The following is a 115343-nucleotide window of genomic DNA, read 5'->3' on the forward strand; positions in this document are numbered from 1 at the left end:
ACGCTTCACCCCAGCCGAATGCGCCAACTACTTCAAGGCAGCTGGATACGACCCAGATTAAACAGGACGCGCTCTAGCTGCCGCTGCACGCCATCCAAATCGACCCGACGTCGCCAGCGTCAAGTCGGTCCGCAAGATGGTAGTCACTGGAGTTCAAGCGCCGGTTCCGCATTCCGGCTTCGACAATAGGGGTTGGAAACAGGGCCGGCGGACGCCGGACTTTGCGGCAGCTGGTTACCGTGGTCGAGCGGGAGCCGAGAGCTGTCGAGTGCGCCCGCCATCAGGCATCGCCCCTCGCACATCCGACGCCGCTTCCGGAACGCTCCCACCTTAGCTCATGCGAATTCCAGTTGGTGCATATCGCCCGCAGGGCAGCATGGCGTAGCGCATCTGTCGCGCGTCAGCCATTGTGGAAGGCGTAACCATACCCGTTGATCGCAGGCGCGCCGCCGAGATGCGCGTAGAGGATCTTAGACCCGTCTGGAAAGAAGCCTCTCTTCACGAGGTCGATCATTCCATGCATTGATTTGCCCTCATAGACGGGATCGGTAATCATGCCCTCGAGCCGCGCGCACAGCCGGATTGCCTCCTTCGTTTCCTCGGATGGTATGCCATAGCGCGGGTACGCGTAGTCCTCGATAAACATCACGTCAGCCTCGATGAGTTCCGTTCCGAGCTCGACGAGCAGCGCTGTACGTTGGGCTATGCCAAGCACCTGTGCCTTTGTCTTGGCGGGAGTCGCAGAGGCATCGATACCGATCACCTTGCGCTGTCGACCGTCCTTGGCGAACCCGACGATCATGCCAGCATGCGTTGAACCGGTGACCGTGCAAACGACAATGTAGTCGAAGGCAAACCCAAGCTGTTTCTCTTGCGCACGCACCTCCTCGGCGAACCCCACATAACCAAGGCCGCCGTATTTGTGGACAGAGGCACCGGCAGGTATCCCATAGGGCCTGCCGCCCCTTGCCTTGACCTCATTAAGGGCTTTTTCCCAACTTTGGCGGATGCCGATGTCAAAGCCCTCGTCGACCAGGTGCACCTCTGCGCCCAAGATGCGGCTCAAGAGAATATTGCCGACCCGGTCGTAGACGGCATCGTCATGTGGAACCCAGCTCCCCTGAACCAGGAGGCATTTCATGCCGACCTTGGCGGCGACCGCTGCCACCATCCGGGTGTGGTTGGACTGCACGCCGCCGACGGTGACGAGCGTGTCGGCATCTGACGCGATCGCATCTGGGATGATGTATTCAAGCTTGCGCAGCTTGTTTCCGCCAAATGCGAGACCAGAGTTGCAGTCCTCGCGCTTGGCGTAAATTTCCACCTTGCCGCCCAGATACTTGCCGAGCCGGTCGAGCTTCTCGACGGGGGTGGGTCCGAAGGTGAGCGGGTAGCGTACGAACCGTTTCAGCATATTTTCCCCAGTGGTACGTGATTGCCCGGAAACTAGCGGTGCACGAGCGCTTCTAAGAGATGCGTTTGACTGTGAGCCGGCCCGTTCGGATGTTTCCAAAAGAGGCTGCTGTTGATATTATTCGGCGCCTCGTTCGCGGTCGAGGCGAAGCACCCGGGCGCTGTTGTGCTCCGAACGATAGCTATGAAGCGAAACCTGCTTCGATGCTGGTCACCACCAGAACGCGGTCTCATCCGATTGTCGCACGCGATGATCACCTCGATAATGGTTGCCCCGAAGTTATAGGGACCTGTGCTTTATCTTGTCACGGCGCCTCAAGGGAGGAGCATTGCCATGCCGAGCATTTGATTGCGCTGGCGTACATCTGAAGATTCATTCCTCACCTCATCACTGTCTGATGACTGGAATTGAACTTTCTGGAAGCTAACGAAAAGCTCAGCCCTTTGCTCGCCGCGAACGCCGCTGGATCGCCAGATTAGAAATAGAAGGTCTGCAAAATAGGCCACCTGGAGAACCAGCCAAAAGGCCAGCGTCGTGAAGACGGCCAGACGGATGGAATCCGACGCGAAGTAAACCGTCACAGCGTTGCCGCACAGGACCATCCCCAGGAGCCGACAAAAGATGATTAAGCGCAATGCCGTTCTCCTGATTTTCTCTCGTAAAATCATGCAGCTCAGGCTGAGACCTGGTCGGCCGCGACATGAGTCTGGCAGTTCTTTGGGCAGACACGGCCGCAGGCTCCACAGCCAATGCATCGGCCAGCATGGTCCACCACCATGATCATGCGATTGAGCTCACCATCGAAGTCGTCGTCACTGCCGTCGCAGGCGCCGAGGATTTCACCCGCGTCATCTACGCCATAAAGGTGCATGACCTCCCGCGAGCAGACCTTGAAACAGCGCCCGCAGCCGATGCAGATCTTGCCATCTATAATCGTCAGATATTCCGGCACCCATATGGAGCCGTCGCGGGTGATGAATTCGCCCTTCATCGTGAAGTCTTCATTTTCGCGAGCTCTCTCCTGGCACCATGTAACTCCGCATAAGCGGCGTGCGCTTTCTCGGCCACTTCCTCTATCTCAGTCCATTTCACCGGAAGACCCTCGGCAAGGCCGCGCAAGTTCGTCTTAGCAATTGCTGCGCGCAGTTGAAGCTTTCGGACTTTTTTTACCATCTCATCCAAGTTTGACATGATCCTTCCTTGAAAATCGGTCTTTCTGCAGTCGCATGATCGACCAGTTTGGTTCCGGAATCCGCGACTTTCCGGAAAGTCTCGAAGCCCAACCGGCGGACGCCTCGACAGAACGAGCAACTGCCCACCCGCGAAAAGCACGCGCCCGAAGCCCAGAAACTTTCACCTTGTGGGCACTTCATCACGCCTGAGCAATCCCCGCTGCGGGGAAAACGTAGAGCCTCCATCACGTCCGGATCCGGATCGCACATGATTGGATCTTCCGGCGCAGTTCCTTGGTGACGGTAAAGCCGCCAGCAGCTCGGTCCCCGATTTAGCATCGGATAAGCCTCAGGATGCATTGGTCGAATAGGGGCAAGACGCTCGCCGTCCTCGTTGACGGCAGGCCAGGCGCTGCGTGAGAGATTTCGTTTCCTCAATTCCAGTCCTCGTCCGCAACCGAGGACTTCTGCTTTCGGGTACGCCGGGTTCGGGCACACCTGCGCAACCGGCGGCTGGCGTGGGAGGCCCCATTCCACGCAATTGACGTCTTCGTGGCCGATCTCGAACACATCCTGGACTCTGATGCCTTCCAAGAAATGCCAAATTCGGCTCGAACTTCTCTTCCGCGCCTATCCGCTTGTTGGTCACTAATGTCTGAGCCTTTCCTTGCAGCAAACGATCCCCCGTCTGCTGCCTGCCTGGGCATACTTCCTGCGGGCGCGCCGCCGCAGAAAACTGGGGATTGAGGGTTCAAATCCAGGTGTTGTTCCTTTGTGATCTTTGCTCATCAGGCGGCTTGACTTTCCGGAGCCTTATTTTGCGGAACCACGCAAAGATCCGCGGAACAGGCGTTCTCACCCGTGTAGTTGGCCAAGGCTTGGAGCAAGGGGGTAAGGTAGGACTGTTTGATGTGGTCCGGCATTGGCTCCGGAAAACCGAGCGATTTGCGGCCGTCGCGATCCACCAGGAACGAGGCAGGAATCCCGAGAGAAGAACTCGCCTTCATCCAAAGCCTGTTCATTTCGCCTGTGTAATCGAACGCGATCCGATAATTTAGATTGGGGAATCTCTGAATCAGCCAAGCATCCAAGCTCGTCCGCGTCTCCTCCGCGGTCGGGCCCTCTTCGCTAGCTGCGACTCCGACGACCTCAAATCCGCTGGTTTGATATTTTTCCTGTAGCTGCATCAGATGGGGCATCGCCGCCACTCCGCATCCAGTCGCCCAAAACTCAACAAGGTACGCCTTGCCCGGTTGAAAGTTCGTGAGGGGCTTGCCACGCAGCCAGCCGTTGACTTTGATCGGAGGAGCGGGGGATTCAATCCGCAACAGCATGTTATTCTCCAAAGCTTTTCCCACACCTTGTGGCGTCTATGAGCAATCTGGCTCTACCCTCAGGAACGGAACACACCTGAGCCCATTACTCGTGTTGCTTGTTCTCATGCGGGTCAGCTCACCCACCATCGCCGCACCTCAACTAGCAAAGGCCGTGCCAGCACGCCTGGCGCGCAGCAAATGCTTTATTGGCTTCAAAAGTCCAACAGGCCCAACACGGCGGTTGTTTCGAACCCGACATGTTTTCAGCCGGCTGTAAGCTTTTGGACACGCATCACTCATGCGTCAGTCGCTTTAGGACAGCGAAGACTTCGCTGTATTGCCGACGGTAAGATTGGCCTCGCCTAGTGGAGCAGCAGCACTTCGGCACCCGGCTCGAAGAGCTGGTAACCCCACGACTGGCTCGCGCGTGCAACTGCGGCCGGCTCATGGCTGACCTCTTCTTCTAGCGCCGGGTCATGAGGGGCCAGGCCATCGAGTTCGAGCTGCCGCGGGTGCTGCGTAAGTGTTTGCCTAGACGTCGGACACCGCATGCACGTCCCATATTTTTCGTGAGCGAGCTTGGAAGGTCTCTGGTAGGTGGTACGCAGTTCAGGCATTCGCCTCTGCTCCCGCAGGGACGGTAAGCGCCCCGAGCCGGGTTCCGGGTTTCCTTGAAGTAGCCCCAATCACTTGCCTCACCCCACGCAGTCACGACACGCATCGCAACGGGCGGGAGCCCTTCACTCCACCGACCCATCCATGGGCGTCAAGGCCACTGCGCAATTCGGAGTGAGCGACGTAACACGATCTTTACGGCCGTAGGGCAAATGCAGCCTCGCAGAATTTATGCAGTGCGCCGGTTCAGTCACGATGACTTGGGAGAAGGCTTCGGCTTGCGCAGCGAAGGCCAGATCATTCCTTAAATGCCGCCGCCGATGATGAGGAGTCTGCGGGTCATATCCCGCTGCCCATTTCTTCTGCGACGGCGTTGGAACAGCTCTCGACGAAGGTAGGGCAGATGTCAGGAGCCTCGGGATTGACGCGCGGCGCACTTTCCAGAAGGCTATCAAGGATGCGACGCGCTCGCCAGGCCAGCAGAGTTAGATTCGGATCAGCCAGCCCGCCCTGCCCGACGCTCGCGTTGTGTACGAAGATGCGGCAGTCACGCGGTCCGTCCCAGAACACCGAAAAATCTTCGCGAATTGCCAAATCATTGTCAATCTTTTCCAGCCGGCCCGCCATCGGTTCCAAGAAGCGTGGCACCGCGTTCTCGTAACCGGTGGCCAGGATGACAATGTCGGCCGTGACTTCTTCGACCTCCTCCATGCCATGCCGCAGGGTGAGTCTGTGGCCCGCGCCGGCGTTGATGCAGTGCGAGACAGTGCAGCCCGGCCGCAGTGTGATTTCGCAATGGTTTGGCTCTAGAAATGCGTGACGGTATAGCGCCTGATAGATCGCGCGCAACGTGCTTTCCGAAATGCCATCCGAAGCAAGCGCGAAGCGCCGCAGGAACAGCTTGCGCTGCGACTCGCTCATTGCCGCGAAACGATCCGAAAAGCAGGGCATGAACAACTCGTTTGTGAACGGGCTGTTGTCGATGGGCAGGTAGTTTTCGCGCTGCGAAACCCAAGTGATCGATCGAGGCCGCCGTTCTCTCGGCAGACCGACAAGGTGCAACAGCACCTCGGCTCCGGACTGTCCCCCGCCGACCACGCAGACATGCTTTTTGTGCACATCAGGATTAATGTGCAGTAATTCAGATGAGTGGAACAGGTTGCGTCCAGTCCAGCCCTGAAACTGAGGCGGAGTATGCGCCTGCTTGCCAATGCCGACCACGACGTTTCTGGCGCCGAGAACCGCGTTATCGGTGCGAACCCGAAACTCGCCGTCAAAGCGGATTTCGCGCACCGTCTCGCCGCCGCGGACAAGCGGGTTCCTGTAGAAGGCCCAGTTCAGGTATTGCTCGAACTCAGCTCTGAGCATGGTTTCGAACTGTGCATTCAGGAAGTGGTAGAGACGCCCGTTCTCATGCAGGTAGTTCACGAAAGTGTAGGCTGATCGCGGGTTCACCAGCGTGACCAGATCCTTGAAGTGGCTGACCTGGAGCTCCGAGGAATCGAATGCGCTGCCTGGGTGCCAGCGGAAGCCGACTTGCCGATCCAAGAACAGTGCCCCTTGCCCAATTTGCTCGTGCATCTGGCACGCAAGGCTCAAATTAGACGGCCCAACTCCCACTCCAATGCAAGAGAGCTCCACTTGTCTTGCTCCTCTAGGTGCTTCCCAATTGGGCGATGTTAGAGGAATATCGGCTCTGGCCATCGGCTTCAGTCTCCACGCGGGCATTCTCGACTTCGGTGTCACTGGATTTGCTAGATTTTGTCCCCGCTTTCATATGGTCGGGCATGAAGCCACATGGATCCCGGCCAAGTGATGAGATCGACACTCATGTCCACGACTTGGTGGGGCGTGCGGCGACATATGCCCGCCGCTTCGATGATTGCGTCTCGGTCGGCGAGCTGCTTTCCAACGTTATTCCATGTTTTAATCGGGCGAAGTCGCCCGCCTCCATCATGATTCGCCGACCTTTGACCGACTTGGCTGTCAGCGAGGGCGCGATCTCGAATGCGGCGACAGCATTTTTCCCTGAGCCTGCTCATAGGAGGACATCCGCTGATGTGTTCGGAAGATCCTCTGCATCAAACGTGCCAGAAGGAAACTTTCATGAAACAACGGGTAGCGGGTTTGTGGTCCTTTCGAGTATCCAACAATGAGGGGGAAACCTTGCGCCGGTGGCCGATTTGCCGCGTCGCCGTCCTCTTGCCAGGAGCCGGTAGCTAAGAGGGCAGCTCCGCATCGGAATTTTCTCTTAGGACGGCCAGCAACCCAGGTTCATGGACTGTGGCGCGGAAGAAGGCTCTTGCCACTTCTCGCGGCGGGAATCTGAAAAGGCGCCTTCGGAAGCCGGGGGTCCCAGGAGGTCTCTCCCTCTTGCGGAAGATGGAGGCGAGATCCGGATTTTGAGACGCAGAATCCAGCTAAAGACGGTCACACAGCTATGTCGAGGCCGTGTGCCCCATCCTGCAGCACCACGAGCCTGACGGTGCTCGCGACCAGTGAGACGCATTCGTCCGCAGCTTTATCGAGGCTGCCTCCAGGCGGGTCGGGAAGGAGATATTCTGGGAAGGCGAAGGTGTTGACGAGTTGGGCCGCGAACGCAGGAATAACCAGGCGCTGATCCAAATAGACAAACGTTCTTTCGGGCCAATCGAGGTTGACCTGCTGATCGGTGATGCCTCCAAGGCGGCCATCAAGCTCGATTGGAAGCCGACGACTACTTTCGATGAGCTCGCCTCGTAAATGATCGAGGCCGACTCCCGCGCGTACGGGATCACGCTCGCGTGACGCGAAAAACGCAATGATTTCGCCGGGCATTTGCAGTCCAAAGCAGCATTCGCCGGCCCGCCTCTCTCAGGCGGTCGGCCGGCACCAGTCAGCACCCGGTCGTTTGGATCGGCAAATTCACACATCCTACAGAGCAGAAAACCATCCGCTCCGTTCATGCGATCGACGACTTCGCAAAAAACTGGGCTTTTAAAGAGATCGCCGTATTCGTCGCATAGAAGGTTGCCCAGTACGTGACGCCGCTCAAAGTCCATGGAGCAGAGAGTAACCTCGCCGTTTGGAAGGAGAACATTCCGATACTGTCGTTCATCCACGCATATCAGCGCTCCGACGACTGGCTGCCGTGGTTCTACAATCTTAGGGATCTACGCTTCCACCCCTGCTGCTCACCGGTCGCGCGCGAACTAGGGCTTCGGCAGGGATAATGTCGGCGATATCGGGATGGGCCTCGCCCAAAACCACGAATCGAATTGATGGGATGTCGGCGTCGACGAGTTGACCAACCAAATCGCGATACTTGTCTCCAACAATGCGGCATTCATGGGGGCGCCATCAAAAACATGAACCACGAATACCCCCAACCGCAGCGCCTGCAAGCGTTGTAGATCCCGCCCCTTCATTCCCACAAGCGTCGTGAAAATCCTGATGCCATGGCCGTTGGCGGACGCGTGCTCGACCATTTCGGTGCAATCCGGATTGAGCCATGGCTCAGAATACCCGGCAAAACTAATGTCGACGGAGGTTGGTACGCGCGCCAGACAGCGCTTGAAATCTCCAAGACTAAGATGCTTCGTATCAGATACTTTTCTTTGCCGGTCAGCGAACTTGTCCTGCGGACAATATGAACATCCCACGATGCATCCTGTGGTCGTCGTTATCTCCAAAACTCTGCCGGCTGGGATAGCGGAGCGCAGTTCCGGTAAAATCATTCGTTATGACTCCCACTCGTCTGGTTATGCATAACGTCCAGCATGGTGTCTTTGGCTTCATGACATCGACGGTCAATGCGATAGCCCTGCCCCCGTGTGGGGGGAGATTGGCCGTCATCGCTGCTTTCGCCAATCTCCAAGGCTGAAGTTTGGAGCCGCCAGTGAAGCTGCCGATCTCCCCCCTTGCGGCCCCTTGCGGGGAGATGGCCGGTAGGCCAGAGGGGGGCGCTGTCCCGCCAGCGTTAGATCACGTTCAATTCCCTGAATGCCCGCCCTTCAGCGACACGGCTGTACCCAAACGCCGAGCAGTCCACCGTGCGGTAGCCGCCATGCACGATCAGCTCGGTCAGCGCCTTGCCGACCGCCGGCGCCTGCTGCAGGCCGTGGCCGGAAAAGCCATTGGCGAAGAGAAAATTTTCCACTTGCGGATGCGGGCCGATCACCGCGTTCTGATCGAGCGTGTTGTAGTCGTAATGACCGGCCCAGGCGCGCGTCGGCTTGATGGCTTCGAAGGCGGGAATGCGGGTCGCCAGCACCGGCCAGATCACCTCTTCGAACAGCGGCCAGTCGGGCTCGAAATCGTTGGGGTCGGCGGGGCCGTCGCCCTCTTCGGGTTCGGCCCCGCCGGTGATGTAGACCGAGCCTTCGGGTCGGACATAGATGCCTGAGGGATCGACCAGCATCGGCATGTCGTCATATTTCTCGCGTGCCTCGAAGATGAAGACATTGCGCTTGCGCGGTTCCACCGGCAGCACCAGTCCGGCCATTGCCGAAACATTGCCGGCATTCGGCCCGGCGGCGTTGATGACGATGCCGGCGTCGAGCCTTTCGCCATTGTCAAGGCTGACGCTGGTGACACGCTCGCCCTGCCGTTCGATGCCGGTCACATCGGCGGTGATGAAATCGATGTTTTTGTCGCGCAGCGCCTTGCGGAACAGCATCAGCATGGCATGCGCGTCGAACCAGCCCTCGCCCGTGCGGCCATAGGCGCCGGCGGTGATGCCCTCGGCCGACAGCCATGCAAACCGGCGGACGAGCGCCTCCGCATCCTCAAGCACGATGTCGGCGCCCTCGGCCAACTGCGTCTGGTGGTTGGCCTCAAGGATCGGCAACCCGTTCTCGCCGGCAAGGATGAGGTAGCCGCCTTCGCGAAAGCCGATATCGGCGTCGGCTCCAAACTCTTCCGTCAGCCGCCGGAACAGTTTCAGCGTGAACTGCGACAGCCGGATGTTTTCCGGAATCGAAAACTGCTGGCGGATCGAAGCGCAGGACAGCGTCGTCGCCGCATGGGCGAACTGCGGGTCGCGCTCGACCAGCGCGATCGAGCCCGAAAACCCTTCCTCGCGCAGATAATAGGCGATCGAGGAGCCGACGATGGCTCCGCCGATGATGACGACGTCGTAGCGCACTTTTCGCTTCTCCAGTTCCAGAGCATGATCCCGAAAGACGGTTTCGGAAAAGATCGTGCTCCAATCTATACAGCCAGTAGGATGATCCCGAAGCGCGTGCCGCGCTCGGAGTCAATCAGGCGGATCGTGCCATCCTGCGCTTTCAGGAGGGCCAGTACGATGCCGAGGCCCATGCCGGATTTGGCCTTTTCAAACGGGCGCGGCTCGTTCTTCGAGGGGCTACCATGGGATGATGTCTCACAAATGCGTTCGAAAACTCCCATGCATGAAGCGTGCCGGAAAAGCAGTCTGCCCAACCAATGAGTTCTCGAATTCCAGCTCGTCCGGAACCCGACATTGTCGGATAACCGACGATGCGGGCAGATGGATGCTCGCGGCAGTGCCCCTTCCACACCGCAGGCCGGGCAGCATCAGGTCAGGCATCCACGGCTGGCCCTTCGCGGCAGCATGGTAGGCCAGATATTTTCACTGCTCGAAATACGGTCGGCCACGTTTTTGGCATCATGCCAGGCGCCCCAGAAGAAGCTGGACCCTCTTTGCGACTGCCAAGGTAAACCAAGGCATAGAGCCGGGCTGGCTCGAGACGCCACGGTGGTGCCTTGGCCGGCCCTTCTCGTCGAAGGCGTCGACCTTCAGCCAGCTGTAGTCGACAGCAAAGCCTGTCGCCCAGACGAGCGCCGCTATCCCGGCCTCGACCAGGTCGAGCTCGCGGACCGGATTGGTCACGCATTCCGGATCCTGGTCGACCCGATGGGCCGCGGGCTCTTCCGAGAGGTCGAGACGGTTGCGAGCGACATAGGCGTCGGCGTCATCCAGCAGCGACATCAAGCCTGCGTCGCCGCGGGCAATGTTTTTCGCCAGATCGGGCGCGAAGCTCATCACGCCGTCCTGGTACTTGCTTGTCATACCGAGGAGCGTAAGCCCCTGCGCGGCCAGACGACCGAAGTCGATCGTCTCGCCGCCGCGCGCGCCGCTCACCGCGACCGTGACGTGTTCGGTGCCGGGTCCGGGGTCTCGGCGTCCCACTTGCCGAGGACGCCCAGCCATCATTAGAAGTCGCGCCCGCGATAGGCCCGCGGCGGGCGATCGTGATGGGGATCTGGAAAGGTCCGGTATCCCGATGCCGCCTCTGTCACCCCCGCCTCCTCGTCGGGCTAAGGCTTGAGTTTGATGACCGGCTCCATCACTGCGAAGACCGCGTCGTCCGGTAGGTGGCACTTGATATTATGGCTACCGGGCAGCTTTCGGATGGGCGGAACCTCGCGCTTACAAATTTCTCTGGGAACCAGATGCTTGCGCGGACAGCGCATCTGGAAGGGACAGCCGCTCGGCGGATCCATCGCCGAGGAAATGTCGCTTTCGAGCACAATGTGTTTCTTGACGACATAGATGTCGGCAATCGGGATCGCCGACAAAAGTGCATCGTATAGGGGTGGTAGGGCGGCGACAATATCTGCTCGACGATGTGGCGGAGATACGTGACCACCACACGGTCGGCGGTTTGGCATCTCGAATGTTCAGATGATTGGCCACCCAGTGGGGCCGCCAGCAGTGCCATGCGTACTGCTCGGCGGAAAGGCGAATGCAGGCGGGAATATTCATCGTGCAAATGAGAGCATAATCGCAATCGATTAGAGCGATGACTCGACGAGCGATATATGGAGGCGGTTCGTCGCGTCGTGGCTGCATTTGGGAGAATTGAGATCAAAAAACTCATCCTACAGCTGAAGCGGTTTCTTAGCGGTCAACCAGCTTCCGAAACCTTCGGCAACGAGCGTCACGATGTTAGCTTGGGTTCTAGTGGCATCGACCGGACCGCCGATTGCGACGACCCATCTTTGACACGGGAAAGCGATCACGAATCCTGCGGCGAGAAGGCATGGGACGAACTCTCCGGTGACAATGGCCGCGAACCGCGCATTTTCAGGAGGGACAATGAGAAGCTCTGCGACTCCGGCGCAGATGTTCTCTACGCTGGAAGCAGCAAAGATTATCTGACCGCGGGCGTTGACTCACGGCTCCAGGATCGGATGAGCGGCTTCGACCCGAGGTTCGGGTGGAAGCCGCACATCATCGTTCTCGTCGATATCGAACGAGATACCTTCATCTTTCATACGGTGGGGTTCTACAGAGACGGTTATGGCCCGAACTCTGTCGATAACGCCAGCGTAGTGTCCGGCTATCCGGCGAGTTGGTTTTATAACGGCAAGTCACGTAGGGCCTTTGCCTCGGGCGCGCCGGATAGCGGCGCACCACTGCGCACCCCAACCATGCCGGCCGTGGCCAGAGACCAGACGCGTTTGCCCTCCAGCGAGATCATTATCTTTCCCTTTAAACGAGCGTGATTCCGAAGCGTGACAGTCGGTCTCGACCATTAGACGAGCTCATCAAAGTCGTCTTTGGCTTCCAACCGTGCTTGGTGGCCGCCTTAGCAGCCCTCGCCAATCGGCAGGTCCACCCTCGGCCTGGACCGAAATAGCCGCTTCTATCCGGATCAGCGCCTGTTTACTACTGCGTTCGCGGCCTACCTCGTCAACGCCTTCCCCTTCCAGACGATCTCCCTCCCAACACGGGCAGCCTCGACAAAGCTGCGGCCGAATGCGTCCCGCGGTCGCGAGCACAATCGTCAGCTCGTGGTGCTGCAGGATGCGCCAGGAAAGCGAGCGGTTAAATTGAGTGGTGTACCCTGGGCATCAGAACTGGGAGGACTCCGTTCCTTTCCGCCTTGCGCATGACTGGAGAGATTTCAGATGGGCGTCGCCTCCTGAGCAAAGCTTTTTCATGTTCGTTACTCTCCGTAAACTCGATTGTTACGATGGAGCGCATCTACGGTATGAATCCACGCATCACCGTAGAGCTTCGAACAGCATCGGTGCGGCTCCGCAACCAGTCAGCGAGCCAAAAACAGCGGCAATGTCGGCTTCTCAAAGATCCATCTCGTCACGCCGCCAAAGAGCCGCTCACGCAGCCGACGGCTGCCATAAGCGCCCATGACTATCATGTCGGCAGACGTCTCGATTGCGTGCTGCGCGAGCACCGTGGCCGCCGATTTGCCGGCACTTGGCAGTAGGTCAACCGACACCCGAGCACCGTGCCGAGTGAGATAGGCGGCGATGTCGGCTCCAGGCTCCGCGCCGTTCCCGCTATAGTTCGGCTTCGGATCGACCAGGGCGACACGAACTTGCTCAGCAGCGCATAAGACACCCAGCGCTTCCCGAACCGCACGGGACGCCTCGACTCGCGAATCCCAACCGACCAGGACGCGCCGTGGCCACAGGGTCGCCTCAGCGCCCTTCGGCACAACGAGCACCGGCCTTCCCGTATCGAACAAGCAGCCGTTGACAACGGGAGGTCCGAGATTCTCGTCATTGAGGAGACACGGTCCGATGATCGTGAGGTCGGCGCAGAGCGCCCGCTGTCGTGCCACTTCGCCGAGGCTTGCCGGACCGCAATAGTTAGTGTCAACGTCATAGGCGAGCGACATAGCTCTCAGCAGTTTCTGGATATCTTTGGAGCGTTTTTCCATTCTGGCCACGTCCTGTGTAAATCGGTCGATTTGTCGAAACCGGTCATTCAATCTGGCAATTGCCTGTCCACGTCCTCCAGGCCACTCGGGGACACCATCTCCGATCGACGGATACGACATAAGGAGCATCGGAGGCGGTATAACCAGTACGGAAAGGTGCGCGCCGACTTCGGCACATAAGCCGGCGGCAGTTCTGACGTCCTGATCGGAATTGTCAGCGCCGGTCGCACAGAGTACGCTTTTAAAAGCCATCTGCCTGCTTCTCCTGAGTATTCGTTTAGGGCGTTTCAGGCCGCAGGACCGGCTCACCGCGCGCGGGAGGGGCACCACACCCAGCACTTGATTCAGTCGTCCGGCTTCTCGAGCGAATAGCCAGCCGACCTGACGGTGCGAATGACGCTGCCGGGCGAAGCCGTTTTCAGGGCTTTTCTGATGCGACTGATATGCACATCGACGGTGCGTGCACCGACATGGATGTTGGGCGGCCAGGCCGCGCCGATAAGTTCGTCCCGGCTGAAGACCTTCCCGGGAGCTTCAATCATAAGCCGCAGCACGTTGAACTCGATGGGTCCGAGGTGGATGTCGTGGCCGTTACCGCGAACCCGGTGGGCGTCGAGCTTTATCTCGAGGCCGCCACAGGAGAGCCAACCGCCATTTTCAAGACCATTTGCACCCCGCTTGGTCAGCGCCAGCCTCGCGCGTAGACAGTCGAGCAGCTTGGCCGGGGCGATCGGCCGCACAAAGCTCTCGTCAATGCCGGCCTTCAGGAGATCGAGGTGCTGGTTCGCCGCGCCCGGCGCGATCAGGGCAATGATGGGCAGGTCGGCGGTCCGCGGCTCCCCCTTGAGCCGTGCGCAGATTGCAGACCCGGTTATGCTCGCTGGCCCGCAATCCAGCACCACAGCCTTGAAGTCCCGCTGGTCGGCCAATGCAAATGCATCCTTCACGCAGCCTGCCGGCTCACTGGCGAAGCCGTCCGCCTCCAGAACGTGGCTATACATCAGATAGAACTCCGCATCGTCCGAACAGATCAGCACCAGCGGCTTCATCGGCACTATCCCAAGAGCCCCATCGGCCCGGACCGGGTCGGCGGCGTAAGGTGGCCATCGACGCCTGCTTCCATCACGCGCGTGCTACCTCGGGATAGGTTTCAATGGCTGCGATTGCGTCGCCGACCAGTTTCGTGCCGGCCTCGGCGAGCTTGCGGAGGGTCTCGAAGCCGAACCGATGCACGTCGCGCAGGGTCTTGGACAGAACGACCAGACGCCCGGCGGTGAAAAGCACGCGCCCGAAGCCCTCATGGCTCATTTCGATCATCGGTGATGCCATCAGGCCGGAGCGCTCTTCGATCGCAAGGGCGACGGCAGTGTAAAACTTGTCGAGCCTCCACAGCACGTCCGGATCGGGATCGCCGATTATTGGAATCGTACGGCGCTGTTCCTTGCTGACGATGAAGTCGGCCAGCAACTCGGCTTCCGCTTTGCCGTCCCATGACCCGTGGGAATCTTGAGCACGGATCAACCGCACGAGGCATTTGACGAACGGGCTGGCAAGGGCCGCCTCGTCCTCGTTGACAGCAGGGCTAACCGCGACTTCAAACATTTCGCTCTTCCTCGTTTCAGTCCTCGTCCTCGAAGGACGGTTTCTCTCCGGCGACACCAGCTTCGGCCAGCACCTTGCGCAGCCAGGGCGGAGGACATGTCCTCAGCATCGTCTGCGTGCGCAACAGCACCTCTTGGATGGGTTGTGGCTGCGGCACCTTGATTGGATGGATTTTTGCCGAGACAAGCTTGGCTGCCGAAGGTCCGCCGATCGCCAGACAAAACAAGAGGTGGCAGCCCTTCAGCGCTTCCACCTTCGGTGCGATGCGGTCATCCCCCTCGGTCCGATGTTTCCCCCTTTCGTCGGAGACGTCATCGAAGGCAAGGGCTTCCAGGAGGTTCCATTCCTCGCGCGTCACATCGTAGATGACAAAGCGCTTGGCGGACCCGAAATGTGCATTGAGCTCCTTCATGTCCTGGGTTGCGATTGCCACGCGCAAAGCGCCTGCTTGTCGTTCACGCATCGGACCTTGAACCTCGTCAGTGACGAGTGAGAGGCGACGAACGGGGCCCACCTGGCGTTTCCCGCTTGCGGAATGGATCAAGTTCCTCAGGCGTCGGCGCATGCCGGTCGGCTTGGAACATGTTGGCAACCTCGAAAACCAGATCACGGGTCCCTTGATAGAGGATTGAGAGCTTGTGCTGGCTGCCGAGCCGGTCGAAGACGGGGAAGCCGACGCGCATGAGCGGAATGCCAAGGCGCTGCGACGCCTGGCGTCCATGTGAATGGGTGACCAGAAGATCAGCGCCGCCGGCAAGCGTTTCCAAATCGCCGAGATCGCCGATCTGAATCGACTCCGCCGGTACCTTTTCCAGAATTTCCGACATATCGGTCGTCGTGACCGCCGCCGCGATTTCGGAGCCCATGTCCACGAAGAAGGTTGCGTATTGGTAGAGTTGGTCTGGTTCAGCAGCGATCGCAATTTTCTTGCCTCCGAAATGGAAATGTCCGTCGAGCAACGCATCCTGCAATTGCGCCCGCCGACGGCACACGCCTGCCGGCACAGGCTCGCCAGAAATCGTGGACAGCAGGGAAACGAACTGATCGGCGCGCTTCAATCCGGTCAGCGACTCGAACAGCACGTAAGGGACGCCGCTCACCTTGTGCAGCACCTCGGCCGGCCGGCGCATATGCTCGCCGATGGCGATGCAGTGCTCGGCCGCGCCGAACTCACGGATGTCCTCGACGCTCGTACCGCCATAGGTGGTCGGAACCCAGTGGTCTGGTACAGTACCGTCAAGCGAGCCTGAGAGGTCCGGCAAAATCACCGGCTGCAGCCCAAAGCTATCAACCATCTCGCGCAAATGCTCGATGTCAGCCACAGTGAGGTTCCAGCCGGGCAGGATTGCGATCTTCTTTGACTGGCGCGCCCGCTCGCCAGGCCGCGTAATGCCTTCAATCATCGCGGTGACAGCCTTGGCCCAGCCCTCTTCGAGGGCGCCGCTGAAATCCGGCGTGTTGGCCAGCACGATCTCCGTACCCGCGAGTTCTGCCGCCCGTTTCAGCCTGATGTCGGCGATGTCGCCTGCCGAATCCTCGCCACGGGTTTCCACCAGGGCCGTCGTGCAGACGCCGATCAGCTTTGGCTTCGTGCGAGTCTTGAGATTGAGGATCGCCTCTTCCAGATTGTCCGCCCCACCGAGTATGGTCGCCACTTCATCCATCGCGGTGGTCTGTAGGGAGATCGTTTCCTTGAAATGCCGCACTAAGAGCACGAGCGCGAAGCTGGTGCAGCCCTGGCTGCCGTGGAGCAGCGGCATTGCGCCTTCGACCCCGAGGAAGGCCAGGGCGGCACCCAGCGGCTGTGACGATTTCAGTGGGTTGACCGAAGCTGATTTGGTCTGGGAAAGGATGCGGGTCACCGGATTTCCTCAACACCAGCCGAAATCGATCGCGTCGTGCCGGCAAATTCCTGGACAGCGCGCATGGTCGCCGTGTCATTCTTGGTGCTCGGCAATTCGTCCTTCACATGGGGCGGGCAATCCCACGGGGCCCGCTCCCGCACCTGGCACCAGATCGGATTGTGAATGGCGAGGTCGATCTGGCGTACGAGTTCCACCATGCCGTCATAACCGGCGTATGGGTGTTGGCGCTCCTGGTTGATGTCGAGCCAGGGCGTCTTGGCCTTGAGCGCGACGAATTGCGTGCGCCCGCCCGACAGCATGATATCGGCCTTACCTCCAGAGAGCATGGCGTAAAGGTCGCGCGCTGACATCTGCTCGAACATGTGGTTGTCGTCCTTGAGGACCTGCTTGATGCGCTCCTTGTCTTCGACCGTGGATTTCTTGACCGAGGTGCCGACGATCTCCATGCCGATCTCCATTAGCGCATGGACGACCGACCAGGACTTCACACCACCCGTGTTGAGCAGCACGCTCTTGCCTTGCAGCCCCCGCCGGTAGGTCTCGAGCTTCTCCCATGCAATTGCTTCCTGCTCGGCGATCAGCGTCTCTGTGCGGTCCTGGATCTCCGGATCGGCTCCCTTCCTCACCAGCAACTCAGCGATATTGCGGAGTGCTTCCGACGTGTCGGAGATGCCGTAGAAGGAGCCCTCGAAGAAAGGGATGTCCCAGCGCTCGTCCATCTTGCGGGCTAGATTGATGAGGGCCGTCGAGCACACCACCATAGCCGCCCGGGCGCGGTGCGCGGAAGCAACGTCGAGATAGCGCGCGTCGCCCGGAATGCAGGCGCGCACCCGGATCCCGAGCCGATCAAGGAGCGGCTTTATCAGCCAGAATTCGCCGGAAAGGTTGAATTCACCAAGGATGTTGATGTCGTACGGCCCGGCGTCGTCGGGTTCCACCGTGCCGATGACATGATCGAGCAGCGCCTCGGCGGCGAGCTTGTTGCCGAGGTTCTTGGAGCCGGCCAAGCCCGGCGCATTGATCGGAACCACGGCCAAGCCGAATTTTTCGGCGGCGCGTTGGCAGACGGCCTCGATGTCGTCGCCGATGAGTGCCGTCACGCAGGTCGAATAGACAAAGACTGCGGGCGGCGCATACGCTTCCTTGATTTCGCGGATCGCCTTGAAGAGCTTCCGCTCGCCCTGCCCCATCACCACCTCGAGTTCGGTAAGGTCGGTGGTGAAGCTTGTGCGCCATAAGCTGGGCCCAGACGAAGCTGCACCGCGGTTGTCCCAGGAATTGCCCTCGCAGGCGAGCGGCGCATGGACCAGGTGCGCAACGTCAGTGATCGGCTGCAGGACGATCTTGGCCCCGTCAAACGCGCAACCGCCCGCTGCCGCTCCCGGCGTCAGCGGCCTTGCGCAGCCCTCCTTGCGCGCCTTGGCATCCTTTCCACGGTTCTTGTCGCACGCGGGCTCGTCGAAAACGTCCTGGATCTTGGCACTGAGCGAGGTCATCGCGTCAGTCCCCAAAGCCAATTCTGCAACGAACCGCCTGTGCGAAAAGCCGGCCGTGTGTTCTAGCGGGTGAGGTCATAGGAATAGTCCGTCACGCCCGTCTGGCTAGTCTCGCGATCGAGCTTGTCGAAGATCTTATCGAGGATCGTCGTCAGCACGCGTAACCCGCCCTGGTAGCCCATGAGCGCAAAGCGATGGTGGTGGTGCCGGTCGAAGATCGGAAACGTCAGCCTGATCAGCGGCGTGCCGGTGTCGCGCTCCAGATACTTGCCATAGGAATTGCCGATCAGCAGGTCCACTGGCTCGGTGAAGAGCAGCGACCGCATAGCCCAAAGGTCTTTGCCCGCCCAGACCTGAGCGTCCTTGCCGAAGGGCGAGGATGCAAGCAGTTCCTTCAACTCGGCTTCCCACGCCGAGGTGCCGTTGGTGGCGAGGCAATGTGTCGGCTCGCCGCCCGTTTCCATGACGAAGCGGGCCATGGCGTACACGAAGTCCGGGTCGCCGTAGATCGCGTATTTCTTGCCGTGCAGCCAGGACTGGCTGTCCGCCATGGCATCAATCAGTCGGCCGCGCTCCAGCCGGATTGCCTCGGGGATTTCCTTCCCGGAAAGCGCCGAGATCCTCATCAGGAATTCGTCAGTCGCCTGGACGCCGAGCGGATAATGGAATGAAGCCGTGGCCTGCCCGACTTGCCCGCAGTAGTCGAGGGTTTTTCGGGTGTTGTAGTACTGCAGTGAAACCGTCGCCTCGGCGTCGAGTGCCCCCTTCACCTCTTCGATCTTCGTGCCGCCGTCATACATGCGGTATTCCCCGTCCGATGGCGTGTCGAACTGGTCAGACGCGTCCTGGATGAAGGTGTAGGACACACCCATCACATTGAGCAGGCGTTTGAGTTCCCGGTTGTTGCCAACGCAGAAGCCGTCGAAGCCCGGAATGACGTTGATGGTTCCCTTGGCTTCCGTGCGCTCCTGGCCTTTCCAGAAGTGCTCCAGAATACCCTTGAGCATGCCGTCATAGCCGTCGACATGGCTACCGACGAAGGCGGGCGTGTGGGCAAATGGCACGTCAAAGTCGCGCGGGACCGAATTTTCGTCTTTGGCGTTCTCGATGAAGCTGTGCAGGTCGTCCCCTATGACCTCCGCCATACAAGTCGTCGACACTGCGATCATCTTCGGATCGTAGAGTTGGTAGGTGTTGGCAAGCCCGTCCACCAGGTTCTTCAGGCCTCCGAACACTGCCGCGTCCTCGGTCATCGAGGAGGAAACCGCCGAAGCAGGTTCCTTGAAATGGCGCGACAGGTGCGAGCGGTAATAGGCTACGCAGCCCTGGCTGCCATGGACGAAGGACATGGTCCGCTCGAAGCCCGCAGCCGCGAATACCGCGCCGAGGGGCTGACAGGCCTTGGCGGGATTTATCACAAGCGCTTCTCGGGCGAGGTTCTTCTCGCGGTATTCCCAGGTTTTGGTGAATTCGCCTTGATCGGTAACGATCTGATCCGGGTGCGGACATTCGAAATTCAGCTTCTTCTCGGCCAGCATTTGCCTGTATTCCGGCTCGCGGAACAGGGGAGCGTGGTCGAGAATCTTTTCGGCCGATTGCGGCATTGATATTACCTCTTTTTGATCTGGCCGCGCCATTCGGCAGCTCAGTACGTCGAGACGTTGCGGTAATCCCGGGGCTCACAAGCCCGCGGGGTTCGTGGTCTCTCTGGGAGACCAGGCCAGGACAGGGCGTCTATTCGGCAGCCATCGCCCGCCCACTGCGCGGGCTTTCTTTCCAAGGGGCCTGGTAGAGATCCCAGACCGGATTGTTGATAGCAAGATCCACGTCACGCGCGAAAATGGCAAAGCCGTCATAGCCGTGATAGGGGCCCGAATAGTCCCAGGAGTGCATCTGACGGAACGGGATGCCCATCTTCTGCACCGGGTATTTTTCCTTGATGCCAGAGCCGACGAGGTTGGGGCGAACTCCCTCGATGAACTTCTCCAACTCGTAACCGGTAACGTCGTCATAGATCAGCGTGCCGTTCTTTACGTAATGGCCCGTGCGCTGATAGTCATCGTTGTGGGCGAACTCGTAGCCGGTGCCGACGATGACCATGCCGAGGTCCTCGTAAGCTGTGATGACGTGGCGGGGGCGCAGGCCACCGACGTAGAGCATGACGGTATTGCCTTCGAGACGCGGCCGGTACTTGGAGATGACGGCGTCGACAAGCGGTCTGTACTTGGCGATCACCCTCTCGGTTTTCTCCTCGATCTCCGGCCCGAAATGCTTGGCTATGTTGCGCAGAGAGGTCTCGATCTGGGACGGTCCGAAGAAATTGTACTCCATCCAGGCGACGCCATACTTTTCCTCCATATGCCGGCAGATGTAGTTCATCGAGCGGTAGCAGTGGATGAGATTGAGCTTGGCCTTTGGCGCGCGTTCGATCTCGGCGAGTGTTGCGTCGCCCGACCAGTTGCCCACCACGCGCAATCCTATCTCCTCAAGCAAGATGCGCGAGGCCCAGGCGTCGCCGCCAATATTGTAGTCGCCGATCACGTTGACGTCGTAAGCACCGACCTCGAACTCGACGTCCTTCTTGTCGAAGACCCAGTCGCGGATCGCGTCATTGGCGATGTGGTGGCCGAGTGATTGCGAGACGCCGCGGAAGCCCTCGCAGCGCACCGGCACGATGGTCTTTTCGTACTCCTTGGCCTTCTTGCGAGAAACTGCCTCGGTGTCATCACCAATGAGACCGATCGGACATTCGGATTGCACGGTGATGCCGTTGTTCAGCGGAAACAGCACCTCGATCTCGTCGATGATCTGTTCCAGTTTCTTGTCACCGCCGAAGACAATGTCTTTCTCCTGGAAATCGGAGGTGAACTGCATTGTCCCGAACGTGTCGATGCCCGTTGTGCCCACATAGTAATTGCGTCGCTGAGACCAGGAATATTGGCCGCAACCGACGGGGCCGTGCGAGATATGGACCATATCCTTGACTGGGCCCCAGACCACGCCCTTTGAGCCGGCATAGGCGCAGCCGCGTATTGTCATCACCCCGGGGATGGACTTGATGTTCGATTTGACGTCGCATTCGGAAAGGATCTCACTTTCCCCGCCAGCCTCATCCCCGCTCTTTGCGACGCTGAGGTGTTTTTTGCGGCGCTTCGCCGCTTTGTCGGGATATTGCGATAGCACCTCCTCGATAAGCTTCGCATGGAGAGCACCATCATTCTCGTATTCCAGGCTCATGGGACCCCTTTCAAGGTGTCTGATGACGCCTCACCGATGAAGCGCCGTTCTTTGCAAGGCGCCCCAACTCGAGAGGCGACCAATATCGGTCGTTACTGGGCGGCCGCCTTGGCCGCTTCCTTGGCCTGAAGCTCGGCAAGCATCTGCTCGTCGGTCTTCATGATGCCGAAGTCGAGCAGCATGTCCTCGAGCTCCTCCATGGTGATCGGCGTCGGGATGGTGCCCTGGCCAGAATTGGCATGGATCTTCTCGGCCAGCGCGCGATACTCTCCGGCCTGCTTGGAATCCGGCGCATACTGGATAACTGACATCTTCCTGAGCTCGGCGTGCTGGACAATGTTGTCGCGCGGCACGAAATGGATGAGTTTGGAGTTGAGCCTGGAAGCCAGAGCTTCAGCGAGGTCGAGCTCACGGTCGGTTTGACGTTCGTTGCAGATCAGCCCTCCGAGCCGCACGCCCCCCGAATGGGCATATTTCAGGATGCCCTTGGCGATGTTGTTGGCAGCATAGAGCGCCATCATCTCCCCGGACATAACGATGTAGATTTCCTGCGCCTTCCCCTCGCGAATTGGCATCGCGAAGCCGCCGCAAACCACGTCGCCGAGCACGTCGTAGGAGACATAGTCGACATCGTCGTAGGCGCCGTTCTCTTCGAGGAAGTTGATCGATGTGATGACGCCTCGGCCGGCGCAGCCAACACCCGGCTCCGGGCCGCCGGATTCCACGCATTTGATGCCTCTGTAGCCAATCTTGAGCACGTCCTGCAGCTCGAGATCTTCCACCGAACCTTCCTGTGCCGCCAGATGCAGGACAGTATCCTGCGCCTTCGAGTTCAGGATCAGGCGGGTGGAGTCGGCTTTGGGATCGCAGCCGACGATGAGGATTCTCTGCCCGAGGTCGACCAGGGCGGCGAGCGTGTTTTGGGAGGTGGTGGACTTGCCGATGCCGCCCTTTCCGTAAAAGGCGATCTGACGCAGACCTGACATTATAGATTTCCTTCCTTCGTTCCATCCGTCGCGGCTGGCCGCAATATGAATGCCGATGGGCAGCTTTTGCCGCCTCACACCGAAAGGGTCTCAAGACTCGTGCCAAGTAGACTGGCTTATAACCAACAGGGATTTTTTCGTTTATGTCCCGCGAGTTAGTCTGAGCTCCCACAAGTGTTTTCTGCCAAACAAGTGATTGTCGGGACAAGCCCTGTAGCGGACCCGACAAAGCCCGACAAAAGGCGTCAGCTTCGAGACCGCTAGGGAGGAAGCTGGGCCTTCGAGCTAGAGCCGCCTTTTGGCTGCATACAGGCGCGGCAAAGCGACCGGCTGCGTGCCCCGCTGCGGGACATCAGACGTGCGTGCTCGGTAGCTGGTTGCGTGGCTGGTTCGAGACTGGCCCGCGAAGTCGGCATGGAACATGACTGATGCGACGCCTGCCGACGATCACATCCTCGTCCGGCTGGGACAAACCGGCACTGATATTGCACGCGGCGCTGTCAAAACATGTCGGGCAGCGATGAACATTCCCTTCGTGCGACGCGGCCGGCAATGGCGTCCTGGCATGAATGCGGGTCAATGCAGCCAACCGATGTTGCAGTTGCACCCAAGGGGGCGAGCTTATTCATGACCGAATCCGCGACAGGCTTCCTGGAGACTTTTCTGCACGGCCCAGAAAAGCCGGGTCAACGGTCTCGTCCCGCATGGGGCGCAGTCATATCGCTTGCCCTGGGCACCTTCGGGCTGGTGGCGGCAGAGCTTTTGCCTGCCAGCGTGCTGACGCCGCTCGCGCATGATCTGCATGTCACAGAGGGTGCGGCTGGACAGACGATGACAGCGACGGCGATTGCCGCGGCGATCTCTGCGCCGACGGTCGCCTTCATAACAAAGCGCCTGGACCGCAGGATCGTCCTGTGGGCGATGATGCTGCTTCAGATCCTGTCCAACCTTCTGGCTGAGCTCGCGTGGTCGCTACCGGTTTTCCTGGCGGCACGCGTCGTGCTCGGCATTGCGCTTGGAGGCTTCTGGTCGATTTCGGCATCGCTGGCGATGCGGCTCGTTCCAAATCACCTCCTGCCGCGCGCCATGTCAATAATCTTCACCGGCGTTTCGGTCGCCATCGTTTGCACGCCTCCGATCGGCGCCTATGTCGGCGACATCTGGGGATGGCGAGCCACCTTCGCGATCGCCGCAGCCGTCAATGTCGTTACACTGCTGGTGCAACTCGTAACCATTCCGACGTTGCCGCCGGTTGAAATGGCTGGATTCCGCGGTCTGCTGAATGTAATCAAGAAGCCAACCATCAAGGTCGCGTTTTTGGTCGTATTGCTGGTCGCTTCTGGGCACTTCGCCAGCTTCACCTATGTCCGGGCTTACCTCGAGAAGATTCCCGCGCTCCATATCGAGACGATCTCGCTGCTGTTGCTCGTTTCTGGCGTATGCGGCTTCTTCGGCAATTTAGCCGGCGCATTCCTGGCGAAACACAGCCTCAAGGCAGTCGCGGCGCTGCCGCCCCTGCTCATGGCGATAGCCGCTGTCTCGTTGCTGATGCCTGGAGCATCGGCGTCCGCCTCGGCAATTGCGGTTGCTGTATGGAGCTTTGGCTTCGGTGCGGTGCCGGTGGGGGTACAGACTTGGATGGTGCTGCGCGCCGTTCCCGAGCAAGCTGAAAGCGCCGGTGTGCTGATGACGTCAACCTTCCAAATTGCCATCGCAGCCGGTGCGATTTTCGGCGGATTGCTAGTGAACAATGCCGGCGTCGCCAGTGTGTTTGCCTACAGCGCAGTAGCCACGTTCCTCGCCGCTCTCACAGCGTTCCTATTCGGCCCGAAAGGCGCAACCTACACCTCCTGACGGGAGAGACCTTCAGCTCAGCCCTCGATGCAATCGCACCAGCCGTGCGGCGCGATCCTGCCCACGACTATCTTGTCGGTTCAGGGCTTCGTCTCGCCTATCGGATAGGCCGCGTGGAGTTCGCTGCTACTGCCTCCGCTTGGGGCCCGACCAGTGCCGGGCGCCTCGCCTCGCCGGCTTCACCGTTCGCGGCTACAGGAAGTGCATCAGCGTTCGCCCGGGCGGAGTTGGTTACGCAACCGGGGCGAGCGCGGGTCGCGCTTGGATGGCTGAGCAGGTGCCGTTCTTGAGGCGTCGCCTCGCTCTGGTCTCGATGCAAAACCCCGCCATGAAAAACGCCGGGCCGGCCCGTAGTTCGACCGTTGCGCCCGCCACCTTTATCGCGCGCAACAGTCGCTGAGAGGCGGTTCCCGACAGCACGCCTGCACGATCCGAAACTCAAGTCGAACCCGCGATGAGCTGCGCGAGTGCCGAAGGTCCAGAAATTCGAGCAGGCTGTGACAGAAAAGCGCGCGCAGAATGCGCGTTGCCCCGCCGGATCCAACTTGCGGAGCGTCAATTCGCTCTCAGCTCGCGCGACTATCTCTCTTCGAGAGCGACTAACCAGTTTCATATCGAAAGACTTCCGCGAAAAGAAGGCAAGCGAATGCCATACGGCACATCGGTGGCCCATCCGCAGGCTCTACCAAGCCAACGACACGGCACGGTCAACCGACAGCGACGGCTTTGGCAAGCACTTGCGCGCATGGCGCCGCCTGATCTCAATGCGAGTTCGTCTTCAGCGGCGGAACGGGCGTATTCGCTAGGTTGACAGCCTCCCATCGTGGAGATCGACAGGGCATCGCTCAATCCGAAAGTAAGGACTTTCGCGATGCATCAAACACACCGCGCACAATGCGCCAGGATACTCGGACTTCGTATCCTCAAAGCGGCGCGCGGGCCAATGGTTCCAAGGCGGCGGTAGCCACCACCATGGTACCGAGCGGGTGCGATATTTTTGTTGTCAGCTATGTCGGCCCATCGGTCAGTCGCCTTCTTTGGCGAGCGTCACTGTCGATCCGAAAGTCGGGTCGACGTGATGCTCAGCGGACGTCGCGTCGCTCGATCTGCGATCCAACCCATCAGCGCTTCCATCGGTCCTCGCTGGAAGAAGCGCAGCCAAAGCACCGCGAAAGCGCTTACAACCACGATCAAGCCAAAGAGCGCGGACAGCGAGTGAGGTTCTCCAAGAATATATATTCCCTGAATATGCAGAAGATAGGCCGTCAAAGGCATCGAGCCGACCGCGATTATTGGCGAGACCAGCTTTCGAACGAACGGGAGCGCATCCATGGCAAGCGAGCAAGCCGCCACGATGATCATTGCGCAACCGGCGCTGCCAAAAATCCAGAACGTCGTCTCGCTATGAGGCGAGGCAAGCCATAGCCAACTCGCTGTGAGATCGTCCAAGTCCAGCCGCCACCAGAAGTGGGGAGTGAGGTCAAGTCCCCGCAAATCGGCCAACTCGGCGCTTACACCAGGCATTAAATGCAGCGCGAGCGACGATCCCCCAAAGCCCAACACGGCCAGCGCGACGCCGGCTACACCAAGGCGCAAATGCATTGCGCGCGTGCGAAGGTCAAAGCGCGCAATGGCCATGCCTGCGATCAGCAAAGGAACCCAGGTCAAGGCGGGATAGCTGCCGCTGACCAGGAGGGTGAACAGCTCGGGGTCCGAGCTCCCGGAGCCAAACGTTTTGAGAAGGAGGAAACGCACCTGCGGGAGAACCAATGCTGCCACCGCCGCGATCAACCCGAGCCGCTGTGCGCTTAGCCGATATAGCGGCAGGACCAACAGGAAGCAGACTCCGTAGTATGCCAGAATGACGGAGACCGGCGCCTTGACATAGGTCAGGATCTCGCCAAGCGCGAGCAGAATAAGGGCGCGAATTGCAACCTTGGCGATGGCATGTCTACCGGCTAGCGCCGATTTCGGCGGGTTGCGGCCGGTAATCAGGATGAGCGAAAAACCCGTTAATACGGCAAACAGGACGGACGAGCGCCCAAAGGGGAAGGCCATCATATGACCGACCAGTCCTTCGCCCCTGCCGGGACCAACATGGACGGCATACATGCCGAAGACAGCCAAGCCGCGAGCAAGGTCGATGCCGACCAACCGAGCTGCAGCCCACCCATCTCGTGACCCGCTCTCGAAGATGCGGTGCGGCAGTGCCATGGTGGATTCCTTCGTTGGTTGTATTCATCGCGGGACCCGCGATAGGAGGCCCGTTGGCTGCTGCCGTGGTCTCGCCCCGAGGGAGCAAAGCTCGTGCCAATCTGGCGGATCGAGCTACAGCCTGCGGCAAACACAGACTTGGGTCGCCGAGCCTGTTGGCGCGGACCTGACAAATCCGACACACAAGGTGTCGCGCAGCCGACGTTTTCACGGATGGGCGGCGGCGCGAGAGACCACAGAAGACAGTGGATTATCCGACCAGCACGCCGCGCGGGCCTCAGTAATCGCGGCCAGCTTCAGCCCTCTGGCGAAACCTGTATGCCTAGCCACCGTGACAGATCACCTTCAAGATTCGCCGGAACAGAAAAGAGTCCAAACGATCGAGGTCCAGCGCTTCCTGGACCTGCAGTGCCGGCGGCGGAAGCCGCTTGCCTCGGTGCCACCGGTGGCAAGCACACCCGGCCGGAATTGAGGCCATCGGCTCACCGGGGCGGTCCACCTGAGTCGGAATGGGCTAGCCGAGATGGAAGCGCGTCGTGCTCGACAAGAGGGGAATCGCTAATGATCTGACGGGAGGACGCAGGAAAGGGGTCGCACGTTGTCCTGATGTTGCAAGGTGTCAGGGCAACGGCTTCACCGTCGCGATTAGCATGTCCGCCAGCTTCATGGGATCGAACTCACTGGCGGAGCCGGCGAGCTTGGGAGATAGGGCGCAATCTGCTCTTTATGGCCGTTTGAAGGTCAGGCAGCGTATGTTCAGCAAACTTCGGCGCGAGTTGGCGAGATCCGTCAAATCATCGTCTTGAAATGCCCACGTTACGGCGCAGCCGAGGTTCTCGCTCGAATTGCGGACGTGCCACCGACAAGATGATCGACCGCAATTTGCGTGCCCGGTTGGCGCTCCGTTGGCGTTGCGCCCCTTCCCGCTAACCAGTGGCGGCTCGGCGACCTTTCGGTCGGCCTTGCGACAATTCTCGTTTCGTTTCCGACACAAAGGTTTCGATCGAGGCGCACGGCGAAGCCAGTTGGAAGGCCAAGCATGTCCTGATCGTGGCCGAGCCAAATTCGATCGTCATCGACGCGGGATCATGGCGATCGCCGAAGAGCGGCCGCCATGAATTGCTGCCACAGGGGCGTGCGTTCGCGTCAGTCATGCCTCTGCGAACATAGCTAAGCGCACACTGTGTCCCCGCTGCGGTGGTGCCCGCGGCTGCGCCGGGGCATGGGCTTGCGCTGTGTGGTGCATCGTTTGCCAGCCGGCGGAAGCGCAAACATCCGCGCTACACACCTGACGGCTATGGCGCGCATCGGGCTTGGCGAAAGACGTCGTCCGAACGGGAAACTTTGGTGCAGAAGCAGCTTCATTGCAAATGGCACGCCTCTTGCTGCTCGTGCGCAGAGCCCATTGAACACGATGAAAGCCGATACCGAACCATGGCTGGCACACGAAGCTCTAAACGATCGACAAAGGCGGCGGTGGTTATTCTCGCTGAGCACTGGGCATCGCCCGGTTTGGAGATCCGAACATCTGGAGCCGGGCCGTTTCCCATACACCGGAACGGGGAAAGGATCGGGAGCCGCGTAGGCATTGTCTCGCGAAGGGCAGCACCACAGCGCGGTATGCGCCAGCCCTCAGTAAGATTTCAGTGTGCCAGTTTCTTCAAAGGAGCAAGTTGATGACCGGTCAAAAGAAGGTCCCATTCGTCACATTTCTCACGCGTGTTCACGATGATTCAGTCCAGGGGCCAAATCCATACCGTTGGGAACAAAAAACATCCGACGACTACTTTGCCGACAAACGCGTCATCCTGTTCTCCCTGCCTGGCGCTTTCACCCCGACCTGCTCGACCTACCAACTGCCCAATTTCGAAAATCTCTACGAGGATTTCAAGAAAGAAGGAGTTGACGCGATCTACTGCCTCTCGGTCAACGATGCCTTTGTCATGAACGCATGGGGAAAGTCCTTGGGGCTGCAGAAGGTCGAGCTGATCCCGGACGGGTCTGGCGAGTTCACGCGCAAAATGGGCATGCTGGTTGCCAAGGACAATCTGGGCTTCGGTATGCGCTCCTGGCGCTACGCGGCTCTGCTTAATAATGGCGTGGTGGAGCAGTGGTTTGAGGAGGAAGGCTTCTCCGACAACTGCGAGACTGACCCCTATGGCGTCTCATCCCCGCAGAACGTCCTTCAATCATTGAAGGACGCTGCGTGACCTGGTGCACATCGACCATGCGCACGCGTTTTGAACGACACTGTGTGCGCAAAGCGCAAAGCTCTGGAGCGCGCGGTCCCGTGAGGTCGTTCAAACGTGACGCGGCTTAGAAGCGTCGACCTGTGAGAGATCTAATTAGCCACGGCCAAGAGCTTCTTTGACAGGAATACCGAACTGACCATGAAATCGTCCTTCAGCCTACTTCAGAAACAGTCTCTTGCGGCATCGCCTCAACTCATCGAGTCGATTCGCCTGTTGCAGCTGACGCATGCCGAACTGCATCAGTTCGTGGACCAGGAGCTCGAGAAAAATCCGCTTCTGGAGCACGCGCCAAACGAAGAAGGGCTGTCTGGCGAGGTTGAAGGACCGACCTGGGCAGGGTCCCCGGACCTGCCCAGACAAGGGAAATCCCAGCCCAACACGACGAACACCACGCCGGGCGAGCGTCCTGCCTATGAGGAGTTTGTCGCCTTAGCCGAAACGTTGCACGACCATGTCGCTCGTCAGATCTCCCTCACCGCCTTCACACCGCACGAGCGGCTAATTGCTCATCAGCTTGCCGGGCATCTGGATGACACTGGCTATCTTCGGGTAAGTCCTTCGGACTTGGCTGACACCCTAAACGTCGGGCTGGCCCATGTGGAACGGGTGCTGGGCGTCTTGCAGCACCTCGATCCACCGGGAATTTTCGCACGATCGCTCAGCGAATGTCTCGAGATACAGTTGCGCGAGCGAAACCGGTTCGACCCGGCGATGGCGGTTTTGGTTGCCAACCTTGAGATGCTTGCGCGACGCGATTTTCAGACATTGAAGCAGCGTTGCGGCGTCGATGAAGAAGATCTTCTCGACATGCTGCAGGAAATCCGAGCGCTTGACCCCAAGCCTGGAAACACTTTCCAGTCGGGAACGCCGGAATGCGTTATACCGGACGTATGGGTCCTGCGCTCGCCAGGAGGTGGATGGCAGATCGAACTTGATCCGAACACGCTGCCCAAGGTGCTGATCAACCAAAGCTATGTCACGGAGGTTTCCTGCCGAGCCGCCAAAAAATCGAAAGACATGACATTTCTCAATGAATGCTTGCAAAACGCGAACTGGTTGATCCGCAGCCTCGATCAGCGCGCCAAGACGATCCTTAAGGTTGCCACCGAAATCGTGCGCCAGCAGGATGCCTTTCTGGAATATGGCGTCGCCCACCTACGGCCCCTCAATCTCAGGACGGTCGCTGACGCGATCAACATGCATGAGTCGACTGTAAGCCGGGTGACCTCGAACAAGTACATGGTTACCCCACGCGGGGTGTTCGAACTCAAGTATTTCTTCACTGTCGCGATCGCCTCCTGTGAAGGCGGGGATGCGCACTCCGCTGAGGCTGTCCGCCATCGGATCAAAGCGATGGTCGCCGAAGAATCGCTTGATAACATGCTTTCTGACGATGACATCGCCGACCGGCTCAAGGAATGCGGCATAGATCTCGCTCGCCGCACGGTCACCAAATATCGCGAGGCGATGAACATCCCCTCCTCCATACAGCGGCGCCGGGAAAAGCGCTTGTGGCGGGACGGCGATCAAGGCCTCAAGGCCTCGTGACCAAAAGCGGCCCCTAAATCAAATGTGACGCGTTCTTCACATTCGCCCTCCTCTGGGCCGAAGCAACCGTCGAAATCGCTACATTCCCGGCAATTGGGCGCAGTGCATAGCGAAAACCCTTCGGCATCACAGCGTTTGCGGTAAAAGTACTTCTTCCATTTCATGTTTTGGGTATTGCCGGCTGCAAGCATCGGAAAATGGGTGGCAAGCAGGCGGTTGAGCTCGGCCCGATTGAGAAGACCAAGATCCTGCCACAGATGGTCATCGCGCATGGCGCGCCGGGCGACGATCTTAGCGAAGCGCCCGCTCACCGGGTCGCTCGGCCGGGCATGCGCCAGCAGAAGGCCGCGCAGAAGTTCTTCCTCCATGCTCGGCTCAGGATCGCTGACGTCTTCCAAGGCTAAGGCCGCCATAGTGGTTGCGGACAAACCCCGGGGCAGGACCTCGCGCAGCTCGGCCAGGGAAAGGCCCGTTGACTCCGTCGCTGTCGCTTCGCCAGCCTCAACCTCCTTGAGCGCACACGAGAGAACGCAGGCAAGGACATGCTCGTCGAACCCCCTCTCCGGCTCGACGGTGGGGCATTGGCCGGCGCCGACACATGCGTCTTTATGGGCGGACATGGTCCCGTTCTCCTGGTTTGTTCTCGTCATGCAGCGGCCCTGCCGCGAGCACATGTGTCTGACTAGGGGACGCGCCGGCGCAGGCTCGACCCCATACAGCCCAATACAGCGGGCCGCGGGTCGACCGCCATGACCACGCCTTGAGCTCGCCTTCGAAGTCACCGCGCTACCGTCGCAAGCGCGAGGACTTCACCCTGGGTTAGACTCGGTGAAGGGACCGCGCTCGAGCAGACCCCTTCAGCAGCGGCATTACCCCGTGCAAGCAAAGCCTCGGCAGGTGAGATATTCGGGCAGCCCGTCAGGAGCCGTCCAGGGTGCCGAAAGCGCTAGTCAGAGGCATCTATAGCGTCCGGTCATGAGCGGCCGATGGACGTTCGTTTATGCCATCTGAACGGCCAAGAAGCCGCAAGAAGTACAACCCGTTGTGAACTCAACCCGCGCATGACCCAGCGCGTTGTTGATGGCGGGAATGGTCTGATCGAACCACAATTCGGTCTGGCAGCATTGTCCCTGGTCGAATTCTTCCAACTGGCTCTGTAACACGATCTGACCCGGTTCAGGATCGATGAGCGGCTCTGCCAAGCTTCAGCAAATCGATGCACACCGGCGTCCCTGGTGCGCTCGTGGTGGCAGAGCAGAGCGCTGTCACAGTCACGCCGTCGCGGGTCCCTGCCGGCCGCACCTTTACTTTGCAGGGTGTCGCTGTGGCGTTGCAAAGTATTCATAGTCCGTCGTCCCACTGATGCGGTTCTGAAGCTGTGAAGGCATTGTCGTGAGAAGCAGTGCGAGGCTTCCCGAGCGCATAGACCGGATCGTCCGGATACGGTGTTCCGATCGGCTGTCGCGGGCCGAAGCGTTCTGCCTCCAGCACCGACGATGGGATCTGCTCCTCGAGCCAGTCATAGACAACGGTCCGTTCGGCAATCCGCCACTCCCCTGCCCTCTTTTGAAACAGATCGCAGTAGCGCCCGCTTAGCAGCATCTGGCGTATTTCTCCGTCTTTGTCGGGTCCGCGTTGCAGCGCGGTGAAATAGCTCTCGACCGTGGCCTCTGCCGGGTTGATGAATTCGACAAGGATGTTCGTGATCTGATGGATGTTGCGCGGTCCGGTTTTGAAGACGCCGAGAGCAAACCGGATGAAGCCCTCTGCCGAGCCGCGATAGGGCCCGTGATTGTCATGTGCATCTGGCCAGTAGGCGCTGCGCAGTGCCGCTTCATCGGCACGGTCTATCCCGCGGCAGTACCGATAGAGGCAGTCACGGATCGCCTCACGGTCGAGTAGTTCGGTAATTTTTGTTTGCTCCACAGGGTCTGTCGCAAATTCCGTGGTTCTGAGGTGTTCCGGGAGCGCAGTCTTCCGTTTGCGCGTGGCCTCGGCTACTATGCGCGCAGCAGGCGGATCGTTGATTTCCAGCGCTAGTTCGGGGCAGGATCGCACCCCATCTGCCGCAAGCAGTTGCTCCCCATCCGCAAGCTCAATGTCACCAGGTAGGATGTAGCCCGCCTCATCCAGCTTGAAGACTGCCGGCGCTCGCGCCGAGCATCGCGCATGCCCCTGACATCTGGCTTTGTGAACGATGATGCGCAAGGCGACCTCCCAACGTCTGTGCCCGGCTCAGGCCGGGCTAGGTTTAGGCCCAGTCCAGGATCAGATTTTCGATCCCGAACACATGGCCGCCATGGGTGATGGGTGCTGTTCCCTCCTTGATCCGAAAGGGCGGCAGGCGCGCCAGCCATTCCTCCAGGCCAATGACAATTTCCCGCCGGGCGAGATGTGAGCCAAGGCAACGGTGGGGACCATAGCCAAAGGCGGCGTGGCGGTTGCCCTCTCGCGTCAGATCGACCGTGTTGGGGGCCTCGAATTCCGCCGGGTCACGATTTGCAATCATCGTGGCGCAGGAAACAAAGTCTCCCTTGCGGATCGGCGCGCCTTCGAAGTCGATATCTTTCCGTGCCACGCGGATCATATGGACACTCGGAAAGGCGCGCAGCAGTTCTTCGGCTGCGCGCACGATCCGGTCCGGTTCTTTTCGGAGCAATTCCTGATCTTCCAGGTTTCGCGCGAGGTAGGCCAAGTCAAAGCCTATGGCTGTAGCGACCGTGTCGAGCCCGGCCACCAAAACGAGCACGCCAATGCCACGGACCTCCTGGTCTGTCAGCCCGCGGCCCTCGACCTGCGCCTGCACAATGAAGCTCATGAAATCGTCGACGGGCTTTTTGCGGCGCATCGCCGCCAGCTCGTCTATGAACGCTACAATCGTCCGAGCCGCCGCCGGCCGTCTCACATCATCGCCGTGGAGCAGATCTCTCGCCCAGGCAACAAACGTCTCAAGGCGGTGCTCCGGCAGTCCGATGAAGCGAAGGAAGATGCTGACTCCGAAAGGGTAGGCGAAATCTTTCATCGCGTCGCAGCTTGTGCCCGAAGAGGCGATCCTCGTGATAAGCGTTATCGCTCGCTCGCGGATGGCGGGCTCCAGTTCCGTTACACGCTTCGGCGAAAAGAGCGGATTGAGCAATGAGCGAAAGACTGCATGGGAAGGTGGATCGAGTTCGAGCGGGATCGTCGGCCAGTCTTCGCCCAGCGCGGATGCGAAGACGTTGCGATGACTGGAAAAGTTTTCGGTCTCCTGCAGCACCCGGCGCTGATCTGCGGCGCGAGTGATGACCCAAGCACCCTGCCCCGTACGTGTGTTCCAGGGCGAATAAAAGATTCGCGGTCCGGCATGCACGCAAGCGACTGCTGCGTGCGGGTCGCCGTTGGGCGCCGGAGCCATGCCTGGCGACGAAAAGAGGCTGAAGTCGCCCACCATTTCCGGCGGGACATGATCTGGAACCGGGTTGGTCGCCATTTGGTTCTCCTGCGTTCAGGCGTTTACGCGCTCGGCTGAGATCGCAAGGCTGTTCGTCACCGCTGGGCTCCGCGACGCACCGCCGACACGCCTCCGATCACAAAATCGAGCAAGTTGCGTGCCGAGTAAGCGCACCATTGGCGCTGATCATATCTGTGTTGTAGCGGCCCTTCTGAGGCTAACCTTGGTACGAATTTCGACATTCATGACTGTTCCAGACACGACAAGGTTTGTAGAAAAGAATGCTAACGAGGAGCCGAGTGAAGAGGCTAAGTATCGAACGAGGTCACCTGCGAGAGAGGGTGTAGCTCGGCGGTAGCGAAGCCGCTCGCGAGCGCGCCCTCCACAAGCGCTGTAGATGCTATGGGCGGCGGCGAGCGTGTGGCACCCTCGACGCTGTTGAGCAGCTACCTAAGGAGCGCCCCATGTCACCATCCTTTGATGCAAGCAAATCCCTTACCGCCCTTGATCAGGACAGCACGTTGGTCGCAGTGATTGAGATGAGCCAGACAAAGTGGCTCATAGCTGCGACGGTCCCTGGCTTTGAACGTAACCCTCTCAAGAAGCTCGATGCTGACCCGGATTCGGTGTTCAGGCTGTTGCGCCGCTGGCGCAGCGAAGCCATCCAAGCCGGGCGTGAAGTCCGGCGCATCGTTGTCGCCTATGAGGCTGGACGCGACGGCTTTTGGTTGGCGCGCTGGCTCCAGGCGCGCGCTGTCGAAGCTTATGTCATACATCCATCGAGCGTCGCGGTTTCCCGTGAACATCGGCGTGCCAAGACCGATCGCCTCGATACCGAACTGCTGATGCGCGCCTTTCTTGGCTGGCTGCGGGGCGAGAAGCGCCACTGCAGCATGGCAGCCATCCCAACCATCAATGAGGAGGAGGCCCGCCGTCCGAACCGTGAACGAGACAATCTCGTCCGCGAACGTACACGGATCGTCAACCGCATCAAGGCAATCCTCGCTCGCTTCGGCATTCGCGCCTTCAAACCCAATCTGCGCAAAGCTGCCGAGAAACTGGAGGCTCTGCATACGGCGGAAGGTATGCCCCTACCGGAACGAAGCCGAGCCGAGTTGCGCCGTAATCTCGGACGGCTTCACCTGTTGCGTGAACAAATCCACGAGATCGAACAGGAGCGGTTGCGGCAGCTCTCGGTGGTTCCGGACACGGAGAAGGGTCCGCTCGCGATGGTTCGCCTTCTTGCGCGGATCATCGGTGTCGGTATCGAGACTGCGGACATGCTGGTGAATGAGATTCTCTCACGCGGCCTGCGTGATCGGAGAGCCGTCGCCCGCTATGCCGGACTTACCGGGGCGCCGGATGAGAGCGGCCAACGCAGGCGCGAGAAAGGTCTTGCGCGGGCCGGCAACGCTCGCGTCCGCTACGGCATGATCCTACTGGCTTGGCGGTTCCTCCAATTCCAAAAGGACAGCGCGCTGGCGCACTGGTTTTGCGCGAGAACGGCCGATGGCCGTGGCGGTACGCGCAAGACAATGATCGTGGCTTTGGCGCGCAAGCTACTGATTGCCTTCTGGCGACTTGTCACGACCGGCGAGATCCCGACGGGAGTAGCCCTGCGTCCGGTATAAAGCATGGAGGAGGGTTCGACAGGACGAGCATTGAAGTTTGGCAGCTGCAATAGCGTCTGCCGATAACGATCCGAGGTGGTGGTGATCCCGGCCGCTCACATGGCTTACGACGCCGCGCTGTAGAATGGGCCCACCGCCCGGAGCTTCGCCGCCGATGCGTATGGCTGCATCATGGTTTTTGATCCGCGAGGATAACCGCATACAAGCTTGCGGCGCGTTTACGGCGCCGGATGGCGAGCTCCCCTCGGTTTGCAAGTTATAGACCTCTACGAACAGGCACCTGCCGGCTCAATGTAACGCTGCCGCCGTGCTCGTGACCATCAAGGGCAAGTCGCTTCGCGATGGCCAAAGGCCCACCCTTGACCGTCACTGCGCGCGGCGCCCCCAATGAACCCCGGAGCCAAAGCAGGAACAAATGGGGCGCCACAGCTGAACAAGGAGACGGAACGACTGAAAGATCACCTTGACAAAGATTAGCCCATACAAGCGAGCGAGCGGCTTTGCGGTCGTCATCGATACTTCGTCGGTAAGGTCGGGTTGCTGACCCAACTAATTCGAAGGACGATCGATGACCGACGACATGGTGAACCTGCGCGCTCGTGGAGAAGGCTCCGGATCCCGATCTCTTGCGCGAGATGATTTGTATGCGGTCGAGCGCCTGAGCGAGCCGGAGATCGGGGCCGCGATCAGCCGCGCCTGTGGCAAGAAGAAGGCCCACGTCCGCCGGCGCCGAGCCCATCAGGGCGCCCGCAAATAGCTCACTGCCGAGATCGGCAGCCCCACATCCTTTTTCGTCAGGATCACATCGGCCTGACGATGGCGATCGCCTCGTCGGTGTATCTGCTGGTAGCCAGAGAAATCCTCGACAGCACTGGTCGCATCGGCAACCTGGCCGTTGACTGCTGTGTTGCTGCTCTTGGCAAGAATCTAGCCGCGCTGAGCCGATAGCGCGAACAGGATGCGCTAAGCGTTCTTTGATAATGCGGGCTGCTTTGGGGCGTGTTCAGCTTTGCATCCGTCTCGGACGTTACCTTTCGAGCTTGGCATGAGACGCCGAGGGCTCTTGCCGGCGAAGGATCATTCGAGATGCCTTTGTGGAGGCCGTCTTCTGGAATCTTGACGGAGGGACCAATCGACTTCACTTCGAGCAATTCCTCCCGCCCGCTGCCGTACATCTGGGATGTTGGACAATTGACCGACAACACACCCGTCCGGGCAGCTGACGCATTTGCCTGCATTGAGTAGCTTTACCGCGGAGTTCAGGTTGTGGCTCATCGCAACGGGAGCAATGATGGCGATCCTCGCCAAGCGCGGTGGCCCTCGGGAATGGCGCCTCCGATCGAGGTGATCCTCGGCGGGCCGCAAAAGGCAGCTGTGCCCTCGTTGGCCTCGGCAGGCAAAGCGGTGGTCAGAAGATCCAGAGTAGCGGCGCATGCCGAGCGAAACGGGAATCGATATGCATCGGCCTCACCTCAAGCGGCGGTTGAACGGGGAATGCGCGGCAGGTTCTCGGCCAGTAGCCGCCAGTCGTGGCGCTCGGGTTCGCCTTCCTTGCGCGTCCCGAAGAACTGGACGATCACCTTGCCATTGGCGCCATAGGCTTCGAGTGACGTGACGTGACCGTCCCTGGTCGGCTTGCGCACGGCCCAAACCTCACGGATGTGGTGGGCCCTGAGATGCAGGTGGAAAGTCTCGTCGAGCACATTGATGCAAGGCCCGATCTGCTTGATCGACTTGATAGGGCCGGAATGAATCTGGATGCAGCCACGATTGCCGACGAAGCACATGATCGGCATCTCGTCCTCGGCCGCACGATGGAACATGGCGCCAACGGCAGCATTGTCGAGCAGCCAGGCGTAATCCTGGCCGACCATGCGCACCGCCTGGCGGCGGCTGAGGTTCAGGGACTTCAGCATGCCGAAGAACTGGTGCACGTCGGTCAGCCGGCTCCAGTGCTCCCGCAGGTCATCGACTGTAGCGGCTTGGCCCGCAATCTTTGCGACGTTTTCGGCTGACCTCCCCTTAACCCACACGATCGGCTCCTGGTTCGAGGATTGGAGCTCGTCTGTCAGTTTTTGATAGGCATAGAGGTTGGAGGACGACCTCAGATGCACCTTGTGCACTGCCTCGCCTGCGGCGTCGAAGAATTGCAGGCTGCGGTGGATCTCCCCGCCATCGCGAGTCTCGACGGCAAAGCCATGCGCCCACACGTTCGGGAAGATGCGCAAATCAATGTCATTGCCGAGCACCATGGCGTGATGCTTGCCGGTGAACACCTTATCGTAGATGCCTATCTTCTCATGCACGGCACTGGCATTGCTGGTCAGCGCCATCACCTCGCCGACCGCCTCGAGACCGGTTAGCATATCATTAACGCGGGGCTCGATGCGCACCGTGCCAAAACCGCAATGTGCCGCGAAAAGCTCCGCTTCCGAAATGCCCAATTGGGCGGCGAGATCGCGGTCGCGGATTTTGGGGCTGTCTTCGCGTGCCCGTCGAATTCTCTCCGGCGACGGTTTCTCGTGCTGGTGCATGTCTTCACCCCTGCTTGCGCATACTGTCGGTAGGGCGTCTTCGCCCTCGCCAAAAAAGAGCTCAAAAGTCGTGCCAATTTCTCGAAGCGTCTCGGAAGCCCGGCTTACGAGCCAGTTCAGAGGGAACTCGAGCCCACCCCCCTGTGGCGGTCTCGACAAAATCCGACAATATCTGTCGGTTGCCCAACGCCTTCGCGGCAACAGCCGAACCAGAATCGTGGCCGCGTTGGCGATGTCGCACTGTCCGGAAACGGTTTCTTCCCATTGGCACGGTCCATGCACGGTGATCCGCGAAGTGTCACGCACCGAGGAGAAAACGAGCGATGATTACGCTCACCGACAAGGCCGTTGCCGCCGTTAAAACCGCTCTTTCCACGGCTAGTGAGCCGGCAGAAGGCTTCCGCATCATGGTCGAGGCCGGCGGTTGCTCCGGCTTCAAATACTCGATGGGCCTGGAGAGCGTCCCGCGCGAGGGCGACGCGATCATCGAGACAGATGGGATCAAGGTGTTCGTAGACGCCGGCACCCAGCCGCATGTAGCCGGCATGGCCGTCGACTTCGTCACGGGTCTCGAAACCTCCGGCTTTGTCTTCGACAATCCGAATGCGAGCGGGAAGTGCTCCTGCGGCAAGTCCTGTAGTTGATTGCCGAAGAAGGAGAGAGGGCGCCTGAGGTGAGCTTGTTGGTGCGATGGCGGCCCAATCTGCGCCAATCTGGGGGGCCCCTGCACCGCTTCTGGATCGTCTCCGCCAGCAACGGCATGCGCAAGGCTCGATGCGACCGGGTTGCGCCTTCATGTCATTCGATCCATTGAGGACCATAGCCCATGAAAGTTGTCTATCTCGACAACAACGCAACGACACGGGTCGATCCCGCGGTCGTTGAAGCGATGTTGCCGTTGCTTACGGATCAATTCGGCAACCCTTCGTCGGCGCACGGTTTTGGCGCCCTTGCTGGCGCCGCGTTGAGCAACGCGCGGCGTCAGTTGCAGGCGCTGATTGGCGCGGAGTTCGACGATGAGATCACCTTCACCTCGGGTGGAACGGAAAGCGACAATGCGGCCATTCTTTCGGCGCTCGAGGTGATGCCTGACCGAACAGAGATCGTGACTTCCGCTGTCGAACATCCGGCTGTGCTGACCCTCTGCGCTCATCTTGAGGAGACGCGCCGCGCTAAGGTGCACAGGATCCCGGTGGACCGCCATGGCCGGCTGAACGTCGACGCTTACCGGGCCGTCCTCAACCCGAACGTGGCAATCGTCTCGATCATGTGGGCCAATAACGAGACTGGTACGATCTTCCCCGTCGCCAAGCTCGCCGAATTGGCCAAGGAAGTCGGCGCCCTTTTCCACACTGATGCCGTGCAGGCAGTCGGCAAGCTCCCGATGGACCTGAAATCAACCGCCATCGACATGCTGTCGCTCTCCAGTCATAAATTTCATGGACCAAAAGGGGTAGGCGCACTTTTCGTCAAGCGCGGCGTGCCGTTCCAGTCCCTGATCAAGGGGGGTCACCAAGAGAGCGACCGGCGCGCGGGCACCGAAAACACGCCCGGCATAGTCGGGCTCGGCATGGCCGCCGAACTCGCCTTGAAATTCATGGATGCCGAGACCACGCGGATAAAGTGGCTCCGCGACCGGCTGGAGAACGGGCTTGTCCAGCGTGTCCCAAACAGCTTCGTCAACGGCGATCCCCTGGAGCGCTTGCCGAACACCGCAAACATTGCCTTCGAAGCTATTGAAGGCCATGGAATCCTGCATCTCCTTGACCGCGAGGGTATCGTCTGTTCCTCCGGGTCCGCCTGCACATCGGGCTGTGCGGAGCCAAGTCACGTCCTGAGGGCGATGAAAATGCCACATCGGGCGGTCCGCTTCTCTTTCGCGCGTGACAACGGACAAGAAGAGGTGGACCGGGTGCTAGAGGTCTTGCCTTCAATTGTGGAGAAGCTGCGCGACGCCCACAGTTCCGGGTCGAATATACGGAGCGCCGAAGGCCTTCAATGCGGACCAGGTCTCAGCGGCAGATGAACCGGCGTCCATTCATGAGCGGTCGGGTCTTTCTCAAGGATACTACCCTGCGCGAGGGCGAGCAGGCACCCGGCGTTGCCTTGACGGTGGCGGAAAGCTTGCGATCGAGATCGACGCAATTTGCGCCGTGGTCGCATGGAGTGTTCCGGTGCGGTTCACGGCAGGGCGCCGGATGACCTCACGGGATTTCCATGCATCAGTCGAGGTCGACGAGGCGATTGCCGCGCTGGCTCAGCGCATTCGTTCATCAGCCCGCGGCTTTCGGGGCTGCATGTCGAATGTGCGACCAACGCACCAGAAACCACCGTTTCCGACAAAGGGAGAACGCAAATGAGTTGTTCCGCTGACAGCAGTTCCATCGACGTCACCAACATCCTCACGCGACTGAAAGGCCTATCGTCCGCGGAGGAGTTCTTCGCTGTCCTTGGCGTCTCGTATGATCCGAAGGTGCTCAATGTCTCACGGCTCCACATCCTCAAGCGTGTGGGCCAATACCTTGCCGAGGAAGATTTCTCCGGTCTGCCCGACCAGGTGATCGCCGCGCGCATGCGCGCCATGCTGGAACGCGCCTACGAGGAGTTCGCGCTTTCCTCGCCGCTCACGCACCGGGTTTTCAAGGTGCTCAAAGATCACAATCCGAACAAACCTTACACGCCAGACCGCACATTCGTTCCGTTCGACTCCGTCCTGAAGCGGTTCGGCCAATAAGCGCTGCATAGTTGCGACGCGACAATGTCGACAAGCCGACAATTCGGGCACCGAAACCGGGGGGCCTCTGAAATGATCAATGGAATTTAAAAGGAAAGACGCTCGCAAAACACTTGGCACGAACAATGCAAACAAGAACTCGCACCGCCAGCTCGCATCGGGATAACAGCGTAGAGAACGCCAATGCACATTGTCGTCAGCATTAAGCAGGTGCCGGACTCGGCACAGATACGGGTCCATCCGGTGACGAACACCATCATGCGTCAGGGCGTGCCGACCATCATCAACCCTTACGACCTATTTGCCCTGGAAGAAGCACTCAGGCTACGCGACGCTTATGGCGGGGAGGTCACAGCGCTCACTATGGGTCCTCCCATGGCAGAGGACTCCCTGCGCAAGGCGCTCGGCTACGGCGCCGATCGCGCAGTGCTTTTGACCGACCGCTATTTTGCCGGTTCCGACACACTGGCGACCTCCTTTGCTCTTTCCCAGGCAATCGCGAAGATCGGCGAGACGTTCGGCACGCCGGACGTGGTCTTCACGGGCAAACAGACGATCGACGGCGACACCGCCCAAGTCGGGCCCGGCATCGCCAAGCGTCTCGATCTCCTTCAACTCACCTATGTCGCGAAAATCGCCTCCATTGATCTTGCTGCAGGCGAGATCACGGTCGAGCGCCGTTGCGAGGGCGGCACCCAGAAGCTGAAGAGCAGGCTGCCTTGCCTCATCACCATGCTGGAAGGCACAAACGAGATGCGCCGGGGCTCGATCGAAGACGCGCTTTGCGCCGCGCGCAGCCAGATTGTGAAATGGAGTGCGGCCGAGGCCGGCATTGAAGATCTCACCAAATGCGGCTTGCGTGGCTCGCCGACGGTCGTCAAACGCGTTTTCGCCCCTAGCGCCCGTTCGGAAAAGGCGGAGCAAATTGAGACCGCCGAAAAGACGCTGCGCGATACCGCAGACGAACTGATTGGTGCAATCTTCACCCGCCAGCCGGCGCTGGAACCGGAACTCGCCTTCGAGGGCGCGTGACGGCAAGGAGCAGACCATATGTCGAGCACGAACTCAGACACCCCTCGCCAGCCCCCCGGCCGCGCCGGGATGAAGAAGGAGCTTCCTGAGCGTTTCAGGGACTATCGGCACGTCTGGGTTTTCATCGAGCTCGAACGCGGCCAGGTCCACCCCGTATCCTTCGAGCTGCTTGGCGAGGGCCGCAAGCTGGCGGACAAACTTGGCGTCCAGCTCGCGGGCGCTGTGCTCGGGCCCCCTGGAGAAGCCACCCAGAACGCAGTCGCCGAGGCCTTCGCCTATGGCGCCGACCTTGTCTACTTCGTTGAGGCGCCGCTGCTCGCCGACTATCGCAATGAGCCTTTCACCAAGGCAATGACGGATCTGGTTGATACTTACAAACCCGAGATCCTGCTTCTCGGTGCGACCACGCTCGGCAGGGATCTCGCCGGTTCCGTCGCGACGTCCTTGCTGACAGGGCTAACGGCCGACTGCACCGAACTCGACGTGGATGCCGACGGTTCACTCGCCGCGACCCGTCCGACTTTTGGGGGCTCCTTGCTATGCACGATCTACACGCTCAATTACAGGCCGCAGATGGCGACGGTGCGACCGAGGGTCATGCCCATGCCGCAGCGGGCAGACAGAGCGATGGGGCGTGTCATCGCGCACAAGCTGTCGCTCGCCGAGGATGAAATCGTCACCAAGGTGCTAGGATTCCTTCCGGACAGCCAGTCGGGCAACGCCAATCTCGCCTATGCGGATGTGGTGGTTGCGGGAGGGCTCGGTCTCGGCGGAGCGGAGAACCTGCAGCTTGTGAAGAGTCTCGCGCGAGTGATAGGCGCCGAATTCGGCTGTTCGCGGCCGCTGGTCCAAAAGGGCTGGATGTCGGCCGATCGGCAGATCGGCCAAACAGGCAAGACAATCCGGCCGAAGCTTTACATAGCGGCCGGTATTTCCGGCGCCATCCAGCACCGCGTTGGAGTTGAGGGAGCCGATCTCATCGTGGCCATCAACACCGACCCGAACGCGCCGATTTTCGATTTCGCTCACCTCGGGATCGTCACCGATGCGGTCCGTTTCCTGCCCGCGCTGACCGAGGCCTTCACCCGGCGGCTGTCACCGCACAGTCGCGACAAGCTTGCGAGCTAAGGGAGATGGAAATGATCAACGAAGAGTTCGACGCCATTGTCATCGGGGCCGGCATGTCCGGGAACGCAGCTGCTCACACGATGGCAAGCGACGGCTTGAAGGTACTCCAGTTGGAGCGAGGTGAATACCCGGGCTCCAAGAACGTCCAGGGCGCCATCATGTACGCGAACATGCTGGAGAAGGTCGTCCCGGATTTCCGGGATGATGCACCGCTCGAGCGGCATCTGGTTGAACAGCGGCTCTGGGTGATGGACGACACCTCCCACACCGGGATTCACTATCGGTCGGACGACTTCAACGAGGTGAAGCCCAACCGCTATACGATCATTCGTGCCCAGTTCGATAAATGGTTTTCGCGCAGGGTGCGCGAGGCCGGCGCGACGGTTCTGTGCGAGACGACGGTGACGGAACTCGTCCGTGATGCCCAGGGCAAGGTGATCGGCGTCCGCACGGATCGGGCCGGCGGAGCGATCTACGCGGACGTAGTTGTTCTTGCAGAAGGTGTCTGCGGGCTGCTTGGCACGCGGGGCGGTCTTCGCAAGATGCTGAAACCGGAAACGGTGGCGCTCGCAGTAAAGGAGATGCATTTCCTGCCCGAAGAGGTCATTGAGCAGCGGTTCGGGGTCAAAGGGAGTGAAGGCTGCGTGATCGAGGCAGTCGGCACGATATCCCACGGAATGGCCGGGCTCGGGTTCCTCTACACCAACAAGGAATCGATCTCACTGGGCATCGGCTGCCTCGTCTCGGATTTCGCCGCGAAGATGGAGAGCCCTTACGCCCTTCTCGATGCGCTGAAAAACCATCCTTCGATCCGGCCGCTGATCGCCGGTTCGGAGGTGAAAGAATACGCGGCGCATCTCATTCCCGAAGGTGGCTACAAGGCTATTCCGCAGCTCTTTGGCGACGGTTGGGTCGTTGTCGGCGATGCCGCGCAATTGAACAACGCTGTTCACCGCGAGGGTTCGAACCTCGCCATGACCTCCGGTCGCATTGCGGCTGAGGCTATCATACAGGTGAAGAGACGCAACGATCCAATGACCAAACGGAACCTCGCCCTTTACCAGACGATGCTGGATAAATCCTTCGTAGTCAAAGACCTGCGGAAATACAAAGACATGCCAGCTTTACTCCACACTAACGCCTGCAATTTCTTCACGACCTACCCGCGGTTGATGTCGCAAGCCGCGCAAAACTTCATGCGTGTCGACGGCACGCCAAAGATCGAAAAGGAAAAGGCGACCACGGCAGCCTTCATCAAGGCGCGCTCGCGGTTGGGGCTGGTCAGCGACGCGATCCGCCTGGCGTTGGCGTGGCGGTGAGGCACTGATGACATGACGAACCCAGGGACAGAATCACGTGTCGAAGACAAGCTTTACCAGAACCGCTATCTGGTGGACTCCGGCCGTCCGCATATAAAGGTGCGACCGCACAAGCAACCAAGCGCGAATCTGCTCGCGCTGACCCGCGTCTGTCCAGCGAAATGCTATGAGTTGAACGACAAAGGTCAAGTTGAAATCACCGCCGATGGCTGCATGGAGTGCGGCACCTGCCGCGTTTTGTGCGAGGCCAGCGGCGAGATCGAATGGAATTATCCGCGTGGTGGCTTCGGCGTCCTCTTCAAGTTCGGATGATCGGCTTTGGCACCGTTTCGGCGGGTGTGCACCTGTGTACTCCCGAACTCGCGACAAAGCGCAATCTTGCCGGCACCATCTCGCCAAATTGCGGAGCGAGTGAACTTCCTGAACTGATGAAAAGGCGCTTGGGAGGAGCACCCTGACCACAACCGCTGAGGTCTTTCCATGGCTCACATATCCTCGGATCGGGTCAACGAAGCAGGACGTCGAGACACCTTCCGCAAACCCGCCAGTGATGGGATGTTCGAAGCAGATGACTGGCTCAGGGGAATCTACGAGGTGTCGAAGGCGCTGACGGCTCACTCCCGGCTAGAGGTTACGCTGGCCAATGTCGCGAACACTCTCCCGTCGTTTGTGCAAATGCGTCATGGAGCAATCTTTGTCCTGGACTCTGAAGGTGAGCCGGAGATCGCCGCGAGTGCCGGCAGCGGCCCATCAGGCACTCACCCCATCATACCAAAGGCCGCAATAAATCAAATCGTCGCTACGGGCACGCGGCTCGTCATCGCCGACCTCAGCACGTCCGAGTTGTTTCAGGCCGAGCTTCAAACACGTCCTGGTGTTAATTCCCTCCCAATGGCCTTTATCGGCCTCCCGGTTAAGGCTGAGGACAGGATCCTCGGGACGTTGTCGATCGTAAGAGACAGCGCAAACGGGTCCCGCTACGATGAGGACATCTGCTTCCTGACGATGGTGGCCAACCTCGTCGGCCGCACTATTCGCCTCCATCGCGGCTTGACTAGGGATCGTGAGCGGCGCGTCGGTGAGAGCTGGACAGCGGAGAATTCGTCCGATGAGGACCGGACCGACCCCGTCCCGCATGCGTCCGTCAAGATGGATGGGATCATCGGGGAGAGCCCCGCACTCAAGCAGGTGCTCGAAACCGTCTCCATTGTAGCAAGGACGAATTCCACCGTGCTCCTGAGGGGCGAGAGCGGCACCGGCAAGGAGTTTTTCGCGCAAGCCATACATAGGCTCTCGCGCCGGCGGAGGAAGTCTTTCGTCAAGTTGAACTGCGCCGCACTGTCGGAAAGCGTTCTTGAGTCGGAGCTGTTCGGACATGAAAAAGGCGCCTTCACAGGGGCAATTTCCCAGCGCGCCGGCCGTTTTGAATTGGCAAATGGGGGAACGCTGCTACTCGATGAAATCGGCGAGATTTCACCTGCCTTCCAAGCCAAGCTGTTACGTGTCTTGCAGGAAGGCGAACTGGAGCGTGTTGGCGGTACCAAGACGCTGCAGGTCGACGTGCGACTTATATGCGCTACCAACAGGGATCTCGAGTCGGCTGTCGTAAACGGGGAGTTCAGGGCCGACCTTTATTATCGCATCAATGTGGTGCCAATCATCCTGCCTCCGCTCCGAGAGCGACCGGGGGATATCCCTCGCCTTGCGAACGCCTTCCTCGAACGATTCAACAAGGAGAACCATCTCGAACTCGCCTTCGCGCCGTCGGCGCTCGAGTTTATCTCGCAATGCTACTTCCCCGGTAACGTGCGAGAATTGGAGAACTGCGTGCAAAGGACGGCCACGCTAGCGCGCTCAAGGACAATCGCTCCATCGGATTTTGCCTGCAACAATAACCAATGCCTATCTTGGCTCCTCTGGAAAAAAGCTGATTCGCTCAGCGGCAATACCGGCAACCAGCGATTTCGAAGCAATATAATGCCCGCCGGATTGCCGATGCCGGCCGGGCGCTTCGGCGCCCCGCAGGATAACGTGCGACCCCATACTGCCGACCCTACAAACGATCCCGCTCTCCCTGCAATAGGCCCGCGCCTGACGGAACGCGATCGGCTGATCGGCGCGATGGAGAAGGTCGGCTGGGTTCAGGCCAAGGCCGCCCGTGTCCTCGGCGTCACGCCACGACAGGTCGGATACGCTTTGCGCCGACACGGGATCGAGGTGAAGAAATTCTAGCGTTCTCATGAGGTGGAGAACGAGAACACTGCGCCAGCTACGCGAAATGTGTCGGAGCCCGGGCCAAAGCTGCGCGAGTGACCCTTCATCACCCGCCCTTGCCGACGTCTTGCCGATGGTAGAAAGGAGTCACCCCACTCTCCTGAATCGGAACTATGCAGACCCAAGTGAGCAGTGGCAACTTCACCGCGGACGAGCTCGCCGTCGCCGAGACCGACATCCTCGTCGGAAGACCGGTCGGGAGTTGTGCCGAGGGCGTTCACGGCCGAGCGGTCGACGCGGGATTTCCATCTTGAACTGATGTCCGGCCGGGTCGTCTTCCTCACCTTCTAACATAGTCCTGTTAGAAGTCCGACAAAGCTATGTCGGAGCAACTCCATGCTATCCGACGCGCAAAGCCAATTCGTGAACTAGCGCCACCTTTTCAGTTGGCATTGCTCTTGCGCTTCGGACCGCGACGTTAACCCGCAACGGAGCCGTTCAATGGCCGCACCGGCGATTTCAGTTGAGAGCCTGACCGGCGCGAGGGTCTCCGACCAGTTGCTGGTGAGCGCCAAGTCGGGTGGCTGTGCATCTTCCTCCTGCGGATCGTCGACAAGGCCGGACGATGTGGACCCGGCCATCTGGGACAAGATCAAGGATCACCCGTGCTTTTCAGAAGAGGCGCACCACTATTTCGCGCGCATGCACGTCGCCGTCGCGCCGGCCTGCAATGTCCAGTGCAACTACTGCAATCGCAAATATGATTGCGCCAACGAAAGCCGGCCCGGGGTTGTCTCGGAAAAGCTGACGCCCGATCAGGCGGTACGCAAGGTTATCGCGGTCGCCAACGAAGTGCCGCAGCTTTCCGTGCTTGGCATCGCCGGACCGGGCGACGCCTGCTACGACTGGGAGAAGACGAAGGCAACGTTCGAACGCGTCGTCAGGGAAATCCCCGACGTCAAGCTCTGCGTCTCTACGAACGGGCTCGCGCTGCCGGACCACGTCGACGAGCTTGCCGACATGAATGTCGATCACGTGACGATCACGATCAACATGGTCGATCCGGAAGTCGGCGCAAAGATCTATCCCTGGATCTTTTACGACCATCGCCGCTACGTCGGCACCGAAGCCGCCAGGATTCTGCACGAGAGGCAAATGCTTGGCTTGGAGATGCTGAGCGCGCGCGGCATCCTCACTAAAATCAATTCGGTGATGATCCCTGGCGTGAACGATCAGCACCTGGTTGAGGTGAATGAGTGGGTCAAGCAGCGCGGCGCGTTCCTGCACAACGTCATGCCCCTGATTTCGGACCCCGCGCACGGAACGCACTACGGACTGACCGGGCAGCGCGGCCCAAATGCAATGGAGATGAAGGCTCTTCAGGATCGTCTTGAAGGCGGCGCCAAGTTGATGCGCCACTGCCGGCAGTGCCGCGCAGATGCCGTCGGCCTGCTGGGCGAGGATCGTGGCCAGGAATTCACACTCGACCAGATTCCCGGCGAGATCACCTACGATGCCGGCAAGCGCGAAGCCTATCGGGAGCTGGTCACGGACGAGCGCCGTGATCGCCTGGCAGCCAGGAGCGAAGCGATCGGAATGGTCAAGACAACGAGCTCCGGCAAGTCCCTCCTCGTTGCGGTGGCGACTAAGGGCGGCGGCCGCGTCAACGAACACTTCGGCCATGCCAAGGAATTCCAGGTGTATGAAGCCTCGCCGATGGGGATCAACTTTATCGGGCACCGCAAGGTTGAGCAGTATTGCCTCGGGGGTTGGGGCGAGAAGGCCACTCTCGACGGGGTCATCGCTGCGCTGGAAGGCGTAGACATAGTGCTTTGCGTCAAAATTGGAGATTGCCCCAAGGATCAGCTCGCGGCCGCCGGTATCCGAGCAACCGACGCTTACGGCCATGACTACATCGAAACGGCAATCAGCTCGATTTACGCCGCCGAGTCCGGCGTCCAGGCACTCGCCGCGACGGCCTGAACCTATCTCATTTACTCGAATCAGGAATCAAAATGGCTTTCAAGATCATCGCATCCCAATGCACACAATGCGGCGCCTGCGAATTCGAATGCCCGTCGGGTGCGATCAAGTTCAAAGGCGAGAGCTACGTGGTCGAGCTGCAGAAGTGCACCGAATGCGAGGGAGCTTTCGACACGCAGCAATGTGCTTCGGTGTGCCCTGTGCCGAAGACCTGCGTTCCTGCCTGAGTCCACTGGGTACCCACACAACTGGCTGCCCCGGGGAATGCCTGCGCGCCTCATCAATGACACTAGCCTCAGAGAACCAAGGAACCGCCATGCGGCTCGCACGCGAACAGGAGGTGGAAATCCGCAGACCTCCCCAATTTCAGCCGGGAGAGCGGGTCCGTGCCACTCGCCACATTAAGAATGACGGCACCTATCCTGGCAGGGAGATCGGCGAAAATCTCGTGCGCAAGGGCGAAGAGGGTTATGTGCGCGACATTGGCACGTTTCTACAGCAGTTCTTCATCTACGCGGTCGAATGGATCGACCGTGGGACGGTCGTCGGCATGCGAGCGCGTGAATTGACGAGCCTCGACAAAGCCGACGCTCCCTGCAGTGCCGAAGAAAACGCCAATAAAGGAACGGCCGCATGAAAGTAATGATCCGCAGGACCGAGGCCGGGTTGTCGGCGTATGTCCCGAAAAAGGATCTCGAGGAGCCGATTATCAAGTTCGAGAACCAGGACCTGTGGGGCGGGGTCGTAACGCTCAGGAATGGCTGGCGGCTCCTCCTTCCCGATCTTCCGCCGCATACGCGTCTGCCGATCACCGTCGAGGCAAGGAAGCTTTCCGACGGGGACTGATGCCGCCCGTCAATGAGAGGCATCAAGAGGAAACGAGCATGAACACGATCCCGACCTCGGGCCACCTAGTCGTCGTCAGGGACAGTTTTGCCCGAAAGCTGCTTGAGCTGGCCAGACGAGCGTTAGTCTCCGATCAGGTGATCCCGTATCTCGGTCCGGGTCTCCTCCGGCTCAGCTCTGCTGAGCCGCCTGTGCCGTGTACCCCCGAAGCCGTTGCCGAGGCACTCAACATGCGGGCGCCAGCCCCCTCGAAGATCCGCACCAATATGTGGTCGGTCGCGCAGTTCATTGAACAGCGCCGGCATCGCCGCACACTTCAAGCTTGGATGACTGATATATTTGCGGGGCCGGCGGCGCCGAGCATCCTCCACGCCTGGCTCGCAAAACTCCCGCTCTCCCTCATCATCGACAGCTGGTACGAAGGCGCCATGCGCGCGGCGCTGGCAGAGGCCGGCCGAACCGACGTCGTCGAGATACAAGGCGTTACGCGGGCGAACGAAGTTGGCGACATTTGGACCAGAACTTACGACTTGTCGGGAAGGGAACTCGAGGCTGGAGCAGCGACGAAGACGGTTCTCTATGCGCCACATGGCAGTATTAGGCCGGCCGCAAATTTCCTCATCGCCGATTCCGACTATGTCGAAGCCCTGACTGAAATCGATATACAGACGCCTATTCCTGACGTGGTCAAGGAACGTCGCGTCGACCGGGGTTTTTTCTTCGTCGGCTGCCGCTTCAATGATCAGATGCTGCGCACTTACGCCAGGCAGATCATGAAGCGCTCAGCAGGCCCCCGTTACGCGATAATGGACGGGCAAACGCTGACCAGAAACGAAGCCCGTTTCCTTGCGGCAAGCGGAATCACGGTGATCGACATGTCGGCGAGCGAAGCCGTGGCGCAACTCGCCGGATCAGCATCTTGAGCCGATGGTGGCCAGGATCAACTTGGAGGGACGTCTTTGATGTGAGTCGACCGGCTCGCTTCCGAAGGCGCAAAATTCAGTCGGGGGCACTCGGTGGGCAGTGATGCTGTTGGCACGACCTCTCTCAAATCGTCCGCGCATGTAAAAGCGGCCGGGTGGGGCCGGGGCTTGAGCACGCTACTGCGCATTACGCGCATGAATTTGAGGCACCCGTGGCAGGTCGCGTTAGCTATCGGTTCGACGATGGTAGCCGTAATCCTGCAGTTGCTCATTCCCCAGCTTCTCGGCCGGGCTGTCGACCAGACCCAACTAGCCATCGGGGGCGGTGTCACGGTGACGGCTGCAGAACAAGCCCTCTGGACTCCTGCTCTCCTGCTGCTCGGCGCGAGTACGCTACGCGGCCTCTTTACGATGGCGCAAAACTACTTTGCCGAAGCCGTCGGGCACCACGTCGCGTACGAACTGCGGCTTGCTTGTTACGACAAGGTCCAGCGCCTGAGCTTTTCCTTTCACGACCGGGTGCATTCAGGCGACCTGATCACCCTCGGCATCCTCGATCTCGACGGCGTGCGGATGTATTTTTCCACCGCCCTGGTTAGGTTCTTTCTGCTCACCATGCTAATCGGGATAGGCGCCTGCATGATGATCTCAACCGATCCGGTGCTCGGTTTGATCGCGCTGAGCTTCGTGCCTTTCGTAGCCTGGCGATCGTCGGTCACCCAGCTTAAGCTACGCGCCATCTGGCTCGACCTGCAGGAACGGCTTTCCGTCCTGGGCCGCGTGATGGAGGAAAATCTCGCGGGCATCCGAGTTGTCCGGGCGTTTTCGGCACAGGCTCATGAGATGGCGAAGTTCGACATCGCCTCGACAAACGCGCTCGAACTCGCGCACGAGCAGGTTGACGTGTACGTGCCCAATACGTCGGCAATGACCCTCGCCTTCTTTGTCGCCATGGGGTTGGTCCTCTGGGTCGGTTGCGACAAACTCATCGCCGGCGAGATCAGCGTTGGAACGCTCACGACGTTCCTGACGTTCATGACGATCCTGCAAATGCCCGTCCGCCAGATCGGACTGATGGTCAACGGCTTTGCCCGCGCTTACACTTGCGGTTCGCGCCTCTTCAGTCTGCTCGACCAGGACATCACGATCGGGGATGCTTCCGGTGCAAGACCGCTCGAGATCGGTGAAGGAACTCTGCGCTTCGACAATGTCTCGTTTGCATATCCCGGCACCGGAAACCGCGTCATTCTAAAGAATATTACCTTCTGCGCCCATATGGGCGAGACGATCGCGATCGTGGGTCCGCCGGGTTCTGGCAAGTCGACAATTGCTCACCTGATCCCCCGCTTTTACGACGTCACTGGTGGCACCATCATGCTTGACGGGCAGGACATCCGCGGGGTCACCCTCGCATCGCTTCGCAAGGCGGTCGCGGTCGTACAGCAGGATGCATTCCTGTTCACAACCACGATCGAGAACAACATCGCTTATGGCGACCCCTGGGCGAAGGAACAGCCGATCGAGCGCGCTAGCGAATCCGCCCAGTTGCACAATTACATTCTCGGCCTCCCTGCTGGCTACAAGACGGTCGTCGGCGAACGTGGCGCCTCTCTCTCGGGCGGCCAGCGTCAGCGTCTCACCATAGCTCGCACGATGATGTTGCGCCCATCAATCGTCGTTTTCGACGACTCAACGGCCGCGATCGACGCCGCCACAGAGCAGCGCATCCGCGCGGCGATACGGCGTTTCGCCAAGGATAGGGTGACGATCATCATCGCCCACCGGCTGAGTTCACTCAAGCACGCCGACCGGATTCTGTTTGTCGACAACGGCGAGATCGTGGAACGCGGCACCCATCAAGAGCTTTTGGCCAAGCGAGGACGCTATAAGGCCCTTTATGATCTTCAGTTGCGCCCGGGAGATGACATTGCGACCACGTTTGGAGGCGCGCCCTGATGGCCAAGCGGCACGCCAACGAACTCGAAATCGAACCGAATGATAGCGGTAGACGCCCTCCGCGCGCGGTCGTCGGGTCCCATCGCATCGAGGAGGAGATCTTTGGCCGGGCTTTCGACAAGAACATCATTCGCCGCATATGGGCCTTCGTTCGTCCCTACCGAGCCATGGCGGTCGTCTCGCTTGCCGCATTGCTGATTTTCACTGGCACGCAGCTTCTCATCCCGCTGATCATCCGCTACGCGATCGACCACGCCATAACTCCGGCAGGCGCTGATGCCTCCGCCCTGCTTGAGGCCGCCGTCGCGTTTGGGCTTGCCATTCTGGTTAATTTCGGCGCCGCCTACGCGCAAGAAACCGTGGTGGGGAAAATGGCCGAGAACGTCCTCTTCGACATCCGCCGCGCCATGTTTGCCCATCTGCAGAAGGTATCGCTCTCCTTCATGGACAAGACCGAGGTAGGACGCCTGATGTCTCGCCTTCAGGGCGACGTCAACTCTATCCACGAATTTCTCGAAAACTCGATCTACTCCGTAGGCGACATTGCGCTTCTCTTCGGCATCATCTTCGTAATGCTGTCGGTCAACTTCAACCTCGGCTTTCTGACGCTCTCGGTCTTGCCGGCCCTGTTGATTATCCGCATCGTGTGGCTGCCGCGTGCCCGCGAGGCCTTCATGGCTGCACAAGAGACCAATTCAGTCGTCAACGGCGCATTGGCCGAAGCGATTCAAGGCGTCCGAACCGTCCAGTCCATGGACCGCCAGTATGTCAACTTCGTATTGTATGACGACAAGGCACATGCCGACCTCACGACCCACCTGACCGCTGCCAAATATGCACAGGTCATGGTCCCGATCGTCGATGGCCTCACCGGCCTCGCCATGGCTGTCGTCATTGTGGTCGGCGGCTCCATGATCATGAATGGCCGCGTCGATGTGGGCGTATTGGTTGCCTACATGTTCTATATCCAACGCTTCTTTGACCCAATTCGCTCACTTACTCTGCAATATTCCGTCATGCAGCGCGCAATGGCCTCCGGCAAGCGCCTGACCGATGTGCTCGACGTCAGGATCGAGGTCCAGGACAAACCGGATGCCAGGATCCTTGCGCCCGAAATGGACGGCTCGGTCGAGTTCAGGAGCGTCACGTTCGGGTACGATCCCAAACAGCCGGTGCTGAAAAACGTCTCTTTCCGGGTCAATCCCGGCGAGACGGTCGCCTTGGTCGGGCCGACCGGCTCTGGTAAATCGAGCGCGATGGCCCTCGTCCACCGCTTCTATGATGTTCAGCAAGGCCAAGTGCTGGTTGGCGGACATGATGTGCGCGATCTCACCCAGGAATCGCTCGGCGCTCAGATCGCTATGGTGCTGCAGGAGCCGTTTCTGTTCACCGGGACGGTTTTTGAGAATATCCGCTACCACAAGACGGAAGCCACGCGGGAGAAGGTGATCGAGGCCGCCAAGGTGGTCGGCGCCCACGACTTCATCATGAGACTTTCCGACAGGTATGAAACCCAACTCGGCGAACGCGGCGGCAACCTTTCTCTCGGCCAGCGCCAGCTTGTCAGTTTCGCCCGCGCTCTCGTCGCCGACGCCAAGATCCTTGTTCTTGACGAGGCCACCGCCAACATCGACAGCCACACGGAAATGCTCATCCAGAAAGCTCTCAGAAAACTCCTGGAAGGCCGCACCGGGCTTGTCATCGCCCACCGTCTCGCCACAATCCGTGGTGCCGATCGCATCATCATGCTTCAGAACGGCCAGGTTATTGAGACCGGCAACCATGACAAACTGATGGCTATGGGCGGGCTCTATTCCAAACTCTACAATCTGAACTACTCGTCATTCGACGACATTCCCGAAGAGGAAGCCGATCGGACCGGACAAGCCGCCTCTCGTACCTGATGCTCCATGCGAGCAGTATCTGACCGTCCGGGGGCACCAGTTTCCACCCGACAATCCCCAGAAATCAACGAATTCAAGGGTTTCAACGTCCCCCGAGGTACACCAAAAGGTACACCGAGGGGTACACCGAGGGGTACACCGAGGATGAAAATGGCACTGGAGCACGTCCAGCCGCGCGGCAATCGTAAGGTCTATCGAAGGAAGGTTCCCAAGGCACTTCAAGGCATCCTAGCAAGACAGAAATGGTCTTTCGCCTAGGCAAGACCGATGCCGAGGTGCGCAAGCAGTACGACGCCACCCACGCCGAGGCAGAGCAAATCTTCGCCAAAGCATGGGACGAATTACATGGGGTGAAGGCGCCGGCAGCGAAGCTCACAGCGCGCGAACTGTTCGACCAAGCGACTAAGCGACTTCGGGACCTTGGCTTCAACCCGTATCGTGCGAACGGCAGCGGCGACCCCGATGACGCGGACGAACTAGACGAATGGATTGCCCGCGATGTCGTGGCCGAGGGTATCGTCAAAGGGTACCCGAGGGACGAACAGACCGACCACCCGTTGGCGTCTCCAGCGAGGACCGGGCACTACTGACGCTACTGACCTCGCCAAGCGCCCCTAAGGGTCCCTCGCCCACCCTAGAGGATGCCAAGCGGCTCTATCTGAAAGCCCGCTTCACCAAGACTAATCCTTCTGAGAAATCGAAGAAGCGGGACGAGCAACAAGCCGACCGCGTCGTAGGGCATGTTAAGTCCGCCCTCGGCTATGACCCGGTGCTGGCGGAAATGAAGCGCGCCGATGCCAGAGCCGTGGCTAACGCCATGTTGAAGGAAATCCCAACGGCGGCGACTGTGGATCGCTACCTCAACGTCGTGCGCGCCATCGTTGCCCATGGCATTCGCGAGTTCGACCTAACGGGCACCAAGAACCAATTTGAGAAGCTCGACGTTGCCGACAGCAGTCGGGAGCCGGACAAACGGAAGAGGCTCCCCTTCACCCCCGAGCAATTGGCCGCGACGCGGGAGCGGGTGCTTGACCGCGCCGCCGCTGATCTCCAACAGATTTGGCGACTCCTAGAGGACACCGGCTGCCGTCTATCCGAGATCACCGGACTTCGGGTCAGCGACGTTATGCTAGAGGTCCAGTACCCACACATCGACGTCGAGTGGCATGACGAGCGCCGGGTTAAGACCGAAGTCTCTCGCCGGAAGGTCCCGCTCGTGGGTGACGCCCTCCAGGCAGCGCGGGAGGCTGTGAAAGCGGCTGGTGACAGCAAGATGCTGTTCGCCCGTTACGGTCATGAAGGCGGTGGCGACAAAGCCTCGGCGGCGCTTGGCAAGCACGTTAGAGCCGCCGTGACGGACAAGAAGGTCACCACCCACTCGCTACGCCACCGAATGGAGGACTTGCTGGTCATCGCTTAGGTGCCCGAGAAGCTCAAACGGTTGATCATGGGCCACTCAGGGGGCGGCGCTGGCGACAAATACGGTGGCGAAGAGGCGCGGCTTAAGGCGGCAACTGAAGCGATGCTGAAGGCCCATGGCCTCCAGCTTAGCGACCAGTCAGCATAACCAAACTGACCTAGAAGACTGACTGCGGCAAGCGCCTCATCGCCTTCCACGACAATCTTAGCTGACATCCCTATGCGGAGCCTTGGGTAACCCAGGCTTCGCTTTGTCCAGACCCAGTTCTGACAAAAGGTGGCCTATCACCCACGAGAACATCCCCTTCGGACCGAGGCTGCGGAACTCATCATACGCGCCCTCAAAGCCTTCACACATATCGATGACTACCTTGTCGTCGAAATCCAGAACCGTACCGGAGTGGGCGAACATGTTCCGAAATTTGCGCAGCTTGTGAAGCTCCTTAGCGAGCTTGGGCTCAATCAGCCCCAGCGCCTTCGCAAGATCAATTCTCGCACTGAAGGTCGCAAGCCCCCCAGTCCCCGAGAAGAGGGCCTTCTTTGCATCTCTATCGAGGGCTGGCATATTGGCTTGAACAAGCTTCGTTAGCTCATTGTCGACGGATTGCGAGTACACGAGAACCACCCCATGGGGACCTTGACGCATGGTAGCTTCGATCAAAACTCCAAATTCTTCAACTTGACCTGCTAGTTCCTTATCAAGCTTGGCCTTATGGTCTTCTAGTTCTTTAAGTTTATGCAGATAATATTCTACTTCTTCTTCCTGCTCTTTAGTCAAATCCAAAAATCCGAGCATTTCTAAATCCGTTGGCATCATCCCACCCATAAAATTCTTTAGTCGCCTTGTACCAGTTTAACCACTCACCAGAAGACCACTTGGAGAGGTGTCCAAGATGCAGGCATCTTCAGACCACTAGCATCCGGTCCTTGGGTCATTTTATGTCTGGATTGCGATGCTTGGCCGGGGCATCCTACCCCTATGTGCAACCTCTACAATCTCACAACCTCACAAGAGGCCATCCGCCAATGGACCGGCACCTTGCGGGACATTTTGGGCAACCTTGAGCCATCCATTGACATCTACCCTAATCGCCCCGGACCCGTGGTCCGCAACGCTTTGGATGGGAGCCGAGAGGTAGCCAACCTCCTTTGGGGAATGCCAACCCCAGCCGAGCGAGTCAAAGGCAAAGCCGACTGTGGCACTACCAACATCCGCAAGCCCCAATACTCCCATTGGCAACAGTATCTCGGCGTAGAGCATCGCTGCGTGGTGCCCGTGACGAGCTTTGCAGAGCCCAGTCCCAAGGAGGACGATAAGGACCCCGAGACGGGCATTCAGCGGAATTATTGGTTCGCCTTGAACGAGGAACGTCCGCTGTTCTTTTTCGCCGGCCTTTGGACGCCTTGGCATGGGGTCCGGAGGGTCAAGGACGGCCCCGGCGATCACGAAGTTTACGGCTTCATGACCACCGAACCAAACACCCTCATCAAGCCGATCCACGAGAAGGCCATGCCGGTCATCTTGACGACGCAACAAGAGACCGAAACGTGGCTTGCCGCGCCTTGGTCGGAAGCGAAGGGCTTACAGCGCACAGCGCCTGACGACGCCCTTGTGATCGTCGACAAGCCCGCCACGCAAATCAAGTTTCCGCTGGGCTCAACTCCCGGCGACCAGTTACGCTTGCTCTAGGCTGGTTCAGATAAGTTACACTTCCTTAGACGGTTCAGCGACGCTTTGGCGCGGAAAAAAGCCGTAGCGCCCCTTTGAAGGCTGCTTGGAGAAGAAGTGCGTCGCTATGTTTGGCCGGATCGCCTCGTCTGGGTCCTCGTTCTCTAGAACGATTATTTGCAGATCACCCGCGCGCGCTGCGAGATCGCTGTAGAAAGCCTGTTTTATCGCGACTTTCTGATCAGAGGAAAGTTCTACATCTTCGTTGTCGGCCTCTCTGAACGTTACCAACGGCGAATCAAGCACAACAAAACCTATGGGAGACTTATCCAACGCTGCGATAGCTGTTTGCAGTCCAATAGTGAACGCAGCGTACGTTAGGGCTCGTAAGCCCTTTCCTTGCTCTCCCCTTCGGCGGTTGCCGAGCACCATGTCCTGATTTCGCTCATCGAAGTAGACAGGCTTCTCGTGTGGGAACTACACCCTCTCGCAACACACCCATGTGCTGACATTCTCTTTTTACCTGCTTGAGCCGAATGGGAGGGGTACGAGTATTATGAACGAAGTCGATCTGGGATACCTCACGATTTTCCTTGAGGTAGCAACCCAAATGTTGGCCCGCTGCACCGACCAAATGGTGGAAATGTTCCCGTACAAGGCTGAGGCACGCAAGGGACTAGATTCAAAGTTCTCACCAGGCCCGAGGCGCAACCTGCCGAAGCATGTGAAGCGTGCTGGTCGGTAACAAATATTTCATCTGCCGGCTGAGAAAGGCATCAACATGTCAGACAACATTCTTCCCCAGCAGAAGGCCCCCAAGCTGATAGTCGTCACCGCCTTCGATCGCGATGAGACCGGCGACCTTCAGCCCGTCTTTGGGCCTGCCGAGCAGCAGACGGAAGAGCGGGCGATAAGAACCGCGAAGGGTTTGGCGGGGAAACATGCTGGGGTCATTGCGTGGTCTCGCGATGCCAACCCTTCGCTTGGTGAATACGGCGAGCCCACGACGCTCTTTGTGGGCGGTGACGTGCCGGACATGCAGTGAACTCGCCCAAGCACTCTGCTGTTCGAGCCGCCGATTAACTCCCGCGTGACATCGTCATGGTCATCATGGGGAGTTTCTCATGATACTCGACGGCGGCAGCTCCCCTTTCAACAACGAATGGCAATACGAAGCCCTTGAAACGCATTGCAGCTTCGAAGATCGGATCAAAATTGAATGACCTATCCTCCGCCGTAAGGCAGACTTTGCTGACCCATGCATTGTTCCACGTGTCGTAGACACAGCCTGTAAAGGTGGTGTTGCCGATTACCGCGCCGAACATCACCAAGTGCGACATCTGGTCATCAAGGTTGTCCACCCAAGCAAGAGAGCCCCAGACAGGAAACGTATTCGGCGGGTCCTTCGAAAGCTCGCCGCTAAGATGCTGCATATAGTGGCGGAAGGTCTCTGAAAGCTGAGTGGCTGTGAGAAAGGCCCTCATTTCTGGGTGCTTCTGGTTAAGCGAGGGCACTGCTAGCGCGATCGATCTGATCCTGTGAAGGGTGTCCACAAAACCCCAGCAGTGAGCCAATGCCGGGACAACGTTCGAGCTTCCGCTCGGAATTTTCGAGCAGATCGAGTGTAGGTCTCGGTAATAGAAATCCAACAGTTCAAATGAGTAATGTAGGCCGTCAAGGCAACGAATGGTTCGTACCTGCAGCGGTGTCAGCTTTGGTGCCTCCGTCATACGGGCAAACCGAGCGTGTGATGCCAGCCGTTGATGACGTTCTGGCATACGACGGCAAGCGAGCGGTCGCCGCCTTCGGTCTCGACAACAACCATCATGTCTCCGCCTCGCGCTTCTTCGTTGTAGGTCATGACACGACCGGGCGAAATTAGCAGCACTCTGTTGTCTCCGGCCAAGAGCAGTTTGGTCTTGTTTAGAAAGCCATGTTTGACCGCATTCACCACGTCACCAAGCAGTTCGTGGTCTTCAACGCGACTGTCGTTGTGGTTCGTCCTTGCGGCCTTCTCGATATGCGCCCTTACTTGAGCGAGACTATCACCGCCAAATTGTTTCCGAGCCCAAGCGACCTCATGGAAATGGTAGATGAAGAACGCCGCAGTGATCCCGTTGCGCATAACATTGAATCCATCGGGCTCTTCGGTGAGACGCTCCTCAGCCTTAAGCAACTCACCGAATGGAACCAACACGAGTTGCTGCCAATGCATGCTAACATCGTAGCCAGCCACGTCCTGCCCTCCTTTCAATCATGCAGCACTATAAGGGAACTCTGGGGCCAAATGTTTAGTAGAAATTTCTGAGCGGGTGATTGGATAACTGGCTCGCGCGAAGACCCCCCGTGCCCCCTTTAGTTCCACCACACAGGCCCGAGCGGGACGACCGTCAGACGCGAGAGCCTGCCCGGTGGGAGATGTTTGGATGTCAGCCTGCCAGCGCCGGATAAGCAAGATGCACTTGCATAACAGTTGGCTGCCTCTAACACAGCGTCTCGCATGCCCTTCCGTCGCCATCGCGGTCCAGCCTGCCACCCCACGGACAATTGCTGAGATACCACTGCGCTTCATCGCATGAGCTGATTCGCGAGCAAGTCCGCCGCGGCTGGCACGAGTAACTTTGCACTACCTGTCGGCTGATGATGCCGAGAGGCTGGCTGACGGCCGGTCGGGCATGGTCCGCTTGCTCAGCGCGCCAATCCCATGGCGCCTCGAACTCGCCAGCCCAAAGACCGACCTTCGCCGCCTTGGCCTTCGCCTGCTGCCCTGCATAGCCGCCTTGGCTGTAACGGGGCCAGTCGAGCGCCTGGCCGTTCTCCACCAGCCACGAGGCAACGCTTTTCCCGTCGGCCCGCGAGCAGTCGGCAACAAAGCGGCCGTAGCTGTCCCAAGCGACAAAAGTGCACCGGACCGGCCTCGAGGCTGCCAGGAAGGTGTCAAGGGCGGCGGCGGACTTCGCACCGCACTGGTAGCGGAAGCCTTTGGCGTCATCGCACTGTTGCGCGGCCTCCGGGGCGTCGATTCCACTGAAACGAATACGCTGTCCGCGGAATTCGATCGTGTCGCCGTCGATTACTGAAGCAACACCCGCTATCGGAGCGGGAGCCGGACCGACCCATTTCGACACGGCTTCTTGAAAACTGTCGATGTGCTGCAGGAAGTACGATGTCGCCAATGCGGTCAATGCTGCGATGGTCACATACACCAGCCGCATCGGCACGCCCGAGAGCCGTCGCGCACCATACCGCCTTAAGCCAGCGCGCTTCCTCCACTGGCCAGACCGATTACTATATCGAGATTTGTCCAAGTCCCCGCTCCCTCGGGAACAATGCGTTCTTTGCTCCGGAGAGTCCAGTGGGCGGCCTTCACGGTCGCGCGAACAGGTCCGTGGCAAGAGCGTTCGGCTTCGTGGTCATGAAGCCATTGACCTCGTGGTCGCCGGGACCACCTTCCTGGGCCTTGCCTCAAAAAGGAACGCGACGGCCCACCCGATCGTTGACGTCTTTTGGTCGAGCCGCCGTCATGCCATCCACCCCGATACGCAAAACGGAATACGATCCGGACAGCAGAATCCTCTCGGTGTGGTTGGCCGCCAGCGGCAAACGGTAGGAGTTTGAGGACGTGCCGCCGGAGATCTTCGCCGCGTTCAAAGCCGCCTTTGCCAAGGGCCGCTTCTTCAACGAACACATCCGCAATCACTTCCGCTACCGTCTGGTTGGAGCCGCGGTCGACTGAGCAGCATCAGCGGACGATCTCTCTTTTGGCAGGGATGCGGCTCAGTCGTCGCGGCCGTCCGGCCAGCCTTTGCGAGGGCAAGGTCGGACATCGGAACGAAAGGCGGATTCGCGAATTCCTACTGCTAGACAATCGGAATCGTCGCCCATGAGGCTCGCGACCCTCCACCTTGAAACTGCGAGATACGGCGATGTATATCGCGCGGAAAGGCTCGCGCGGTTGAGGCAGGAAATGATCCGGCACATCAAGCGCACTGACGCCTCGGCTCAAAAAGTCGAGCAAGCGCTGGCTAGTCTGGCCGAAGCAAACGCGCCCATGCACCGGCTCGCGCGGCATCAGTAGGGCCGCGCATATGTGCGCTCACGCCCGACGACGTAAGGAACGAGGCTGCTGCCAAGGAGGAGGGGCTGCTACGCTCCTCTACCTAGCACTCGATACTTCCAACCGCCGGTTGGTAGACGCGTCCTGACGGCGTGCATAGGTTTTCGGTTCACCGGGCACACTACCCCCGCCCACACCCCTGTGCCTGGTGAACGACTGAGAAGTCTCGCCCGCGGTGCCGAAAGGTGCGGCGGGCTTTTTTGTTGTCCGAGATGTCCTGAATCGTATTATTTGCGCAGAATGTTTTAGCCGAAGGGGGTGGTATGCCGATTTATCGAAAAGCTAAGGAAGCTGGCGTCTTCAGTACATCCGAAGTAGCTACGCTGGGCCGCGTGTTCGACCGGCTCAAGAGGGAGGGCGACTCCGAACATCTCCGTGAGGCTCTCGCGTCTCGGATCCTGGCAAATTATACGGCCGGTATCACTAACGAGGACGAACTTGTCTCAGCGTCAAAGCTGCCGTTGGGTCGGTAGGCGCAACGCAAATAGGTCCTGCTTTCACCGCCTTTTTCGAGCGGAGGCCATCGATCCCGCGCGTAATGGGAACGCTGGCCGGCATGTTTCGTTTCCGCAGCCCTGCGGAATCACGTTCCGTTCACTCTGGCTAATATAAGTCTGGTGCCTAGAATCGAATAAGTGCGTAAAATTGTAAGTACCGGCGTCGGCCGGCTCGAGTTCATTCCGCCGATGATGCCTACCTTGGTAGCAAAGCCGCCCCAAGGCGATGACTGGATGCATGAAGCCAAATTCGACGGCTACCGCTCGCAGATCATCATCGACGCCGGCGGTGCGCGGATTTTCACCCGCCGCGGGCTCGACTGGACCTCCAAATACCGCGATCTGGTCGATGCAGCCAAAGGTCTCAACGTACAGAACGCCATCATCGACGGCGAAGTCATCGTCTTGAATGAGGCTGGCCTTTCGGATTTTGCCGCACTGCGCAAGGCCATCACCAGGCGCCAACATGAGCTCTATTTTGTCGCCTTCGATCTGCTGCATCTCAACGGCCATGACTTGCGCGACATGGCTCTTGAGGATCGGCGGGAAATCCTGGCCGGCCTTATAGGGTCTGACAGCCGCATCCAGTTCAGTGAGACGATGCCGGGCGAAGCCAACACGATCTATCATCTGATCGACGCGGCCGGCCTAGAGGGGATGGTATCAAAGCGTCGAGACAGCAAATATCGCAGCGGCCCAACTACCAATTGGTTGAAGACAAAATCCTTCACCGAAAGCGAGTTCGAATTGCTTGGCGTCGAACGTGAGCGGGGTAAGCCGGCATTCGCACTCATGGCAGAACCAGGCACCCGGAAATATGTTGGTAGCGCGTTTGTCAGCGTCAATCGCGAGATGCGGGAGCGGCTGTGGAAGCGCGTCCAGGAACATGCCGGGCCACCGCCCAAGGAAATGCCAAAGCGGCCGGCAACGCAATGGGTCAAGCCGGGCATCAAGGCCCGTGTGAAGCATTTAAGGGGCGAGGAAGACCTTCGGCACGCCACGCTGCAGGATTTTTGGGATGAAGGAATTTAATGCGCTCCGTCCGAGCGCCTAGCGTGAGGCAAGGGACGGGCGCTAGAATGGAGGCCCTATGAAACGCAAGCCCAGTAAATCCGGATTCAACAAACTTCTCGACGTCGACACCACACTCCTATCAGCCGAGCCTTTGATCGGACTCCTCGAACTGGAGACCGACACCGGCACGATCGAGTTGGCTATGAATAGGACCTTGGCCGAGCAACTTCTATTTGCCATCGTTGAATTTCTCCAGGCAGGCAAGGGAGATGATGCCCCAACATTTGCAGTCGAGCGTTCGCAATAGGGTCGCCTGCCTAGGCAGGGGGCAGCGCCGGCCCTGTCGAGTGCCACTGCACCCAGGGCGCGGGCCTCCCAGTCACTTCCTTCACTGTCTGGAGCAGCGTTTGGTTCAGCGCCACCAATGCCCTGTGATGATCGCAGCTAGGCGATATGAGTGGGCGGGTGATTGTTTTGTGAAGCTTTTCGGCATCCGCCAGAAAACGCTCGATGTCGGCTTCTGAAAGCTGCTTGAGGTGTTTGTGCCTGACCATGTTGGCTCTCCCTTTGAGTGGATCGCCGCAACCATTCTAGGGGAACATATTCCTACGCGCACAGCAAGGTGCGACGTGAGAATTTTCCCAAGGCTAGTTCTCTGCCTCAAGCGATTTTCGCGCCAACTGCCATTCATCCCACACGTTATCAGGATCAATGTCGTCGTAGCCCCGAGCTTCTATGACTGCCCGATAGCCATGCGCGGGCGTCGCGATGGACGGAGCCTGATCTCTGATTTGTAGGACTTCTCTTTCCGTTAGGGGCGCACCCTTTTCCCGTTCCGCAGATAGAAGAGTCGCTACCAATGCTGGGACCGGGACAATGAATAATTCTTCGGCCAAATCAGTCATCTGCTGTCGCTCCCGTCGCGCCACGGCCGGAGCTTCAAGTCTTCCCTGCGGCCGATCATCACGAACCTAGACGGGCCGGCCGCTTCTCATCATGGCACGGGCGTTCTTCCATGATTCCAGGCGTCATGACGACTAGCTCGCCGGTGATTGCCGACGGTGCTTCTATAAATCGTTGAACCGATGGCCGGCAACAACTGGCAAGAAGATATCGCGGCCCGCTGCGCCAGCGCAGTTGATGAGCGAGATCAGTCGTCTTCCATTTCAAGAGTCCGATACTCGCCGCTTTCGTTGTCGTAGACCTCGACTTCAACTGTCGATCCGTGTCGCCGGATACTTTCGACGGTTACGTCTCGATATTCGCCAGCACCACTATCAAATATTTCGATGTCCCTGCCCGTCCTGACAAGATTACCCTTGCCAATCTCAACAGACTCGCCAGTCGTCGTATCCGTCCCATCCCAAGCATATGCATCGGACGCGCCCAAAACGAGTCCGATTGCGAGCGCAAAACATTTGATCATAGTAAGCCGCCCTAATGGCAGTGATATTGGCCAGTTTTATGATTCGTATGGCAGCCGTTTGAGTCTGTTCCGCCGCCATGGCTGAACGCCGGGGCAACGCTATAGGCGCCAAAAAGAACACTAAGAAAAATCAGATATTTCATTCCGCCCTCCCAAGTAGATGGCTATTCGGCGCTCAATCATGGCGAGAGTCAAGAGATCACGGAAAGGCGGTCTGTGTGGCGGGCTCGTCGACGGTCATAGACGAGTTGCGCTCGATCGGTGCCGTAGGACTTCTGCGCTTGCTCGTGATCCATGCTTGCGACCTGGAGCGTTCATTCGATCAAATGGATTCAAGTTCCGCCAGGAATTCCGGCATGGCTTCGGATATTCGATTGTACGCAAGTTCGAACCAAGCCGAGCGAGCCAAGCAGCGCATTGGCGATCATGTCGACGGTGCTCTTTGTATCCCTCAATCCGCGTCCGAAATCTGTCAAATACCGTGGAGGGTCGGGCTTAGAATATAATCCGGCGACGCCGGACCAATTCGGATGTGCGATTTCACTCAGGCTCTCGTAGCTGGCACGCACCCCGGGTACGGCTTTGTCCATGCGGTCGATACAGCTCAGGATTTGCATGGCCTGTGGCCCATCCGGCCATTTACGTGAGCCCACGAGCAGCCGTATCAGCAGATCGTTCAGGTCTTGCGGTGAATGGGTATGCCGCGCATCGAGAATCTCCCAGAGTTTCCACACCAGGGCAGCATTCTCGGTGAGCGCTCGGGTCAAAAGGGCGGCAACGCTCAGGTCCTCGCGTCCAAGAGCATCGCATGCATTGCGCGCCAGCTCTTCGCTCCGCCAGATCAGCGCTTCGCGTGCGCACAGCAATTGGAATGGCGCTTTGGACCAAACCCCTAAAGCGGCAGCGTCGATACGAGCCGGCAGATTTTCGCGCAGCCTGTTGGCAAACTTGCGCGCTTCGACAAGCTCTGCAGAGACCATGTTTGGAGCGCCCTTCATTCTTCCTGCCCCATCTTATCTGAGTCCCGCCGATCGGCGAACTCCGGCCAAAGATCGGCCAAGTATCTCGCAATCTGAAAGCCAACTTCCTCGACTTAGAGAACGCCATCCGGCACTCGCTGAAGTCGTTCGGCACCCGCTTGGGCAAGGTCGGACGCGGGGCGTTCGAGCGGGCGGTGCGCCAAGCGGTGGCGGACGATCCGCTGCCGAGCGAACTGTTGGACGCGATGCTGGCGGTGCGCGACGCGGTAGAAACAGTATTGCCGGCTGCACGATCTCGTCGTGAAAATTGTCGGGCATAGTGAGCCGTGCCTGCGCTTCATGGCTATCACAGGTGTCGGTCCGGTGACGGCGCTTTCGCTCATGACTGCGATCGATGATCCGACGCGCTTCCGCCGCTCGCGTGACGTCGCGGCCTACTTCGCTGACGTCGCGGCGCTGGCAGTCGGGGATGGCCATGAAGCGCCGGCACGGCTCGCTGCGAGATGCAGCAAGAGACCTATCCCCATCAGCACGCCGGCAGCACCAGCCGGGCAGTCAGCGGCTCACCCAAAAGGGCAATCGCCAGAAATGCCCCGATAAACGGCGCGGGTGAATAATAAGCGCCGCTTCGATGCGAATGGTTGTTGCTCATCGAGCCGTCCCAAACGACATAGAAGGCGGCAATCTACACCCCACCTTTCCAGCGCAACAGCCGCATGGTGTTGGCTGTCACCAACACCGTCGCGCCTGTGTCGGCGAGAATGGCGGGCCACAGGCCGGTGATGCCGACTACGGTCGTCACCAGGGACACCGCCTTCAGCCCCAACGCCATGGTGATGTTCTGCTTGATGTTGGCCATGGTCGCCTGAGACAGTTTTATCATCGCCGCGACATCGCCGACGCGGCCATGCAGCACCGCCGCATCTGCCGTCTCCAGGGCGACATCGGTGCCGCCGCCCATGGCAATGCCGATGTCGGCCGCGGCGAGCGCCGGCGCATCATTGATGCCGTCGCCGACCTTAGCGACCGTCAGCCCCTGCCCTTTCAACTCGCCGACAATGCGCTGCTTGTCTTCGGGCAGCAGTTCCGAGCGCACCTCGATATCGAGGTGCTTGCCGATTGCTGCCGCCGTGCGCTGGTTGTCGCCAGTCAGCATGACAGTCCTGATGCCAACATCGGTCAGCGCCTTGAGGCCGGCCTGCGCGTCCGGCCGAGGCTCGTCGCGCATGGCGATGAAACCGGCCAGCACATCGTTGATCAGCAGCACCGACACCGACTTGCCCTGGTCGTTGAGTTCGGCGATGCGGGCCGCCTGCTCGGCTGGCAGCGCGACCTTCTCGCCTCCAGCGATCGGCGAGCCCAGGAAGACGCTCTTACCGCCAATGCGACCGACGACGCCCTTGCCGCCGAGCGCCTTGGCCTCCGCCGCCGGCGGCACCGGCACGCGATCGGCCTTGGCCTTTCGCAGGACAGCCAGGGCAAGCGGATGGCTCGATCCGGTTTCGAGTGCAGCGGCCAGCGACAGCACCTCTTTTTCGCTGATCCCGATGGCCACGACATCCGTCACCACGGGCTTGCCTTCAGTCAGCGTCCCGGTCTTGTCCAAAGCCACGGCGGTGATCTTGCCCAAGCCTTCCAGCACCGCGCCGCCTTTCATTAAAAGACCACGCCTGGCGCCGGCCGAGAGCGAGGCGGCGATTGCCGCCGGCACCGATATGACGAGCGCGCAGGGGCAGCCGATGAGCAGCAGCGCCAGGCCTTTGTAGATCCATTCGTTCCAGTCGGCGCCGAAGGCCAGCGGCGGGACGACGGCCACCAGAGCCCCCACGGCGACGACGGCGGGCGTATACCAGCGTGAGAAACGGTCGATGAAGCGTTCCGTCGGCGCCTTGCTTTCCTGGGCCTCCTCGACCAGCTTGACGATGCGGGCGATGGTGTTGTCGGACGCCGCAGCCGTGACGGTTATGCGCAACACGCCGTCGCCATTGATGGTGCCGGCGAATACGTCCGCGTCGACGCCCTTGCGCACCGGCACGCTTTCCCCCGACACCGGCGATTCATCGATGGCGCTTTCGCCCTCGATGATCTTGCCGTCGGCTGGAATGCGATCGCCCGGCCGCACCAGAATGACGGCGCCAACCCCAAGGGCTTCGGCCGGAACTTCGCGCGTGGCGCCATTCTCCTCCAGGAATGCCGTCTTGGGCACCAGCGTGGTCAGCGCCTGGATGCTGGAGCGCGCCTTGCCGGCGGCCACGCCTTCCAGCAACTCTCCGACGAGGAACAGGAAGACCACGGTGGCGGCTTCCTCGCCGGCACCGATGATGACGGCGCCGATCGCCGCGATGGTCATCAGCATTTCGATGGTGAAGGGAATGCCGGCGAGCGCGGCCATCACGGCTCGCCGTGCAATCGGCACCAGTCCGATCAGCATGGCGGCAATGAAAAGCCAGACGCCGGTGGCCGGCCAGACATAGTGAATCGCAAAAGCTGCGGCCAATGCGGCGCCGCTGGCGATGCTCAGCCGGCCTTTGGCGCTGTTCCACCACGGCCCCGTGGCCGGCGTGTGGTCGTGGCCATGCAAGCCCTCCACGTCGTCGTGGTCATCTTTGGCTGTGCCGGCATGGTCGCGGCCAGCATGGTCGTGGCCAGCGTGGTCATGGCCGCCTTTGGTGCCGTGCCCGACCGGCTTGGCAATCTGTCCGGCTTCGCTCGTGAGCTGAGCCACAGAATAGCCGAGGCCCGTCACCTTCTTTTCGATCGCGGCGAGGTCGCTTTCGGCAGTGTGCCTGACGGTCATGGTGGCGGCAGTGACCGAGACGTTCACATCCCGGACTCCATGCATGCGGCGCACCGCGCTATCGATTTTCGTCGCGCAGCCGGCACAATCCATGCCTTCAATGCGATAACGAGTTTGTGCGGCGGTTGCAGCCATCGTCTCACTCCTTGAACCATTCCAGCGGCACGCTACATTCTCTAGCGACTAGAGGAGCAAGCGAAAAATCATGCGCAGTGTCCCGATTGGCGAAGCGGCACGACAGAGCGGCGTGAAAGTGCCGACCATCCGCTACTATGAGCATATCGGCCTGCTGCCCGCGCCGAACCGCAGCGAGGGAAATCGACGGCACTATGAAACCAGCGATTTGCGCCGGCTGGCGTTTATTCGCCATTCACGCGAGTTGGGGTTCGGCATCGAAGCCATCCGCACCCTGCTGACGTTGCAGGATAATCCCAGCCAGCCCTGCGCCACGGCCGACACCATAGCCCAGGCGCGGCTGGCCGACGTCGTTCAGCGGATACGCAGCCTCACGGCATTGAAGGCCGAACTTGAACTCATGGTCGAAGGCTGCCGGCACGGAAAGGTCGGCGAATGCCGGGTGATTGAGGTGCTGGCCGATCACAGCCAATGCGAACACGCCCGGCACTGACTGGACCCGATCTCGAACGATCTAATCATTCGTGAGCCGGCCTTTCCGCCACCATCCAGGTCATGAGGCGCGACTGCACGGCGAGGTGATGATTTTGACCACGGCTAAGCCACGAGCTGAAGTGCGGCTTGCACCCGGCAATTGTCCGGAATCGGTAGCAGCGGCCCTCTATTCCTATGCATCGGCGCGTCACAAGGACGTGATTTGCTTTGCCCATGTAACAAACCAGATGGGCCAGACCGAAGGTGATTTTGAAAAAGGCGGAGCGGCACCGCCGATGCGTTGGCCGTATCGCTTCGGTCGCCCGAAATGCCATGAACATTGCCGACACTTGAAGATAAAAACACGCTGGGACCGCAACCGTTGCCCTGAAATTCTCAGCGAAATGCAGACGGACCCGTTTAAGTCGGACTTGGTGCCCAGGCTTTGCCCAGCGCGATCCTGAATTCATAGACCTTTTTGCTCAAAACTTCGCACGTGTCGCTGCGCGAGTAAGGTGGCAATAAATCTGTGCTGCGGTTTACCTGCGGTCATCCAGAATGTTCAGGGCGTAACGCGTGTGTCGCCGTTCGCCAGTTCTAATCATCGCGCCCTTGGAAACGAGGTCTTGCAGATCTCTTGTCGCCGTCGCGCGCGATGCTTGAGTGATGGCGATATAATTCTCGGCGCTGAGGCCTCCTTTGAGCCCGTCGATGCCTTCGCGGAACATTCGGGCGATGACCTTTTCCTGCCGCTCGTTGAACTGGTTTCGGTAGCGTTCGTAAAACTTGGCTTTAGCTACGGAGAATTCGACGCGGACCAGCGTTACGCGTTGCGCTTCAAGGATCGTGTTGGCAAAGTAGAGCAGCCAATTTGTTACCGCGTTGCTCTTATTGCTGGCCTGCAGGTTGTCGTAGTAGGCCTTGCGGTGGCGTTCGATCGTGTATGCCAAAGCGATGAGACTTGGTTCACCCAAGCTTTGAGCAAGCGCCTTTTCGCAGAGGGCACGGCCTATGCGGCCGTTGCCATCCTCAAATGGGTGGATGCTCTCGAAATAAAGGTGCGCGATACCGGCTCGCGTCAACGCCGGGAGCGGCGTCTTACCTTTAGGCGCGGTATCGTTGAACCAAGCGGTGAAAGCATCCATTTCGGCTTTGACCCGCGCTGAGGGAGGTGCCTCGAAATGCACTTTGGGCTTATCCAGCCGATTGGAAACGATCTGCATGACATCGGCATGCTGGCGGTAATTGCCAATGGTCTCAATACGCCGTTCCCCCGACATCACCATCTTGTGCCAAGCGTAGAGAGTGCGATGCGAGAGGGCATGGCCAAAATGTAAATGCACGTCGGCCATCATTTCCGCGATGCCGCGCTCGGCAGGCGGAATGCGCCTGTTCTCGCTGCCCAGCCCAAGTTGCTGGCGCAGGGATGATTGCAGATTCTCGCGGTTGAGGTATTCCCCTTCAATCGCGGATGTCTTCAAGGCCTCCTCACTGATAAGATCGATGCGTATCTGGTCGCGATCGTCAGAACCGACGTGCCGAAAGACACCCAGGAACTCACCCGATCGGAGCAGGAATTCGCTTTCCAGCGGTTCCAATTCTTCCTTATCGTAGGTAAAATGCGGCCAGTCAGCCTGCTCCCATTTCCATACCACGAGTTATAGCGTACCTTTCTATAACTCATAGTGCCTTCAATAATGAGCTATAGCAATCCTCTCTATGCCTCAGAAACCGGGGTTTTGCCCTGGTACGCACAAGTTCGCCCTCTCTCGCGAAACGAAATCGGGGCGATTTCTTAATCGGCAGGCCGGTCGCTCCAAGTATCCAGGGCCTCCACAAGCGTGCGCGCCCCTCCACCCACACAGCAAGCACTATATCGGCATCATGCGCGGGATCGGGAAGGTGATGATGCGCCGGAGAAATTCAACTCCGAAGGCGGAGCGCGCATTCCACGTCAGGTAACTCGAGCCATGATTTCAGATTGGATCGTCCTTGCGGTGTATAGCGAAGCGTCTAAGGACAGATTCCCAAATGCAAGTTGGCAAAGTAGATAATTAGCACCGGCCTCTTCGAGCTGATCAAGAAGAGCCTGTCGCGCGGAAGATGCCGTTCCCACCACGCACAATTCGCTTTCGATTGCTGCATCCAAGCTCAGCGGCAGATTTGGGGGCGTCTGGAGCGCATTGAGGTCGTAGAGGAACCTGAAGCTCTTGAGCCATCGTTCGTAAGCGGGTGCCGCGAGCGCATATGCATCTGTTTCCGATCGCGCGATCACGACCATGCGGAGCATTCCAAGAAATGGCCCTCGCTCGTCCGCGTCGGCACTGCGCACCCGGCAGGCTCGGAATGCATCTGTAATTCTGCGAACAGAAGAGGCAGGTCCAAGGCACGCGATATTGGCGCCATTTGAAGCGGCCCAGCTGGCCGACTCGGGTCTATTGGTGGCGATCCATGTCGGTGGATGGGGGCGCTGATAAGATCTCAGCGTCAAAGGGACGTCATTCAGCTCAAAATGGCGGCCGCGATAGGACAGCGTGTCGCCCTTCATCGCCTTGATAAGGATTTCGCTGGCTTCCGCATAGTGACCTGGCGCCGCCTCCGCAGCAATCCCGAAGTAACCCAGTTCGACTGGGAGAGAGCCGCGCCCTATACCCAGTTCGACCCTGCCACCACTCAACTGGTCCAGCATGCAGATCTCCTCGAACGCACGCAGCGGATGATAAAGGGCAAGGAGCATTACCATCGGGCCGACGCGGAGGTGCCGGGTGCGCTGGACGACGCTGGATAAGAACAGATTCGGCGATGGGCCCCTCCCGTGCGGAGTGCAGTGGTGCTCTGCCAGATGATATGCGTAGAAACCAAGGTGATCACACGCCTCTGCCAAACTCAGGCGATTGGCGTATTGTCGGGCAATCTCGCAGCCATCCTCGTCCAGGTGGTCGAATATGCCGAAGGTCAGGCCCAGGGGGAAGGCATTCTTCACGCGATTTCTCCAACTCTTTGCAACAGTTCGTGGCTCGCAATGATGCAAGCAAATTCAAATTATCGGTGCGCTTAATGGCCGGGGAACTATCGACTGGTTAAGGCAGAAGCAGCAGCCGCTGACGGCCGGCACAGCGGGATCGTTTTCTCCGCCCTTCCAGCTATCTCTCTGGCGGCCTCAAGGAATTCATCCATCTCGGTTTTTGTACCGATGCTGATGCGGATATAATTTTCCAGCCCTGCATCCGGAAAGAAGGCGACGAGTATCTTTTGCCTTTCCAAGGCTGCTTGCCACCATGAGCCTTCCTGCCCCGCTGGCACACGCGCTAGCAGGAAATTTGCGTGAGAAGGTATTACGGAAAATCCGAGTTTCGACAGTGCCACCGTCACCCGCTGTCTTTCATGCTTGATGTGCTTGTGGTTCTCGGCATAGGCGGCGCGGTGCCCAAGCACACTGATGCCAACCGCCTGACCGATCACATTCATGTTGAAGACGTTCTGGAGATCCCGCAGCCTGCCAATGACTTCGGGGTGGCCAAGTCCGAAACCGACGCGAATGCCGGCGGTGGCATAGCTTTTCGAGAATGTTCTCAAGATCAGGAGGTTTGGATAGCGATCGAGGAGATGCAGACCATTGTCCGGTGCAAAATCGACATAGGCCTCATCCAAGACAATCAGACGGTCTGATTGCGATACCAGGCGTTCAACATCGGCCACTGGAACAAACGTTCCGGTCGGATTGTTTGGGTTGGCCAGCAGAATGAACTTGGCATCTTTTGCCGGTCCCAAAAGCAAGTCTTCGACGGGCAAGGAATGATCTGCGCACCAACTGATTTCGAGAAATTGAGCACCCTGCAAACGGGCAAGTTTGCGGTTGAACGAAAACCCCGGCGACATCATCGCCATTCTGTCTCCTGGAACCAGGAAAGCTCTGTAGATAAGCCCGAGCAGTTCAGACGATCCGTTTCCGGCGATCACCTGATCCTTCGAGACGCCGTAGGCTTCCGACGCTGCTTGCCTCAAGCTGACGTTGTCGTCTTCTGGATATAGATATTGCCGTTCGAGAGCCGCCATCGCACTTTGCATTATGGCTTTCGGCAACGGAAACGGGTTCTCGTTCGTGTTTAGCTTGACGCAACAAGGATCCGGCGCCGGTTTGTCGGACAGCAGAACATCTAACTGTCCCGCTACTTGCGAAAGGGAAGAAAGCACAGTTTGCAGTTTTGCATCAGACATCAATTTTTCTCCGTTTCTGTCTCAGTGCGTTCGGCACGAGCTGGTGATCGAGACATAGGCTGGACCACCGATGATAGCGCTGCCGTCAGACCGCTCGTGGGGGGCGACCACCGCGGGGGCAGCGCGGCCTGTGCGATCGGATCGGAATTGGAGGAGCCCCGCATCACTCGTCTCAAGGCGCCGAGGCACGAATGCTTCATTGTCCCAGCTACTCGGCTCGGTGATCTGGTCAAAGACGCTTGATCTCGATGCCGTATTTCCTCAACACGTAGCCGATCTGGCGCGGCGTCAGTCCGAGCAGGCGCGCCGCCTTTGCCTGGACCCAGCCACATCTCTCCATGGCCTGGATGACACGTTCGGCATCGGCCATTCTCGCAGAGTGGACTACCCCGGCTGGGTCCAGCGGCGGCTGCCCTACGGTGTCCGACGGGGGTGCGACGGCGGCAGATCTACCGGCAGCAGCCGGCGGTATGGCCGGACTCAGTGGCAGCGGCCCGATCGGCGAGGGTTGCAGCGCGACTTTGCCAAGTCTGCAATTATGCAGCGCCTCGGCGAAGCATTTGTCTTGGCAGCATGCAAAGTCGTCTTTCCCGATTGATGGCCCCGCCGCCAGAACCGCTGTCCGATATACGCAGTTTTCCAGTTCGCGAATGTTGCCGGGAAAGTCACAGTTTACCAGTACTTCGATTGCGCTCGGATCGAACGTCAACATAAGGCCGTTCTCATCGTTGAAATTCCTGAGAAACTCAGCTGCAAGGAGCGGAATATCGCTGCGCCTTTCGCGTAGCGCCGGGACCAGCAAGGGAACAACACTGATGCGGTAGTAGAGGTCGGCACGGAACTCGTTTCTGGCAACGGCCTCTTCCAGGTTCTTGTTCGTAGCGGCAATGATGCGGACGTCGACTTTAATTGTCTGGTTGCCCCCGACGCGCTCAAACTCCTGCTCCTGCAGCACGCGTAAGAGCTTTGCCTGGAACGAGGCCGAAATCTCGCCGATCTCGTCTAGGAACAATGTCCCCTTGTCGGCGAGCTCAAAGCGCCCCTTGCGCGAGTTGAACGCACTTGTGAATGCACCCTTCTCATGGCCGAACAATTCGGATTCCAGCACAGTCTCGGGTAGCGCCGCGCAATTGAGCTTGATGAAGGGCCGCTTGGCGCGCGGGGACAACTCGTGGATAGCCTTGGCGACCAGCTCCTTCCCGGTACCGGATTCGCCTCGCAACAGAACCGCAATCTTGGCCTTGGCTACGAGCGCGACCTTCTCAAGCAGACCGCGCAACGCCAAACTGTCGCCAATCATCCCCTCCACGTGAGTGTTACGCTGCGGGGCTAGGCGCTTCTGCTTTGGCAGGGAGTCCTGCTTTGCCATTGGTTGCTCGCGGTCGCCCTCGAAAGAGCGATGCGACTTCACTGCCTGCCCTACCAGGTTGGCGATTAGCGGGAGCAGACAGAGGCTGTAATCGAGCCAAACTCTTGAGCCATGGCGCAGTACGTGGTCGATGGTCAGCGTGCCCACGACATTTGCATCGACGCGAATGGGAACGCCGATGAAGGACACTGGTATGTCGTCGGAAGCCGCGAGCACGTCCATGTCGGCGGCGGTGAAAGCCGGATGAACCGCGATGTTCTCGGTGGCCAGGGGCTTGTCCGTCGCCAAAACCTGGTCGATTGCATTCCGCGGAACGTACGTCCGGCAGCGCTCACTGCAGCTCTCGGTCCGGCCGGCGCCTGCGATGATTTCCAGTTCGCCATCACCGTCGAAAAGAGAGATGATGCCGTGCCTCATCTGCAGAAACGATCGCAGCAGGTCTACAACGTTGGCCAGTCTGACCTCGAGCCCGGAGGGGGCGGTGAGCGCTTTCGAAATTTCGTAGATGCCGGCAAGCGCGCTCGCGCGCGACGGCAGAATGGCGGGTTCCGAGTCATCCCTTTTGGTGTCGTGCAATGATGTGCAGCTTGACGAAGTCTGCTCAGCACTGTCTTCAGATTGGCGACCATTGTCCTGATCTGACATGTCATCCTCGATCTTGGGCCGCGACAGCAACGCCGCGCCATCTGGATCTGCGATGTCCCCCCGCGTAAACGCATCATCAGATGGCATCAGGGCCCGAGCCACCGATGGCCGGCACCAACAAGAATGTCTTCGCACGGCGAGCCGCAGCATGATTGGCGCACTTGCTTGCGGGTGGGAGCCGCTTACCGGAACGCTTGAGACGTTGATGCGGGTAGTCGTGATGTGTCGGCGGGAGGACGCCAGAGTTCCGCAGGCGACATACTGCCTTGCATAAGATCAAGTGTGGGTCACGGTTTTGGGCGTCGGTCAGGCCCTGACGAGGGGCAAGCCCGAAAGACGCCGGAGGCAAGGCTTGATGCATGGCTTGGCTATCCTTACTGAACTGAGGCGCGGTTCAGGCTTCCGGAGCGCAACCACACGTTGCCCTACAGAGCGGGAATGAGGATGGCTAGTCAACCGAGCTTTCCTCGCATTTCTGAAAGGAAAGCAGGAGGACATGATAGAATTCCATCAACTGAGATTTGCCGACGGATCGATCTCGAACGGCAGAGTTACCCCGGCGTGTTCACGGATGCCCGGCGCGGTGAGCGTACGGAGGTCGACGCCTCCGGGATGCTGTCGGCGTTAGGGCGGCTGCGTCGGACACTACGGCCCGAAGTGTCGTCGAGCGGCTTAAGTGTTCGCGCTATGAAGCATCTTCTGAGTCGCACCGATGCGCGCCAGGTCCGGTGAATCATTCGGTCTTTTCGACGACCCGTCGGGACGCCACGGCTGCAGAGGGAGCGCGGTAAGAGCCAGCTCGTGTAGGGAATCCTCCACTTCCGTGCCCGGCCGGGTCGCAAATGCGACAAAGAAGCGAGCGGACACAGCGGATGCCAGAGTTACCGGCTGGTGGCTGTCGGGCTAAAGCAATGGGTGCAAAGCTGGGCGTTAGTGCGGGATTTCGCCAGAGATGACGGAAACAGTGCGGAAACCCGCACAGCCCACCCTACTGAGTCTGCCTCACCGAGCGGAGGAATACGCGTATTCGGGCGCGGGTCTCCACTTGGCACGCCCCTTGCTGTTCGACATGCCAGCAGCGCGTGACCGGAGCGCCGCGATGGGAGAAGCGCGGGAGGGAGGAGGCCCGCCCCGATCCGGTCAGGGAGAGAAAAGCTGTTGGCTCCACCAATCCGAAGCGCGGGTCCTGCGCCCCGCAAGGCCTTCTACGCCCAGCTCTACATTCAGGTGCTTACCGCCATCGCCCTCGGTGTCGCAGTTGGCTATTTCTACCCGGACGTCGGCGAGAGCCTGAAGCCGCTCGGCGATGCCTTCATCAAGCTCGTCAAGATGATTATTGCGCCGGTGATCTTCCTAACTGTGACGACCGGCATTGCCGGCATGAATGACCTCAAGAAGGTCGGCCGGGTCGCCGGCAAGGCAATGATCTATTTCCTCACCTTCTCGAGCCTCGCATTGATTGTTGGTCTCATTGTCGCAAATGTCGTTCAGCCGGGTGCCGGCCTGAACATCGATCCGGCGTCGCTCGATGCTCAGGCCGTGAAGGGCTATGCCGCCAAGGTCCACGAGCAGTCGGTGACCGGCTTCCTGATGAACATCATTCCCTCGACGATCGTTAGTGCCTTCGCCGAAGGCGACATCATGCAGGTCCTGTTCTTCTCGGTGCTGTTCGGCATCGCTCTGGCGATGGTCGGCGACACGGGCAAGCCTGTGCTTTCTTTGCTTCAGGCGCTCCTCGCGCCGGTGTTCAAGCTGGTCGGCATTCTGATGAGGGCCGCGCCCGTCGGCGCTTTCGGCGCCATGGCCTTCACCATTGGCAAATATGGCATCGGTTCGGTGGCCAACCTCGCGATGCTGGTCGCGACGTTCTATTTCACCGCCTTCCTCTTCGTATTCGGGATTCTTGGCGCGGTCTGCCGATACAACGGCTTCTCGATCTTTTCTCTCGTGCGCTACATAAAGGAAGAGCTGCTGCTGGTCCTGGCAACGTCCTCCTCGGAGGCCGCGCTGCCCTCGCTCATCGCGAAGATGGAGAACGCCGGCGCGAAGCGTTCCGTCGTGGGTCTCGTCATCCCGACTGGATATTCCTTCAATCTGGACGGCACCAATATCTACATGACGCTCGCCGCCCTCTTCATCGCCCAGGCGACGAACACGCACTTGTCGATTCCCGATCAGATCTTCCTATTGCTTGTCGCGATGCTTTCCTCGAAAGGTGCCGCAGGTATAACAGGGGCCGGCTTTATCACCTTGGCTGCTACGCTCTCCGTAATACCAAGCGTTCCCGTTGCTGGGATGGCACTCATCCTTGGCGTGGACCGCTTCATGTCCGAATGCCGAGCGCTGACGAACGTAATCGGCAATGCGGTGGCCTCGCTGGTTGTCGCCCGCTGGGAAGGCGAGCTGGACGAAACGCGCATGAAAGCTGCCTTCTACGGGAGCTTGCCGAGAGATTAAACCGGCCGCCCGCGCCAGCAAGATTGCTGCAGCGCGACCAGCCAAGTCGCCGGCTCATCAGCCACCAAACAATCGGCTCGCTGGGTCTAAACAGCGCTTCGCGTGCCACAGATCAGAAGCATCAAATGCGGTGAGGACAAGAAATATGGACGCCCTATGGAAACGGACCGCGGACCGAGACGCGCCCGGGTGCGCCTGGAGCGCTGATCAATGTATAGGCCGTCGATCGGGGTGGATGCCGAAATCACTTTGCCGCCCCAATCCGTCGTCGGCATGCACCGGATGACGGAGCGCCAGCCGATCAAAATCGGAGCGACGGCAAAGCGCCCTACAATTGCCGATCTCGCCCGCGAAGCGGGGGTGAGCGTGGCAACGGTCGATCGGGTCCTGAACGCTCGCCTTCCGGTGCGGGAGGAGACCGCGCGTCGCGTCCACCACGCGGCCCACGCGATCGGCTATCATGCTGCGGGACTTATCAAACAGCGCATGGGAAAGGACCTGCCCCGCTACCGGCTGGGCTTCATCTTGAGGAAACCGGCCCAGCATTTCTACCAGGAGTTCGCGCGCGAGGTCGAAGCGTCGGTCAGTTCGGCCCACTGCTTCCACGGCATTCCGCTCATCGAATTCGCGCCGTCACATTTGCCTGGGGATCTGACGGCACTGCTTAAGGATCTTGGTAGCCGATGCCACGCGATCGCCATGGTGGCGCCAGATCACCCGAAGATCACGGCAGCAGTCGAGGAGCTCAAGGCGAAAGGCATCCCGGTCTTCTCGCTCCTTTCTGACTTCGCCGCTGGCGTGCGCGAGGGTTACATCGGTCTCAACAACCGCAGGGTCGGGCGGACGGCAGCTTGGATGTTCTCCAAGGCCGCTAAACGGCCTGGCAAGGTGGCGGTGTTTGTCGGCAGCCACCGTTTCCAGGGTCACGAGCTGCGGGAAAGCGGCTTTCGTTCTTTTTTCCGTGAGAACGAGCCAGCATTCGAGGTGCTCGATACGCTCGTGAACCTTGAGAAACGACAGATCACTTACGAGGCGCTGCTGGACCTTATGCAGCGGGAACCTGAGCTCGTCGGCTTCTACATGGCCGGCGGTGGCATGGAGGGCGCTATCTCAGCGCTCCGGGAAGAGGGCAAAGGTCAGGATCTCGTGGTGATCGTGAATGAAATCACGCCGGAGTCACGGGAGGCCCTCGCTGATGACATCATCACGATGGCGGTCGCCACGCCACTGCGCCGACTTTGCCAGGAGCTGATGCTGCTGATGGATCGCGCCATCAAGACCGGCACGGCGGAGACGCCGGGGCAGACATTTCTGCCGTTTGACATCTATCTGCCGGAAAACATCTGAAATGATGTGATCTATCGCCATGGCCGACATTCCTTTCATAAATGCCCGCGCGGTCCACTCCACTCGGGACGGTGTGCGCATTTCAAATGAAGTGTACGCTCTGCTCATTCAGATCGAGGCCGAAGCCGTGCTGGGGGATCTCCTCAATTCAATCACGTTAGATGAAGCTAAGCGTGAAGCTCTTACAAAGGAGCTTCGCCAGTTGTGGGAGCAGCGCTGAATTCGGCTGCATCCCTCACAAGCTGCTCGCGTGCGCCGATCGTTTGCTGGACGAAGCATAACGGGCCCACCAAAATGGCTCTTTCGCTTCATGCGGTGTTCCGAACAGGAGCGGTGCGTTGCCCAGAGTCGGCCCGCTCACTAATGGTCGGGCGACGCCGAGGCCGGTCGGGGGCAGTTTTGGCGCCGTTTTGCAGCAATGCTTGCTGATGGCTCAGCGAAGCCCCCCCGTGATCGCCTGGCTGCCGGAGAGGCAACCAGGCGATCGTCCTTCAGCATTCCCAAACCTGACCGTCGACATCAAGGCCATGATCGGTCTTGAGAACGCGCCATCGATCGAACGCGAAAAGCGGGTTGGCCGGCCTTCAGGAGGAGGCGAACACAAGTGAAGCGGCTTGAAGCTCGGCGTGAAAGGGGAAACAACTTTTCCGGACATATCGTGAGCGTGGCAAACTCGCTCCCAAGAGGTATAGCGGCCCTGTAAGGCTCGGCGACTTTATGCACTCCGCGGGCCACGAAAACGTCCTGCCCGGGGCAAGCCCGTATTGGCTTTCCCGATTGCGCACGACGCCGCTGCGTGGCTCCGCAAAATCCACTCGGTCAGTACCGGGACGACGTTCCGCCGCCGCGGTACTCGTGGAAGAAGGGTCGCCCCAGCAACGACTGCGGCGACGAGTAGCTTCGGTCAGGCTCCGTACTTCCTGTCATGCTCTGCCGCTGCCGGACGACGCTCGATGCGAGTTCGACTCGGCTCGTGCCCTCGCCTCTCCCCGCTCGCCAATTCTGCGCAGCTGTCCGTTCTTCGGCGCCAACCGATGTCGGTAATCAGCGGGCTAGCGCTCGGTAGCACCGTCCTTCGGAGGTATGCCGTCCTGCACTGCCAGCGCAGACTGGATCGCAGCTCTTGAGCAGTTCCTTTCAGTCGTATGCCAGCCGTCGCTCTACCATCGAAAACACAGCTTTTGCATGCTGCGGGAATCCACCACCTCCTCGGTCCCGAGATGGCATTGCCTACTTGCTCTTAGGGGCTCATAGGAACTGGTCTGTTCCGGGGTGTGCGTCGCCAGCAGGGCTTGCTCGGGTGGTCCGATGCATATAGCTCGGCTACAGAAGAAGCGGCCAGACCTTCATTCGTCGTCTGCCGCGACTTCCTGCATAATTCGTGTTCAACAAGGAAAGACCTATGAGGCGTCAGCCCCGAGCATTCACGGTGGAGATCAGACAGAAGCGCAGTTCTCAAAAACGGAGTCGTTCGATCTGGAGCGATGTCGATCTTACCGCAGCAATGGCCGAGACAACAAGGGAACTCGGGGAGATGGAGTTGCCAAATGGTCGCCCTGTTGACTCAAGTGTTGTAGCGCTTGATGCTGAACACATGCACAAACCGCGAGCGGAGTATCTCATGGCAAATCCCCTGGACGCAGAATCAGTAACAACTGCAACGCAACCGGCAGCCAAGGTAGAGGGACCTCAAAAGAAGAAAGCCCAACGGTCGCCGAGAGCGAAGGCTGAGCCTAGGCCGCCTGCTCGGAAGAAAGCGCCCAATGCGGCGTCTCAGGCGGAGGAAGCACCAGCAGCGACCGTGCGGACCGGACGTAAGATCTACTCTGAAGAGGAGCGCGCCCAGATGCTCGCCCTGATACAGAAGTCTATCAGCGGCGGCGCCACCCTGAAGAGCGCCGTAAAGCAGGCCGGCATTTCGGAACAGACCTACTACCAATGGAAGAAAGCTGCGCTGCCTGCATCGGTTGGTGACGATCTGAAGGACCTCGTCACGCTTGAGGAAGAAAACAAACGACTGAAGAGCCTGCTCGCGGAACGCCTGCGCAAAGAGAACGCGGAACTGAAGAGGAAGCTGGGGTTTTAATAACGCTGAATCGCAGATCGGAGCGCCAGAATTCTTGTCCCACGCGCTATCCGAGAGCGCATAGCTACGGGTCTGGCATCGGCACTTCTGGTCGGAGGAAGCGGTCGTCGGTGATCCCGGAGAGGCCGCCGAGGTGAAGCAGCAGCGGCGCGACCGCGGTCCTAGAAAAAGATCACCTCAGGACCACCTGCGGTTGGCTTCGCGCACTCGCCCTTTGTCCGCCGTCAGTTGCTCTTCGTCCGAAAATTCCGATAGTCCGCCGCCCTCAGCATCAGATCCAACCTTCGCCTTGCGGGCCCATCGAACTGCCGCGGCCGCCCAAGGCGGTCCAATGGCCAATCTTGACAATGGTGATCCGGCAAGCATCTGCATAAGCGGGACACAGGAGCGATCTCGAATGACTTCTCCGCTCAATTTCCCTACGCGCCTTAGACCGGCACTCGCGCCAGTAGCCCGTGTCGGATGAGATCGATGCTGGCGGCAAATGCGCCTGCAGAGTCATTCAATGCGTGGACTTCCTCGACGAGCTCAAGAGAAAAGGGACCCGTATAGCCGCCATCAAGTAGCGCCCGGATCTGGCTGCAATTGTCGGAACCTCCCAGGAGGCGATCCGGGTGAACCCACAAGGTTGGATCGTTTATGCCTGAAATGTGCACGAGACCGGTCAGATCGCAGAAGAAGGACGTCTCGCCGGCGAGTGTGTGGTGGAATGTATCGTGCACAAGCCGGAAGACGGACTGGCCATCAACCCAGGCAATAGCGTTAGCCGCTTCGTTCTTCGACCGAAGCGAGGAGGTCTGGAAGCCAAGCGGTTCGATGAGCCCAATCAGACCCCGCGACTGAAGTATCGGCTTGAGCGCCTTCAAGGCGACGCGGAGATTGCCATTGCGCTCGCCATTGGCGGACCACGAACCGTCGTTCACCGGCACCAGCATAAGCGCCTGGGCGCCACAGGCGGCCGCATAATCGGCGAGCTTGCTGGCCTCGGCCTTGCGGGCGGGAGTCCATTCGTTGAACCGCTGTAGGGCGTTGACTGAGATGATCGTGACGCCCGCTTCGGCAGCGGCAGACCGAACATCCGCCGGCGGCTTGCCGCGCACAACAGCCTTACTGCAGGGATTATTCCGGATTTGCACGTCGGTCAGACCGAGATCGCGGGCGAGCGCGAAGAACGTCCTGACGTCAAGCCCGGGCGTCGCCATGTGGTCGAGTGCAAACCGAAGTGGCGCCTGGCGCACGCAGTGGCTTTCCTTCATGAAGGCGGCCGCCATTCTCGGCTGACTGGCTTCTGCCGTTTGTTGATTTACGAGCCCGAGATGATCGGCATATGGAGGCGAGTCAATCGAACTGACCCGCTCTTTATTCACACGATTGTGCTTCATTGTGAGCCGACTTTCACGCAACGCATACTACCGCGCCTCTTGAGAACATTGATCTGCTAGGCGAAATGACCGAAGATCGATCGAGGCTATCCAGCTGCTTCCGCAGAGTAGGCGCCAACCCGGAAAGATGCTGAACCGATCCGGAGCCAAACTGATGTGGCTAGCTGCGAAATCGATATCATCATCTCGGAAGGCTGGAGGGGGTGTACATCGGGGGAACTCCTGTGTGCGTTGCAGGTCAGATACTTGCAATCTGGCCCTCTGGAAACAGCCAGTTCGTTGCAATTGAAGCCGTCCAGTTGGTGAAGTGGCATGGCGGGGATCATCGGGCTAACAATTTGGCGGTCCAACAATGAGGCCTCCGGCTTCTGCGCCCCCGACATCTCTTGGCTTCGCCCAACCGTCCGTGGCTCCGCCGTCGCCAGCGTACCGCTACCGATCGAGTTGCCGGGCGATAAAGATAGAATCAGGGGAAGCCTTTCTGGCGGCCCTGATAGGGTGCTGTTGAAGACACCTACCCGGAGATGGCGCATCTCGTGCGGCTCGTTCAAGGGAGGAGGAGCGGCCAGTGCATTATGGCCCACGGTCACAACGAGCGCATGCTGCTGCCGATCGAGCGTGGCACGGCGCACGGTGCCGTGATGCCATGCTGTCGGCCGGCCGGCTTAGCCGACTGCGCTACGCATGTAGGTCGGGCGGCAGCAGGGCGTCGCTGCGGTGGCTGGCTGTTCCCGGGGAGAGCACGCGATTACCCGACGCTGCAGATCCATCGGATTGTCGCCGAGACTGCAAAAGCGCCAACCCCGTAAAGGGGCCCGGCCGGCACACGCTGCGTCACAGCTTCGCCACGCCTGGAGGCCGGCGCCGAAGTCGGAGTTACCCGGGTCCTGCTGGGGGTCGACCCGCAGATATGCTGCAGGCCAGTCAGCTCGAGAACTTAGCCTTTTCGAGGAGGCGGAGAGCTCGCCCGACGGGTGGGCGTGCGGCGACTCGAGCGAGATCGCCGATATGCTCCGTGCTGCCCGGCCTGCCTATCAGGTCGCGCATGCAGGCCAGCTCAGCCTCGGCAGCTCAAGGTCATTTCGGCGTTCGAGCACTGCCGCACGGCAGGCGTACGCGGCCAACGGCGGATCGGGCACAACTGCCTTGGTCGTCACACACGTCGATGAGGTAGGCGGAAATGAATCGTCATCCGCATCCCCCTCGGCGGAGAGCGAGTCTCCCCAAACATGGCAGATGTCTCGCAACCGCTTCGATCCGAAGCAATCCGGCTTTCGCGACGAGATGTTATGCTGGCTCGGAGTGCCAGGATTGAAGCTCGCCCGGGAGCGTCTGACGTCGAGATTGATCAAAGCAGCAACCCGAAGAGGTGCGCAATCTTTGGAACGTGGCTACGCTGGGCACGCCCTGGTGTCAGCTCTCTCAGACCGCTCACGAGCATCTTAGCCGCCTGCTCGAGCGCCTCTACCGGCATCGCTGCCAAGCTTTCCAAAATAAACCACATGGCGGCCGCCCACCGCCTCCAACCGGGTGCGCGTGCCCCGCCGCCAATTCCAGCGGCGACATGTAGCTCCCAAATCGTCGCGCCAGATGACCTCCCCTTTGGAAGCGCTTTCGACGACCGCTTCCCAATTCAAAACAGTGTGGAAGGACTCCGTTCCTACGGCAATCGCCAGCCGCGGTTTGCCGACATATGCATCGAAATTTTCGCCGCCAATGGGTATTGAGGAACGCAGGCTCATTGCATTGTAGAGGTCAACGACAGGATTTATTGGTGGGATGCGGCCATCCTTCTCCACCCGTTTTTCAATGCCTGCGCCGAGCACGCCGTCCGGTATGGTTTCGCGCCGAACCGGACGTATGCCTCCGCCCAATTGGCCAAGTGCGCTTCTCCCCAGGCGGGTCCCCCGCTCGGGCGAAATCGCAAGCCTCTCCCAACACGTCCCGAGCCATGACGCCTCGCGCACTGTCGTCTGCATCAACAAGAATGCTGATTGCGCGAAAGTCAGGTGCCGATCTCTGCTATTTCTTCGTCGATCAGCGGAAAATCCAACAACGCTTCCTCCTTTAAGCCGGCCGCGACGGCGCTTTGCTTCCACCGGATTTGAGAGTCTCCTCAAGAATTCCTTTCCCCAGGTCCCAGGGTCAGAGTCCTGCCCGGGACCCGGACTGGCCGACAGAGCCAGTCCCGGCAGGTCTTGCTGATTCAGTCTGCGATCAATGCCGGCGCAACTCTGGGGTCACGAGCCAGGCCCGCTCGCTGTCAGGGCGGGTGTTGAGCATCTTGCCGAATCTTCGGCAAAGCTTCTTACCCGTTGGATAGCTCCAGTAAGGAGCCGAACGCCATTCTCGATCTGCCGAATGCTCAGGGCGGAATAGCCCATCACCAGTCCAATCCGGTCAGCGCGGGCTTCATCTCGGATGTACAGCGATGAAATCGGATGGATGCCAACCCCGACCCGCCGCGCCTCTTCAACCAGGACGTCCTCCAGCGACCGAGAAAGATCCTTGAACCAGACGACGACATGCAGCCCTGCATCGGCCCCCTCGATGGCAATGCTGTCTGCGAACGCGCGCCGAAGGACAGCAAGCAGTGCCTCTCGCCGCTCGCCGTTAAGACGGCGGACGCGGCGCACATGGCTTTCATAACCACCGCTCTCGATGAGTGAGGCCAGGGCCTCCTGTTCCGCGACCGGAGAATGCCTGTCGAGAAGCTGCTTGGCCATCGCAAAGACGTCTTGCAACTCGGCCGGAACCACCAGGTAGCCGATGCGCAGCATCGGCGACAGTGTCTTGGAGATCGTGCCAACATAGATTACGGAACTGCGGTCTTCCAGCTTATGCAGCGGGGGCACCGGTCGAATGTCGTACCGGTACTCGCCATCGTAATCGTCCTCGATAATATAGGCGTCATTGCGCCGAGCCCATTCGAGGAGCTGATACCGCCGCGAAATCGACAAGACGGCGCCGAGCGGGAACTGGTGCGACGGGGTGACATAGGCCAGCCGCGCTGGGATCTCCTGCAGCAGCTCGGTCTTCATGCCCTCGCTATCGACGGCGACAGCGACGGGCGTGGCTCCTGTGCTGGCAAAGACTTGGCGCGCCATTCTATAGCAGGGATCCTCGATCACGAAGCTGTCAGAAGGATCGAGCAGCAGGCGCGCGCACATATCGAGGCACTGCTGTGATCCGCTGACGACGAGGATCTGCTCGACCTGGCAGCTAAGCGCTCGGGCACGCCACAAATATCCCTGCAGCGCCTGGCGCAAGCGATGCGAGCCGCGTGGATCGTGATAGGCCAGCCTTCCGGGGCTTTGTGACATCGCCGCGTTCATCGCACGCTTCCACGTCAGCGCCGGGAAATCAGATGGGGCGAGGTCGCCATAACGGAAATCGACCTTGAGGCGGTTGGGGAGGTAATCGCGCCGTGGCGGACTGGCGCGCAGTCGCTCGCCGTAACAGGAAAGGTGGATCGGGCCAGTCCGTTTCGGCACCGCGCTGGTCTCTTTACTTCGGACTAGCGAAGATGCTACGCGAGGTCTTGCGCCTGGAATGACCTCGATGAAACCTTCGGCGACCAGCTGATCATACGCCACGGTGACCGTGGTTCGCGACACACCGAGTTCATTTGCGAGGCCGCGTGACGACGGCAGCTGGCTGCCCGTTTCATAGATCCCACCTAGGATCTGCTCGCGAAGAGCTTCGCAGATCTGGCGCGCGCCGAGACCTTGCGAGCGAGCTGTCGACGCTTCAGGAGAAGGCTGGACCATTTCTTTCATCGCCAACTGGACGTTCCATCTGAGTTAGTGTGACGGCATTGTCCCCGAAATCAAGAGGGCTAAAGCCGATGACCAGCGCCGAAGATCAGCTTGAAGCCGAGGCAACATCAACGCCGTCCCGGAACGACGTCGGTCTCGCATTCGCCACCCGGGCCATCCATCATGGCTACGATCCGGCCGGCTTTTCCAATTCCGTTCAGACGCCGGTGTTTCTTACATCGACCTATGGATTTGAAAGCGTGGCAGCAAACGAAGCCGTCGCAGCGCTTGGCGGAAGGCTCTACGCACGCGAATACAACCCGACCACCGAGATCCTTGAAAAGCGGCTCGCCAATCTCGAAGGAGCCGAAGCTGGGCTGGTACTCGCCTCGGGGATCGCCGCCTTCGGCACGCTGATCCTTTCGCTGCTTTCGCAAGGTGACGAACTCATTGTCCACAAGACACTCTATTCGAATACGCTCGCCATGGTCGAGCAGGGGCTGCCGCAGTTTGGCATCAAGGTCGTTGCCGTCGACCTGTCGAATCCGAGCAATCTCAATGGCGCCATCACTGACAGGACCCGGCTCGTGTTCTTCGAGACGCCAATCAACCCGCTGAGCCGTATCCTCGACATCGCTGCCATTGCCGAACACGCCCATTCTCGCGGCGTGAAGGTCGCCGTCGACAGCACCTTCGCCTCGCCCGCCCTCCAGCGTCCGCTGGAACTCGGAGCCGACATCGTGATCCATTCGCTGACCAAGTACATCAATGGCCATGGCGATGCTCTGGGCGGTGTGATACTGGGCGATGCGAAAACACTGCACCTGCTGCGCGAAACTGGCCTGCGCTATCTCACCGGGGCAGCGCTCTCGCCCATGTCGGCGTTCCTGATTTTGCGCGGGTTGAAGACACTCACGTTGCGTATGGAGCGTCACAGTGTCTCTGGGCTTGCGGTCGCTCAGGCGCTCGAGGCGCACCCGGCTGTGGCTTGGGTTAGCTATCCATTTCTCGGCTCTCATCCCGACCATGAGATCGCGCGCAGACAGATGTCGCAAGGCTCGGGCATGTTGGCTCTCGGCCTCCAAACGGGGTTCGAGGGCGCGCGCCGTATGATGGACCGGCTCAAGCTGATCATCAGGGCGGTCAGCCTCGGCGACGCTGACAGTCTCATCTATCATCCGGCAAGCCTGACCCGCTCGCGCAAGTCAATCCGCAAGGACGCGCATTTGCCTGACGGAGTCGGCGACGACCTCATGCGTCTGTCGGTAGGGCTCGAAGACGCCGCCGATTTGATCGCGGATCTAGAGCAGGCGCTGGACGGGGTCTGATGCCCAACGCTTCACCCAATGTAACAACGGGAGCTTCAGCATGGCTTTCCTGAGCGGCCTTTCGGCCTTCCCAATAACGCCAAGCGACAGTGACGGCGGCGTCGATGTCCTAGCGCTTCGAAAGCTGATAGCGCGGCTTTGCGCAGCAAAGGTGGATTCCATCGGCCTGCTCGGTAGCACCGGCACCTACATGTATCTGTCGCGCGCGGAACGCCGCCGGGCGATTTGCCAGGCGTTGGACGCGACGCGTGGACGAGTCCCGCTCGTTGTGGGCGTGGGCGCTTTGCGCACCGATGAAGCGGTACACTATGCAAGCGATGCCAAGGCCCTTGGCGCAGCCGCGGGGTTGCTCGCGGCTGTTTCCTACACCCCGCTCACTGACGACGAGGTTTTCGAGCATTTTTCGACAGTGGCGCGCGAAAGCGGCCTGCCGATCGTGATCTACGACAATCCTGCAAACACGCATTTTCGCTTCACGCCAGCGCTCATCGAGCGTCTGGGACAGCTGCCTGAGATCCTCGCTATTAAAAACTCAGCCGACCGGGGCGATGTTATCAAAGGCCAACTTGCGCAGCAGAAAAAAATTGTGCCGAAAGGATTCTCGATCGGCTACAGCGGCGACTGGAACGCCACCGAGGCCCTGATCGCCGGCGCCGATACATGGTACAGCGTCCTCGGTGGCATCTTGCCCGACCCCTGCCTGAGGATGGTCAGAGCCGCTCAGCACGGCGACCACGCAGAAGCACACCGGATCGACGCCACCCTGGCCCCGGTGTGGGAGCTTTTCAAGACGTTCTCGAGCCTTCGCGTCGTCTACGCAATCGCCGAGCTCCTCGAAATCTGTTCCGCCGAGCCCCCACGGCCAATCAAGCCGCTTTCCGCTGCGGCGAAGGGCCAGCTCGCCGGCGTCTTGGACCGTCTAGGATCAGGTGTCGGATCGTAAGCCGCGCGACTTCATATTGCCGAGGGAAAAATGTACGCACCGACCCTTTCGATGACTAGCCGAGATGTTCTCCATAATCCGATCGGGAACAATGCGCGCGGCGTACTGATCACCGATGGATCGACAGGCCTCGACGCCAATCACGTCCTCGTCAACGTGTTCGAATTGGCAGAACGTCTTATCGGCGAGGGAGGTAGGCGTCCGGGGCCGCCAACGCCTACATTTCTCCGGAAGAGTGTGCAGGCCAGACGACTTCCACTCGAAGCATCAAAGCCTTGATGCGCTAACAGCATTCAATCGCTGCGCAGGATCTTTGCTTCAAGCGCGGCTGCCACAAAAGCCCTTCGGGCAGCTGGTGGATGGGCCTCACCACGCAATACTTGCAGACAAGCGTCCATCGCTACCCTCCGTTTCTCGGTCCGATGATGAAGGGCACGGATCAGGATAGCGGCCGCCTGGTTGACATCGAATGCGATACGCTCAGAACTGTGGCGGCCAACCTGAACAACGACCGCCCTCTCAAATCTGTGCAAGCCGGTCATCTCTCCGCCCCCCAAGGCGATCATCCGTCAATAGGGCCCAGCTCGTCTTCTTTGCCGAGCCGACACTGCATCTGTGAGCCGAGACAGCGCTAACCTCACACGCGCTTAGCCGCTCTGTTCCGCTGCTGATCTGCAGGCGGGATCCATCGGTTGTCGGAGGTTGTTCCTCCAACATGACGGCGCGATTCAAAAAGCCGAATAGGCCCTTTGGGCGCTGCCCTCGCCATCGAAAATCTTGTCGATTGAGACCTAAAGAGTAGCTTGATCAGGGAAGGCTCTCTTCTAGCGCGACCACCTTCGTGCTCAGCACGCGCGCTCGGTGCCGAGGGAGCGCGGCACCTCCCGGGGCGCTGGTGACGTGTGACCATGGACATCCTTGCCCAACGGCTTGCGGTGGGCAGCCCTTCTCACTGTGCCGCACAGCGCTGCCTCGCAATTCTGGTGATTTTTGCGTGTCAGCCATTTTGTTCTAGATCACGCGGCAGTCCTTATCATTCATCGCGCGGATGCCTCACATCCAAACAATCTAATTTACCGGTTTCTTATGATCCTGCATAGCGCGACATCAAAACCCACGACCATGTTTTCCAGTCGTTTTCTGCGGTTGCTCTACGGTCACCTCGACAAGGATCTACTATGCGTATTTGCGGTATCAAACTGACGCACGACGGGGGAATCGCTGTCGTGGAAGACGGCAGATTAGTCTTTTGCATCGAGCAGGAGAAGCTCGACAATAACCCACGATACCAACATATCGAGCGGCTTGAGACGGTCGCCGCCGTTTTGGCGGAAAACGGGCTTGCTCCGCGCGATATCGACCGGTTCGTTATTGACGGATGGGACGGTGAAATCCAGTCAGAATTCCAAGTTCTGAGTAACGGCTCCCCTATCACTCTCAACGGCGCGCCATATGTGGAGCGGTACGCCGAAAATCCTCTGACAGCCTATCAAGGTTCCGGTCTCATGCTCGACAATGGGGTATGTTCTTATGAAAGCTACCCGCATGTTGTTGGGCACGTAGCTTCCGCATACTGCACCAGCTCATTCGCCAAAGCAGAGGAACCGGCATTTTGTCTGGTATGGGACGGCTGCATCTTTCCGCGGCTTTACTACGTCGAGCCAAGTGGAGTCCGATTTGTTGGGTGCCTGTTTCCGATGATAGGCCATGCCTATGCGGCCGCGGGCCAACATTTCGGTCCTTACAGGCAAGAACTGCGGACTGGCTGGAATCTCGGTATCGCCGGCAAGTTGATGGCCTATATTGCGCTCGGAGTGGTCCATGAACACATCGTGAATGTGTTTCAGGAGCTTTACGACGACCATTTTGCCTGGGATACGGACCTTGCTTTTGGCTACGGGAACAACAGCCACAGCGAAGACGCGTTACTCACGGCTGTGCACGACTTCTTCGATGCAAGCGCGTCGCGGTTAATCCCCGAAACGCCCGAGGACATACTTGCTTCGTTCCATGCCTTCGTGGAGCGTCTTCTCGTCCAGGGGATGACAAGGGCGCTGCGTGGGTACTCAGTCCCCAAAACCAGAAACCTGTGCATAGCCGGCGGATGCGGGCTGAACATCAAATGGAACAGCGCTCTTCGGGCGAGCGGTTTGTTCGACGCAGTCTGGGTGCCTCCGTTTCCAAACGACAGCGGATCGGCGATCGGTGCCGCTTGCTGCGCGCTGGCCGCCGACAAGGGTTTCGTGCATCTCGACTGGTCAGTTTACAGCGGGCCAAATGTGAGCCATGGCAAGGTTCCGCCTGGTTGGCAATCTGCTGCTTGCAGCCTGAAAGAACTTGCCAGCGTGCTCGCCGACAACAAGCCTGTGGTGTTCCTTGCAGGTCGCGCAGAGCTTGGTCCACGTGCTTTGGGAGCCAGAAGCATCCTGGCGGCCGCAACTTCGCCGGAAATGAAGGACCATCTCAACAAAATCAAAGTTCGAGAGCACTTCCGACCGGTAGCGCCAATATGCTTGGAGGATCGTGCACCTGACATGTTTGACCCCGGCACGCCGGATCCTTACATGCTGTTCGATCACCGAACCCGTTCGGAGTGGAAAGAAAAAATCCCGGCGGTCGTCCATCTCGACGGGACTGCGCGACTTCAGACAGTTTCGAGAACTTCTGAACACCCAATTGCAGAACTTCTGATAGAATATGAGAAACTCACGGGCATTTCGCTGCTCTGCAACACGAGTGCAAATCTCAATGGACGTGGTTTTTTTCCGGATGCGGCTGCCGCCTGTGAGTGGGGATGCGTAGACCACGTTTGGTGCGATGGGTTGCTGTTGACCAAGACAGGTGCAAGTCAATTCGAGGGCTGAGCGGCGGGCTGTAACGAACTTGAGTTACCGCGCTCTAGCGCTGCAATCGCCGGCAGCATCGCTGAGGGAGCCGGATAATGCGGGTGTGTGCGGTTACGGCCCTTGAAGCTGCCCTGATCTGACGAACGAATCTGATCGTCATGGCCGATAAAGCGCCGAGACTGTGCTGTTGAGCTGGCAAGCACGCGAATGCTTTTGCTTAGCGATGTGAATGGAGGGTTCGAACACCAGGGCCTGCACGGCCCTGCCGACCGGCATGCCATTCGTCTGCTGCGGTGGTGGCAAGCTTGAGCGAATTAGCTGTTTGAGCTCCTTCTGCCAACGGAATCCCGCATTGCCTGCGCCAGCCGCGTTAATCCCTGGGAGCGTCCGCCTTGCCGTCCGCGACTTTGCTCAGCACCGAACCACTCCGCCATGGCGCCGGGCATGTGGCCGACCACGTTGACCCCGACACCCTCCGTCAGTGTCAGCAAGTCGGAGTAGAGGTCCACATTCTCGAGCACGCTCCTTGCAGGACCCATAAGTGCGAGATCGGTTGCAGCAACCCGATGCCGAAGGGCACAATTGCCAGCGCACGGTCCTGGTGCCGTCGCGGGGTCACTGCCGGTTCTTCTGACCGCCCGCGTCGTGCTCGTAATAGCGCTCGGAGGCTTCTGGTCGATGTCGGCAGCGTTGGCGATGCGGCTCGTCCCAGGTCACCTCCTGCGGCGCGCCATGTCGATTATCCTCACCGGCGTACCGTCGGTCCAATCGGCGCCTATGTCGGCGACGTCTGGGGGTGGCAAAGCGCCTTCATGATCGCTGCAGTCTTCGGCGCGTTACACTGGTAGTGCAACTCACGGCTTTTCCGAGGCTGCCTCCGATTGGAGCGGCAGCTTCCGCAGTCTGCTGGATGTGGCCAAGAATCCGATGATCAAAGTCGCGATTTTGGTCGTCCTGCTGGTCGCTTCCGGGCACTTCGCCGGCTCCATCTATATCCGCGATTTCCTTGAGAATGTTCCCGCGCTCAACATCGAGACGATCTCGCTCGTGTTGCTCGCCATTGTCATCGGCGGCTTCTTCGGCAATTTGGCCGGCGGATATTGGCCGAGCACAGCCTCAAGGCAGTCGCGGCCCTGCCGCCCCTGCTCATAGCGATGGCCGCTGTCTCGCTGCTGACGTTGGGAGCATCGGCCTGGCCTCGGCGGTTGCGGTACCGTATGGGGCTTGCCTTCGGCGCGGTGCCGGTGGGACTGCAGAAAATGCATGGTGCTGCGCGCCGCTCCCGAGCAGGCCGAAAACGCCGGTGGGCTGATGGCCGCAACGTTCCAAGTGCCATCGCCACCGGCGCGATTTTCGGCGGACTGCTGGTGGACAATACCGGCGTTGCTAGTGCCTTTGCCTACAGCGCCGTTGCCTCGTTCCTCGCTGCCCTGACAGTGTTCTTGCTCGGACCGATTTGCGAACCCTAGAGCACCTGACACAGGCCAGTGCAGCACGGCGAAAGATGCAATCGCATCAGCCGCGCGGTGCGATCCTGCTCACGATTTTTTGGCGGTTGCAGCCATCGTCTCCGCGCACGTTGTTGTCCGGTCGATTTCGACCAGCGGCGGCGTTTTGAATGATGGTGCCGACGAGAAGCTAAGAGCGCCGGACCGAAGCGGATCGCCTCGCCGTCGACCGCGATCCCGTGCTTGATCCGTGTAAGGCGGCTTTCCATGCCTCCGGGCCGAAGCAGCTTTTGAAATCATTGCATTCCCGGCAATTGGGCGCGGCATAGGGGTAGACCTTCAGACTCGCACAGCCTGCGGTAGAAGTACTTCTTCCACTTCATGTTTTTGGTGTTGCCGGCTACCAGCGTCGGAAAATCAGCACCACACTGTCATGCAAAATCATCGAATTTGAGTCAGACCCAATTTTGCACGCCGGTTCGCACCCTATGAGGCGCTGAGTAAATCTAGACTAGGAGCGCCCGCGGCTTCACATGCGGGATGCCTCCTCCAACATTATCTGCCGCATCCAGGTGCTTGCCGGATCACTGTTGTGAAGGGTGGGCCATTGGACGGCCTCAGTGAACGTGGGTAGTGGCAGGGGAAGTTCGACGATCCGCAGAGGGAAAGTCTTTTTGAAATGCTGAACCAGCCGGAAGGGCATGGTCGCTATACGATCTGTGCCTGAGACCATCGGCGGGATAATGCTAAAGGCCTGCACGATAATCTCGACACGTCTCTTGAGACCATGTTCAAGCAAAAACCGTTCCTCGATGGATGGCATGTGCGCACGGCCGACCCTGAACGCAATGTGCTTCATCGACACGTACCTCTCGAATGTAAGCTGCTGTGGCAGCTGCTTGTTCGTGGGGCAGCCTACGCACACGAATGTCTCGTCGAACAGCGCCGCTCTTGGATGCGCGCTCGACATGAACAATTCCGGAAGAATCAGAAAATCGACGTCACCGCGCCGGAGAAGCTCATCGAGATCGTCGTCGAGCGGCAGCAATTCGAAGCTGACGGCGGGTGCTTCGCGTGCAACACGCTCCACGACCTTTTCAAAAAACACGAGTGTGGCGAAATCGGAAACTATGATCCGGAAGCGGCGATCGGATTGAGCCGGATTAAACGGATCCCAAGAAATAATCGAGCACTGGATGTGCAAGAGTGCGCCGCGAACAGCGGGGGCGAGTGTTTCCGCACGTGGGGTTAGAACACGTTCGCGGCCGCTCATCGTAAACAGTTCATCGTTGAAATAATCGCGCAGCCGGCCGACGGCCGCGCTCATGGCCGGCTGACTTAGGTTGATGCTGCTTGCCGCCGCCGTGAGGTTGCGCTCGGTCAGCAGTGCGTCGAGCACGACGAGAAGGTTCAGATCGAGGCCTTTGAAACGCATGCCTCATCTGTCCGTAACGTGGTTGCTTGTCATCGCGACCATTGTGGGCGGCTAATTTATTGCAGATTGAGATTTGAGCAGACTTGGGCGTGGCGGCGCTCCGACAAGGATCTGCGACACATATCCAAGGTCGCGCGCAATCTTGCGAATTGCCATCGCCGTGACGACAATCGCCACTCCAACCACACTTGCGAACGCGATTCTGGTCGTGAGATTCCAGAGTTCTCCAAACTGTATCACGTCCATGAGGCGAAACACGGCACCCTGGACCAGGTAAAGCAGCAGCGTGCTCTGACCAAGCTCCACCGCGACAAACTGAGCTACTCTAGTTGAATAGACAATTCTCCAGCACCGAAACATAAGCTGCATCGCTACTGCAGAAGCTGCTGCCGAGCCAGTGAACATCAGAAATACTTGTTCAGCCGACTGTTTATCATGAATTAAAACGAGATTGTTGTAGGCGTAAGTCTCCTTGCCCCACAAAATAAAGCATATTAAAGCTGTTATCGACAGTAAAACTACAAAAATCGAATTGTGTGCCCAAATGATAATTTTCTGCCATCCGATCGGCTGCGCAAGCAAGAACCCGAGACAATAAAATGGGTAAGTGTATCTTAATGACGGGGTTATTGAAAATGTAATGGGCGCGAATGCGACCGCAATTGCAGATGCGCTTATAATCCACATCGATACGCGATTGGAAATTGTAAACAGTCTAATTAGAATGAACGAGATAAACGCCGCCCATATGAACCAGTATGTTCCAATGAGTTCCTTCGAAAAGTCCAGAAATCCATCAGTTAAGCTTGTCGTAGGAGGGATCATGGCGGACTTTAATGTCCAAATTAACGCACACCAAAAAAGCATTGGTAGTAGTAACTGCGTTGCTCGATTGCCGACCCCTTGAATGAACGGTTTTCGCAAAATTGCCCCAGAAGAAACATATCCACTTATCGCCATAAAGAGAGGCATATGAAACATGTAGATCGACTTATAATACGGAGACGTCCAGAAATCGTCAGTGCCTCGATAAATTAAATATTGTACTAAGTGCCCAATTATCACTAAAGTAATTAGTATACCTTTGGCGAAATCAAGGCTTAGGTCTCGGTCGTGTGTCTCTGCTGGGCGCGAGCCGCGTCCCTTCGCTCCGACTGTTATTTGATCAAGCATCAGACTCCAGCCCACCTGTTGCGGTTGCTACGGCCGTTTCTGGGCACGGCGAGCACGCCAGTTTCGGTGAAAAGATCGAAATTTACGCGGATCGCGGCGTGGTATCGAGGGCCGACTGGCTGCAACCGAGCGGACGAAATCCCAGTGCCTGATCGCAAACCTGGAGCGCAGTGGCGGTCGCGATCATGTGTGGCGAGGCGATGGCCCGGCACTATGGTCGCCGGGACGTCTCTGCAGAACCTCTCAAGATGATTCCGCAGCACGTGCCGAATCGTGCTAAAAGCGAATGGAATGCCAAGCTGCTGCTGCACCGGACAGATGACGTGGATAGAATGGCTCATTCCGAGTCTCTCAAGATCCGGATGCACCCTGTACAATCCGAGTTCGCCTACCAAGAAATCACCTCGCCAACCGTGATGAACGGCGCAGCAGGTCCAAGTAAGCCGCTACGCCGCACATAGAGCCGATTGCGCGAACCTCCCGCCTTGCACCGGCCCAGCTACGACCGCCTGAAAGCCCCTGTCGGCCCATAGGCCTTTCGGAAGAAAGCGGAGAGCTCGACATGATCGGCTACTCGCAAGTCATTTCCCAGCACACGCTACAGAAGCCGTGGCGTGATCGGGTGCATGTCAGGTCCGGTCATCTATGCAGCGCCCTGGAAGTTTGGTAAAATCGATTGTTTAGATCGCGAGCATTCACGCTATGGATAAGTGAAAGCGATGCGCTTCAAAGGCCTTGATCTGAACCTTCTCGTCGTGCTCGACGCACTGCTGACCCAGCGCAACCTGTCGGCGGCGGCAAGCAGCATCAACCTAAGTCAGCCGGCCATGAGCGCGGCCGTCGCCCGGCTGCGCGATTATTTCAACGATGAACTGTTTACGATGAGCGGCCGCGAACGTGTTCTAACCCCACGTGCGGAAACACTCGCCCCCGCTGTTCGCGGGGCACTCTTGAAAATCCAGAGTTCGATTATTTCTTGGGATCCGTTTAATCCGGCTCAGTCCGATCGCCGTTTCAGGATCACCCTTTCCGATTTCGCCACACTCGTGTTTTTTGAAAAGGTCGTGGAGCGTGTTGCGCGCGAAGCACCCGCCGTCAGCTTCGAATTGCTGCCGCTCGACGACGAGCCCGATGAGCTTCTCCGGCGCGGTGACGTCGATTTTCTGATTTGTCCGGAATTGTTCATGTCGAGCGCGCATCCAAGAGCGGCGCTGTTCGACGACACGCTCGTGTGCGTAGGCTGCCCCACGAACAAGCAGCTGCCACAGCAGCTTACATTCGAGAGATACATGTCGATGAGGCACGTTGCGGCCAAGTTCGGGCGGGCGCTGAAGCCCTCCATCGAGGAGCGGTTTTTTCTTGAGCATGGCCTCAAGAGACGTGTCGAGGTTATCGTGCAGGCCTTTAGCATGATCCCGCCGATGGTCTCAGGCACAGCTCGTATAGCGACCATGCCCTTCCGGCTGGTTGAGCATTTCAAGAAAACCTTCCCACTGCAGATCATCGAACTTCCGCTGCCGCTTCCCGCATTTACCGAGGCCCTCCAATGGCCCGCCCTTCACAACAGTGATGCGGCAAGCGTCTGGATGCGAGAGATATTGCTACAGGAGGCGTCTCGAATGAGTTCTCCGCGGGACACCAAAAAGGGTCGCAAGCCCTGATTGACTACCGCGTCTCACACCGGCACTCGTGTCAACAGGCGTGTCGAACGAGATCGATAGTCGCGGAAAGTGCGCCTGCGAGGTCGTCCAGCGGGTGGGCTGCGTCGACAACCGGTGGGAATGAGAAGGGGCCCCCCATAGCCGCCATCAAGCAGCGCCCGGATCTGGCTGCCATTGTCGGAACCGACTAGGACGCGATCCGGGTAAATCCAGTGGATCGGATCGTTCATGGTTGAGATGTGCACGACACCGGCCAGGTCGCAGGAGAAGAACGGCTCCCCGGCGAGCGGTGAAACCTGTCGTGCACGAGGCGGAAGACGGACTGGCCATCAATGGCGGCAATGGCCTTAGCCGCTCCGTTCTTCGATCGAAGCGAGCAGGTCTGGAAGCCCAGCGGCTCGATGAGACCGATCAGGCCGCGCGACTGGAGGATCGGCTTGAGCGCCTTCAAGGCGACGCGGAGATCGCCCCGGCGCTCGCCATTGGCAGGCCAGGAGCCATCGTTGACCGGCACCAGCATGAGCGTCTTGCCTCCGCAGGCCGCCGCATAATCGGCGAGCTTGCTCGCCTCGGCCCTGGGGGCAGGAGTCCACTCGTTGAAGCGCTGCAAGGCATTGATGGAAATAATCCCAACGCCTGCTTCAGCGGCGGCAGACCGGACGTCCGCCGCCGGCTGCCGCGTGCAATAGCATTGCTGTACTGTCGGCTGCGTCGGCTAGGCCCTGGTCGGCAAAAGCGAAAAGTGCCCTGACGTGAAGTCTGGGCGTCGCCATGTGATCGAGTGCAAAGCGGGCGATGCTTGGCGCATGGGCTTAGCTTTCCTATGAAACGGCAGTCATTCTCGGCTGACTGGCTTCTACCGTGCATTGATTCGCGAGGGCCAAAATGATGGTCATGAGGAAGGCGAGGCAGTCGAACTCACGTTTCCCTCACTGTGGTGCCGCGCCTGCTGAGACATCGCCTGAATCGGTGTAATGACCGAAGCTGGCTCGCAGCCATCCATCTGCTTCAAACTAACCCGCCGACCCGGAGAGATGCCCAACCAGATCCGATGCAAAATTCAGGCAGCAGGGTGCTTCGCCAGAGCGAGGCCGACGCCCAGCGCAATCATCGCGCCGCCCGACGCCTCCCTCAGGCGGCGGATCAACCTGGGACGCGCTGCCGCGCCGTCTTGAATGCCGCTGGCCACGAAGGCAACCACGATGTCGGCGAGCGTGTTGAGCGCAATCGACACGGAGCCAAGCACCACGAGTTGCAGAGCTACGTGCCCTGCGCTCGGGTTCACGAACTGCGGAAGGAAGGCTAGAAAAAAGGCTGCCGTCTTCGGGTTGAGAGCCTCGACCAGCACCCCTTCACGAAACGCCCGCCGGGGTCCGACTGAACGCACCGGGGTGCCATCATCGCCAGTCGCTCCCTTGCGGCGCGCGGCTTGAAAGGTGCGAAAGCCTAGCCAGACGAGGTAGACCGCGCCGAACAGCTTCAATGCGGAGAACAGTTCCGAGCTCTCGAGCACGATCGCGGAAACACCTAGGCTTGCTGCGAGGACGTGGATCATGCCCCCCAACCCCGTGCCGAAGCTGGAAGCGATACCCTCCGGACGACCGCCGGCGAGCGTGCGCGCGGCAACGTAGAAGATGCCCGGACCGGGCGTGATGGCGAGCACGGAGGCCGCGGCGAGGTACAGGGCGAATGGGGTCAGTTCTGGCATCATGGGTCGATTCCGACAAAGTTCATGATTATTTTGGGATGAGAGCGGCGAGCTCGCGGTCAGATGCCCGCTCGCTCGCCGCAAGGCCCGCGGCCACGCCATCGCGGTCGGCCGCGTTCCGGTTCTGACTCAGTTTGCGCTTGCCCTCCAGCCTCGTGATCGGCATGCGCAAGCCAACGATTCCGCGGAGTTGCGCCTGTACAAAATCCGGCGGTGCGTCCGACACCGCCCAAGGCGAGGCCCGCTCGCCCTCGTGGTGGTCAGTCAGACGATTCACGACGTCCAGCAGTCTTCCCGCATGCTCGAAGAACTCGACCGGACCATAGGCGTGGACGGCGATGTAATTCCAGGTCGGGACGACCTTCCCGGTTTCCCGCTTGGTCGCGTACCATGCCGGCGTCACATAAGCGTCCGGCCCCATGAAGATGGCCAAGCCGTCGCCGATCGGCGGAACACGGCACTGGGGATTAGCCTTCGCTAGGTGCCCGTAGATCACGCCGTGCTCGCCCTCGCTCTCATCAAGGAAGAGGGGCAGTGGCGTTGCGAGCGGCCCTTCCGCCGTGACTGTAACGAAGTTCGCCAGCAGCGCCGCGCGGATGGTGGCGCGCAGGGACTCCTTGTCGTCGTCGCGGAAAGCGGGAGGGATGTACATCGCGAAACTCCTTGCGTTACCGATCACATACCGGCAAGCTGGCCTGCTGGAAACAGCCAGTCAGAAGCTATCGACGTGGTCCAGTTTGTGAAAGATGGCATCGTGCCCGATCATCGTGACGATCGAGGAGCAGATCCACAGGGGGGTGTGCGAGTCGGAGAACCCCTGGTCCTTCGCAGCCGAGGGGTCGGGCATGTCCCGGCAATGGCGACTAGTTTGCCAAAACTTGTGGACGCAGCCTGCGATCCCGGAGACCATCGTCGAAGAGGTTCCGGCGATGCCAGGCAATGCCGAGAGGCTGCGCGGGTCCTCATTGTAGCAGGTGACAACAAACGTCTACGCTTAGTCAACGGGTCGGAGCCGACAGTTCGTCCGATGTCGACGAAGCCTGTAAGCCTTCATACGCGAGACCATAGGGTACTGCCTGGGAAAGCAGGTCCATAGGATCTCGCATTCAGTGATGTTCTGGAAGCGAGCGAATTTCATATCCGCAGGCATCTAATGCCGGAATCAGATTGGAGAGCGCCAAGACGGTCTGGTTGCGCAGACTGGCTTGACTGCTCCGTCTCGACTCGTCGGGAGGGCAACCATCGTGCAAGAGCACAATGGCGCCGGGCCGCACCGAGGCGAGCACTGCATCGACGATCGCGTTGGTGCCGGGGCGCGACCAGTCTTTTGGGTCTATCGACCAATGAAGGGCCGCCAGCCCGGCGATCTCTGACGCAGTGAACACTTCTTCGCTCCAGGCGCCGTACGGTGCGCGAATGTAGCGGATCGAGGCCTGCGGGCATGCTCCCATGATGGCATGGTTCGCCTCAAATACCTCACGTTGCACTTCGCCCAAGCCGCATTTGGACAGATCCGGATGAGACATCGTGTGGTTGCCTACCTTATGCCCTTCTGCGATCATTCGCTGGATGAGATCCGGGTGCTCTGCGGCGTAGGCGCCAATGACGAAGAAAGTCGCTGGCACCCGATTTTGCGCCAGCACATCGAGTATCTGTGGTGTGAAGAATGGATCGGGACCGTCGTCAAACGTCAGATAAACGCTCCGACGGCCGGTTCCATCAGCGCATTCACTCTGCACCTCCCATCCGTCATCAAGATGTTTCATAGCTCCGGATCCTTCCGGTCAATTGTTGCATCGGTCGGCCATTCGCTCATCGGCCGCACAATCGGCATAATCACGAGGAGCACGTCCTCCACGCGAGGCGGCATGTCGAGATCCAGCACTTCTGAGTGGGACCGCACGCGAACATCGATACATCGTGGCCGGGCCGTCTCTGCAGAACGCCTCAAATTACCAGCGCATAGCTTTTCATTGCAGGGTCAGTCCCCCCGATAGGTTTTCGGACGAACTCGGAGAGTCCGATATGATCGGCTACTTGCAACTGGTTCTCCCGGCACAACTTCCACCGTCCTTGGGAGCGCATGGGAAACCTCGACTTGTTGATCCTTGGGGCAGGCGCCTACGCTAGTTGGGGGCTTGTGGCGAAAGAACCGACGCGATGCAGCTTGCGCGATCACCGACGTACCTGGTCGAAAAGGGAATCGGCTCGCTTAATGTTCGGCGCAGACCAGAATGCACACACCAGAAAAATGCTCCTCGGAGCCAACCGCATACATCGACAATCTCCCTAGCCTGCATCCTTGAATTCTTCCTATGCTATGCAATGTCCTGTCCGATAGTCAAAATCGAATGTTTCGATGACAAGCATCCACGTTGTGGATAGATGAGACAATGGCCGTTGATGTGAAGCTCCTCGTCGGCTCCACGCACTGCTGACCGAGCGCAACGGCACGGTGGCGGCAAGCCGCATCAGCTAGTTCAGCCGGCCATGAGCGCGGCCGTCGCCCAACTGCTTTCAACGATGACCTGTTTACGATGAGCGGTCGCGAATGTTCTAACCCGCGTGCGGAACCGTCAACGTCTCAGAGTTGAGCGACGACGTCGCGCAGCATCTCGACGCTGCCGGTGTCGTAGACGCCTCTGAGTATCTGCTCACGAAGCGCTTCGTAGATCTGGCGCGCCCCATGCCATGCGGGCGGATTGAGCCACCGGGAGCTGGAGACTGGACCATTTCTTTTCCTGCCAACTGAACCAGTTTGCAGCTACTCTTCCTGAAAGCCAAGAGCACGTCCGAAGTGGATGCCCAAGCCCGCCCACCGATCCAAGACTGGCCCGGTCTGCGAACAGCCAATCGGCTTCGCTACCCGCGCGATCCTGCTACGATCCGGCTGGTGTTTCCAGTGCCGTTCAGCCATCCGCCATTCTGAACTCGACCTACGGCTTCGAAAGCGTTGCGGCGAATGGGGCCGCCGCCTTGGCGGCGCAATCCTCGGCGGCGCGGAAACCCTCCACACCGGCTTACCTACATCACCGGCGCCGCGCTCTCGCTATGTTTCGGCCTTACCTGGTTCTGCGCGGGCTGAAGACTCTTGCGCTTCGCGAAGGGCACAGACCATGACGCTTGCGATCGCGCAGGTGCTCGAGGGCGCTCCCCTTCCTCGACTCCCATCCCGATCAGGCGATTGCCCGAGAGCAGATGTCGGGCATCGCCAACGCTAACCCTGCGTGACCTTGACCAGCAGATCCTCGGTTTCCTGAAGATGGCGTCGTCGAAATCTGCACCGGCGTCGTATTGCCGTAAATCAAGGATGCCAACAACAGGGCCGGATGATTGGAGGCCGAAGCATCAAGCCGCGTTAAGACAAGATCGTCGCCCCACCGACGCATTTTGCCAAAAGCAGCTCAACGACGAACATGCCGGCTTGGCGCGCCGAAGGGCCGCCGCCTTTCCCGCAAGCGGCCCAGCCCGCTCGCCACCGGGGTCAACCCACGCCAATCTATCCACCAACGCTCGTCCCCTCCGCTATGCAACACCAAGCTGATGTCGCAGGGGCGGTCACCGACCCGGTACGCCGTCGAGAAACGACGAACTGGTGCTGTCTTGAGCCACCGGCAAGCAAATCCATTGCTGATCCGCGACTGCAATAAGCGTTAGCTGGAGCGAACATGCATGCTCGCGGCAGACGCAATCATCAGGACCCTTGCCTCGGTCAATTGGATTGGAGACCGTCATATGAAGGTGCAGACCGGTGTTTGGGCAGCTGTTATCGGTCGTCCAGACTTTGGCATCAGTTTTGGTGGACGCGAGCAGCTTGCGAGGGATGCATCCGAACGTGGCGCTGCTCCCACAATAGTCGCAGCTCTCCTGTGAGAGCCTCGCGCAGGCCCTGATCCGGCGTAATTGTGTCGAGGAGATCCGCGAGCACGGCTTCGCCTTCGATCCGCGTCAGCAGATCGAACAAGCCATGTGAAATACGCGCACAGTCACGGTGATCCGTTCGGATTTCGCAGACGGTCTCGTGGCGATCCTGCGCCGTATATGCGCGGACTTTATGCAGGGATACATAAGGCGGCAATGAAACCGCGAGCGCAGTCCAATCCTCCAGCGTTGCGGCCCGTTTTTTGACGAGGTACGGCCCGACCACAAGTCCATCCAGCTCTGTTGTCAGGAACGTGGCAATCGAGTCTGCAACTGAATCTACGATCGGCTCTGCATTGTTGTTAAAGGACGTATTGAGCAGAATTGGGATGCCTGTCCGCTGCTTGAAGGCATTGATGACGTCCCAGTAGGCCGGACTGGCCTTGCGCGATACTGTTTGCAGCCGAGCCGTACCGTCGACATGCGTGATGGCGCCGAGCAAATCCCGCTTGGAATCGCGCACACGAACTACGAAATTCATGAAGGGAAATTCGCACGCACTGCCCGGGAGGTCGAAAAATTCGCGCGCATCCTCCTCCAACACTGATGGGGCGAACGGGCGATATCCTTCCCGCTTCTTGACCATAGCGTTGATCCGGTCCTTGTTTGAAGCGGGCCTGGGGTCGGCAAGAATGCTGCGATTTCCGAGCGCTCGCGGCCCGAACTCCGAACGACCTTGCACCCAGCCGATCACGGCGCCACCGACCATCCATTCGGCTGCCCTATCCGCCACCTCCTCAGTGCGTTCAAACTCCAGGTGCCCCGCCCATGCCTTTAGTTCCTCTTCGACAGCGTGATCGCTCGCGAGTTCCGGCCCCCAATAGACCTCCTGCAATCGCGTACGCGGCGCTGGGCGGCCCAGCTCATTAGACACGATTAGCGCGGCGCCTAATGCGCATCCAGCGTCATGCGATGCGGGCTGCACGAAGATGTCTTCGAAAAGTCCTGAATAGAGCAGCTTGCCGTTCATGGAGCAATTGTGCGCAACTCCCCCGGCCAGGCACAACCGCGTCATCCCGGTGGCCTCACGATAATGACGAAGAATGTGAAACACGATGCGTTCGAGCGCTTCCTGTAACGACGCACTCACATCCATATGCTGCTGAGTGAATGGCATTCCCTTTTGCCGAACCTGAATGCTGCGGAGCAAAGTCGGACCGATGCGGTCCAGGTGGACGCGATACTCGCCGTTTGCAGAGAGTTCATAGAATTGCTCGAAAAGCTCGCGATAGGGAACGGGATCGCCGTAGGGGGCAAGCCCCATTACCTTATATTCATCGAACAAGCCGTAGCCGAGATACCGGATCGTCTCGAGATAAAATTGCCCGAGAGAATTGTTCTCTGGGAAAGTCGCAATTTGCGTAATTTCAGTACCAGATCCAACCGCCACAAGGCCCGACAGGAAATCACCAGAGCCATCAATCGCGAAAATCAGACTTTGCTCGAAGCCCGACATTGCAAAAGCACTCACGGCGTGCGCCTGATGATGACTTACGAATGAGATACGCGAAGCGTCGAGCTCGGTACCGAACTCCTGCGCCAGCAGCTGCTGCATCAACAGTTTAGCATCCAACGGAATGGAGGCGTCCGGCTGGGAAACAAGCATGTTTTCAAGCATGGCGTTGCTATAGTCTTCGGTAGCGTAGAACGCCACTCGATCGATTTCGCTGAGCTGAACCCCAGCTGCTGAAAGACAGTATTGAGCCGCACTAATTGGGAGCTTGTTGGAATGTTTGATCCGATTGAGGCGCTCCTCTTCTACCGCCGCAATGACCTGTCCGTCCCGGACGAGCACCGCAGCGCCATCGTGCATGAATGTGTTTGGAATCTGAAACCTGTTTTCATAGACTTTGTCCAATCCGCCGTTCAATCCTAGACACAGCATCTCGCTCTCCATTTTGTCGTACAGGAATACTAAATTGGCCTTCTCGAGACCGTTCGATCAGAAAGACAGGCCGCGTTGTCGCTCGCGCCCGAACGCCAGCCAAACATCACCGGCCTCAAGGAATTCTATGAGGTCCGCCGGGATCAACATAAGATCCTGTGCTCGAGACGCCGGGCGTTCCATAGCGTTGTGAGATTGGATCGACGCCAGCCAAAACCCTTCGCGGCACACGCTGGCGATGTCGTTTTTATTTGCGTCCATAGCGCATGGTTTATCTCCTTCTCTTTTGCGTCAGCGCATCAGTCGGCGGCGCAACAGCGCCATCGAGAGGAAGAATGGCAACAGCGCGTAGAGGCCGAGCACCCCGATGTGCAGGGCGATGCCGCCGATCGGGCGATCAAGCATGACCGGACGAATGAGGTCGATCGCATGTGCCAGCGGCATGCATCGCGCTATCTGTTGAAAGGTGTCAGGCAGCTGATTCAATGGGAAAACGGCGCCCGATAGGAACAGCATCGGTGTAAGGATAAGCGTCTGGTAAAATACGAAGTAATCGTAGCTGGGCGAAAGTGCGGTGACGACCATCGCGAGGCTGGCAAATACGAACCCTGTCAGAGCAATGAATGGCAGCGCATAGAGGACGGACGGCCAGGCTGTATAGCCCAAGGCTGCGGTGACAATGGTAATTGCCATACCGGCCAGGAAGGCCTTGGTGGCTGCCCACGCCAGTTCCCCCAGAACGATGTCGCCGAGGGTAACGTGCGTATACAGCATGGCTTCCCATGTGCGTTGAGAATGCATGCGAGCGAAAGCCGCGTACAGTGTTTCGAGGGTAGAGGCGGTCATCGCACCGACCCCGACCATGCCGGCCGCCAAAAAGGCGATGTACGGCGCACCGTCGACGCGGCCGACCATTATGCCGAGGCCGGTACCTAGTCCGAAAAGGTAGATCATTGGATCGGCGAGGTTACCGAGAATCGCCACGAATGCGACTTTCTTCCATGCCAGATAGTTCCGGTGCCACACCGCAACCCAGTTCCACGCATTGGCGGGCAGCACCGCCGCAAGACCTTCAATCATCGTTCACTCCTCCATCTCGCGCCCGGTCAGCCGCAAGAAAACATCCTCGAGATTGGCTGGACGCAGAAGAAGGCGCAGACTTGGTCGCCCCTGGAGTTGCGTGCGCACCTGATCAGGGTCTGGCGCGTAGCAGTAGAGGGTTTCGCCGCTGACCTCGATGCGCTGAGAATGTGGCTTGACCAGCGAATGCAACTCGTGCGGATCGCCGCCGTAAATCTCCATGACCTGGCATCCGATATGCTCGTCGATCAGCGCCTGCGGGCGGCCTTCGGCGATGTAGCGACCCCTTTCGAGCACGCACAGCCGATCGCATAATCGCTCAGCCTCTTCCATGAAATGCGTCGTCAGGATAATCGTTTTGCCGCGAGCTAACAGCGCGCGCAGCCGCTCCCAGATCAGGTGGCGCGCGTGCGGATCGAGGCCGGTGGTCGGCTCGTCCATCACAATGAGCTGGGGGTCGTTGATCAAAGCCCGCGCCATCGTCAGGCATCGCTTCATGCCGCCGGACAGTTCCGAGACGCGCGCATCCGCCTTGCGCTCGAGGCGAGCGAACTCGAGAAGCGACGGGATGACCGCTTCGCTCTCGCGTGTGCTCATGCCGAAGTAGCGGCCGAACACCAGCAGGTTCTCGCGTACGGTGAATTCCTGGTCAAGATTATCGAATTGCGGGACCACGCCAATGCCCCTACGTGCCAGCCGAGCGCGCGCCGGCACCGGGACGCCGAGCACGGTGATCGTGCCCGCGTCAGGGCATGTCATGCCGAGGAGCATACGCGCAATCGTGCTTTTGCCGGCCCCGTTTGGTCCGAGGAGGCCGAAACACTCTCCCGACGCAACGGTGAACGACAGTTCGTCGACAACGACCTTGTTCCCATACGACTTGGTTACGCCGGCGAAATCGACTGCCACGGTCGACAGAGAGTCAGGCATGGAGCTTTTCGCGCTTGTTTGCCCGTGAGACTCCCGTTCGATCGGAGGAGTCTCGATCCGCCGCAAATCCTGTGGGTCTAACTTTCGCTTCAACACTTGCTGTTTCTGGTCCTGGCTCAAAACTCTTCCACCTGCGATCACGTGACTATTGCTGTTCGCTGTAAGCTGCGTCAGATCCCACCAAGGCGGGCTTTGGAATGGCGCCGTCGATGTCTGTCACAGTGGCGGCCGAGCTTCGCGACAACCAATCGCTATTGCTCAATGTACACAGCGCGTATGCTTTCAACGGGAGCAAGAGAAAGATGTTGATGAGTGTGTGGAGCGAAAAACCGAGAAATCGAAGTTGGCGCGCACGAAACGCTGCCACGCTGCAGCGAACTATAGTCATGACCGCAATCGTCAGGCATGCCGTCCAAGGCACAGTACCTGTCGTTATGAATTGTGCGAGCCCAGCCAAGAGCGACAAAGAGAGCAATAATGGGCCAAGATTCTGCCCAATCACGTCCAATGTGAGATAAATATTAAGGCCGCGCAGCAGTTGGAGCGCCAGCAACGTGTCACGGAACGTGCTCCGGGCCCAGCGAAGCTGTTGGCGCAGATAGGGACCCATGCTGTTGGGAACGACTGTTGCCGCGACGGCCTCCGGGACATACTCTGTTCGAAAGCCTGCTTTCAGCATCAGGATCGTAAGGTGGCGGTCCTCACCGAAGTCGCTCGGCTTCCCTCGAAAGCGCTGCGTCTCGTATTGATCCAGCAGCGAAACAAGCGCGGTTCGCCGGTACATGGCACACGGACCGCAGCAACACATGACGGCACCGAACCGAGCCTGCGCTGCCCGCTCTTCGTTGCAGGCGAGCCAGTATTCCATGTCAATCAACCGCGTCAGCCAAGTTTCATTGCGATTACTAGCCGCCAACTGGCCCATGGCGGCGCCGATCGCTTGATCTTGCATCTTTAGCGCAAGCCTTGTGACGACGTCCGGCGCGAGTATCGTGTCCGAATCTACATTGAGCACCAAATCTCCGCACGAGCGGCGAACCGCCGCAATCTGTGCCTTGCGCTTTCCGACATTCTTTGGGAGCGCAATGAATTCGAACCTCGGATCACCAGCGTATTCCTCGTGTACACCTACGAGGGCATCGCGGTTTCCAGAACCGTCATCAACAACATAGACCTGCAGTTTTCCGGCGTAGTCCTGACTTGCAATGGAAGCCAGGCAGTCCGAGAGGGTGCGAGGAGCCTCGTTGTAGCACGGGATAATGACATCGACGCTCGGCCAAGGCTCACAGCCGGCCGGTTCGCCCGAGGTCGGCGGTACGTTTGTAGGCAGGGTATAAAACACCTGCGCGGTCTTATAGACGGTCGACAGCAGCGCATAAGAGCAGACTGCAACGATACTGGCTGGGGCAAAGAGGTTCATGAGATGTCAGATTTCTCAGTGAATTTGAGGAAGCGAGCGGACAATAAATCCGCGGTCAATGCTGTATTCAGATCGATCGATGCGATGAGGGGCGGGTCGCGCTGACTGATATAATTGCGGGTGCTCTTCATAGCTCTGGACCGTTCCGATCGATCAATGTGCCGGCCGGCCACTCGCTCATTGAGCGTCCAATTGGGAGCACCATGACGAGTACGTCGTCGTCGACTCGCGTGGGAGGCAGATCGAGGTACACGTCCGGGAGGGTTGAACGCACGCGAACGCCCGACAAAATGCTCGCCAAGCCTTTGCGGCAGAACCTCCCAACATGGTTCCGGAGCGCGGGCCGAACCGTGCCGAAAGCGAATGGAACGCCAAGCTGCTGCAGCGCTGGATACATCGCGCTGATCGAATGGGCGATTCCTAGCCCCTCAAGATCCGGACGCACCCCGTATAGACCGAGTTCAGCGACAAGCAGATCAGCGTCGTCAACTTTGATGTATCGGCGCAGCAGGCCCAAGTGAGCCGCTATCCCGTGCACATCATTGCCGATTGCGCGGACCTCCGGCCTCGCACCGGCCCAACTTCGACCGCCTTCGAACTGCTTTCCATTAAAGGCTCCGGTAGGCTCATAGGTCTTCCGGAAGAACTCAGAGAGTTCGAGGTGATCGGAAAGCCGCAACTCATTTTCCCAGCACAACCTCCACTGCACGTCAGAGCGCATGCGAAGACTTCCTCTTTTTCGGGTTCTTTTGTGCACCTCACGCGGCAGAGCAACGCGGTGCATGTCATGTGGGGGGTCTATGAACGACCCGCCCAGATTGGTAAAATTGATTGTTTAGATCGCGAGCATCCACGCTATGGATGTTAAAACCATGCGTTTCGAAGGCCATGATCTGAACCTTCCGGACCGTGCTCGATTGGCCCATAAAGCGACGGCACCGAGGCAGCTGTCGGTGACACAACCTGCTTCAAGAGCGGCCGCCAGCGGCGTGGCTGCGCCTCGTGCCGAAGCAGCGATCAAGCGGAGGATGGGCCCGACTGTTAGGCGTCAGCAAACGCGGCGACCGTTGACGCACGCTGATGATCCATAGGCGATCGCGCAGCTCTGGATCGCGCCGGCGGCAAACAGGTTCCGCGAAGCCTCAGGCTCGACAAGTTGCGGCAAAGGCGGCATCCCGATGGCGCGGCGGTCGCGCTCGGCAACAAGAATCGTCTGGTCGATGCTCGCTGCCTGGCAAGCGGTACTGTCGGTTAAAGCAGCCTTACGGACCTGGAGAGCGAGGAGGAGGGCGCACCTCGGCCTTGCAGCAAAGTGGCAGAGATGGGGAAACGGTCACCCCGTCGCTTCCGAACCTGATGTGTGGACCGCAAAAGCTTCGGCCGACGTCTGGGGCCGTTGAGGTGGAAGCGGGCGAAAACCCGTCGAGGCTCGCCGCGCTGAACATCGAGCCGAATGAAGAAGCCGGATATACGTCAGCAGTTGTGACCATCAACTGGATCCAGCTAACTTGTTGCAATCGGGCGCTCTTATACGTCCACATATAGGGTCAGTTTGACACCACGAAGCGCACAGTGTCTCCAAGTCAACTTCGACAATTCGTTTCATCAGGAAGCGGAAATCGGCTTTCGGAAGCGGGCCAGCAGCCAGTCTTCATTGATCGACGCGCCCCGGCACTCGATGCGTGTCATCTCGGCCAGCGATTTGTTCAGCATGGCGCTCCAAGCAAAGTTGGCCTATTCGGCGGCCTTCGGGAAGTCGATCGCCGGCTCGTCGAGCAAGCCCGGCCCTGCGGAGGTCTCCATAGTCGCATCGGCTGGCGTTCCGCGCCGGAACACCCGACGGAAGAATGCATAGAAGCGGCTGTTCTTGCTGCGCGTGAACACCATCAGCATCGACGGTGTCACCACCAGAGTCAGCAAGGTGGCGAAGGACAGGCCGAAGACGATCGCCGAGGACAGTGAAATCCACCATTGCGTCGACGGCGCGTTGATCGTCGTCTCGTGATGGAAGATTTCGAGACCGAGGCCGAAAGCGATCGGCAGCACGCCGAGGATCGCCGACACCGCCGTCAGCACCACCGGGCGGGCACGTTCGCGGCAAGTCTGCAGCACGGCGTCCATCTTGTCCCAGCCCTCTTCGCGCAGCCGGTCGTAGGTGTCGATCAGCACGATGTTGTTGTTCACCACCACGCCGGCCAGCGCGATGACGCCGATGCCCGACATGACGATGCCGAACGCCTCTCCGGTCAACAGCAATCCGAGGAACACGCCGACGGTCGCCATGACCACGCAGGACAGCACCAGCCAGACGCTGGTGAACTTGTTGAACTGCATCAGAAGCACCAGGAAGATCAGGAAGATCGCCGCGCCAAAGGCCTTGCTGAGGAAAGCGCTGGCCTCGGCGCTGTCCTCGTTCGAGCCGGCAAGCTTCCAGCGTATGCCGCTGCCGAGATCCACTTCGGCGACAGCCTGGCTGACCTGCTGCTGGACAGAAGCGACCTGCTCGCCGGCGGCGACATTGGCCTGGACGACCACGGTGCGCGCGCCGTCGATGCGGTTGAGGATACCGACGGTCGGCTCGGGCTTGCGCACGACGAAATTCGAGATCGGCACCGACCCTTGCGACGTCTGCACCCTGAGGTCGTCGAGGGTCGACAGCGTGCGCCGGTCCTCGGGCAGGCGCAGCCTGATGTCGACGGCGTCGTCCGCACCGGCCGGCCGGTATTCGCTGAGCTTCAGCCCGTTCGTCACCAGTTGCACCACCGTGCCGACCGAGGTCGGGCTGATGCCGTATTGCGCCGCCTTGGCGCGGTCGACGTCGAGCGCCCAGTCGACGCCGGGCGGCGGCAGGCCGTCGGAAATGTCGATGACGCCGGGCACCTTGGCAATGCGTGCGGCGACGGCGCGCGCCTTGTCGTCGAGACCTTTCGGGTCGACGGCTGACAGCCTGATCTGGATCGGCTTGCCAGTGGGCGGGCCGGCCTCGGGCACGCGAACCTCGACGTCGACGCCGGGAATGCCGGCCATGACGCCGCGCAGCTCGTCCAGGATGGCGTTCGCCGATTTGCGCTCGCGCCAGTCGACGAACTCGTACTGGATCACGCCGACCACGTCTTCAGGAATGTCCTGGCCGCCGCCTTGCGTCTTGCCGACACGGGTATAGACCGATTTCACGCCCGGCCAGCCGAGAAGCCGGTTTTCCGCGGTCGTTGTGGCGGCATCCATTTCGGCGAGCGAAAGGTTGCCGCGGGCGTGCACATAGAGCAGGCCGTAGTCAGGCTCGACATTCGGGAAGAACTCGACGCCGGCGCCGTATTTCGAATAGGCAAAGCCGACACCGAACAAGAGGCCGACGGTGAGCAGAAGCACGGTGATGGGAAAGCGCACCGCCTGCTTGACCACCGCCATGTACCAGCCGTCGCGGTTGTCCTTCTCGTGATGCGGCGGCGCCTTGGCGAACAAGGCGCCAAGCGCTGGTGCAAAGACCAGTGCATAGAGCATCGAGGCCGAGAGCGTGACGATCAGCGTGATCGGCATGTATTTCATGAAGTCGCCGATGATGCCCGGCCAGAACAGCAGCGGCGAAAAGGCGGCGATGCGCGTCATCGTCGCGGCGATGACCGGACCGGCCATGCGCTTGGCGGCAAGCGCGAACGCCTCGGCCTTAGGCATGCCTTCGCTCATCCGCCGCTCGGCGAATTCGGTGACAATGATGGCGTCGTCAACCAGCATGCCGACCGCCAGGATGAGGCTGAACAGCACGATCATGTTGATCGTGTAGCCCATCATGGCCAACAGCAGGATGCCGATCAGGAAAGACGATGGAATGGCCAGGCCGATCAGCAGTGAGGCGCGGCCCGACAGCGCGTAGAGAATGACGATGAACACCAGGATCACGGCGATCATGACGTGGTTCTGCAGATCGCCGAGCAACTGGTTGACGAAGACCGATTTGTCCTGCGTGTAGGTGACGTGCATGCCTTCCGGCATGGTCTTTATGAAGGCATCGGACACGGTCCTCACCTGGGCGATCGTGTCGATCAGGTTGGATTCGATGCGCTTCTTCACCTCGATGGCGATCGCCGGCTTGCCGTCGAGACGGGTCACCGTCTCGGCGTCCTTGAAGGTGGAGCGGACGGTGGCGATATCCTTGGCGTGCACCACGGCATTGGGGCCGGCGACGATCGGAAGCGCCGCCACGTCCTGCGGCGTTTCGATCAGCGACGGCACCTTGACGGCATATTTTCCCTCGGACCCTTCGATGTTGCCGGCGGCGACAAGACTGTTGGAATCGCCGACCGCACCGATCAGCTGCTCGAGCTGCAGCCCATAGGAAGACAGTTTCATCGGTTCGATGACGACTTCGACGAGATCGTCGCGGGCGCCCTGCAGCGAACCCTCCAGCACGCCAGGCACTTCCTCGATGCGGTCGCGCAACTCGCGCGCCGCCGTCGTCAGAACGCGCTCGGGCACCTCGCCCGACAGCGTCACGACAAGGACGGGGAACTCGGAGACGTTGACTTCGGAGACCACAGGCTCCTCGGCTGCCTGCGGCAGGTCGGCCTTGCCATCCTGGACCTTGCTGCGCGTGTCCTGCAGCGCCGTCGCCAGATCCGTCTGCGGGTGGAATTCGACCAGCACATAACCGCCGCCCTGGAAGGCGGCCGAACGCATCTCCTTGAGACCTTTGAGGCTTTTCAGCTTGGCTTCCATCGGCCGCAGCAGAAGGCGTTCCGAATCCTCGGGCGAGATGCCCTGATAGATCAGGCTGACATACATCATCGGAATCGGAACGTCGGGTTCCGCTTCCTTCGGTGTCGACTGATAGGCGACCGCACCGGCAAGGATGAGGAACACCAGCACCGAAATGGTCAGCCTGGCATTGCTGATTGCGAGTTTGACGATATCCATGATTACTGCGTCCCGGCCGTCGCTTCGCCCAGCAGCTTCTGGATGGTCGCCTGGTCGGCCTCGACCGGCTTGACCACTTCGCCTTCCTTCACCAGTTCCTGGCCGGCGACGATGACACGTGCATCGGCCGGGATGCCGCCGAGCACCAGGCCGGTTGGCGTATCGTCGACAAGATCGATCGGGAAGAACACGACCTTGTCGTCCTTGTCGACGGCGCGGATACCGAGGTCGCCCTTGTCGCCGAGCGTCACCACGGAGCGCGGCAGCATGACGGCGTCGGTCGGCTGCGCGCTCAGCGCGATCTCGGCGGTCATCCCGGCCGGAATGGTGCCCTCGGGGTTGGGGATTGCGATCTCGACGCGGAAGGTGCGGGTGGCGGACGAGGCGTCGCGGCTGATATAGCGCACGGTGCCCTCGACATTCTGGTCGCTGACCAACCGTACCTTCGCCTTGTCGCCGATCTTCAGATAGCCGAGTTCACGTTCGCTGACCTCGCCGCGGGCAATCACCGGATCGAGGCTCAGAATGGTCGCCACTTCGTCGCCCTGCATCACGGAACTGCCAAGCTCCACCGGCACCCGGTCGATGACGCCGTCGAACGGCGCCTTCACTTCGTTGCGGTCGAGCTCGGCTTGCGCGGCTTCCAGGTGCGACTGGGCCAGCGTCAGGTTGGAGCGAGCCGTATCGAGCTGCAGCTTGGGCAGATTGCCGGTTTTCGCCAGCCGCAATGCTGCATCGAGTTCGGCCTGACGCTGAACCAGAAGCTGCTTGGCGTTGCTGACCGCCGAAAGTTTTTCCTCGGCTGCCAGCATCAGCACGAGGTCGCCGGTCTTGACGCGCTGTCCTTGCTTGACCGGCAGCTTGTCGATGACGCCGGCGGCGCGAGTCGCCAGGACCGCGCGCTTATCGGCTTCGGTCAGTCCGGAAATCCGGATGGCGCGCGCATGGGTACGCCTGGGCGGAGTTATGGTCGCGACGGTACGCAACGGCGCCTTGGGCTGTTCTGCCTCACTGGGCTTGGCGTTGCCGGCGTCAGCCGCCTTTGGCTGCTCGACCTCCCCCGCCTCGGGTTTGTCGGCGGCCGCGCTACCGACCGACGAGAACTCGCCCGTCGCCATCCACGCAGCGAAACCGACAAGCACAACAACGGCTGCAAGCTTGTGAAACCTGTACTTCGGCATCGTCATTTTTCCAGTGCGGTATTCGGCCAGGCCGCGTCTTCTAACTCGGCGCGTTGCCGATATGGGTGCGTGCAGAAAAGTTGATGGGTTATTACTTCGCTGGACAGGATGCGGCCGCCGTGAAGCGCGCCGGACCAGCGCGGCCGTTCATCTGCGACATCACACTCGGCACCTTGTCCCACTCGGGGCAACCCCTTAATTGGGGGCTAACCGCTGCGTAAAAGCGCCGGCAGCGCACCCGACTTCGAGCGCATTGCGACAGGACCTTGCGCAAGTGACACCTGAGAATTTGCGTATGGCGCTCCCGCTCGAACGGATTGCCATCGAGCCGCCATGGATCGTCTGCGGCCATTTCTCGATTCAGCAGTTCATGATCGACTTTATGGGTCAAATTCACACCTCGCTAAGTCAGCAATCACCGACGCTGCAAAACGCCGTCAGAGATAGCGTCGGGACCCGGGCACGCTAATTCTGAAAGCGGGGCCGTTCGTGAGACCCGATGTCAAAACACCACCATGCTTCACCGTGTGGTTGCCCACCTCGTGCACTTCTGGGACCATTCAGCGAATGAGAGTCCGTTTGACGCGCGCATAGACACCGATGAGGAGGAACGTCCGGCACCAATTTCCACTGTCTTCGGATCGTTGCCTTCTGTACTCCTATGGGCATAGGTGGTTGGTGCTCAGGCTTCTTCGTCGGGCGTGCCTGCAGGCCGAGCCACTTGATTTCGGTCACACTCCTAATAGGGTCGGCAAGATTGGCAAAATTGATTGTTCGGATGACAACCATCCACGCCCTAAACACATCGAAGGCGGAAATGGGCGTGGCTGGGTCCGCGCCTGTGTGGCGTTGGCCGACAAACGCTTTGCGGTGGGCGGGAATCCCGCACACACAGCGATTGAGACGCTGACGATCCGCGGTGGAAGAGGCTCGCGGCATTCAGCAGCCTCGTCTTCATCAAGCATGGATCCTACCCTGTGCATTGTCGATCTCGCAGATGCGATCGAGTTTGTGGAGGAGTGGCCGGAGGACCGCCGCAGTCTGATCCATGAACAGCCCTTCACCGGTGCTACCAAGCACAAGACGCCGCACGCCAATGGGCGTGGTCCGCGATGCCTTTGTCGGCTCCGCGAAGCGAGCCGCAATCCTGAAAGACCTCGAGGCGGAAATGCCGTGGATCGCTGCTTCCAATTCGGGCGGTGGACAGGTGCAGGTTCGTTCGGCCGTCCACCTCATTTTGTGCCGCATATGCCGGGTTGCCCGGTCGCTGTGTTGGGCAGGGCACGACCGATGGAGGCAGAATATCACCAGCTGCGCCGGATGCGGCTGACCATGGTGGAGAACGACGAGCGTGCAACCACGGAACCGGCTGCGCGCTACGCGGGTCGGAGGTCACGGCCATAAGGCGGAGGTCAACTTCGAAGGGAGCGCGGCGGTCCTCTCTCGTTCGAAGACAGAGCAGTCCCGACCGGATCGCTCGTAGATGGGAGGCCATGCCATAATTGCACCGAAAGCCGACCCTGGCCGAACCAGGAACGCTTGAAAGAGCAGATCACGCTTTTGCGTATACAAGGGGAGGAAAGCGTCATGCTGTTCACTGGGATCGTGGATCCCGTGCAGCCGCGACCGCTCACATCGAACCACACTCGCCAGCTTATTACGACGCCAGCACGCTAACGATGACTGTGACTGTGGTTCACCGCCTCAGCAATGGCCGCAATGCCATGACGGACAAAGGGAGATGTTGGCCGAAGCGCAGTCCGTCAGCTACACCACCTAGGGGGGACACGATCCAGGACCCGATCCCGCCTGCGGTTAAGCGCGAGT

At 59.5% G+C, this 115343-nt stretch carries 99 protein-coding genes and 12 pseudogenes; 43 read left to right on the forward strand and 68 right to left on the reverse strand.

Going from position 1 to position 115343, the window contains the following annotated elements:
* Positions 1-400 precede the first annotated feature (400 nt).
* The 12 genes and pseudogenes from AC0L16_RS10155 to AC0L16_RS10210 form a co-directional block, all read right to left on the reverse strand.
* Entirely contained in the window at positions 401-1414 is a 1014-nt protein-coding gene (locus tag AC0L16_RS10155) for a 1-aminocyclopropane-1-carboxylate deaminase (protein ID WP_473620572.1), read from the reverse strand.
* A gap of 314 nt (positions 1415-1728) precedes the next feature.
* Entirely contained in the window at positions 1729-2049 is a 321-nt protein-coding gene (locus AC0L16_RS10160) for an exopolysaccharide production repressor protein (RefSeq protein WP_473620574.1), read from the reverse strand.
* A 38-nt stretch (positions 2050-2087) separates the two neighbouring features.
* Entirely contained in the window at positions 2088-2405 is a 318-nt protein-coding gene (gene fdxB, locus AC0L16_RS10165; RefSeq protein ID WP_473620575.1) for a ferredoxin III, nif-specific, read from the reverse strand.
* Positions 2402-2605, reverse strand: a complete 204-nt coding sequence (locus tag AC0L16_RS10170) for a CCE_0567 family metalloprotein (RefSeq protein ID WP_473620577.1) — start codon at positions 2603-2605, stop codon at positions 2402-2404. The genes fdxB and AC0L16_RS10170 overlap by 4 nt, the downstream gene beginning before the upstream one ends.
* Positions 2606-3374: 769 nt before the next feature.
* Entirely contained in the window at positions 3375-3920 is a 546-nt protein-coding gene (locus AC0L16_RS10175; protein ID WP_473620579.1) for a TlpA disulfide reductase family protein, read from the reverse strand.
* 936 nt (positions 3921-4856) lie between these two features.
* Complete coding sequence (locus AC0L16_RS10180) at positions 4857-6098, reverse strand: lysine N(6)-hydroxylase/L-ornithine N(5)-oxygenase family protein (protein ID WP_473620580.1); 1242 nt, start codon at positions 6096-6098, stop codon at positions 4857-4859.
* Between the two features lie 849 nt (positions 6099-6947).
* On the reverse strand, positions 6948-7334 hold the full coding sequence (locus tag AC0L16_RS10185) for a hypothetical protein (protein ID WP_473620697.1): 387 nt from the start codon (positions 7332-7334) through the stop codon (positions 6948-6950).
* Between the two features lie 149 nt (positions 7335-7483).
* Positions 7484-7558: pseudogene (locus tag AC0L16_RS10190) on the reverse strand (SPASM domain-containing protein); the annotation flags it as partial.
* Positions 7559-7708: 150 nt separating this feature from the next.
* The gene (locus AC0L16_RS10195) at positions 7709-8233 is read right to left on the reverse strand and encodes a hypothetical protein (protein ID WP_473620582.1); all 525 of its coding nucleotides are present in this window, start codon (positions 8231-8233) and stop codon (positions 7709-7711) included.
* Positions 8234-8475: 242 nt separating this feature from the next.
* Positions 8476-9642, reverse strand: coding sequence for an NAD(P)/FAD-dependent oxidoreductase (locus AC0L16_RS10200; protein WP_473620583.1), 1167 nt, complete (start codon positions 9640-9642; stop codon positions 8476-8478).
* Between the two features lie 435 nt (positions 9643-10077).
* Positions 10078-10733: pseudogene (locus tag AC0L16_RS10205) on the reverse strand (FAD-dependent oxidoreductase); the annotation flags it as partial.
* Positions 10734-10796: 63 nt separating this feature from the next.
* A pseudogene (locus AC0L16_RS10210) lies at positions 10797-11140 on the reverse strand (oligopeptide/dipeptide ABC transporter ATP-binding protein); the annotation flags it as partial.
* A 160-nt stretch (positions 11141-11300) separates the two neighbouring features.
* Between AC0L16_RS10210 and AC0L16_RS10215 the strand changes: the two are divergent.
* Positions 11301-11987 carry a hypothetical protein gene (locus AC0L16_RS10215; RefSeq protein WP_473620584.1) on the forward strand — a complete coding sequence of 229 codons (687 nt, stop codon included), beginning with the start codon at positions 11301-11303 and terminating at the stop codon, positions 11985-11987.
* 545 nt (positions 11988-12532) lie between these two features.
* On the opposite strand, the gene AC0L16_RS10220 is transcribed toward AC0L16_RS10215, so the two are convergent.
* The 9 genes from AC0L16_RS10220 to nifH all read right to left on the reverse strand — a co-directional run bounded on the left by AC0L16_RS10220 (position 12533) and on the right by nifH (position 22354).
* A complete protein-coding gene (locus tag AC0L16_RS10220) occupies positions 12533-13420 on the reverse strand; it encodes a universal stress protein (RefSeq protein ID WP_473620586.1) in 888 nt (295 codons plus the stop codon).
* Between the two features lie 92 nt (positions 13421-13512).
* Positions 13513-14217 (reverse strand): response regulator transcription factor, encoded by a 705-nt coding sequence (locus AC0L16_RS10225; protein WP_473535558.1) that lies wholly within the window; start codon positions 14215-14217, stop codon positions 13513-13515.
* A 73-nt stretch (positions 14218-14290) separates the two neighbouring features.
* Positions 14291-14770 carry a NifX-associated nitrogen fixation protein gene (locus AC0L16_RS10230; protein ID WP_473620588.1) on the reverse strand — a complete coding sequence of 160 codons (480 nt, stop codon included), beginning with the start codon at positions 14768-14770 and terminating at the stop codon, positions 14291-14293.
* Positions 14771-14786: 16 nt separating this feature from the next.
* Entirely contained in the window at positions 14787-15284 is a 498-nt protein-coding gene (gene nifX / locus AC0L16_RS10235; protein ID WP_163603092.1) for a nitrogen fixation protein NifX, read from the reverse strand.
* Entirely contained in the window at positions 15250-16632 is a 1383-nt protein-coding gene (gene nifN / locus AC0L16_RS10240; protein ID WP_473620589.1) for a nitrogenase iron-molybdenum cofactor biosynthesis protein NifN, read from the reverse strand. Before nifN ends, nifX begins: the two co-directional genes overlap by 35 nt.
* The gene (nifE, locus tag AC0L16_RS10245; RefSeq protein WP_473620591.1) at positions 16629-18131 is read right to left on the reverse strand and encodes a nitrogenase iron-molybdenum cofactor biosynthesis protein NifE; all 1503 of its coding nucleotides are present in this window, start codon (positions 18129-18131) and stop codon (positions 16629-16631) included. Before nifE ends, nifN begins: the two co-directional genes overlap by 4 nt.
* Before the next feature lie 62 nt (positions 18132-18193).
* Positions 18194-19735: a nitrogenase molybdenum-iron protein subunit beta gene (nifK, locus tag AC0L16_RS10250; RefSeq protein ID WP_473620593.1), complete on the reverse strand. Its 1542-nt coding sequence runs from the start codon at positions 19733-19735 to the stop codon at positions 18194-18196.
* Positions 19736-19865: 130 nt separating this feature from the next.
* Positions 19866-21368, reverse strand: coding sequence for a nitrogenase molybdenum-iron protein alpha chain (gene nifD / locus AC0L16_RS10255; protein WP_473620594.1), 1503 nt, complete (start codon positions 21366-21368; stop codon positions 19866-19868).
* A gap of 92 nt (positions 21369-21460) precedes the next feature.
* A complete protein-coding gene (gene nifH, locus AC0L16_RS10260) occupies positions 21461-22354 on the reverse strand; it encodes a nitrogenase iron protein (RefSeq protein ID WP_065010720.1) in 894 nt (297 codons plus the stop codon).
* A gap of 627 nt (positions 22355-22981) precedes the next feature.
* Between nifH and AC0L16_RS10265 the strand changes: the two genes are divergently transcribed.
* Positions 22982-24208, forward strand: coding sequence for an MFS transporter (locus AC0L16_RS10265; protein ID WP_473620596.1), 1227 nt, complete (start codon positions 22982-22984; stop codon positions 24206-24208).
* 1047 nt (positions 24209-25255) lie between these two features.
* Here the strand turns inward: AC0L16_RS10265 and AC0L16_RS10270 are convergent.
* Entirely contained in the window at positions 25256-26422 is a 1167-nt protein-coding gene (locus AC0L16_RS10270; RefSeq protein WP_473620597.1) for a DUF418 domain-containing protein, read from the reverse strand.
* Between the two features lie 1676 nt (positions 26423-28098).
* On the opposite strand from AC0L16_RS10270, the gene AC0L16_RS10275 reads away from it, so the two are divergent.
* Complete coding sequence (locus AC0L16_RS10275) at positions 28099-28632, forward strand: redoxin family protein (RefSeq protein ID WP_473620598.1); 534 nt, start codon at positions 28099-28101, stop codon at positions 28630-28632.
* A gap of 180 nt (positions 28633-28812) precedes the next feature.
* On the forward strand, positions 28813-30222 hold the full coding sequence (gene rpoN / locus AC0L16_RS10280) for an RNA polymerase factor sigma-54 (protein WP_473620600.1): 1410 nt from the start codon (positions 28813-28815) through the stop codon (positions 30220-30222).
* Here rpoN and AC0L16_RS10285 read toward each other — a convergent pair.
* Positions 30201-30842, reverse strand: a complete 642-nt coding sequence (locus AC0L16_RS10285) for a nitrogen fixation protein NifQ (RefSeq protein ID WP_473620601.1) — start codon at positions 30840-30842, stop codon at positions 30201-30203. The genes rpoN and AC0L16_RS10285 overlap by 22 nt on opposite strands.
* Positions 30843-31208: 366 nt before the next feature.
* Here AC0L16_RS10285 and AC0L16_RS10290 point away from each other — a divergent pair, with 366 nt between their 5' ends.
* Positions 31209-31382 (forward strand): hypothetical protein, encoded by a 174-nt coding sequence (locus AC0L16_RS10290; protein WP_473617145.1) that lies wholly within the window; start codon positions 31209-31211, stop codon positions 31380-31382.
* Between the two features lie 181 nt (positions 31383-31563).
* Here the strand turns inward: AC0L16_RS10290 and AC0L16_RS10295 are convergent, their stop codons facing one another.
* The 3 genes and pseudogenes from AC0L16_RS10295 to AC0L16_RS10305 form a co-directional block, all read right to left on the reverse strand.
* Positions 31564-32148: a nuclear transport factor 2 family protein gene (locus AC0L16_RS10295; RefSeq protein ID WP_473620685.1), complete on the reverse strand. Its 585-nt coding sequence runs from the start codon at positions 32146-32148 to the stop codon at positions 31564-31566.
* Positions 32149-32307: 159 nt separating this feature from the next.
* Positions 32308-32430, reverse strand: a pseudogene (locus AC0L16_RS10300) (ferredoxin); the annotation flags it as partial.
* Positions 32431-32473: 43 nt separating this feature from the next.
* Positions 32474-33691, reverse strand: a complete 1218-nt coding sequence (locus tag AC0L16_RS10305; protein WP_473620602.1) for a cytochrome P450 — start codon at positions 33689-33691, stop codon at positions 32474-32476.
* 425 nt (positions 33692-34116) lie between these two features.
* Between AC0L16_RS10305 and AC0L16_RS10310 the strand changes: the two genes are divergently transcribed.
* Entirely contained in the window at positions 34117-35283 is a 1167-nt protein-coding gene (locus tag AC0L16_RS10310; RefSeq protein ID WP_127257056.1) for an IS110 family RNA-guided transposase, read from the forward strand.
* A 568-nt stretch (positions 35284-35851) separates the two neighbouring features.
* Positions 35852-36040 (forward strand): hypothetical protein, encoded by a 189-nt coding sequence (locus AC0L16_RS10315; RefSeq protein ID WP_473620604.1) that lies wholly within the window; start codon positions 35852-35854, stop codon positions 36038-36040.
* Between the two features lie 715 nt (positions 36041-36755).
* Here the strand turns inward: AC0L16_RS10315 and AC0L16_RS10320 are convergent.
* Complete coding sequence (locus AC0L16_RS10320; RefSeq protein WP_473620605.1) at positions 36756-37817, reverse strand: hemin-degrading factor; 1062 nt, start codon at positions 37815-37817, stop codon at positions 36756-36758.
* A gap of 323 nt (positions 37818-38140) precedes the next feature.
* Here AC0L16_RS10320 and AC0L16_RS10325 point away from each other — a divergent pair, with 323 nt between their 5' ends.
* From AC0L16_RS10325 to AC0L16_RS10405, 17 genes are all read left to right on the forward strand, one after another.
* Positions 38141-38461 (forward strand): HesB/IscA family protein, encoded by a 321-nt coding sequence (locus AC0L16_RS10325; RefSeq protein ID WP_473620607.1) that lies wholly within the window; start codon positions 38141-38143, stop codon positions 38459-38461.
* A 182-nt stretch (positions 38462-38643) separates the two neighbouring features.
* Positions 38644-39843, forward strand: a complete 1200-nt coding sequence (gene nifS, locus AC0L16_RS10330) for a cysteine desulfurase NifS (protein WP_473620608.1) — start codon at positions 38644-38646, stop codon at positions 39841-39843.
* A gap of 330 nt (positions 39844-40173) precedes the next feature.
* Positions 40174-40551, forward strand: a complete 378-nt coding sequence (gene nifW / locus AC0L16_RS10335; protein ID WP_473610083.1) for a nitrogenase stabilizing/protective protein NifW — start codon at positions 40174-40176, stop codon at positions 40549-40551.
* Between the two features lie 183 nt (positions 40552-40734).
* Positions 40735-41583, forward strand: a complete 849-nt coding sequence (locus tag AC0L16_RS10340; RefSeq protein ID WP_473620610.1) for an electron transfer flavoprotein subunit beta/FixA family protein — start codon at positions 40735-40737, stop codon at positions 41581-41583.
* Between the two features lie 18 nt (positions 41584-41601).
* On the forward strand, positions 41602-42711 hold the full coding sequence (locus AC0L16_RS10345; protein ID WP_473597337.1) for an electron transfer flavoprotein subunit alpha/FixB family protein: 1110 nt from the start codon (positions 41602-41604) through the stop codon (positions 42709-42711).
* 11 nt (positions 42712-42722) lie between these two features.
* Positions 42723-44030, forward strand: a complete 1308-nt coding sequence (locus AC0L16_RS10350) for an FAD-binding protein (protein ID WP_473620612.1) — start codon at positions 42723-42725, stop codon at positions 44028-44030.
* A 12-nt stretch (positions 44031-44042) separates the two neighbouring features.
* Complete coding sequence (locus AC0L16_RS10355) at positions 44043-44342, forward strand: ferredoxin family protein (protein WP_473585629.1); 300 nt, start codon at positions 44043-44045, stop codon at positions 44340-44342.
* Positions 44343-44510: 168 nt separating this feature from the next.
* Positions 44511-46262, forward strand: a complete 1752-nt coding sequence (nifA, locus tag AC0L16_RS10360) for a nif-specific transcriptional activator NifA (RefSeq protein ID WP_473610077.1) — start codon at positions 44511-44513, stop codon at positions 46260-46262.
* 483 nt (positions 46263-46745) lie between these two features.
* Positions 46746-48227 carry a nitrogenase cofactor biosynthesis protein NifB gene (gene nifB / locus AC0L16_RS10365; protein ID WP_473610076.1) on the forward strand — a complete coding sequence of 494 codons (1482 nt, stop codon included), beginning with the start codon at positions 46746-46748 and terminating at the stop codon, positions 48225-48227.
* Between the two features lie 32 nt (positions 48228-48259).
* Positions 48260-48454 (forward strand): 4Fe-4S dicluster domain-containing protein, encoded by a 195-nt coding sequence (locus AC0L16_RS10370; RefSeq protein ID WP_008878193.1) that lies wholly within the window; start codon positions 48260-48262, stop codon positions 48452-48454.
* An 89-nt stretch (positions 48455-48543) separates the two neighbouring features.
* Positions 48544-48864 (forward strand): nitrogen fixation protein NifZ, encoded by a 321-nt coding sequence (locus tag AC0L16_RS10375; RefSeq protein ID WP_065011137.1) that lies wholly within the window; start codon positions 48544-48546, stop codon positions 48862-48864.
* Positions 48861-49073, forward strand: a complete 213-nt coding sequence (gene nifT / locus AC0L16_RS10380) for a putative nitrogen fixation protein NifT (RefSeq protein WP_040594248.1) — start codon at positions 48861-48863, stop codon at positions 49071-49073. Before AC0L16_RS10375 ends, nifT begins: the two co-directional genes overlap by 4 nt.
* A gap of 38 nt (positions 49074-49111) precedes the next feature.
* Positions 49112-49996 (forward strand): SIR2 family NAD-dependent protein deacylase, encoded by an 885-nt coding sequence (locus tag AC0L16_RS10385; RefSeq protein ID WP_473620613.1) that lies wholly within the window; start codon positions 49112-49114, stop codon positions 49994-49996.
* A gap of 93 nt (positions 49997-50089) precedes the next feature.
* A complete protein-coding gene (locus AC0L16_RS10390; RefSeq protein WP_473620614.1) occupies positions 50090-51952 on the forward strand; it encodes an ABC transporter ATP-binding protein in 1863 nt (620 codons plus the stop codon).
* Positions 51952-53856, forward strand: a complete 1905-nt coding sequence (locus AC0L16_RS10395) for an ABC transporter ATP-binding protein (RefSeq protein ID WP_473620616.1) — start codon at positions 51952-51954, stop codon at positions 53854-53856. The genes AC0L16_RS10390 and AC0L16_RS10395 overlap by 1 nt, the downstream gene beginning before the upstream one ends.
* A 242-nt stretch (positions 53857-54098) precedes the next feature.
* A complete protein-coding gene (locus tag AC0L16_RS10400; protein WP_473620617.1) occupies positions 54099-54446 on the forward strand; it encodes a hypothetical protein in 348 nt (115 codons plus the stop codon).
* A gap of 191 nt (positions 54447-54637) precedes the next feature.
* Positions 54638-55276, forward strand: coding sequence for a tyrosine-type recombinase/integrase (locus AC0L16_RS10405; RefSeq protein WP_473620618.1), 639 nt, complete (start codon positions 54638-54640; stop codon positions 55274-55276).
* A gap of 204 nt (positions 55277-55480) precedes the next feature.
* Here AC0L16_RS10405 and AC0L16_RS10410 read toward each other — a convergent pair whose 3' ends face one another.
* A complete protein-coding gene (locus AC0L16_RS10410; RefSeq protein WP_473620620.1) occupies positions 55481-56071 on the reverse strand; it encodes a DUF4145 domain-containing protein in 591 nt (196 codons plus the stop codon).
* Between the two features lie 183 nt (positions 56072-56254).
* Between AC0L16_RS10410 and AC0L16_RS10415 the strand changes: the two genes are divergently transcribed.
* Positions 56255-56965: an SOS response-associated peptidase gene (locus AC0L16_RS10415; protein ID WP_473620621.1), complete on the forward strand. Its 711-nt coding sequence runs from the start codon at positions 56255-56257 to the stop codon at positions 56963-56965.
* Positions 56966-56980: 15 nt separating this feature from the next.
* Here the strand turns inward: AC0L16_RS10415 and AC0L16_RS10420 are convergent, their stop codons facing one another.
* A complete protein-coding gene (locus AC0L16_RS10420) occupies positions 56981-57376 on the reverse strand; it encodes a hypothetical protein (protein ID WP_473620623.1) in 396 nt (131 codons plus the stop codon).
* 349 nt (positions 57377-57725) lie between these two features.
* Here AC0L16_RS10420 and AC0L16_RS10425 point away from each other — a divergent pair, with 349 nt between their 5' ends.
* Positions 57726-57989 carry a hypothetical protein gene (locus AC0L16_RS10425; protein ID WP_473620624.1) on the forward strand — a complete coding sequence of 88 codons (264 nt, stop codon included), beginning with the start codon at positions 57726-57728 and terminating at the stop codon, positions 57987-57989.
* 34 nt (positions 57990-58023) lie between these two features.
* Here AC0L16_RS10425 and AC0L16_RS10430 read toward each other — a convergent pair whose 3' ends face one another.
* The 3 genes from AC0L16_RS10430 to AC0L16_RS10440 all read right to left on the reverse strand — a co-directional run bounded on the left by AC0L16_RS10430 (position 58024) and on the right by AC0L16_RS10440 (position 60159).
* Positions 58024-58428, reverse strand: a complete 405-nt coding sequence (locus AC0L16_RS10430) for a hypothetical protein (protein WP_473620625.1) — start codon at positions 58426-58428, stop codon at positions 58024-58026.
* A gap of 242 nt (positions 58429-58670) precedes the next feature.
* Positions 58671-59180 (reverse strand): hypothetical protein, encoded by a 510-nt coding sequence (locus tag AC0L16_RS10435; RefSeq protein WP_473620627.1) that lies wholly within the window; start codon positions 59178-59180, stop codon positions 58671-58673.
* A 247-nt stretch (positions 59181-59427) separates the two neighbouring features.
* Positions 59428-60159, reverse strand: a complete 732-nt coding sequence (locus AC0L16_RS10440) for a thermonuclease family protein (protein ID WP_473620687.1) — start codon at positions 60157-60159, stop codon at positions 59428-59430.
* 407 nt (positions 60160-60566) lie between these two features.
* Here AC0L16_RS10440 and AC0L16_RS10445 point away from each other — a divergent pair, with 407 nt between their 5' ends.
* From AC0L16_RS10445 to AC0L16_RS10455, 3 genes are all read left to right on the forward strand, one after another.
* Positions 60567-60680 (forward strand): KTSC domain-containing protein, encoded by a 114-nt coding sequence (locus tag AC0L16_RS10445; protein ID WP_473620628.1) that lies wholly within the window; start codon positions 60567-60569, stop codon positions 60678-60680.
* Between the two features lie 1067 nt (positions 60681-61747).
* Complete coding sequence (locus tag AC0L16_RS10450) at positions 61748-62590, forward strand: ATP-dependent DNA ligase (RefSeq protein WP_473620689.1); 843 nt, start codon at positions 61748-61750, stop codon at positions 62588-62590.
* Between the two features lie 58 nt (positions 62591-62648).
* The gene (locus tag AC0L16_RS10455) at positions 62649-62879 is read left to right on the forward strand and encodes a hypothetical protein (protein WP_473496091.1); all 231 of its coding nucleotides are present in this window, start codon (positions 62649-62651) and stop codon (positions 62877-62879) included.
* A 10-nt stretch (positions 62880-62889) separates the two neighbouring features.
* On the opposite strand, the gene AC0L16_RS10460 is transcribed toward AC0L16_RS10455, so the two are convergent.
* The 5 genes from AC0L16_RS10460 to AC0L16_RS10480 all read right to left on the reverse strand — a co-directional run bounded on the left by AC0L16_RS10460 (position 62890) and on the right by AC0L16_RS10480 (position 64996).
* Entirely contained in the window at positions 62890-63126 is a 237-nt protein-coding gene (locus tag AC0L16_RS10460; protein WP_473620629.1) for a hypothetical protein, read from the reverse strand.
* Between the two features lie 93 nt (positions 63127-63219).
* Complete coding sequence (locus tag AC0L16_RS10465; RefSeq protein WP_473620631.1) at positions 63220-63477, reverse strand: hypothetical protein; 258 nt, start codon at positions 63475-63477, stop codon at positions 63220-63222.
* A gap of 245 nt (positions 63478-63722) precedes the next feature.
* On the reverse strand, positions 63723-63998 hold the full coding sequence (locus tag AC0L16_RS10470) for a DUF5334 family protein (protein WP_254022756.1): 276 nt from the start codon (positions 63996-63998) through the stop codon (positions 63723-63725).
* Between the two features lie 11 nt (positions 63999-64009).
* Positions 64010-64141, reverse strand: a complete 132-nt coding sequence (locus AC0L16_RS10475; protein WP_367185466.1) for a YHYH domain-containing protein — start codon at positions 64139-64141, stop codon at positions 64010-64012.
* A 189-nt stretch (positions 64142-64330) separates the two neighbouring features.
* Positions 64331-64996: a hypothetical protein gene (locus tag AC0L16_RS10480; protein ID WP_473620632.1), complete on the reverse strand. Its 666-nt coding sequence runs from the start codon at positions 64994-64996 to the stop codon at positions 64331-64333.
* A gap of 68 nt (positions 64997-65064) precedes the next feature.
* On the opposite strand from AC0L16_RS10480, the pseudogene AC0L16_RS10485 reads away from it, so the two are divergent.
* A pseudogene (locus AC0L16_RS10485) lies at positions 65065-65456 on the forward strand (transposase); the annotation flags it as partial.
* 19 nt (positions 65457-65475) lie between these two features.
* Here AC0L16_RS10485 and AC0L16_RS10490 read toward each other — a convergent pair.
* A pseudogene (locus tag AC0L16_RS10490) lies at positions 65476-65609 on the reverse strand (EamA family transporter); the annotation flags it as partial.
* Between the two features lie 54 nt (positions 65610-65663).
* Positions 65664-67910, reverse strand: a complete 2247-nt coding sequence (locus AC0L16_RS10495) for a heavy metal translocating P-type ATPase (protein ID WP_473620634.1) — start codon at positions 67908-67910, stop codon at positions 65664-65666.
* Between the two features lie 70 nt (positions 67911-67980).
* Here AC0L16_RS10495 and AC0L16_RS10500 point away from each other — a divergent pair, with 70 nt between their 5' ends.
* Both AC0L16_RS10500 and AC0L16_RS10505 read left to right on the forward strand, forming a co-directional pair.
* Positions 67981-68403, forward strand: coding sequence for a MerR family transcriptional regulator (locus AC0L16_RS10500; RefSeq protein WP_473533036.1), 423 nt, complete (start codon positions 67981-67983; stop codon positions 68401-68403).
* Positions 68404-68491: 88 nt separating this feature from the next.
* The gene (locus AC0L16_RS10505; RefSeq protein ID WP_473620635.1) at positions 68492-68848 is read left to right on the forward strand and encodes a hypothetical protein; all 357 of its coding nucleotides are present in this window, start codon (positions 68492-68494) and stop codon (positions 68846-68848) included.
* A 75-nt stretch (positions 68849-68923) separates the two neighbouring features.
* Here AC0L16_RS10505 and AC0L16_RS10510 read toward each other — a convergent pair whose 3' ends face one another.
* The 4 genes from AC0L16_RS10510 to nifA (AC0L16_RS10525) all read right to left on the reverse strand — a co-directional run bounded on the left by AC0L16_RS10510 (position 68924) and on the right by nifA (AC0L16_RS10525) (position 74616).
* Positions 68924-70039, reverse strand: a complete 1116-nt coding sequence (locus AC0L16_RS10510; protein WP_473620637.1) for a Fic family protein — start codon at positions 70037-70039, stop codon at positions 68924-68926.
* A gap of 299 nt (positions 70040-70338) precedes the next feature.
* Positions 70339-71367: an LLM class flavin-dependent oxidoreductase gene (locus AC0L16_RS10515; RefSeq protein WP_473620638.1), complete on the reverse strand. Its 1029-nt coding sequence runs from the start codon at positions 71365-71367 to the stop codon at positions 70339-70341.
* An 86-nt stretch (positions 71368-71453) separates the two neighbouring features.
* The gene (hisC, locus tag AC0L16_RS10520; protein WP_473620640.1) at positions 71454-72602 is read right to left on the reverse strand and encodes a histidinol-phosphate transaminase; all 1149 of its coding nucleotides are present in this window, start codon (positions 72600-72602) and stop codon (positions 71454-71456) included.
* Between the two features lie 229 nt (positions 72603-72831).
* Positions 72832-74616: a nif-specific transcriptional activator NifA gene (gene nifA / locus AC0L16_RS10525; protein WP_473620690.1), complete on the reverse strand. Its 1785-nt coding sequence runs from the start codon at positions 74614-74616 to the stop codon at positions 72832-72834.
* A gap of 1158 nt (positions 74617-75774) precedes the next feature.
* On the opposite strand from nifA (AC0L16_RS10525), the gene AC0L16_RS10530 reads away from it, so the two are divergent.
* The 5 genes from AC0L16_RS10530 (at position 75775) to AC0L16_RS10550 (ending at position 80506) form a co-directional block, all read left to right on the forward strand.
* Complete coding sequence (locus AC0L16_RS10530) at positions 75775-77073, forward strand: dicarboxylate/amino acid:cation symporter (RefSeq protein ID WP_473620642.1); 1299 nt, start codon at positions 75775-75777, stop codon at positions 77071-77073.
* A 282-nt stretch (positions 77074-77355) separates the two neighbouring features.
* Positions 77356-78420: a LacI family DNA-binding transcriptional regulator gene (locus AC0L16_RS10535; protein WP_473524457.1), complete on the forward strand. Its 1065-nt coding sequence runs from the start codon at positions 77356-77358 to the stop codon at positions 78418-78420.
* 19 nt (positions 78421-78439) lie between these two features.
* Complete coding sequence (locus AC0L16_RS10540; protein ID WP_473524388.1) at positions 78440-78640, forward strand: hypothetical protein; 201 nt, start codon at positions 78440-78442, stop codon at positions 78638-78640.
* 229 nt (positions 78641-78869) lie between these two features.
* A complete protein-coding gene (locus AC0L16_RS10545; protein WP_473524387.1) occupies positions 78870-79028 on the forward strand; it encodes a hypothetical protein in 159 nt (52 codons plus the stop codon).
* 794 nt (positions 79029-79822) lie between these two features.
* The gene (locus tag AC0L16_RS10550; protein WP_473620643.1) at positions 79823-80506 is read left to right on the forward strand and encodes a transposase; all 684 of its coding nucleotides are present in this window, start codon (positions 79823-79825) and stop codon (positions 80504-80506) included.
* A gap of 428 nt (positions 80507-80934) precedes the next feature.
* Here AC0L16_RS10550 and AC0L16_RS10555 read toward each other — a convergent pair whose 3' ends face one another.
* The 3 genes and pseudogenes from AC0L16_RS10555 to pdxR all read right to left on the reverse strand — a co-directional run bounded on the left by AC0L16_RS10555 (position 80935) and on the right by pdxR (position 85667).
* Positions 80935-81777, reverse strand: a complete 843-nt coding sequence (locus tag AC0L16_RS10555) for a TIM barrel protein (protein ID WP_473524456.1) — start codon at positions 81775-81777, stop codon at positions 80935-80937.
* Positions 81778-83236: 1459 nt separating this feature from the next.
* Positions 83237-83944, reverse strand: a pseudogene (locus AC0L16_RS10560) (B3/B4 domain-containing protein).
* Between the two features lie 184 nt (positions 83945-84128).
* Entirely contained in the window at positions 84129-85667 is a 1539-nt protein-coding gene (gene pdxR / locus AC0L16_RS10565) for a MocR-like pyridoxine biosynthesis transcription factor PdxR (protein ID WP_473524455.1), read from the reverse strand.
* Positions 85668-85735: 68 nt separating this feature from the next.
* On the opposite strand from pdxR, the gene AC0L16_RS10570 reads away from it, so the two are divergent.
* Together AC0L16_RS10570 and AC0L16_RS10575 are read left to right on the forward strand one after the other, a co-directional pair.
* On the forward strand, positions 85736-86974 hold the full coding sequence (locus tag AC0L16_RS10570; RefSeq protein WP_473496081.1) for a trans-sulfuration enzyme family protein: 1239 nt from the start codon (positions 85736-85738) through the stop codon (positions 86972-86974).
* Positions 86975-87014: 40 nt separating this feature from the next.
* Positions 87015-87917 (forward strand): dihydrodipicolinate synthase family protein, encoded by a 903-nt coding sequence (locus AC0L16_RS10575; protein WP_473524384.1) that lies wholly within the window; start codon positions 87015-87017, stop codon positions 87915-87917.
* A 293-nt stretch (positions 87918-88210) separates the two neighbouring features.
* Here the strand turns inward: AC0L16_RS10575 and AC0L16_RS10580 are convergent, their stop codons facing one another.
* Positions 88211-88483: a DUF982 domain-containing protein gene (locus tag AC0L16_RS10580; protein ID WP_473620645.1), complete on the reverse strand. Its 273-nt coding sequence runs from the start codon at positions 88481-88483 to the stop codon at positions 88211-88213.
* 612 nt (positions 88484-89095) lie between these two features.
* Here AC0L16_RS10580 and nodU point away from each other — a divergent pair.
* Both nodU and AC0L16_RS10590 read left to right on the forward strand, forming a co-directional pair.
* Positions 89096-90781: a nodulation protein NodU gene (gene nodU, locus AC0L16_RS10585; protein ID WP_473480653.1), complete on the forward strand. Its 1686-nt coding sequence runs from the start codon at positions 89096-89098 to the stop codon at positions 90779-90781.
* Between the two features lie 591 nt (positions 90782-91372).
* Positions 91373-92232 (forward strand): annotated as a pseudogene (locus tag AC0L16_RS10590) (MFS transporter); the annotation flags it as partial.
* On the opposite strand, the gene AC0L16_RS10595 reads toward AC0L16_RS10590, so the two are convergent.
* The 6 genes and pseudogenes from AC0L16_RS10595 to AC0L16_RS10620 form a co-directional block, all read right to left on the reverse strand.
* Positions 92229-92480 carry a hypothetical protein gene (locus tag AC0L16_RS10595; protein WP_473620646.1) on the reverse strand — a complete coding sequence of 84 codons (252 nt, stop codon included), beginning with the start codon at positions 92478-92480 and terminating at the stop codon, positions 92229-92231. The pseudogene AC0L16_RS10590 and the gene AC0L16_RS10595 overlap by 4 nt on opposite strands.
* A 2-nt stretch (positions 92481-92482) precedes the next feature.
* A pseudogene (locus AC0L16_RS10600) lies at positions 92483-92627 on the reverse strand (nitrogen fixation protein NifQ); the annotation flags it as partial.
* Positions 92628-92740: 113 nt separating this feature from the next.
* A complete protein-coding gene (locus AC0L16_RS10605; protein ID WP_473598623.1) occupies positions 92741-93646 on the reverse strand; it encodes a LysR family transcriptional regulator in 906 nt (301 codons plus the stop codon).
* A gap of 51 nt (positions 93647-93697) precedes the next feature.
* The gene (gene nolL / locus AC0L16_RS10610; RefSeq protein WP_473620648.1) at positions 93698-94819 is read right to left on the reverse strand and encodes a nodulation factor fucose acetyltransferase NolL; all 1122 of its coding nucleotides are present in this window, start codon (positions 94817-94819) and stop codon (positions 93698-93700) included.
* Positions 94819-95160, reverse strand: coding sequence for a hypothetical protein (locus AC0L16_RS10615; RefSeq protein ID WP_473525512.1), 342 nt, complete (start codon positions 95158-95160; stop codon positions 94819-94821). Before AC0L16_RS10615 ends, nolL begins: the two co-directional genes overlap by 1 nt.
* Before the next feature lie 58 nt (positions 95161-95218).
* A pseudogene (locus AC0L16_RS10620) lies at positions 95219-95414 on the reverse strand (hypothetical protein).
* A 124-nt stretch (positions 95415-95538) separates the two neighbouring features.
* Between AC0L16_RS10620 and AC0L16_RS10625 the strand changes: the two are divergent.
* Positions 95539-96480, forward strand: a complete 942-nt coding sequence (locus AC0L16_RS10625; RefSeq protein WP_473620650.1) for a LysR family transcriptional regulator — start codon at positions 95539-95541, stop codon at positions 96478-96480.
* Between the two features lie 226 nt (positions 96481-96706).
* Here AC0L16_RS10625 and AC0L16_RS10630 read toward each other — a convergent pair whose 3' ends face one another.
* From AC0L16_RS10630 to AC0L16_RS10685, 12 genes are all read right to left on the reverse strand, one after another.
* The gene (locus tag AC0L16_RS10630) at positions 96707-97108 is read right to left on the reverse strand and encodes a TIM barrel protein (protein WP_473620692.1); all 402 of its coding nucleotides are present in this window, start codon (positions 97106-97108) and stop codon (positions 96707-96709) included.
* A gap of 432 nt (positions 97109-97540) precedes the next feature.
* Complete coding sequence (locus AC0L16_RS10635; RefSeq protein ID WP_473525502.1) at positions 97541-98188, reverse strand: LysE family translocator; 648 nt, start codon at positions 98186-98188, stop codon at positions 97541-97543.
* 28 nt (positions 98189-98216) lie between these two features.
* Entirely contained in the window at positions 98217-98840 is a 624-nt protein-coding gene (locus AC0L16_RS10640) for an FMN-binding negative transcriptional regulator (RefSeq protein ID WP_473620651.1), read from the reverse strand.
* A gap of 454 nt (positions 98841-99294) precedes the next feature.
* The gene (gene nodB, locus AC0L16_RS10645; RefSeq protein ID WP_473525485.1) at positions 99295-99954 is read right to left on the reverse strand and encodes a chitooligosaccharide deacetylase NodB; all 660 of its coding nucleotides are present in this window, start codon (positions 99952-99954) and stop codon (positions 99295-99297) included.
* Positions 99951-100058: a hypothetical protein gene (locus tag AC0L16_RS10650; protein WP_473525484.1), complete on the reverse strand. Its 108-nt coding sequence runs from the start codon at positions 100056-100058 to the stop codon at positions 99951-99953. The genes nodB and AC0L16_RS10650 overlap by 4 nt, the downstream gene beginning before the upstream one ends.
* Before the next feature lie 77 nt (positions 100059-100135).
* The gene (locus AC0L16_RS10655; RefSeq protein ID WP_473525483.1) at positions 100136-100273 is read right to left on the reverse strand and encodes a hypothetical protein; all 138 of its coding nucleotides are present in this window, start codon (positions 100271-100273) and stop codon (positions 100136-100138) included.
* A 1705-nt stretch (positions 100274-101978) separates the two neighbouring features.
* Entirely contained in the window at positions 101979-103994 is a 2016-nt protein-coding gene (locus AC0L16_RS10660; RefSeq protein ID WP_473525488.1) for a carbamoyltransferase family protein, read from the reverse strand.
* A gap of 57 nt (positions 103995-104051) precedes the next feature.
* Complete coding sequence (locus tag AC0L16_RS10665) at positions 104052-104255, reverse strand: hypothetical protein (RefSeq protein WP_473507141.1); 204 nt, start codon at positions 104253-104255, stop codon at positions 104052-104054.
* Between the two features lie 30 nt (positions 104256-104285).
* A complete protein-coding gene (locus AC0L16_RS10670) occupies positions 104286-105074 on the reverse strand; it encodes an ABC transporter permease (protein WP_473525482.1) in 789 nt (262 codons plus the stop codon).
* Between the two features lie 3 nt (positions 105075-105077).
* Positions 105078-106100, reverse strand: coding sequence for a nodulation factor ABC transporter ATP-binding protein NodI (gene nodI, locus AC0L16_RS10675; protein ID WP_473525487.1), 1023 nt, complete (start codon positions 106098-106100; stop codon positions 105078-105080).
* Positions 106101-106149: 49 nt separating this feature from the next.
* Positions 106150-107424: a chitooligosaccharide synthase NodC gene (gene nodC, locus AC0L16_RS10680; RefSeq protein WP_473525481.1), complete on the reverse strand. Its 1275-nt coding sequence runs from the start codon at positions 107422-107424 to the stop codon at positions 106150-106152.
* A gap of 127 nt (positions 107425-107551) precedes the next feature.
* The gene (locus tag AC0L16_RS10685) at positions 107552-108145 is read right to left on the reverse strand and encodes a NodA family N-acyltransferase (protein ID WP_473458394.1); all 594 of its coding nucleotides are present in this window, start codon (positions 108143-108145) and stop codon (positions 107552-107554) included.
* Positions 108146-108367: 222 nt separating this feature from the next.
* On the opposite strand from AC0L16_RS10685, the pseudogene AC0L16_RS10690 reads away from it, so the two are divergent.
* A pseudogene (locus AC0L16_RS10690) lies at positions 108368-108679 on the forward strand (transposase); the annotation flags it as partial.
* A 479-nt stretch (positions 108680-109158) separates the two neighbouring features.
* Here AC0L16_RS10690 and AC0L16_RS10695 read toward each other — a convergent pair.
* The 3 genes and pseudogenes from AC0L16_RS10695 to AC0L16_RS10705 form a co-directional block, all read right to left on the reverse strand.
* Positions 109159-112335: an efflux RND transporter permease subunit gene (locus tag AC0L16_RS10695; RefSeq protein WP_473620652.1), complete on the reverse strand. Its 3177-nt coding sequence runs from the start codon at positions 112333-112335 to the stop codon at positions 109159-109161.
* Positions 112336-112337: 2 nt separating this feature from the next.
* A complete protein-coding gene (locus AC0L16_RS10700) occupies positions 112338-113516 on the reverse strand; it encodes an efflux RND transporter periplasmic adaptor subunit (protein WP_473620654.1) in 1179 nt (392 codons plus the stop codon).
* A 198-nt stretch (positions 113517-113714) separates the two neighbouring features.
* Positions 113715-113868: pseudogene (locus AC0L16_RS10705) on the reverse strand (SAM-dependent methyltransferase); the annotation flags it as partial.
* Between the last annotated feature and the right edge of the window lie 1475 nt (positions 113869-115343).

Source organism: Mesorhizobium sp. WSM4848 (assembly GCF_055811375.1).

Bases quoted from the DNA above. Each gene is read 5' to 3' on its own strand.
- AC0L16_RS10155 (WP_473620572.1), bottom strand. From the start codon at position 1,414: ATGCTGAAACGGTTCGTACGCTACCCGCTCACCTTCGGACCCACCCCC.
- fdxB (WP_473620575.1), bottom strand. From the start codon at position 2,405: ATGAAGGGCGAATTCATCACCCGCGACGGCTCCATATGGGTGCCGGAA.
- AC0L16_RS10170 (WP_473620577.1), bottom strand. From the start codon at position 2,605: ATGTCAAACTTGGATGAGATGGTAAAAAAAGTCCGAAAGCTTCAACTG.
- AC0L16_RS10175 (WP_473620579.1), bottom strand. From the start codon at position 3,920: ATGCTGTTGCGGATTGAATCCCCCGCTCCTCCGATCAAAGTCAACGGC.
- AC0L16_RS10180 (WP_473620580.1), bottom strand. From the start codon at position 6,098: ATGCACGAGCAAATTGGGCAAGGGGCACTGTTCTTGGATCGGCAAGTC.
- AC0L16_RS10185 (WP_473620697.1), bottom strand. From the start codon at position 7,334: ATGCCCGGCGAAATCATTGCGTTTTTCGCGTCACGCGAGCGTGATCCC.
- AC0L16_RS10195 (WP_473620582.1), bottom strand. From the start codon at position 8,233: ATGATTTTACCGGAACTGCGCTCCGCTATCCCAGCCGGCAGAGTTTTG.
- AC0L16_RS10215 (WP_473620584.1), top strand. From the start codon at position 11,301: ATGGAGGCGGTTCGTCGCGTCGTGGCTGCATTTGGGAGAATTGAGATC.
- AC0L16_RS10220 (WP_473620586.1), bottom strand. From the start codon at position 13,420: ATGGCTTTTAAAAGCGTACTCTGTGCGACCGGCGCTGACAATTCCGAT.
- AC0L16_RS10225 (WP_473535558.1), bottom strand. From the start codon at position 14,217: ATGAAGCCGCTGGTGCTGATCTGTTCGGACGATGCGGAGTTCTATCTG.
- AC0L16_RS10230 (WP_473620588.1), bottom strand. From the start codon at position 14,770: ATGTTTGAAGTCGCGGTTAGCCCTGCTGTCAACGAGGACGAGGCGGCC.
- nifE (WP_473620591.1), bottom strand. From the start codon at position 18,131: ATGACCTCGCTCAGTGCCAAGATCCAGGACGTTTTCGACGAGCCCGCG.
- nifK (WP_473620593.1), bottom strand. From the start codon at position 19,735: ATGCCGCAATCGGCCGAAAAGATTCTCGACCACGCTCCCCTGTTCCGC.
- nifD (WP_473620594.1), bottom strand. From the start codon at position 21,368: ATGAGCCTGGAATACGAGAATGATGGTGCTCTCCATGCGAAGCTTATC.
- nifH (WP_065010720.1), bottom strand. From the start codon at position 22,354: ATGTCAGGTCTGCGTCAGATCGCCTTTTACGGAAAGGGCGGCATCGGC.
- AC0L16_RS10265 (WP_473620596.1), top strand. From the start codon at position 22,982: ATGACCGAATCCGCGACAGGCTTCCTGGAGACTTTTCTGCACGGCCCA.
- AC0L16_RS10270 (WP_473620597.1), bottom strand. From the start codon at position 26,422: ATGGCACTGCCGCACCGCATCTTCGAGAGCGGGTCACGAGATGGGTGG.
- AC0L16_RS10275 (WP_473620598.1), top strand. From the start codon at position 28,099: ATGACCGGTCAAAAGAAGGTCCCATTCGTCACATTTCTCACGCGTGTT.
- rpoN (WP_473620600.1), top strand. From the start codon at position 28,813: ATGAAATCGTCCTTCAGCCTACTTCAGAAACAGTCTCTTGCGGCATCG.
- AC0L16_RS10285 (WP_473620601.1), bottom strand. From the start codon at position 30,842: ATGTCCGCCCATAAAGACGCATGTGTCGGCGCCGGCCAATGCCCCACC.
- AC0L16_RS10290 (WP_473617145.1), top strand. From the start codon at position 31,209: ATGGACGTTCGTTTATGCCATCTGAACGGCCAAGAAGCCGCAAGAAGT.
- AC0L16_RS10305 (WP_473620602.1), bottom strand. From the start codon at position 33,691: ATGGCGACCAACCCGGTTCCAGATCATGTCCCGCCGGAAATGGTGGGC.
- AC0L16_RS10310 (WP_127257056.1), top strand. From the start codon at position 34,117: ATGTCACCATCCTTTGATGCAAGCAAATCCCTTACCGCCCTTGATCAG.
- AC0L16_RS10315 (WP_473620604.1), top strand. From the start codon at position 35,852: ATGACCGACGACATGGTGAACCTGCGCGCTCGTGGAGAAGGCTCCGGA.
- AC0L16_RS10320 (WP_473620605.1), bottom strand. From the start codon at position 37,817: ATGCACCAGCACGAGAAACCGTCGCCGGAGAGAATTCGACGGGCACGC.
- AC0L16_RS10325 (WP_473620607.1), top strand. From the start codon at position 38,141: ATGATTACGCTCACCGACAAGGCCGTTGCCGCCGTTAAAACCGCTCTT.
- nifS (WP_473620608.1), top strand. From the start codon at position 38,644: ATGAAAGTTGTCTATCTCGACAACAACGCAACGACACGGGTCGATCCC.
- nifW (WP_473610083.1), top strand. From the start codon at position 40,174: ATGAGTTGTTCCGCTGACAGCAGTTCCATCGACGTCACCAACATCCTC.
- AC0L16_RS10340 (WP_473620610.1), top strand. From the start codon at position 40,735: ATGCACATTGTCGTCAGCATTAAGCAGGTGCCGGACTCGGCACAGATA.
- AC0L16_RS10345 (WP_473597337.1), top strand. From the start codon at position 41,602: ATGTCGAGCACGAACTCAGACACCCCTCGCCAGCCCCCCGGCCGCGCC.
- AC0L16_RS10350 (WP_473620612.1), top strand. From the start codon at position 42,723: ATGATCAACGAAGAGTTCGACGCCATTGTCATCGGGGCCGGCATGTCC.
- AC0L16_RS10355 (WP_473585629.1), top strand. From the start codon at position 44,043: ATGACGAACCCAGGGACAGAATCACGTGTCGAAGACAAGCTTTACCAG.
- nifA (WP_473610077.1), top strand. From the start codon at position 44,511: ATGGCTCACATATCCTCGGATCGGGTCAACGAAGCAGGACGTCGAGAC.
- nifB (WP_473610076.1), top strand. From the start codon at position 46,746: ATGGCCGCACCGGCGATTTCAGTTGAGAGCCTGACCGGCGCGAGGGTC.
- AC0L16_RS10370 (WP_008878193.1), top strand. From the start codon at position 48,260: ATGGCTTTCAAGATCATCGCATCCCAATGCACACAATGCGGCGCCTGC.
- AC0L16_RS10375 (WP_065011137.1), top strand. From the start codon at position 48,544: ATGCGGCTCGCACGCGAACAGGAGGTGGAAATCCGCAGACCTCCCCAA.
- nifT (WP_040594248.1), top strand. From the start codon at position 48,861: ATGAAAGTAATGATCCGCAGGACCGAGGCCGGGTTGTCGGCGTATGTC.
- AC0L16_RS10385 (WP_473620613.1), top strand. From the start codon at position 49,112: ATGAACACGATCCCGACCTCGGGCCACCTAGTCGTCGTCAGGGACAGT.
- AC0L16_RS10395 (WP_473620616.1), top strand. From the start codon at position 51,952: ATGGCCAAGCGGCACGCCAACGAACTCGAAATCGAACCGAATGATAGC.
- AC0L16_RS10400 (WP_473620617.1), top strand. From the start codon at position 54,099: ATGGTCTTTCGCCTAGGCAAGACCGATGCCGAGGTGCGCAAGCAGTAC.
- AC0L16_RS10405 (WP_473620618.1), top strand. From the start codon at position 54,638: ATGAAGCGCGCCGATGCCAGAGCCGTGGCTAACGCCATGTTGAAGGAA.
- AC0L16_RS10410 (WP_473620620.1), bottom strand. From the start codon at position 56,071: ATGCTCGGATTTTTGGATTTGACTAAAGAGCAGGAAGAAGAAGTAGAA.
- AC0L16_RS10415 (WP_473620621.1), top strand. From the start codon at position 56,255: ATGTGCAACCTCTACAATCTCACAACCTCACAAGAGGCCATCCGCCAA.
- AC0L16_RS10420 (WP_473620623.1), bottom strand. From the start codon at position 57,376: ATGGTGCTCGGCAACCGCCGAAGGGGAGAGCAAGGAAAGGGCTTACGA.
- AC0L16_RS10425 (WP_473620624.1), top strand. From the start codon at position 57,726: ATGTCAGACAACATTCTTCCCCAGCAGAAGGCCCCCAAGCTGATAGTC.
- AC0L16_RS10430 (WP_473620625.1), bottom strand. From the start codon at position 58,428: ATGAGGGCCTTTCTCACAGCCACTCAGCTTTCAGAGACCTTCCGCCAC.
- AC0L16_RS10440 (WP_473620687.1), bottom strand. From the start codon at position 60,159: ATGCGGCTGGTGTATGTGACCATCGCAGCATTGACCGCATTGGCGACA.
- AC0L16_RS10450 (WP_473620689.1), top strand. From the start codon at position 61,748: ATGATGCCTACCTTGGTAGCAAAGCCGCCCCAAGGCGATGACTGGATG.
- AC0L16_RS10455 (WP_473496091.1), top strand. From the start codon at position 62,649: ATGAAACGCAAGCCCAGTAAATCCGGATTCAACAAACTTCTCGACGTC.
- AC0L16_RS10460 (WP_473620629.1), bottom strand. From the start codon at position 63,126: ATGGTCAGGCACAAACACCTCAAGCAGCTTTCAGAAGCCGACATCGAG.
- AC0L16_RS10465 (WP_473620631.1), bottom strand. From the start codon at position 63,477: ATGACTGATTTGGCCGAAGAATTATTCATTGTCCCGGTCCCAGCATTG.
- AC0L16_RS10470 (WP_254022756.1), bottom strand. From the start codon at position 63,998: ATGATCAAATGTTTTGCGCTCGCAATCGGACTCGTTTTGGGCGCGTCC.
- AC0L16_RS10475 (WP_367185466.1), bottom strand. From the start codon at position 64,141: ATGAAATATCTGATTTTTCTTAGTGTTCTTTTTGGCGCCTATAGCGTT.
- AC0L16_RS10480 (WP_473620632.1), bottom strand. From the start codon at position 64,996: ATGAAGGGCGCTCCAAACATGGTCTCTGCAGAGCTTGTCGAAGCGCGC.
- AC0L16_RS10495 (WP_473620634.1), bottom strand. From the start codon at position 67,910: ATGGCTGCAACCGCCGCACAAACTCGTTATCGCATTGAAGGCATGGAT.
- AC0L16_RS10500 (WP_473533036.1), top strand. From the start codon at position 67,981: ATGCGCAGTGTCCCGATTGGCGAAGCGGCACGACAGAGCGGCGTGAAA.
- AC0L16_RS10505 (WP_473620635.1), top strand. From the start codon at position 68,492: ATGATTTTGACCACGGCTAAGCCACGAGCTGAAGTGCGGCTTGCACCC.
- hisC (WP_473620640.1), bottom strand. From the start codon at position 72,602: ATGTCTGATGCAAAACTGCAAACTGTGCTTTCTTCCCTTTCGCAAGTA.
- nifA (WP_473620690.1), bottom strand. From the start codon at position 74,616: ATGTCAGATCAGGACAATGGTCGCCAATCTGAAGACAGTGCTGAGCAG.
- AC0L16_RS10535 (WP_473524457.1), top strand. From the start codon at position 77,356: ATGACGGAGCGCCAGCCGATCAAAATCGGAGCGACGGCAAAGCGCCCT.
- AC0L16_RS10540 (WP_473524388.1), top strand. From the start codon at position 78,440: ATGGCCGACATTCCTTTCATAAATGCCCGCGCGGTCCACTCCACTCGG.
- AC0L16_RS10550 (WP_473620643.1), top strand. From the start codon at position 79,823: ATGAGGCGTCAGCCCCGAGCATTCACGGTGGAGATCAGACAGAAGCGC.
- AC0L16_RS10555 (WP_473524456.1), bottom strand. From the start codon at position 81,777: ATGGCGGCCGCCTTCATGAAGGAAAGCCACTGCGTGCGCCAGGCGCCA.
- pdxR (WP_473524455.1), bottom strand. From the start codon at position 85,667: ATGAAAGAAATGGTCCAGCCTTCTCCTGAAGCGTCGACAGCTCGCTCG.
- AC0L16_RS10570 (WP_473496081.1), top strand. From the start codon at position 85,736: ATGACCAGCGCCGAAGATCAGCTTGAAGCCGAGGCAACATCAACGCCG.
- AC0L16_RS10575 (WP_473524384.1), top strand. From the start codon at position 87,015: ATGGCTTTCCTGAGCGGCCTTTCGGCCTTCCCAATAACGCCAAGCGAC.
- AC0L16_RS10580 (WP_473620645.1), bottom strand. From the start codon at position 88,483: ATGATCGCCTTGGGGGGCGGAGAGATGACCGGCTTGCACAGATTTGAG.
- nodU (WP_473480653.1), top strand. From the start codon at position 89,096: ATGCGTATTTGCGGTATCAAACTGACGCACGACGGGGGAATCGCTGTC.
- AC0L16_RS10595 (WP_473620646.1), bottom strand. From the start codon at position 92,480: ATGGAAAGCCGCCTTACACGGATCAAGCACGGGATCGCGGTCGACGGC.
- AC0L16_RS10605 (WP_473598623.1), bottom strand. From the start codon at position 93,646: ATGCGTTTCAAAGGCCTCGATCTGAACCTTCTCGTCGTGCTCGACGCA.
- nolL (WP_473620648.1), bottom strand. From the start codon at position 94,819: ATGCTTGATCAAATAACAGTCGGAGCGAAGGGACGCGGCTCGCGCCCA.
- AC0L16_RS10615 (WP_473525512.1), bottom strand. From the start codon at position 95,160: ATGAGCCATTCTATCCACGTCATCTGTCCGGTGCAGCAGCAGCTTGGC.
- AC0L16_RS10625 (WP_473620650.1), top strand. From the start codon at position 95,539: ATGCGCTTCAAAGGCCTTGATCTGAACCTTCTCGTCGTGCTCGACGCA.
- AC0L16_RS10635 (WP_473525502.1), bottom strand. From the start codon at position 98,188: ATGCCAGAACTGACCCCATTCGCCCTGTACCTCGCCGCGGCCTCCGTG.
- AC0L16_RS10640 (WP_473620651.1), bottom strand. From the start codon at position 98,840: ATGTACATCCCTCCCGCTTTCCGCGACGACGACAAGGAGTCCCTGCGC.
- nodB (WP_473525485.1), bottom strand. From the start codon at position 99,954: ATGAAACATCTTGATGACGGATGGGAGGTGCAGAGTGAATGCGCTGAT.
- AC0L16_RS10650 (WP_473525484.1), bottom strand. From the start codon at position 100,058: ATGCCGCCTCGCGTGGAGGACGTGCTCCTCGTGATTATGCCGATTGTG.
- AC0L16_RS10655 (WP_473525483.1), bottom strand. From the start codon at position 100,273: ATGCGCTCCCAAGGACGGTGGAAGTTGTGCCGGGAGAACCAGTTGCAA.
- AC0L16_RS10660 (WP_473525488.1), bottom strand. From the start codon at position 103,994: ATGCTGTGTCTAGGATTGAACGGCGGATTGGACAAAGTCTATGAAAAC.
- AC0L16_RS10665 (WP_473507141.1), bottom strand. From the start codon at position 104,255: ATGGACGCAAATAAAAACGACATCGCCAGCGTGTGCCGCGAAGGGTTT.
- AC0L16_RS10670 (WP_473525482.1), bottom strand. From the start codon at position 105,074: ATGATTGAAGGTCTTGCGGCGGTGCTGCCCGCCAATGCGTGGAACTGG.
- nodC (WP_473525481.1), bottom strand. From the start codon at position 107,424: ATGAACCTCTTTGCCCCAGCCAGTATCGTTGCAGTCTGCTCTTATGCG.
- AC0L16_RS10685 (WP_473458394.1), bottom strand. From the start codon at position 108,145: ATGCGCTCTGACGTGCAGTGGAGGTTGTGCTGGGAAAATGAGTTGCGG.
- AC0L16_RS10695 (WP_473620652.1), bottom strand. From the start codon at position 112,335: ATGGATATCGTCAAACTCGCAATCAGCAATGCCAGGCTGACCATTTCG.
- AC0L16_RS10700 (WP_473620654.1), bottom strand. From the start codon at position 113,516: ATGCCGAAGTACAGGTTTCACAAGCTTGCAGCCGTTGTTGTGCTTGTC.